108 protein-coding genes and 1 pseudogene (1 of these 109 only partly in view) are annotated in these 113,391 nt (G+C 63.7%); 43 read left to right on the forward strand and 66 right to left on the reverse strand.

Features of this window, described 5'->3' with window-relative positions; translation table 11 throughout:
- The first annotated feature begins 474 nt into the window (after nt 1–474).
- Genes IVB36_RS11780 through IVB36_RS11790 form a run of 3 tightly spaced genes read left to right on the forward strand, consistent with a single transcriptional unit; the run spans nt 475 to nt 2,977 of the window.
- Nucleotides 475–669: a hypothetical protein gene (locus tag IVB36_RS11780; RefSeq protein WP_018460409.1), complete on the forward strand. Its 195-nt coding sequence runs from the start codon at nt 475–477 to the stop codon at nt 667–669.
- Nucleotides 641–1,093: a hypothetical protein gene (locus IVB36_RS11785; RefSeq protein ID WP_051113078.1), complete on the forward strand. Its 453-nt coding sequence runs from the start codon at nt 641–643 to the stop codon at nt 1,091–1,093. Before IVB36_RS11780 ends, IVB36_RS11785 begins: the two co-directional genes overlap by 29 nt.
- Before the next feature lie 57 nt (nt 1,094–1,150).
- Nucleotides 1,151–2,977, forward strand: coding sequence for an SDR family oxidoreductase (locus tag IVB36_RS11790; protein ID WP_026234024.1), 1,827 nt, complete (start codon nt 1,151–1,153; stop codon nt 2,975–2,977).
- Here IVB36_RS11790 and IVB36_RS11795 read toward each other — a convergent pair.
- From IVB36_RS11795 to IVB36_RS11850, 12 genes are all read right to left on the reverse strand, one after another.
- Nucleotides 2,937–5,315 (reverse strand): glucose/quinate/shikimate family membrane-bound PQQ-dependent dehydrogenase, encoded by a 2,379-nt coding sequence (locus IVB36_RS11795; protein WP_018460406.1) that lies wholly within the window; start codon nt 5,313–5,315, stop codon nt 2,937–2,939. The two genes, IVB36_RS11790 and IVB36_RS11795, sit on opposite strands and share 41 nt — an antisense overlap.
- Before the next feature lie 26 nt (nt 5,316–5,341).
- The gene (locus IVB36_RS11800; RefSeq protein ID WP_018460405.1) at nt 5,342–5,710 is read right to left on the reverse strand and encodes a c-type cytochrome; all 369 of its coding nucleotides are present in this window, start codon (nt 5,708–5,710) and stop codon (nt 5,342–5,344) included.
- Between the two features lie 16 nt (nt 5,711–5,726).
- Entirely contained in the window at nt 5,727–6,356 is a 630-nt protein-coding gene (locus IVB36_RS11805; RefSeq protein WP_247391577.1) for a cytochrome c, read from the reverse strand.
- Nucleotides 6,356–7,195, reverse strand: coding sequence for a substrate-binding domain-containing protein (locus IVB36_RS11810; RefSeq protein ID WP_018460403.1), 840 nt, complete (start codon nt 7,193–7,195; stop codon nt 6,356–6,358). Before IVB36_RS11810 ends, IVB36_RS11805 begins: the two co-directional genes overlap by 1 nt.
- Nucleotides 7,179–9,035: a PQQ-dependent dehydrogenase, methanol/ethanol family gene (locus tag IVB36_RS11815; RefSeq protein WP_026234022.1), complete on the reverse strand. Its 1,857-nt coding sequence runs from the start codon at nt 9,033–9,035 to the stop codon at nt 7,179–7,181. The genes IVB36_RS11810 and IVB36_RS11815 overlap by 17 nt, the downstream gene beginning before the upstream one ends.
- Nucleotides 9,036–9,146: 111 nt before the next feature.
- Complete coding sequence (locus IVB36_RS11820; RefSeq protein ID WP_026234021.1) at nt 9,147–9,935, reverse strand: heme-binding protein; 789 nt, start codon at nt 9,933–9,935, stop codon at nt 9,147–9,149.
- Nucleotides 9,936–9,993: 58 nt separating this feature from the next.
- Entirely contained in the window at nt 9,994–10,932 is a 939-nt protein-coding gene (locus IVB36_RS11825; RefSeq protein WP_247391519.1) for a cytochrome c oxidase assembly protein, read from the reverse strand.
- Nucleotides 10,920–11,273 (reverse strand): hypothetical protein, encoded by a 354-nt coding sequence (locus tag IVB36_RS11830; RefSeq protein ID WP_018460399.1) that lies wholly within the window; start codon nt 11,271–11,273, stop codon nt 10,920–10,922. Before IVB36_RS11830 ends, IVB36_RS11825 begins: the two co-directional genes overlap by 13 nt.
- The gene (locus IVB36_RS11835; protein ID WP_018460398.1) at nt 11,270–11,869 is read right to left on the reverse strand and encodes a cytochrome c oxidase subunit 3; all 600 of its coding nucleotides are present in this window, start codon (nt 11,867–11,869) and stop codon (nt 11,270–11,272) included. The genes IVB36_RS11830 and IVB36_RS11835 overlap by 4 nt, the downstream gene beginning before the upstream one ends.
- Nucleotides 11,866–13,779: a cytochrome c oxidase subunit I gene (gene ctaD, locus IVB36_RS11840; RefSeq protein WP_018460397.1), complete on the reverse strand. Its 1,914-nt coding sequence runs from the start codon at nt 13,777–13,779 to the stop codon at nt 11,866–11,868. Before ctaD ends, IVB36_RS11835 begins: the two co-directional genes overlap by 4 nt.
- Nucleotides 13,776–14,786 (reverse strand): cytochrome c oxidase subunit II, encoded by a 1,011-nt coding sequence (coxB, locus tag IVB36_RS11845; protein ID WP_018460396.1) that lies wholly within the window; start codon nt 14,784–14,786, stop codon nt 13,776–13,778. Before coxB ends, ctaD begins: the two co-directional genes overlap by 4 nt.
- A 112-nt stretch (nt 14,787–14,898) precedes the next feature.
- Nucleotides 14,899–15,366: a hypothetical protein gene (locus tag IVB36_RS11850; protein WP_198293419.1), complete on the reverse strand. Its 468-nt coding sequence runs from the start codon at nt 15,364–15,366 to the stop codon at nt 14,899–14,901.
- Nucleotides 15,367–15,383: 17 nt separating this feature from the next.
- Here IVB36_RS11850 and IVB36_RS11855 point away from each other — a divergent pair, with 17 nt between their 5' ends.
- Nucleotides 15,384–15,851 carry a metallophosphoesterase family protein gene (locus IVB36_RS11855; protein ID WP_247295139.1) on the forward strand — a complete coding sequence of 156 codons (468 nt, stop codon included), beginning with the start codon at nt 15,384–15,386 and terminating at the stop codon, nt 15,849–15,851.
- Nucleotides 15,852–15,871: 20 nt separating this feature from the next.
- On the opposite strand, the gene IVB36_RS11860 is transcribed toward IVB36_RS11855, so the two are convergent.
- Nucleotides 15,872–16,060: a hypothetical protein gene (locus tag IVB36_RS11860; RefSeq protein ID WP_083926604.1), complete on the reverse strand. Its 189-nt coding sequence runs from the start codon at nt 16,058–16,060 to the stop codon at nt 15,872–15,874.
- 270 nt (nt 16,061–16,330) lie between these two features.
- Between IVB36_RS11860 and IVB36_RS11865 the strand changes: the two genes are divergently transcribed.
- Entirely contained in the window at nt 16,331–16,504 is a 174-nt protein-coding gene (locus IVB36_RS11865) for a hypothetical protein (protein WP_162847264.1), read from the forward strand.
- Nucleotides 16,505–16,705: a hypothetical protein gene (locus tag IVB36_RS11870; RefSeq protein WP_083926603.1), complete on the forward strand. Its 201-nt coding sequence runs from the start codon at nt 16,505–16,507 to the stop codon at nt 16,703–16,705.
- Nucleotides 16,706–17,208: 503 nt separating this feature from the next.
- Here the strand turns inward: IVB36_RS11870 and IVB36_RS11875 are convergent.
- Nucleotides 17,209–17,424, reverse strand: a complete 216-nt coding sequence (locus IVB36_RS11875) for a hypothetical protein (RefSeq protein ID WP_018460391.1) — start codon at nt 17,422–17,424, stop codon at nt 17,209–17,211.
- A gap of 423 nt (nt 17,425–17,847) precedes the next feature.
- On the opposite strand from IVB36_RS11875, the gene IVB36_RS11880 reads away from it, so the two are divergent.
- The 5 genes from IVB36_RS11880 (at nt 17,848) to IVB36_RS11900 (ending at nt 20,731) form a co-directional block, all read left to right on the forward strand.
- A complete protein-coding gene (locus IVB36_RS11880) occupies nt 17,848–18,357 on the forward strand; it encodes a DUF2243 domain-containing protein (RefSeq protein WP_204511969.1) in 510 nt (169 codons plus the stop codon).
- Entirely contained in the window at nt 18,329–18,493 is a 165-nt protein-coding gene (locus IVB36_RS11885; protein ID WP_157643156.1) for a hypothetical protein, read from the forward strand. The genes IVB36_RS11880 and IVB36_RS11885 overlap by 29 nt, the downstream gene beginning before the upstream one ends.
- 38 nt (nt 18,494–18,531) lie before the next feature.
- A complete protein-coding gene (locus tag IVB36_RS11890) occupies nt 18,532–19,317 on the forward strand; it encodes a succinate dehydrogenase iron-sulfur subunit (RefSeq protein ID WP_018460386.1) in 786 nt (261 codons plus the stop codon).
- A 73-nt stretch (nt 19,318–19,390) separates the two neighbouring features.
- On the forward strand, nt 19,391–19,870 hold the full coding sequence (locus IVB36_RS11895) for an NUDIX hydrolase (protein WP_018460385.1): 480 nt from the start codon (nt 19,391–19,393) through the stop codon (nt 19,868–19,870).
- Nucleotides 19,871–20,731 (forward strand): SIR2 family protein, encoded by an 861-nt coding sequence (locus IVB36_RS11900; RefSeq protein WP_018460384.1) that lies wholly within the window; start codon nt 19,871–19,873, stop codon nt 20,729–20,731.
- Between the two features lie 109 nt (nt 20,732–20,840).
- Here IVB36_RS11900 and IVB36_RS11905 read toward each other — a convergent pair whose 3' ends face one another.
- The 4 genes from IVB36_RS11905 to IVB36_RS11920 all read right to left on the reverse strand — a co-directional run bounded on the left by IVB36_RS11905 (nt 20,841) and on the right by IVB36_RS11920 (nt 23,155).
- The gene (locus tag IVB36_RS11905; protein ID WP_083926601.1) at nt 20,841–21,077 is read right to left on the reverse strand and encodes a DUF3551 domain-containing protein; all 237 of its coding nucleotides are present in this window, start codon (nt 21,075–21,077) and stop codon (nt 20,841–20,843) included.
- Nucleotides 21,078–21,259: 182 nt separating this feature from the next.
- Nucleotides 21,260–21,595: a hypothetical protein gene (locus tag IVB36_RS11910; RefSeq protein WP_143273835.1), complete on the reverse strand. Its 336-nt coding sequence runs from the start codon at nt 21,593–21,595 to the stop codon at nt 21,260–21,262.
- A gap of 73 nt (nt 21,596–21,668) precedes the next feature.
- Complete coding sequence (locus IVB36_RS11915) at nt 21,669–22,538, reverse strand: MBL fold metallo-hydrolase (RefSeq protein ID WP_026234018.1); 870 nt, start codon at nt 22,536–22,538, stop codon at nt 21,669–21,671.
- 29 nt (nt 22,539–22,567) lie between these two features.
- The gene (locus IVB36_RS11920; RefSeq protein WP_088930861.1) at nt 22,568–23,155 is read right to left on the reverse strand and encodes an NADH-quinone oxidoreductase subunit B; all 588 of its coding nucleotides are present in this window, start codon (nt 23,153–23,155) and stop codon (nt 22,568–22,570) included.
- 224 nt (nt 23,156–23,379) lie between these two features.
- Between IVB36_RS11920 and IVB36_RS11925 the strand changes: the two genes are divergently transcribed.
- Entirely contained in the window at nt 23,380–23,877 is a 498-nt protein-coding gene (locus tag IVB36_RS11925; protein WP_026234016.1) for a ferritin-like domain-containing protein, read from the forward strand.
- 107 nt (nt 23,878–23,984) lie between these two features.
- Nucleotides 23,985–24,245, forward strand: coding sequence for a hypothetical protein (locus tag IVB36_RS11930; RefSeq protein ID WP_247391521.1), 261 nt, complete (start codon nt 23,985–23,987; stop codon nt 24,243–24,245).
- Between the two features lie 43 nt (nt 24,246–24,288).
- Here IVB36_RS11930 and IVB36_RS11935 read toward each other — a convergent pair whose 3' ends face one another.
- The 15 genes from IVB36_RS11935 to IVB36_RS12005 form a co-directional block, all read right to left on the reverse strand.
- A complete protein-coding gene (locus IVB36_RS11935; RefSeq protein ID WP_247391523.1) occupies nt 24,289–25,356 on the reverse strand; it encodes a UDP-glucuronic acid decarboxylase family protein in 1,068 nt (355 codons plus the stop codon).
- Between the two features lie 10 nt (nt 25,357–25,366).
- Nucleotides 25,367–26,491, reverse strand: coding sequence for a glycosyltransferase (locus IVB36_RS11940; protein WP_018460377.1), 1,125 nt, complete (start codon nt 26,489–26,491; stop codon nt 25,367–25,369).
- Nucleotides 26,488–27,576, reverse strand: a complete 1,089-nt coding sequence (locus IVB36_RS11945) for a glycosyltransferase (protein WP_204511967.1) — start codon at nt 27,574–27,576, stop codon at nt 26,488–26,490. Before IVB36_RS11945 ends, IVB36_RS11940 begins: the two co-directional genes overlap by 4 nt.
- Nucleotides 27,573–28,703, reverse strand: a complete 1,131-nt coding sequence (locus IVB36_RS11950; RefSeq protein WP_018460375.1) for a glycosyltransferase — start codon at nt 28,701–28,703, stop codon at nt 27,573–27,575. The genes IVB36_RS11945 and IVB36_RS11950 overlap by 4 nt, the downstream gene beginning before the upstream one ends.
- The gene (locus IVB36_RS11955) at nt 28,700–29,803 is read right to left on the reverse strand and encodes a glycosyltransferase family 4 protein (protein ID WP_018460374.1); all 1,104 of its coding nucleotides are present in this window, start codon (nt 29,801–29,803) and stop codon (nt 28,700–28,702) included. Before IVB36_RS11955 ends, IVB36_RS11950 begins: the two co-directional genes overlap by 4 nt.
- Nucleotides 29,800–31,086: a TIGR04295 family B12-binding domain-containing radical SAM protein gene (locus IVB36_RS11960; protein WP_018460373.1), complete on the reverse strand. Its 1,287-nt coding sequence runs from the start codon at nt 31,084–31,086 to the stop codon at nt 29,800–29,802. Before IVB36_RS11960 ends, IVB36_RS11955 begins: the two co-directional genes overlap by 4 nt.
- Nucleotides 31,083–32,147, reverse strand: coding sequence for a GDP-mannose 4,6-dehydratase (locus tag IVB36_RS11965; protein ID WP_018460372.1), 1,065 nt, complete (start codon nt 32,145–32,147; stop codon nt 31,083–31,085). Before IVB36_RS11965 ends, IVB36_RS11960 begins: the two co-directional genes overlap by 4 nt.
- On the reverse strand, nt 32,147–33,259 hold the full coding sequence (locus IVB36_RS11970; RefSeq protein ID WP_026234015.1) for an NAD-dependent epimerase/dehydratase family protein: 1,113 nt from the start codon (nt 33,257–33,259) through the stop codon (nt 32,147–32,149). Before IVB36_RS11970 ends, IVB36_RS11965 begins: the two co-directional genes overlap by 1 nt.
- Nucleotides 33,260–33,468: 209 nt before the next feature.
- A complete protein-coding gene (locus tag IVB36_RS11975; protein WP_204511965.1) occupies nt 33,469–34,674 on the reverse strand; it encodes a phosphopentomutase in 1,206 nt (401 codons plus the stop codon).
- Nucleotides 34,662–35,615, reverse strand: a complete 954-nt coding sequence (locus tag IVB36_RS11980) for a beta-xylosidase (protein ID WP_018460369.1) — start codon at nt 35,613–35,615, stop codon at nt 34,662–34,664. Before IVB36_RS11980 ends, IVB36_RS11975 begins: the two co-directional genes overlap by 13 nt.
- On the reverse strand, nt 35,612–36,379 hold the full coding sequence (locus IVB36_RS11985; protein ID WP_018460368.1) for a TIGR04290 family methyltransferase: 768 nt from the start codon (nt 36,377–36,379) through the stop codon (nt 35,612–35,614). Before IVB36_RS11985 ends, IVB36_RS11980 begins: the two co-directional genes overlap by 4 nt.
- The gene (locus IVB36_RS11990; protein ID WP_247391525.1) at nt 36,376–37,185 is read right to left on the reverse strand and encodes a nucleotidyltransferase family protein; all 810 of its coding nucleotides are present in this window, start codon (nt 37,183–37,185) and stop codon (nt 36,376–36,378) included. The genes IVB36_RS11985 and IVB36_RS11990 overlap by 4 nt, the downstream gene beginning before the upstream one ends.
- A gap of 2 nt (nt 37,186–37,187) precedes the next feature.
- Entirely contained in the window at nt 37,188–38,291 is a 1,104-nt protein-coding gene (locus IVB36_RS11995) for a glycosyltransferase (RefSeq protein ID WP_018460366.1), read from the reverse strand.
- Nucleotides 38,288–38,887: a histidine phosphatase family protein gene (locus IVB36_RS12000; RefSeq protein ID WP_018460365.1), complete on the reverse strand. Its 600-nt coding sequence runs from the start codon at nt 38,885–38,887 to the stop codon at nt 38,288–38,290. The genes IVB36_RS11995 and IVB36_RS12000 overlap by 4 nt, the downstream gene beginning before the upstream one ends.
- Nucleotides 38,887–39,987 (reverse strand): inositol-3-phosphate synthase, encoded by a 1,101-nt coding sequence (locus IVB36_RS12005; RefSeq protein ID WP_026234013.1) that lies wholly within the window; start codon nt 39,985–39,987, stop codon nt 38,887–38,889. The genes IVB36_RS12000 and IVB36_RS12005 overlap by 1 nt, the downstream gene beginning before the upstream one ends.
- Before the next feature lie 354 nt (nt 39,988–40,341).
- Between IVB36_RS12005 and IVB36_RS12010 the strand changes: the two genes are divergently transcribed.
- Together IVB36_RS12010 and IVB36_RS12015 are read left to right on the forward strand one after the other, a co-directional pair.
- Nucleotides 40,342–40,629, forward strand: coding sequence for a hypothetical protein (locus IVB36_RS12010; RefSeq protein WP_018460363.1), 288 nt, complete (start codon nt 40,342–40,344; stop codon nt 40,627–40,629).
- Between the two features lie 12 nt (nt 40,630–40,641).
- Entirely contained in the window at nt 40,642–41,604 is a 963-nt protein-coding gene (locus IVB36_RS12015) for a hypothetical protein (RefSeq protein ID WP_245288576.1), read from the forward strand.
- Here the strand turns inward: IVB36_RS12015 and IVB36_RS12020 are convergent.
- Both IVB36_RS12020 and IVB36_RS12025 read right to left on the reverse strand, forming a co-directional pair.
- The gene (locus tag IVB36_RS12020) at nt 41,579–42,361 is read right to left on the reverse strand and encodes a Crp/Fnr family transcriptional regulator (protein ID WP_247391526.1); all 783 of its coding nucleotides are present in this window, start codon (nt 42,359–42,361) and stop codon (nt 41,579–41,581) included. The two genes, IVB36_RS12015 and IVB36_RS12020, sit on opposite strands and share 26 nt — an antisense overlap.
- A 574-nt stretch (nt 42,362–42,935) precedes the next feature.
- A complete protein-coding gene (locus IVB36_RS12025) occupies nt 42,936–43,943 on the reverse strand; it encodes a cupin domain-containing protein (protein ID WP_198293418.1) in 1,008 nt (335 codons plus the stop codon).
- A gap of 209 nt (nt 43,944–44,152) precedes the next feature.
- Here IVB36_RS12025 and IVB36_RS12030 point away from each other — a divergent pair, with 209 nt between their 5' ends.
- The 5 genes from IVB36_RS12030 to IVB36_RS12050 all read left to right on the forward strand — a co-directional run bounded on the left by IVB36_RS12030 (nt 44,153) and on the right by IVB36_RS12050 (nt 48,824).
- Nucleotides 44,153–44,710: a methyltransferase domain-containing protein gene (locus IVB36_RS12030; RefSeq protein WP_247295128.1), complete on the forward strand. Its 558-nt coding sequence runs from the start codon at nt 44,153–44,155 to the stop codon at nt 44,708–44,710.
- Between the two features lie 51 nt (nt 44,711–44,761).
- Complete coding sequence (locus tag IVB36_RS12035; protein ID WP_247391527.1) at nt 44,762–45,187, forward strand: hypothetical protein; 426 nt, start codon at nt 44,762–44,764, stop codon at nt 45,185–45,187.
- Nucleotides 45,188–45,341: 154 nt separating this feature from the next.
- Complete coding sequence (gene mddA, locus IVB36_RS12040) at nt 45,342–45,944, forward strand: methanethiol S-methyltransferase (RefSeq protein ID WP_345946484.1); 603 nt, start codon at nt 45,342–45,344, stop codon at nt 45,942–45,944.
- A gap of 316 nt (nt 45,945–46,260) precedes the next feature.
- Nucleotides 46,261–47,436 (forward strand): helix-turn-helix transcriptional regulator, encoded by a 1,176-nt coding sequence (locus tag IVB36_RS12045; protein ID WP_247391528.1) that lies wholly within the window; start codon nt 46,261–46,263, stop codon nt 47,434–47,436.
- 179 nt (nt 47,437–47,615) lie between these two features.
- Nucleotides 47,616–48,824 carry a multidrug effflux MFS transporter gene (locus tag IVB36_RS12050; RefSeq protein WP_026234011.1) on the forward strand — a complete coding sequence of 403 codons (1,209 nt, stop codon included), beginning with the start codon at nt 47,616–47,618 and terminating at the stop codon, nt 48,822–48,824.
- A gap of 69 nt (nt 48,825–48,893) precedes the next feature.
- On the opposite strand, the gene IVB36_RS12055 is transcribed toward IVB36_RS12050, so the two are convergent.
- Nucleotides 48,894–49,244 (reverse strand): RidA family protein, encoded by a 351-nt coding sequence (locus IVB36_RS12055; protein WP_026234010.1) that lies wholly within the window; start codon nt 49,242–49,244, stop codon nt 48,894–48,896.
- A gap of 328 nt (nt 49,245–49,572) precedes the next feature.
- Here IVB36_RS12055 and IVB36_RS12060 point away from each other — a divergent pair, with 328 nt between their 5' ends.
- On the forward strand, nt 49,573–51,894 hold the full coding sequence (locus tag IVB36_RS12060) for a molybdopterin guanine dinucleotide-containing S/N-oxide reductase (protein WP_018460352.1): 2,322 nt from the start codon (nt 49,573–49,575) through the stop codon (nt 51,892–51,894).
- A gap of 83 nt (nt 51,895–51,977) precedes the next feature.
- On the opposite strand, the gene IVB36_RS12065 is transcribed toward IVB36_RS12060, so the two are convergent.
- The gene (locus IVB36_RS12065; protein ID WP_018460351.1) at nt 51,978–52,961 is read right to left on the reverse strand and encodes an AraC family transcriptional regulator; all 984 of its coding nucleotides are present in this window, start codon (nt 52,959–52,961) and stop codon (nt 51,978–51,980) included.
- Nucleotides 52,962–53,315: 354 nt separating this feature from the next.
- Between IVB36_RS12065 and IVB36_RS12070 the strand changes: the two genes are divergently transcribed.
- Nucleotides 53,316–56,198, forward strand: a complete 2,883-nt coding sequence (locus tag IVB36_RS12070; RefSeq protein ID WP_018460349.1) for a winged helix-turn-helix domain-containing protein — start codon at nt 53,316–53,318, stop codon at nt 56,196–56,198.
- 49 nt (nt 56,199–56,247) lie between these two features.
- Here the strand turns inward: IVB36_RS12070 and IVB36_RS12075 are convergent, their stop codons facing one another.
- From IVB36_RS12075 to IVB36_RS12090, 4 genes are all read right to left on the reverse strand, one after another.
- Nucleotides 56,248–57,204, reverse strand: coding sequence for an alpha/beta fold hydrolase (locus tag IVB36_RS12075; RefSeq protein ID WP_026234009.1), 957 nt, complete (start codon nt 57,202–57,204; stop codon nt 56,248–56,250).
- Between the two features lie 122 nt (nt 57,205–57,326).
- Nucleotides 57,327–58,028, reverse strand: coding sequence for a type 1 glutamine amidotransferase domain-containing protein (locus tag IVB36_RS12080; RefSeq protein ID WP_085384006.1), 702 nt, complete (start codon nt 58,026–58,028; stop codon nt 57,327–57,329).
- Nucleotides 58,029–58,212: 184 nt separating this feature from the next.
- Complete coding sequence (locus tag IVB36_RS12085; protein ID WP_085348991.1) at nt 58,213–58,920, reverse strand: hypothetical protein; 708 nt, start codon at nt 58,918–58,920, stop codon at nt 58,213–58,215.
- Nucleotides 58,921–59,038: 118 nt separating this feature from the next.
- Entirely contained in the window at nt 59,039–61,882 is a 2,844-nt protein-coding gene (locus tag IVB36_RS12090; protein WP_018460345.1) for a winged helix-turn-helix domain-containing protein, read from the reverse strand.
- Nucleotides 61,883–62,213: 331 nt separating this feature from the next.
- Between IVB36_RS12090 and IVB36_RS12095 the strand changes: the two are divergent.
- The 6 genes and pseudogenes from IVB36_RS12095 to msrA all read left to right on the forward strand — a co-directional run bounded on the left by IVB36_RS12095 (nt 62,214) and on the right by msrA (nt 67,445).
- Nucleotides 62,214–62,880: pseudogene (locus tag IVB36_RS12095) on the forward strand (sensor histidine kinase).
- Between the two features lie 33 nt (nt 62,881–62,913).
- Nucleotides 62,914–63,639, forward strand: a complete 726-nt coding sequence (locus IVB36_RS12100; protein ID WP_018460343.1) for a VOC family protein — start codon at nt 62,914–62,916, stop codon at nt 63,637–63,639.
- A 264-nt stretch (nt 63,640–63,903) separates the two neighbouring features.
- Nucleotides 63,904–65,217, forward strand: a complete 1,314-nt coding sequence (locus tag IVB36_RS12105) for an epoxide hydrolase family protein (RefSeq protein ID WP_018460342.1) — start codon at nt 63,904–63,906, stop codon at nt 65,215–65,217.
- Between the two features lie 62 nt (nt 65,218–65,279).
- Nucleotides 65,280–66,128, forward strand: a complete 849-nt coding sequence (locus IVB36_RS12110; RefSeq protein WP_018460341.1) for an enoyl-CoA hydratase/isomerase family protein — start codon at nt 65,280–65,282, stop codon at nt 66,126–66,128.
- 206 nt (nt 66,129–66,334) lie between these two features.
- Nucleotides 66,335–66,757 (forward strand): OsmC family protein, encoded by a 423-nt coding sequence (locus IVB36_RS12115; protein WP_018460340.1) that lies wholly within the window; start codon nt 66,335–66,337, stop codon nt 66,755–66,757.
- Between the two features lie 172 nt (nt 66,758–66,929).
- Complete coding sequence (msrA, locus tag IVB36_RS12120) at nt 66,930–67,445, forward strand: peptide-methionine (S)-S-oxide reductase MsrA (protein WP_026234007.1); 516 nt, start codon at nt 66,930–66,932, stop codon at nt 67,443–67,445.
- 49 nt (nt 67,446–67,494) lie between these two features.
- On the opposite strand, the gene IVB36_RS12125 is transcribed toward msrA, so the two are convergent.
- A complete protein-coding gene (locus IVB36_RS12125; RefSeq protein ID WP_247391529.1) occupies nt 67,495–68,223 on the reverse strand; it encodes a TetR/AcrR family transcriptional regulator in 729 nt (242 codons plus the stop codon).
- Between the two features lie 47 nt (nt 68,224–68,270).
- Here IVB36_RS12125 and IVB36_RS12130 point away from each other — a divergent pair, with 47 nt between their 5' ends.
- From IVB36_RS12130 to IVB36_RS12140, 3 genes are all read left to right on the forward strand, one after another.
- The gene (locus tag IVB36_RS12130; protein WP_018460337.1) at nt 68,271–69,416 is read left to right on the forward strand and encodes an HlyD family secretion protein; all 1,146 of its coding nucleotides are present in this window, start codon (nt 68,271–68,273) and stop codon (nt 69,414–69,416) included.
- Nucleotides 69,413–70,909, forward strand: coding sequence for an MDR family MFS transporter (locus IVB36_RS12135; protein ID WP_085361028.1), 1,497 nt, complete (start codon nt 69,413–69,415; stop codon nt 70,907–70,909). The genes IVB36_RS12130 and IVB36_RS12135 overlap by 4 nt, the downstream gene beginning before the upstream one ends.
- Nucleotides 70,910–71,002: 93 nt before the next feature.
- The gene (locus IVB36_RS12140; protein WP_026234005.1) at nt 71,003–71,941 is read left to right on the forward strand and encodes an aldo/keto reductase; all 939 of its coding nucleotides are present in this window, start codon (nt 71,003–71,005) and stop codon (nt 71,939–71,941) included.
- Nucleotides 71,942–71,964: 23 nt separating this feature from the next.
- Here the strand turns inward: IVB36_RS12140 and IVB36_RS12145 are convergent, their stop codons facing one another.
- Nucleotides 71,965–74,805 (reverse strand): winged helix-turn-helix domain-containing protein, encoded by a 2,841-nt coding sequence (locus IVB36_RS12145; RefSeq protein WP_247295119.1) that lies wholly within the window; start codon nt 74,803–74,805, stop codon nt 71,965–71,967.
- A 287-nt stretch (nt 74,806–75,092) separates the two neighbouring features.
- Between IVB36_RS12145 and IVB36_RS12150 the strand changes: the two genes are divergently transcribed.
- Entirely contained in the window at nt 75,093–76,082 is a 990-nt protein-coding gene (locus IVB36_RS12150; RefSeq protein ID WP_018460333.1) for a tripartite tricarboxylate transporter substrate binding protein, read from the forward strand.
- Between the two features lie 6 nt (nt 76,083–76,088).
- Here IVB36_RS12150 and IVB36_RS12155 read toward each other — a convergent pair whose 3' ends face one another.
- The 7 genes from IVB36_RS12155 to IVB36_RS12185 form a co-directional block, all read right to left on the reverse strand.
- Nucleotides 76,089–77,228: an MFS transporter gene (locus IVB36_RS12155; protein ID WP_026234004.1), complete on the reverse strand. Its 1,140-nt coding sequence runs from the start codon at nt 77,226–77,228 to the stop codon at nt 76,089–76,091.
- A gap of 860 nt (nt 77,229–78,088) precedes the next feature.
- On the reverse strand, nt 78,089–79,321 hold the full coding sequence (locus IVB36_RS12160) for a Zn-dependent hydrolase (RefSeq protein WP_018460331.1): 1,233 nt from the start codon (nt 79,319–79,321) through the stop codon (nt 78,089–78,091).
- Complete coding sequence (locus IVB36_RS12165; RefSeq protein WP_018460330.1) at nt 79,314–80,099, reverse strand: ABC transporter ATP-binding protein; 786 nt, start codon at nt 80,097–80,099, stop codon at nt 79,314–79,316. Before IVB36_RS12165 ends, IVB36_RS12160 begins: the two co-directional genes overlap by 8 nt.
- On the reverse strand, nt 80,096–80,869 hold the full coding sequence (locus tag IVB36_RS12170) for an ABC transporter permease (protein WP_007601313.1): 774 nt from the start codon (nt 80,867–80,869) through the stop codon (nt 80,096–80,098). The genes IVB36_RS12165 and IVB36_RS12170 overlap by 4 nt, the downstream gene beginning before the upstream one ends.
- A gap of 73 nt (nt 80,870–80,942) precedes the next feature.
- Nucleotides 80,943–81,887 (reverse strand): ABC transporter substrate-binding protein, encoded by a 945-nt coding sequence (locus IVB36_RS12175; protein ID WP_247391530.1) that lies wholly within the window; start codon nt 81,885–81,887, stop codon nt 80,943–80,945.
- Between the two features lie 106 nt (nt 81,888–81,993).
- Entirely contained in the window at nt 81,994–82,722 is a 729-nt protein-coding gene (gene hutC / locus IVB36_RS12180; RefSeq protein WP_018460328.1) for a histidine utilization repressor, read from the reverse strand.
- On the reverse strand, nt 82,719–84,077 hold the full coding sequence (locus tag IVB36_RS12185) for a formimidoylglutamate deiminase (RefSeq protein ID WP_018460327.1): 1,359 nt from the start codon (nt 84,075–84,077) through the stop codon (nt 82,719–82,721). Before IVB36_RS12185 ends, hutC begins: the two co-directional genes overlap by 4 nt.
- A gap of 84 nt (nt 84,078–84,161) precedes the next feature.
- Here IVB36_RS12185 and hutI point away from each other — a divergent pair, with 84 nt between their 5' ends.
- Genes hutI through hutU form a run of 3 tightly spaced genes read left to right on the forward strand, consistent with a single transcriptional unit; the run spans nt 84,162 to nt 88,613 of the window.
- A complete protein-coding gene (gene hutI / locus IVB36_RS12190) occupies nt 84,162–85,376 on the forward strand; it encodes an imidazolonepropionase (protein WP_018460326.1) in 1,215 nt (404 codons plus the stop codon).
- The gene (gene hutH / locus IVB36_RS12195; protein WP_018460325.1) at nt 85,376–86,932 is read left to right on the forward strand and encodes a histidine ammonia-lyase; all 1,557 of its coding nucleotides are present in this window, start codon (nt 85,376–85,378) and stop codon (nt 86,930–86,932) included. Before hutI ends, hutH begins: the two co-directional genes overlap by 1 nt.
- A 13-nt stretch (nt 86,933–86,945) precedes the next feature.
- The gene (hutU, locus tag IVB36_RS12200) at nt 86,946–88,613 is read left to right on the forward strand and encodes a urocanate hydratase (protein ID WP_026234001.1); all 1,668 of its coding nucleotides are present in this window, start codon (nt 86,946–86,948) and stop codon (nt 88,611–88,613) included.
- 7 nt (nt 88,614–88,620) lie between these two features.
- On the opposite strand, the gene IVB36_RS12205 is transcribed toward hutU, so the two are convergent.
- Nucleotides 88,621–88,896, reverse strand: coding sequence for a hypothetical protein (locus IVB36_RS12205; RefSeq protein WP_083926599.1), 276 nt, complete (start codon nt 88,894–88,896; stop codon nt 88,621–88,623).
- Between IVB36_RS12205 and IVB36_RS12210 the strand changes: the two genes are divergently transcribed.
- The gene (locus IVB36_RS12210; protein ID WP_247295114.1) at nt 88,889–90,205 is read left to right on the forward strand and encodes an alpha/beta hydrolase-fold protein; all 1,317 of its coding nucleotides are present in this window, start codon (nt 88,889–88,891) and stop codon (nt 90,203–90,205) included. The genes IVB36_RS12205 and IVB36_RS12210 overlap by 8 nt on opposite strands.
- 11 nt (nt 90,206–90,216) lie before the next feature.
- Here the strand turns inward: IVB36_RS12210 and IVB36_RS12215 are convergent, their stop codons facing one another.
- From IVB36_RS12215 to IVB36_RS12225, 3 genes are all read right to left on the reverse strand, one after another.
- The gene (locus IVB36_RS12215; RefSeq protein WP_018460323.1) at nt 90,217–90,483 is read right to left on the reverse strand and encodes a Plug domain-containing protein; all 267 of its coding nucleotides are present in this window, start codon (nt 90,481–90,483) and stop codon (nt 90,217–90,219) included.
- A 62-nt stretch (nt 90,484–90,545) separates the two neighbouring features.
- Nucleotides 90,546–91,613 (reverse strand): hypothetical protein, encoded by a 1,068-nt coding sequence (locus tag IVB36_RS12220; protein WP_157643161.1) that lies wholly within the window; start codon nt 91,611–91,613, stop codon nt 90,546–90,548.
- A gap of 292 nt (nt 91,614–91,905) precedes the next feature.
- The gene (locus tag IVB36_RS12225) at nt 91,906–92,190 is read right to left on the reverse strand and encodes a hypothetical protein (protein ID WP_018460320.1); all 285 of its coding nucleotides are present in this window, start codon (nt 92,188–92,190) and stop codon (nt 91,906–91,908) included.
- Nucleotides 92,191–92,362: 172 nt separating this feature from the next.
- On the opposite strand from IVB36_RS12225, the gene IVB36_RS12230 reads away from it, so the two are divergent.
- Nucleotides 92,363–93,172 (forward strand): substrate-binding domain-containing protein, encoded by an 810-nt coding sequence (locus IVB36_RS12230; RefSeq protein ID WP_026234000.1) that lies wholly within the window; start codon nt 92,363–92,365, stop codon nt 93,170–93,172.
- On the opposite strand, the gene IVB36_RS12235 is transcribed toward IVB36_RS12230, so the two are convergent.
- On the reverse strand, nt 93,146–93,844 hold the full coding sequence (locus IVB36_RS12235; protein WP_018460318.1) for an ABC transporter permease: 699 nt from the start codon (nt 93,842–93,844) through the stop codon (nt 93,146–93,148). The genes IVB36_RS12230 and IVB36_RS12235 overlap by 27 nt on opposite strands.
- Nucleotides 93,845–94,061: 217 nt before the next feature.
- Nucleotides 94,062–95,114 (reverse strand): histidinol-phosphate transaminase, encoded by a 1,053-nt coding sequence (gene hisC, locus IVB36_RS12240; RefSeq protein WP_026233999.1) that lies wholly within the window; start codon nt 95,112–95,114, stop codon nt 94,062–94,064.
- Between the two features lie 222 nt (nt 95,115–95,336).
- Here hisC and IVB36_RS12245 point away from each other — a divergent pair, with 222 nt between their 5' ends.
- From IVB36_RS12245 to IVB36_RS12265, 5 genes are all read left to right on the forward strand, one after another.
- Nucleotides 95,337–96,815: an FAD-binding oxidoreductase gene (locus tag IVB36_RS12245; RefSeq protein ID WP_026233998.1), complete on the forward strand. Its 1,479-nt coding sequence runs from the start codon at nt 95,337–95,339 to the stop codon at nt 96,813–96,815.
- A gap of 258 nt (nt 96,816–97,073) precedes the next feature.
- On the forward strand, nt 97,074–97,925 hold the full coding sequence (locus tag IVB36_RS12250; protein WP_018460315.1) for a 3-hydroxybutyryl-CoA dehydrogenase: 852 nt from the start codon (nt 97,074–97,076) through the stop codon (nt 97,923–97,925).
- 139 nt (nt 97,926–98,064) lie between these two features.
- A complete protein-coding gene (locus IVB36_RS12255) occupies nt 98,065–98,529 on the forward strand; it encodes a group III truncated hemoglobin (RefSeq protein WP_247295107.1) in 465 nt (154 codons plus the stop codon).
- Between the two features lie 253 nt (nt 98,530–98,782).
- Complete coding sequence (locus IVB36_RS12260; RefSeq protein WP_018460312.1) at nt 98,783–99,436, forward strand: Rieske (2Fe-2S) protein; 654 nt, start codon at nt 98,783–98,785, stop codon at nt 99,434–99,436.
- A 116-nt stretch (nt 99,437–99,552) separates the two neighbouring features.
- Nucleotides 99,553–101,280, forward strand: a complete 1,728-nt coding sequence (locus tag IVB36_RS12265; RefSeq protein WP_247368967.1) for a methanol/ethanol family PQQ-dependent dehydrogenase — start codon at nt 99,553–99,555, stop codon at nt 101,278–101,280.
- Nucleotides 101,281–101,583: 303 nt separating this feature from the next.
- Here IVB36_RS12265 and IVB36_RS12270 read toward each other — a convergent pair whose 3' ends face one another.
- The 7 genes from IVB36_RS12270 to xoxF5 all read right to left on the reverse strand — a co-directional run bounded on the left by IVB36_RS12270 (nt 101,584) and on the right by xoxF5 (nt 109,482).
- Nucleotides 101,584–101,844, reverse strand: a complete 261-nt coding sequence (locus tag IVB36_RS12270) for a hypothetical protein (protein ID WP_018460310.1) — start codon at nt 101,842–101,844, stop codon at nt 101,584–101,586.
- A gap of 57 nt (nt 101,845–101,901) precedes the next feature.
- On the reverse strand, nt 101,902–104,214 hold the full coding sequence (locus tag IVB36_RS12275; protein WP_085384846.1) for a molybdopterin cofactor-binding domain-containing protein: 2,313 nt from the start codon (nt 104,212–104,214) through the stop codon (nt 101,902–101,904).
- 1 nt (nt 104,215) lies between these two features.
- On the reverse strand, nt 104,216–104,668 hold the full coding sequence (locus IVB36_RS12280) for a (2Fe-2S)-binding protein (protein ID WP_007601363.1): 453 nt from the start codon (nt 104,666–104,668) through the stop codon (nt 104,216–104,218).
- A gap of 642 nt (nt 104,669–105,310) precedes the next feature.
- On the reverse strand, nt 105,311–105,874 hold the full coding sequence (gene gfa, locus IVB36_RS12285; RefSeq protein ID WP_018460308.1) for an S-(hydroxymethyl)glutathione synthase: 564 nt from the start codon (nt 105,872–105,874) through the stop codon (nt 105,311–105,313).
- 33 nt (nt 105,875–105,907) lie between these two features.
- On the reverse strand, nt 105,908–107,017 hold the full coding sequence (locus tag IVB36_RS12290) for an S-(hydroxymethyl)glutathione dehydrogenase/class III alcohol dehydrogenase (RefSeq protein WP_018460307.1): 1,110 nt from the start codon (nt 107,015–107,017) through the stop codon (nt 105,908–105,910).
- A gap of 61 nt (nt 107,018–107,078) precedes the next feature.
- A complete protein-coding gene (locus IVB36_RS12295; protein ID WP_007601366.1) occupies nt 107,079–107,567 on the reverse strand; it encodes a c-type cytochrome, methanol metabolism-related in 489 nt (162 codons plus the stop codon).
- A 109-nt stretch (nt 107,568–107,676) separates the two neighbouring features.
- Complete coding sequence (gene xoxF5, locus IVB36_RS12300) at nt 107,677–109,482, reverse strand: lanthanide-dependent methanol dehydrogenase XoxF5 (RefSeq protein ID WP_018460306.1); 1,806 nt, start codon at nt 109,480–109,482, stop codon at nt 107,677–107,679.
- A 512-nt stretch (nt 109,483–109,994) separates the two neighbouring features.
- Here xoxF5 and IVB36_RS12305 point away from each other — a divergent pair.
- Nucleotides 109,995–110,963 (forward strand): helix-turn-helix domain-containing protein, encoded by a 969-nt coding sequence (locus IVB36_RS12305; protein WP_007601369.1) that lies wholly within the window; start codon nt 109,995–109,997, stop codon nt 110,961–110,963.
- 58 nt (nt 110,964–111,021) lie between these two features.
- On the opposite strand, the gene IVB36_RS12310 is transcribed toward IVB36_RS12305, so the two are convergent.
- From IVB36_RS12310 to IVB36_RS12320, 3 genes are all read right to left on the reverse strand, one after another.
- Nucleotides 111,022–111,447, reverse strand: coding sequence for a hypothetical protein (locus IVB36_RS12310; RefSeq protein WP_085350671.1), 426 nt, complete (start codon nt 111,445–111,447; stop codon nt 111,022–111,024).
- A 130-nt stretch (nt 111,448–111,577) separates the two neighbouring features.
- A complete protein-coding gene (locus IVB36_RS12315; protein ID WP_085384845.1) occupies nt 111,578–112,567 on the reverse strand; it encodes a tripartite tricarboxylate transporter substrate binding protein in 990 nt (329 codons plus the stop codon).
- A gap of 113 nt (nt 112,568–112,680) precedes the next feature.
- Nucleotides 112,681–113,391, reverse strand: partial view of a transporter substrate-binding domain-containing protein gene (locus IVB36_RS12320; protein WP_018460303.1) — the 3' portion only. It continues 219 nt past the right edge of the window; only the last 711 of its 930 coding nucleotides appear in the window; its start codon lies beyond the right edge, outside the window — the gene reads right to left on this strand; it ends in the stop codon at nt 112,681–112,683.

The following is a 113,391-nucleotide window of genomic DNA, read 5'->3' on the forward strand; positions in this document are numbered from 1 at the left end:
GCCGTCCAACCATCGCGCAGGGAAGGCCGAGTGATTGGCTACACCTGTATGCTGCTGTGCGGTTTCCTTGCGCTACATTTTCGCGCAGCGGACCGCGGGCGCCAGCCGGCACCCGGCCTTCCCTGCGCCCTCTTGGACAAGAGGGTGAAGCGACGAAGCAAAGCTCGGGCGGAATCAGCCGCGAGGATGCGAAGCTGCGCGGTTCGCCATCACGCATGCCGAACTACAGTCGCAACCAGGAGGACGAGGACCGCGAAAACGACAATCTCCATGGCATGCGAACGATTGGCCGACGACGGAGGTTCCCCGATTTCACGAGCAATGCCGAGCAGGAGCCCGCAAGGTCGCGCACAGCAGGCCCAAGACATCGCCAAGCCGGCAGTGGCCAGGCAGCGAAATTTTAAGATCATTAACAATGTTGAATCCCTGGCCGGAGCGATTGCCCTACCGTGAACCTTTCCGCCGGGGCTTTCCATGATCGATACCGCGACCAAGGCGTTGTTGCGCACCGTTCTCGACGAGGTGTGTGAAGCTGTTCCACGCTGTGAGATCGGCGCCAGGACTCGCGTAGCCTCGAAGCTTCTGGAGACTGCAAGCAGGGGCGACATCTCTGCGGATCGTCTCAAACTAGCGGCCCGCAATGCCCTTTCAGAAGTCCCGACGATGTGATGATGGTCATGTGGGGGCAGGGGTGAATTTCCACGTGACGGTCCTCAAGATCCTGGTGAGCTACCCGGATGGGTTCGCGGCCATGGAGGATCTCAAGCGGGATATGGCCATTCTGGCGACCAGCGGTCGCGACTGGACCGAGCGCACCCGGCGGCTCGCCGGGCGGGTGCCGGGGCTGGACATCTTTTCGCAAGGGCTGATCGACCGGACAAATGGCGGGTGGCGCATCACGGCCAAGGGCCGCGCCGTGCTCGGTCTGATGGAAGCTCGTCCGGACCAAGCGCCGATTGCCACCCAACAACCTCCCTCAGAACCAGAGCTTGCCCCGGCGATCTCGCGGCACATTCCGGCGGAGAGGATCCGAGGACGACTCGCCGCGCGCCGTCGCCGACGCAATGCCCGCATGCAGGCTCGGGCGTCCTAGCGAGGAACGAGCGTCGCTCCCGAAGCTTGAGCAAACGCCTTGTGATGGAAGACGCTCATGCAAAGTTCCGACGCTACCTTGTCGACGGCCCGTTTGTCGCGAGCGACGGACGATATCTGGGTCGTGGACGATGCCCCGATCAGCGCTGCCGGTCTGAAACTTCCGGTGCGTATGACCGTCATTCGGCTCTCGAACGGCGATCTTGTGCTGCATTCGCCGGTGAGACATTCGCCGACTCTCCGCGGTGAGTTGGAGCGGCTAGGGCCGATAAGGTACTTGCTCGCGCCGAATATCGCGCACTGGATGTTCCTGTCCGACTGGCAGAGAGAGCTGCCACAGGTGACGACTTTCGCGGCGCGCGGCCTTTCGGCGCGTCGGCAAGTTCGAGCAGCACGGATCCACATCGACCGCGAGCTTGGAGAGGCGACGCCTGAGGAATGGAGGGCCGACCTCGAAGCCGTCTCGGTGAACGCTCCGATGTTCTCCGAGATCGAGCTGTTCGACAAGCGCAGCCGGACACTGATCCTGACGGATCTGGTGCAAAATCTCGATCCCGATGATCTCAGCGCGTCAAACGAGGCCGCGGCAAACCTCCTCGGCATTTCCAAGCCAAACGGAACGGCGCCGGTCTATCTCCGACTGCTGCTGCGCCTCGGCGGCCGTTCCGTGCGGTCGGCAGCCGAGCGGCTCATACGGCTGTCGCCGGAGCGGGTGATCTTCGCGCATGGCGACTGGTTCGAAGCGGACGGAACCGAGCGTCTCCGGCGATCCCTGCACTGGCTGCTTCCGGCGGGCGGCTCCGGATCCGAGCCGCGGCAAATGACTGGCACGCGCGTCGTCATAACCGGTGCCTCGAGCGGAATCGGGCGTGCTGCGGCGCTGGCCTTCGCCGGAAAGGGCGCAAGCGTGGTCCTGGCGGCACGCCGTGCCGAAGTCCTGACGAGCCTCGCTGCAGAATGCGAGGCGCTCGGAGGCCGCGCATTGGCAATCCCGACCGATGTCACCGATGCCGAGGCGGTGCAGCGGCTGGCCCGAGAGGCGGAAGACGCGCTCGGTGGCATCGACGTCTGGATCAACAACGCCGGCACCGGCGTTTTCGGGGCCTATCAGGACGCGGATATCGCACTTCATCGCCGAACGATCGAGGTCAATCTCCTCGGCACGATGCATGGCGCTTTCGCGGTGCTTCCGATCTTCCTGCGCCAGAACCGCGGTATCTTGATCAACAACATCTCGCTCGGGGGCTGGGCTCCGACGCCTTTTGCTGCGGCCTACACAGCGAGCAAATTCGGCCTTCGGGGCTTCACCGCGAGCCTGCGTCAGGAGCTCAGGGCTCATCGCAACATCCATGTCTGCGGCGTCTTCCCGGCCATGGTCGACACGCCGGGCTTCGTCCACGGCGCCAACATGTCCGGCCGGACGCTCGATCCCGGTCCGCTGCTGTATCAGGCGGAGGACGTTGCCGAGACGTTCGTGAGCCTCGTCCGCGCACCCCAAGATGAGGTCGCCGTGGGCTGGCCGGCGCGTGCCGGCCAAATTGCCTACGCGATGGCTCCGCAGATTACCGAGAACATCCTGGGGGTTGCCTTCCGCTACCTGCTGTCGCGCGCGCGCCCGGCGAAGAGCAGCGAGGGCACCATGATCGAAGCTGGTCCGCAGGGCACGTCAATCGATGGCGGTTGGCTGTCACGCAAGCAGCTCCCACCTGCCGGGGTCATCAGTCAGGGGCTCGCGGCGCTGGGACTAGCTGCGGGCGTGGCTCTCCTGGCTTCAGCAGTTGCGCGTCGCGCTGGCAGATCGGGACAAGGCGTCGCCAAGCACAAGCATGTCCTGCCGAGGCAGATCACGGCAGCGCGTAGGCCCGCACGTAATCGCCGAGTTTAGTTCCGAACGAGCCGTGGCCGCCATCGACCGTGACGACATATTGCTTGCCGTTGGCCTCATAGGTCATCGGCGTCGACTGGCCGCCGGCAGGAAGGCGGTCCTGCCAAAGCCGTCTGCCATCGCGAACGTCGAACGCGCGGATGTAGTCATCCATCGTTCCCGTGATGAAGACGACGCCGCCCGCGGTGACGATCGGACCGCCCAGCATGGGAACGCCGAGCTTGAATGGCAGCGGCAGCGGGGCCTGATCGCGGATCGTGCCGATGCGATGCTGCCAGACCACCTTGTGCGACTTGAGATCGATCGCGGCGATGTTGCCCCATGGCGGGGCAAGGCAGGGGATGCCGAGCGGTGAGAGGAAAATGCCGAGGTCGACGCCATAGGGGGCGCCGTACATCGGCTGCACGCCGAGCTCGGTTCCCGGCGGATGCGCCGCGTTCGGCGCTGCCGGATTGTCTTTCCCGCGCGGCACGAGACGCGAGACGAAGGGAATCGATTGAGGGTTCGCGATCGCGATCAGGCGTTGCGGATCGACGGCAATGCCGCCCCATTCGAACATGCCGAAGTCTCCTGGAAACACCAGCGTGCCTTGTTCAGACGGCGGCGTGAACGGCCCCTCATAGCGCAGGCGCTTGAACTTGATCCGGCAGGCGAGTTGGTCGAACATCGTGCTGCCCCACATCTGCGCGTCGGTCAGCATGCCGGGCGGGCGAAAGCTCAACTCCGAGAAGGGCTGGGTCGGCGACAGCCGGTCTCCCTTCGCGGCGCCCTGCGGCACCGGCTTCTCCGGTGCGGGCACCAGCTGACGCCCGTCGCGGCGGTCGAGCACGAAGATGTCGCCGGTCTTTGCCGGGATGTAGATCGCAGGCGTCACGCCGCCGTTAAGGCGCAAATCGACCAGACTGGGCTGCGACGGCATATCCATGTCCCAGAGATCGTGGTGCACGTTCTGGAACGACCAACGCAGTTTCCCGGTCATGAGATCGAGGGCAATCAATGCCGAATCGTAGCGCTCGTTCTCGGGCGAACGGCCGCCGCCCCAAATATCCGGAGAACTCGAGCCGAGCGGCACATAGACCAGTCCGAGCTTCTCGTCGACCGCGGAAATGCTCCAGGAATTGGGTGAGCCGGCCGTGAAATGATGCGAGGCCGAGGGCATCTCGTTCGGATCGGAATTGCCGGCATCGAATGCCCAGATCAGCCGTCCTGAATAGATGTCGAAGCCGCGGATCACGCCCGACGGCACGCGATCGGAATAGTTGTCGATCACCGCTCCGCCGACGATCAGCAACTTGTCCGTGACGACGGGCGGCGAGGTGCCCTCGTAGAAGCCGAGTGTCTGGATCTCGCTGCCCTGCTTGAGATCGATCTGTCCCTGATTGCCAAAATCCTGGCAAGGCACGCCGCTCTGCGCATCGAGCGCGAACATCCGTCCGTCGTTGGTCGGTATGAAAATGCGCCCCGCACAATCGCTCGGGGCCGGCGTGCCGTCGGCAGTTATCGCGCCGGGCTTGGTCGCGTGATAGGACACGCCGCGGCAGGTCATGTGCTGGAAGGCCTTGTTGTGCTGCACCTGCGGATCGAACTTCCAGCGCAGTTTTCCGGTCGCGGCTTCGAGCGCGAACACGATCTGGTGCGGCGAGCAGGTGTAGAGCAGATCGCCCACCTTGAGCGGCGTCGCCTGGTTGGTGATCTCGTCGGGATCGTCCGGGCCCTTGTGATCGCCGGTGCGGAATTCCCAGGCGAGCTTGAGGTCCTTGACGTTGTCCTTGGTGATCTGGCTCAGCGACGAGAAGCGCGTACCGAAGCCGCTGCCGCCGTAGGCCGTCCAGTTCTGGCCGGCAGCGGGCTGGTCCGGTTCGGGAGACGCAATGGCCCCCGTTGTTTCGCCCTCAGGTATCGTGCCGGCAAGATCGCGGCGATCGCTCGTCAGGGACATGCCGACGACGATGGCTGCGGCGACCAACACAAGGCCAAGCGCCCATCGCGCTGCGCGCAAGCGAGGCGCCAGGCGGGAGGCAATGAAGGGCAGCATCAGCCACAGGCCAAGCGGCACGAGTACGTCGCCGCGCGGCGCCAGCGACCAGAAATCGAGGCCGGCCTCCCAGATCGCCCAGGCCATCGTTCCGGCCAGCAGCGCGGCATAAACCCAGAGCGCCTCGGCGCGGCGGCGCCCGAGCAGCCAGCTCGTGAGCAGAAGCATGATGCCCGCGATCAGATAGTAGACGGAGCCACCGAGGGCCTCGAGCCAGGCACCGCCAGCCAGGAGGCCCAGTCCCATGATAGCGACGAGCACAATGGTGATGGCCAGCAATGGCGCGTCACGGAGCCAATTCATTGAACGATGCATGGGAGGCATGATGGTCACTTCAGCGTATAGAGAAACGCCGCGATGTCCCGCGCGTCCTTCTGCGGGATGCCCATTCTCGGCATGGCATTGCCCGGCAACGCCCGCTGTGGATCCTCGATCCAATCAGCCATGTTGTCCGGCGAGTTCTGGATGTAGCCGGCGATGTAGGTCCGCGTGCCGATCCGATGCAAGGGTGGGCCGACATTGCCTTCGGCGCCGGCAATGCCGGGAATATCGTGACAGCCGCCGCAGTGATACTGCTTGACGAGGTCGGCGCCACGACGCGCGTCGCCGGTGAAGTTGTCCGGGCCCGCAGCCTTGCAGGCGGCGCCTGTGGTAGCCAGCAGCGCGGTGACTAGCAATCTCGTGATCGGATTTGCCATCGCTGCTTCCCGGCGATCAGGGCTTCTGGCCGAAATTGAAAGACTTGGTGGCAGACCAGGGATCGGTCGTCGAGACCTGCTCGCTCGGGACTTGCTCGACTTCGGGCGAAGGCAGATTCGCGGAAAAGGTTCGGCCCCATTGGTGGCTCGGCTCGTTGCTGATCTTGCCGATATAGGTGACGAGATCCCAGATCACGCTGTCGGGCAGCACGCCGCCCCAGGCCGGCATTCCATTCGGCCGCCCCTGGTAGATCGAGAGAAAAATGTTCTCTGGCTGCGAGCCGTAAGTAAAGTTGTTGTTGCTCAGTGCCGGACCCATGCCGCCGCCGCCATTTGGCGCGTGGCAGCCGACGCAGTTGAAGTTGACGTAGTAGGTCATCCCGCGCTGCTCCGCATTGGGATCGCCCTGCACAGGGTTCTTGATCTGCGGCGGGTCCGGCTGCGCGCCGGGATGGAGGTGACTGACGGGGACCTGCATGAAGACGCCGGGCCTGCCATTGCCGACGCTGCCACCGAAGTTCGGGCGCGGAGACAGCGTCGGCATCTGCGCCTCCTGCGGCAAAGTCTGCTGGGCCAGTCCCGCACCATTCGGCACAACCGCCAGCAGCAACGACAGGGCGCTCGCGCGCAGCACTGGAGCAGACATCACTCATGTCCTCCCGATACCGTAACCGGTTGGTCCACCAGCGGAACGCCGTAACTGCGCAGCAGCGAGGTGATCTCGGACCGGTGCTCGTCGATGAATGCATTCAGTCGGTCGCGCAAGGCGTCGTCGCCTTTGCGCACGCCCATCGCGATGGCGAACTGGAACTGCTGAGGTGCAAAGCGCTCGTAATCCCGGATCGGCGTGACCGTCAGGGGGACGGGAGAGCGCTGGGCGAAATATCCGGCGAGCGGACCCCAGGCTGCGGCGACATCGAGGCTGCCGCTTTCGACGGCTTCGATCAGGCGCGCCGGCGGATCGGCCTGGCGATAATCACCGTAGATGGAGTAGCCGCGGACGTTGTCAACGATGCCCTGTTCGCCGAGCGCTTGCGCGGGCGGCGGATTGTTGCCGTCATCGCCGATCAGATGCACGCCGATCGCGAGGTGATGCAGGCGCGGGTCGAGCAGGGACGAAAGGTCGAGGTGCTGGTCCTGCCGCGTGACGAACACGTAGCTCGAGCGATAATACGGCTTCGTCGTCTCGACGAGATCATAGCCGGACGGCACGCCCATGACGACGTCGCATTTGCCGGCTTTCAGCGTGTTACGGATGAAGCCGCGGCGCTGCGCCCACCAGGTGTAGGAGACCTGCAGGCCGAAATGCTCGGCCACCATGGCCGCGAGCCTGTTCTCGAATCCTGCTTCGGCGCTGTTCGAGAAAGGCAGATTGTTGGGATCGGCACAGACGCGAAGCTCGCGATCCGACGCTGCCGCCGCCGTGGTTGCAAGCCCGACCAGAAAACCAAGAGCGATGCCGGGATAACTATTTCGAAGGCGCATGGCTGGTGTCCTCACCATTCGCGCCGCCGAGTTTGAAGACCAGCAGCTCACTCCCGCCCGCGGTGTAGAACGGCAAATCCTGGGTCGCACCGACAAAACCGAGCGCGCCGTTGCGCACCCGCGGATCGACCTCGGCGTTGGCCACCACACCCGGCCAGCCGCCGACGCCCGACAGGATCGCGATGTATTGCTGTCCGTCGGAGCCGCGATAGGAGATCGGCTGGCCAATGAATCCGGAGCCGGCGCGGAATTGCCAGAGGACATGCCCGTCCTTGGCATCCACGGCCTTGAACAGCCGATCCATGGTGCCGTAGAACGCGACGTCGCCTGCCGTAACCAGCGCGCCGCTCCAGACCGGCAGCTTCTCGTGGATCTCCCAGACCTTCTTGCGCGCGACGGGATCCCACGCCATGAATTCGCCGCGGTGGCCGCCGGGGCCGGCATACATGTCGACATCGGCGCCCACATAAGGTGTGCCTGCGATATAGCCGACCTGCGATGCCTTGAAATTCATGCAAAGATGCTGATGCGGCACGTAGAGCAGCTTGGTGCGGGGCGACCAGGCGGTTGGCTGCCAGTCCTTGGCGCCCGGCGCGGCCGGGCAGATGTTCTCGACGGTCTTGCCGGCGAGCGGCGTCTTCTCCTCGTTGGGGATGATCTTGCCGGTCTTGAGATCGACGCCGTTATAGGCATTGACGAATTCAAACGCGTCCGCCGAGATGACTTCGCCGGTCGCCCGATCCATCACGTACATATAGCCGTTGCGGCCCGGGTGGATCAGCACCTTGCGCGGCTTTCCATTCAGTTCGAGATCGACGAGCACATTCTCGTTGATCTCGTCGTGGTCGAACAGGTCGTGCGGGTTGATCTGGTAAGCCCATTTGGCGCGGCCGGTGTCGGGGTCGCGGGCAAAGATTGTGGTGCTCCAGAGATTGTCGCCGCTGCGCTGGTTGGCGTTCCATGGGCTCGGATTGGCTGTGCCGTAGTAGATCAGATTGAGTTCGGCATCGTAGGAGATCCATCCCCACATCGTGCCGCCGCCGACCTGCCAGCGGTCGGCCGGCCACGTCTTCACGCCGAGATCCTTGCCCTTGAGACTGTCGTAGAACGGCTTGAAGTCGTCGCCGATCAGCACGTCCTTGTCCGGGCCCGTGGCGTAGGCGCGCCACGCAATGGCCCCGGTGTTTTCATCGAGCGCGGTGACCCAGCCGCGCACGCCCATCTCGCCGCCGCTGTTGCCGACGAGCACCTTGCCCTTGACCACGACGGGAGCCATCGTGATGGTCTCGCCCTTGTTGATCTCCCCGAGCTTCGTATGCCACAGCTCCTTGCCGGTCTTGGCGTCGATCGCGACCGTGTGGTTATCAAGCGTGTTGAGGAAGACCTTGCCGTTGTCGAAGGCGAGTCCGCGATTGACGACGTCGCAGCAGGCAACGCCCGCGGCTGCCGGTTCAGGCTTTGGCGCGTAGGACCATTTCAATTCACCGCTCGTGGCATCGAGTGCGAACACACGGTTGGGGTAGGGGCCAGCATAAGGGCCGACCACATACATGGTGCCATCGACCACGAGCGGCGCCGCCTCCTGGCCGCGATCGGCACCGACCGAGAACGTCCATGCAAGCTGGAGGCGCGATGCATTGGACGTGTTGATCTGATCAAGGTTGCTATAGCGGGTGTTGGCGTAGTCGCGCGCCGCCATCGGCCACTGGCCGGGATCTTTCATGCGGCTGGCGAGATCGCTCTGTGCCGAGGCGGACGACAGCAACGCGCAGGACGCGCAAAGGGCACAAAGGAAGCCTGGAAGTCGGCCCAGCAAACGCGTGAGACCACGCACTAACATATGTAAAGATCTCCACGGCAGTGATGAGGCCGTGCGCCGTTGCAGGCCGGTTTACGAACCTACAAACGTTCCGACTTCGCTTGGTTCCAAAGAGGTGAGACCGACGACGAGCTATCTCACGACGTTGCCGGACACGCCGGCGCCGAGGTCAACTGCGATCTGATCTTCCTTGCCGTTACACTTGGGGTGGCCAAATCCAGACGGACTTTTGCCGTCGGGTCCGATGTCATAGATGATTGCGTCTTTCATGTTGGGGCTGACGCCGGCCGGCACGCGGTCGAGCCCGAGCTGGTGACGCACGCGCCAGGCCACGTTGTGATCGGCGCAGGAGCTGTCGCCGCTGACGCCCAGCGCGCCCGTGATGCCGTTGCCGTCATAGAGCGCCAACCCGCCTCCGAACACGATGGTGCCGCCGATCGGCTTGCCTACCATCGGATCCTGGGCCGTGCCGAAGTTGTCGGGAGATCCGGCGTACAAGGCTTCCGGAGACGGCGGGTTGCCGAGTGCCGCTCCGAACAGGAACCCGCCGGGCTGCGCACCGGCATAGAGATTGGCGGTCGCGATCGCCTTGTCCTTCAGGCTGAACGCATTTGCCGTATTGGCCTTCTCGGCCGCGATGGCCCGGCTGCCGAGCCACTGGTCGTCGACCTTGCCGCCGCTATAGGCAACTGCGCAGACGATGCCCTGCCGATTGACGACGGCAGCCCACTCGTTGTTGTCGAGACCGCCGTTGCTGGGGCCGCCGCCCGGCTTGACACTCTTCTTGAGGATATCGGCGAGCTTGTCATGGTCGACCGGGCACGACATCCCTGACTTGGGTTGGTCCTGCGCGCTCAAGACTGCAGGCACCAAGAATGCTGCGGTGATTGCCGTTAGCACCATGACGGATCGTTTTTCCATGTGGCCTCCGTGGAGTGTCGCAGTCGGCAGGCGAACGTTCGAACAGAAGTTGCGGTTCCTATGCAGCGTCGCTCAGCCCGGATGTTGAAGGGAGCGGCAGGCGGGAATGACCGCCGTTCGCAGTCAGCCAGCGGTGAGCAAAGAACAACGCGGCGCCGGTATAGAGTAGGCCCATGGGCACCCACATCAGGATGCCGGCGAGCTGCTGGTCCTCGAGTGCCGAGAGGCCGAATTCCCCGGCGAGGGCGCCCTGGCCTGGGATCCACAGCCGCGGCGACACGGTCAGCAGAGCTCCGAGCACGCCGGAATGCAAAATGGTGATGAAAAGGCACGCGACAGCGATGCCGTCGCGAATTCGAGTGCTACGGCCCTGACCGCGGCCATGCAGCAGCACCCACCAGAACAACAGCGCAGTCGCGAAGAAGCTGATGTGCTGGAGACGATGGATCGCCGTATTCTCGAGCGCCCACGCATATAAAGGCGGTGCATGCCAGACCCAGAGCGCTGCGCCGTGCAGGATGGTCGCGCTCATGGGGTGGCTTACAAAACGCCAGGGCCACGCCAATATCGGCAGATCGAGCATGCGGCCTGCCGCCGGGCGAAGCCGGGCCGGCAGGCTCCACAGCAGAGGACCATTGATCCGGGCGAACGCCATCAGCGGTGCCGCGACCACCATCAGCAGTTCGTGCTCGACCATGTGCGCGGTGAACAGACGCTCGCCGAGCCAGTGCAGCGGCGAGGTCATGGCAAGTGCGGCCACCAGCCATCCGGTCCAGAACGCGGCCACCTGGCGGAAGCTGACGCCACGGCCACCACCTGCATGATGCCAGAGCCGCTGCGTTCCGACATAGAAGCCGATACCGACGGCATAGAGCGGGGCCATGAGCCAGGGATCGTAGCTCCACAGCGAACCGGGATCGACATCCGATAGTCCGTGCGCATCGGCCGGCGCCGCGAGCAGCGCGAGCAGCAGTGCTGCAAAGCTCAGCGCAGGCATGGGCTGATCATGAGCGAGGCGGCGAACTGGTTCGCAATCACCAGCGCAAATAACACGCCGGAGCCGACGCCGAGCCAGGCCATGAACGTTCGTGGTCCGCCACCCCGCGCATCGGCCCATTCAGCCCCCGCGCCGCGCCGAACGGCGCGGGCCGAAATGACAGTGCCTGCCAGCGCGACGACAGCCAGAACCGCGCTCATGATCGCGCCGCTGAGCCTGGTCTGTTCGCAGGAGAAGTGCGCGAGCACGTAGACGCCCTGCAAGTTGATACCCCACGCGATGGGCCCGAGCGCAACGCCGGCCCAATAAAGCAGTCTGGAATGTCGATCGGCTGCGGTCATAGGCGTGGCACCCAATCGAGCAAGACATAGAGCGGCAGCCAGGCGAGCACGACGAAGTTCCAATAGAACACGTTGTCGGTCACGTCGCTGAACCGGCGCGGTTTCGCATGGCGCGTGAACATCAATACCGCCAGCACGACCGTGTCGCCGACATCGGTGGCAAGGTGGGTCGTGTGCAGCCCCAGAATGAGCCAAACAATGGAGCCGTAAGCTGAATTGTCCCAGCGGGTGTTGAGATGCGCGAACTCGAAGCCGCGCAGCACCAGCAGGGCAATGCCGATCAGGGCCATCACGATGAGTCCGGTCCGCACCTTCGCGAGATCCTGCCGGTGTGCGGCGCGGTTGGTGATCTCGTTCGGGATGATGCTCAGCAGATAGACCACGACTTCGGCTGTGCCTGGCCAGAGATCGGGCGGCGAGGCGCCGATCGGCCAGCTTGGGTTGACGGCGTAGAGATAGAGATAGGCACCGATGGCAATGGCAAAGCCCATACCTTCCAGCGCCATGAAGCCCATCGCGCCCCACCACGGTCCGCTGCGCGGGCCGTAGCCGTAAGTCGGCAGTTCAGCGACATTGCGGACGATGGTCTGTCTCACTCCTCGTCCTCCTTGCTGCCGCTCGGCCAGAACCAGCCGATCAAGGTGACGGCCATCGGCGGCGTGCCCCAGAGCACCGCCCAGGGCGTGAAGATCGAGCCGATGAAGAACACGGTCGTTGCGATAGCTGTGAGCAGTGGCCAGATGCTGGGTTCGGGCGAAGCCTCGCGGATCTGCGGCTCGGCTTCCGCGAGCGACGTCAGCAGGACCTCGCGCCGCTCGGCGCTCAGACCCGCGACCACGGGCAGGCTCTCGCTATCGGCCCACAGCGGATCGCGGTGCTTGACCACCGGAATGCGGTCGAAATTCTGCGGCGGGGGCGGCGATGACGTCGCCCATTCCAGCGTGGAGGCATCCCAGGGATTGTCGCCTGCGAGCGCGCCCTTACGCAAGCTGTAGACCACATTGACCAAAAGCAACGCGAAGCTGAGCGCGAAAATGAGAGCACCACCGCTGGACACGAGATTCAGGTGCGCCCAGTCCATGTCGGCGGTGTAGGTGTAGACCCGGCGCGGCATTCCGATCAGCCCGAGGATGTGCATCGGGAAGAAGGCGACGTTGAAGCCGATGAAGGCGAGCCAGAAATTCCAGCGCCCGAGTCGCTCGCTGAGCATGCGGCCGGCGATCTTGGGAAACCAGTAGTAGACCGCGCCGACCAGCGGGAACACAGCGCCGCCGATCAGGACATAATGGAAGTGGGCGACGACGAAATAGGTGTCGTGCACCTGGGTGTCGATCGGGACCGAGGCGACCATGACGCCGGACAGCCCGCCGAGCACGAAGATCACGATGAAGCCGATCACGAACAACAGCGGGGTCCGGTAGACCGGACGCCCGTCCCAGAGCGTTGCCAGCCAGCAGAAGATCTGCAGCCCGCTCGGCACCGCGATCAGCATACTGGAGGCTGTGAACAGGGCCGCGCCGAGTTGGGGCAGGCCCGTGACGAACATGTGGTGGACCCAGAGACCGAACGACAGGAAGCCGGTCGCGATCAACGAGAGGATCACCACGGGATAGCCGATCACCGGCCGTCGTGCGAACGTCGCGAGGATCGCCGAGACCATTCCCGTGCCCGGGATGAAGATGATGTAGACCTCGGGATGGCCGAAGAACCAGAACAGATGCTGCCAGAGCAGGGGATGTCCGCCCGAGGAGGAATCATAGAAGCGCGTGTTGACGAGGCGATCCAGGATCAGTGACGTCGATGCGACCATGATCGAGGGCATCGCGAACATCACAAGGAAGCTCGTCACCAGCATGGCCCAGACGAACAGGGGAATGCGGTCGAGCGTCATGCCGGGCGCGCGGAGCTTGAACACGGTCACGATGATTTCCACGGAGACGGCGAGCGCCGCGACCTCGGTGAAGGTGATCATTTGCGCCCAGACATCCGGGCGCTTTGTCGGCGTAAATTGCAGCGAGGAGAGCGGGACATAGGCAAACCAGCCAACGTCGGGGCCGACATTCAGCGCAAAGGAAATCCAGAGAAAGCAGCCGCCGAACAGAAACATCCAATAGCTGAAGGCGTTCAGTCGCGGAAAGGCGATGTTCCGCGTGCCGACCATCAACGGCACCAGATAAACGGCGAACGCCTCCATGACCGGCACGGCGAACAGGAACATCATCGTCGAGCCGTGCATCGTGAAGACCTGATTGTACTTGTCGGCGGAGAGAAACGTCTTCTCCGGCCCGGCCAGCTGAATGCGCATCAGGACCGCGAGGAGGCCGCCGAGGAGCAGGAATACGAACGCCGTGATGATGTAGCGGCGGCCGACCACCTTGTGGTCGACCGACGTCAGCGCGCCCATCCAGCCGGACGGCGTGCGCCACACTTTCTCCAGCTGTGTGGAAAGTCGAAGGCCGTTCAGGACGTCGTCCCGCAACTCATTTGGTTCAGCGGCGATGCTCACTTGAGCTGCTCCAGATAATGAATGATGGCGATCATTTCATCCGATTGCAGCGGCATCCTCGGCATGAGATTGCCGGGCTTGATGTGCTGGGGATCGGCGATCCAGGCGCCGAGCGTGGCCGAATTATTCGGCAACGTTCCCGCCGCGATGGTCGTGCGGCTGCCGATATGCGTGAGATCCGGGCCGAGCTGCCCGCCGGCCAGCGTGCCGCTAATGTTGTGGCACAAGGCGCATCCGCGCGCCCGGAACAGAGCCTCGCCCTGCTTGCCGAGCGGATCGGCAGGGCTGTTGGCGCTCTGGTTTTCATGGTGGCGCCAGCGGCCGAACTCGTCGGGTGACATCGCGATCACGGCAAATGCCATGTGGGCGTGCTGGATCCCGCAGAACTCGGCGCATTGCCCGCGATAGATGCCCGCGTTCTTCGCCGTGAATTGCAGCTCGTTCTTCTGCCCGGGGATCAAGTCCATTTTGCCGGTCAGGCTCGGCACCCAGAAGCTGTGGATCACGTCCGCCGATTCCAGCTCGACCTTCACCGGCTGGCCGGTCGGGATCCGGATCTCGTTGGCCGTCACGAAACTCTGCTGCGGACTGTCGGCCTCATAGCGGACCTCCCACCACCATTGGTGGCCGATGATCTTGAGGATGTGGGCTTTCTCGTCCTTGGCAAAGACGGTACGTTGTCCGGCATAGCTCACGAAGGAGAGACCGAGCACGACGGCGGTGGTCGCAATCCCAAGCGCGAGGATGACGCGCCCGGAGCATTCCTCGAAGGCTTGGTGAAGGTCAAGCGGCCGATCAGCCGAACGTTTTCGCCGCATCATTCCGATGCAGAGCGCGATCACGACGGCGGTCCAGACGACCGCCGACACAGCGAGGAAGATGAACAGCGTGTGCAAGATCTGGTCGGATTGCAGCCCTTGCGGATCGAGCGCCGATTGCCGGCCCGCACACGCCGTGAGCGGCCAGATCGTGCACAACACCAGAACCCTTCGCACCCAGACCTGCATTGACGCCTTGTCGCACTCCGCTTCACAGGCGGAACCGGGCAGGCCTACAAAGGTTCCTATCCGCTAATCGGAGCGATGGGCCGAAGAGGGATGTCCGACATCAATCATCGGGCTAGAATGGCCAGCCCTTCACGGCGATCACGATCGCCGCATCGCCAGCGGCCATCAGCAACAGGACGGCGAGACTGGCGATGATTGCGCCCGGCTGGGCAAGCACGCGCAACTCTCCGAGCATGTGTCGGCTCCAAAAAGCAGCAATGCCGCGATGACCCTGAGGGTTCCTGCGGACACGCCGGGCGTTGACGTGCGAGCGCCGGAACGAAGGCCCGAGATCGCGCGTTCCTGCGACGAATTGAGGGTTCACGTGCCGCGCTATCATTTTGATCTGGTCGACTCCGAGACCGTCGCCGACGAGGGAGGAGCTGAATTGCCCGACGACATCGTGGCGCTGGACGTTGCCGAGGAGATCGCGAAGAGGCTCCTTGCGGAGCGTCCCGAACTCAGGAATCGTCATTTTTCCATCCTGGTCACGAACCAGCAGGGTGAGGAGATCGGGAAAGTGCCACTGGATGTCCTGCACTGAAGTCGCGGCCTGACATGGCGTTGAGGATCGGAGTGATCTCGGATACGCACGGCCTTCTCAGACCTGAGGCCGGACGCCGTCTTGCAGGGGTGTCGCATATCCTCCACGCTGGTGATATCGGCGCGCCGGAGGTTCTGGAGAGGCTTTGCCGAATAGCGCCCGTCACCGCCATCAGGGGAAACGTCGATGTCGGCAGTTGGGCGAGGCGCTATCCCGAAACCGAAACAGTGCACCTCGGCGCTCGTTGTTTCTACCTCCTTCACGATCTCAAGGCGCTCGCCATCGACCCCGCGGCAACCGGTGTGAACGTGGTGATATCAGGACATTCGCATCGGGTGCAGGTCAACACGATCAACGGAGTGCTTTTCCTGAATCCTGGAAGCGCCGGTCCAAGGCGATTCAAGCTGCCGATCACGCTGGCAACGCTCGATCTCGATGAGGGCGGCGACCTGCGGCCCACCATCCATGAGCTCGACGCGTGAACGAAGCGCATGCGTAGCAGCTAGTGGGTATTCGACTTTTGCCATCGCTCCAGATCAATCGGGGGACGCTTTGGGTCGATCTGCTCCTTCTCGGGATTTCCCTGCCAAGGCTGGTCCGTCTGCCGGTGGGTTGGCAAATCCGTCTGCTGTCGCGGATCGTCGACCGGTGTTTCTCTCGGGTCGTTTTCAGGCGCTTTCGCTTTCGGCATAACTTGTCCTCTCTGCGATCTGTCGGTGTGGTGGCACGCGATCAACGTACGCCAGCGATCCCGCCATCATCAGCTTCCGGGTGCCGTCCTTCTCCGTTTCCCGCGATAGAGCCTGGACCATGAACAAAAAGCCTTCCGTATGAACTGCGGGGTCAACACGGGCAGGAATCGTTCGTTCCTAGGGGCATGCATCAGCATCGATCAGGAACGACCGCCGCCCCATCTCATTGCCAGCGCATGAGGTCGCGAGACCGAAACAAGGAGCATGCAATGTCCAAATTGCCCCCCATACCGCCAGAGCAGCGCAGCGACAAGGGACCCGGATCTGATCCCAGGATCGAGACGGATGAAAGAGTCCCCGACCGCGAGAACTTCGACACCCAGGGTCGTCACGGCAACATCAAGCAGAACACGACAAACCAAGGCTACCAGCAGGACCGATGAATGCCACACAAGAACTCAGACAGTGAACGCTTCGGTGGTCCGGGCTCCTCGCGGCAGGATCGCAAGCACCCCGAAAAGGGAGGTCGCGAGCATGAGCGCCCTGCGCCCGGAACGGCTACCAACGACCGCAAATCACACGTCTCGGGAGGCGGTGGTGAGCGCGATCAACATCACACGCACGACGATCGTGAGAGGAGCTGAGCAATGGCTAAGACAACTTCGAGCTTGATGCTGATCGCGTTCCTGGCGACCGCGTCGATAGGGGCCGCCTCGGCGCAGAGTGGCGGTGGCGGCGGTTCGGGAGGATCGGGCGGAGCAAGCGCGAGCAGCACGAGCGGCGGCACCGGCGGTGCCACAAGCCCTGGGTCGGCAGGCCTTGGGTCTGCAGGAGCTACAAACCAGACGGGCGGTGCATCGCCCAGCCTGGGCAATCCAGGCGACGCGGCCGCGGCTTCGCGTGGCACGACGGCTACCGGCACGAACACCGCTGGAACGGCCCAATCGAGCGGTGGCGGGCCGCGAGGATCGACCACCGTCGGGCGGGCCGGCAATCCCGCAGGGGGGACCAGCAGCGGACGGATTGACGGAACTGCGACACCCGGTCCGTCGATCCCGGGCGACGCCGAAATACGCTCGGAGAACTCTCAGGATTCCCACGTCGATCGAAAGATCAAGAGCATCTGCAAAGGCTGTTAGATCGGCGATCAGGACGCCGGGTTTTCCGGCGTCCAATCGAGGTCGTCCTCGCTTCGAGGTTCGGGGTCGGGCGAGCAGGGCTTGATCTTCAGGTCATCCTCGAGCCTGGGCTGACCCCCGCCGCTTTCGACCAGACCGGCGTCTTCGGCCTTTTTCAGGGTTTCCTCTTTGGTTGAAAACGTCCGGCTCAGTTTTTCGCCGTCCTTGAACAGGGCATACGCCATATTGGCTCCTCGCGATTGGAATCATCGAAGACTTTGACGTGGGCGGACACACACGGCCACCGTCGCTCGTTTGTCGCTTGGTGAAGCTCTAGCCGACTTCCCTGAGATTGCTCAGGATCGCCAGGTGACGCTGAATGATCGGCGGCGACATCTATGCGACCTGCTGTTCGCCGGGGTGCCATCTGATCGCAAATACGACGTGGAATCTCCAATGTTGGATTCACAAGACGCTGCGACCGTTTCGAACGTTCCTATCGCCGCCGTAAGCAGCCGGGCGATGCTCCACCTGATGTCGGCATCCTGGCACGAGCCCGCAGGTTAACGCAGGTTATTGGCACGGGAAGTGCGTCATGATCATAGGAACGGCAGCACTGAGGACGGTTTGTCCATCATCCAGATGCCGACCGGCGCACGAGCAAAATCATGCAACACAGAAATTCACGCAGCTTTCCGATTTCCGCGGGCGTCCTTCTCGGGCTTGGTCTGGGCGGGTTTTTTGACGGCATCGTGTTTCATCAGCTGCTGCAATGGCATCATATGTTAAGCGGCTGGTATCCGCTCAACTCCATCGACAACGTCAAGCTCAACACGACCTGGGACGGCATCTTCCACAGCGCGGCCTATGTTGTTGTGCTCCTCGGCCTGTATGTGCTGTGGCAACGGGCGCGCGGGTCTGACATCCACTGGTCGCGCGGCCAGTGTCTCGGCGCGGTGTTGCTCGGTTGGGGCATCTTCAATCTGGTTGAAGGCGTGGTTGACCATGAGGTCTTCAAGCTGCACCAGGTGAATGAGACCGTGCCTCACGAGCAGCGCATCTTCTGGGACATCGGCTTCCTGCTATGGGGTGCGGCCATGTTGGTCATCGGCGCCGCCATGACACGCGCCGGCACGCAAGGGAGGGTCCATGCGGAAAGCAGTCTACAGCCTCGCTAGAGAGACCTCGCCAGCTCTGGTCTATGCCATTTTTATATTGCTGCTGATGCTCGCTACAGCACCGGCCTTTCGCATCGTGCTGTTGGGTGTGTCGCTGGATGATCTTCTGCAACTACGCTGCTTCAATCCCGGCTGATGCGCGGTTATCACGCCTCATGTCTTCCCGGAGGTAACATGGTCGAGTTCAGGCTTCCGAAACACTCCCGCGTCGAAAAGGGAAGGATCTGGCCCAAGCCGGACAGCAAATCGTTGCGCGAATTCCAGGTCTATCGCTGGAATCCCGACGACGGACGCAATCCCCGGCTCGACACCTACTTCGTCGATATGAGCGATTGCGGGCCCATGGTTCTGGATGGTCTGATCTGGATCAAGAACAACATCGACTCCACGCTGACATTCAGGCGGTCCTGCCGCGAAGGCGTGTGCGGCTCCTGCTCGATGAATGTCGCCGGCCAGAACACGCTCGCCTGCACCAAGTCCATGAGCGAGGACGTTCCGAACGGCGAGCCGCTGCGCGTGCTGCCCTTGCCGCATCAGCCAGTGGTCAAGGACCTCGTTCCCGACCTGACGAATTTCTACGCACAGCTCGCATTGATCGAACCTTGGCTGCAAACCGTGTCACCCACACCACCGAAGGAATGGCGACAGAGCCATGAGGATCGGGCCAAGCTCGACGGGCTCTACGAGTGCATCCTCTGCGCCTGCTGCTCGACATCTTGTCCAAGCTACTGGTGGAATTCCGAGCGTTTCCTCGGCCCAGCGGCCCTGATCCAGGCGGCCCGCTGGGTCAATGACAGTCGCGACGAGGCGACGGGCGAGCGCCTCGACAAGCTCGAAGACCCCTTCAGGATTTATCGCTGTCACACCATCCTCAACTGCGCGAAGGCGTGTCCCAAGGGCTTGAATCCGGGCGAAGCCATTTCCGGATTGCGCCTCAAGATGGTCGAACGGAAGTTCTGATCGGGGACGGACACTCGCGCATAAAGGAACGATGGCTGCGGGGTAGGCTTATCGACCAAACTGGAGGCGCCTGATGGGCAAGAAACAATTCGCCGCGTTGCCGTTCATGCTGAACAATTCCGAATTGCGCGTGATGCTGATCACGACCAGGCGCAAGCGCAGGTGGAGTGTCCCGAAGGGATCGCCGATGCGCAAGACGGAGCCGCACCGTACGGCTGCGCTCGAGGCGTACGAGGAGGCCGGTCTCGTCGGCGTCACCGCAAAGCGCGCGCTGGGCTCCTTCAAGCATCGCAAGCGGAAGGGTGATCGCAAGCGGACCATGAACGTTGCCGTCTTTCCCATGAGGGTCCACGGGCAGGAGCGCTGGTGGCCGGAAAAGGGAGAGCGTGAAGCAATCTGGGTCTCGCCGAAGACGGCGGGCCGTCTGGTGCACAAGGCGCAGCTTCGTCGTCTAATCGCCCGCTTCGCGGCGCAGACGGAGAAGACCGCCCCCTCACCGCTGAGCGATGGCATGGCTCCAGGAACCCGCGTCTCGTCCAGTTATTCAAGGTAGATGAACCAGCAACCGACCGGACTCGCATTCGAGGAGCGACCGCCTCATGAGGTCTTGGCCGCGGCGATCAAGCGACGCTGCGCGATCCTGTTCGTCGGCGCCGGCGTCTCGATGGCTGTCGGCCTGCCGTCCTGGCAATCTCTGATCGACCATCTGCTGGATGACCTTGGACTTGAGCGCGACGTGATCGCTGGGATGCACGGCGGCTATCAGATGCTGGCGGAGTACTACCGGCTGAAGCGCGGCGGAATCGGCCCGCTCCGCAGCTGGCTCGACCGCAACTGGCGCGTCGACCCGGACAGGATCGCGGCCTCACGGCTCCACCGGCTGATCGTGGAGCTCGATTTTCCGACCATTTACACCACGAACTACGACCGCAACCTCGAGACGGCCTTCGAGGTCCTGGAAAAGCCCTATGCCAAGATCAGCAACGCAAAGGACATTGCAAGCGCCCGTTCCGGCGTCACGCACATCATCAAATTTCATGGCGACTTCGACGACGATGCCTCGCTCGTCTTGACCGAGACCGACTTCCTCAACCGGCTCGCGTTCGACTCGCCACTCGATATCCGGTTTCGCGCCGATGCCTTGGGCAGCACGCTGCTTTTCATCGGATACAGCATGTCCGATCCCAACATTCGGCTCCTGCTGCATCGGATTTGGCAGAGTTGGGATGAGTCCGGGCACCGCCAGGACCGACCGAGGTCCTTCGCGTTCGTCACGCAGCGCAATCCGGTGCAGGAGGCTGTATTGGCGAACTGGGGCATCACCACCATAGCGTCGCCTGACGGCGTCAGCCCAGATGATGGTGTCAGCCAGTTTTTGCTGGACATCCGCCGGCGTATCGAGCGAGAGAGCTAAAGCGGTCCCTGGCGCGCCTTGAGCGTTTGCTCTGCTGCCGCGGGGCCGCTCGGCTCAGCGGCGGGATCGGTCAGAAGGAGGATCGATGACCAGTCTGCACCTGGGCCGGTCACCGATATCCCCTATATCGCCGTGCATAGGCATAGCGAGGATTGACGCCGCAATAGGCGTGCGTTCCCGATGCAGTCGCCATGCACTGAGCGTAACTGGCGAACTGGCAGTTGCCCGGATAGCCCCAGACGCGGCCCTGAAGGCAGTAGCGGTCTTGTGCGACGGCCGCCGTTGGGGAGCCGAGGCCCGTCACGAGCGCGAGAGAGGCGGCGGCCAGGAGCAATCGATGCTTCATGGAAATCTCCATTTCAACATTGAACGTGCCTCGTGAAGCGGCGTTCCAAGTGCAACGTTTACCGACTCCTCTAATTGCGACCTGAACGCGATGCGGCCCCGGCGAGGAGAGGATCTCACCGAGGCCGCTCTCATGCGCGCAACAGCAAGGGCGCGCTTTGGAGGATTGCTAACCGCGAACCGCTAGCGACGCGGCGTGGCGCCGTTGGACGGTGGGGTCGTTTCGTTGCGCATGCCGGAAGGACTGGAAGCACCTTGTCCGCCCCGCTCGACATGGGTGATGCCGCCGCCGCCGCCGGTTCCGCCTGAGCCGCCATCTCCAGCTCCAGCACCGCCTGCGCCTGCGCCGCCAGCCCCGGCACCAGCGCCCGCGCCGCCGCCAGCACCGCCTCCGGCCCCACCACCGGCGCCGCCTGCGCCACCACCGGCGCCACCGCCAGCACCTTGCGCGAACGCTGCGCCGACTGAAGCGCCTGCAAGCATTGCTGCCGTAAAGATCGTCAGGATTGTCTTACGCATCTGTCTTCTCCTTGAGGTTTCGATGTCGGATCAATCATGTGAAGCATCCACCGTTCCTAGCCGTGCAGCGTGATCAAGCTCTGTCGTCGACGACTCCGCGTCGATATTGCGAAGGCACGGCAACTTCGTCGAACCGTTGGGCGAGAGCATCGAGAGCCGCGCGCATCTGCGGCCCCTGCATGGCCGCGCCGTGCCCCGTGACGACGATCTCCGGAGCGAGTGCGGCAAGTGCGCGGACCGATGTCTTGGCGCTTCCCCAATCGGGGGTGAAATACATCGGGGGCCCGTGCATCTCCGGCGTTTGCGTCACTGCGGCGTAGACGGATTCCTGCCGCGTCGTGATGAAGGCATCGCCGGCAATCAGCACGCGGTCGCGTTCGCGCCAGAGCGAGATATGCCCTGGGGTATGGCCGGGGGTATGGATCCACTGCCATTCCGGCATGAAGGGCACGCTGTGATCACAGGGAAGATCATAAAGGCGCGATGCGACATCCACCGGCTTTGTCGGGAAGAGCGGAGAGAGCCGAGCGAGCAGCCCGCCACCGACGCTGGGATCGGCCGACGGATAGGATTGGCTTCCGTCCAGATAGGGATGCTCGGCCGCATGGGCATAAACCGGCACGTGCCATTCATTCCGTAGCGTTTCGAGCACGCCGACGTGATCGAAGTGCCCATGCGTCATGACAATGCAGGAAGGCCGGCCGTTTCCTCCAAACCGGGCTTTCGCGGCGGAGCGGATGGCGCCAGCCGATCCGGGAATGCCGGCGTCCACCAGCACCCAATTGCCGTCGCCGGCGTTTTCGAGGCCAACGAAAATCACGTTGACGATCGCGAGCTGACGATAGGCGACGTCAGCGACGATCTGCCGCGTGTTGTCATTGCGGTCGAGGTCGGATTGCGCGTGCTCCGCGTCGGCGGAAGAGGGAAGCGGGATCTGCGTCATGTCCATTCAAGTCCGAGTTGGTCAGCTCACTAGCGCTCGATTGTGCCGATCCGCCGGATCTTCCTCTGAAGCAGCATCACGCCGTACAGCAGCGCCTCCGCGGTCGGCGGGCAGCCGGGCACGTAGATGTCGACCGGCACGACACGATCGCAGCCGCGCACGACCGAATACGAATAGTGGTAGTAACCACCGCCATTAGCGCACGACCCCATCGAGATGACGTAGCGTGGCTCGGGCATCTGGTCGTAGATCTTGCGAAACGCCGGCGCCATCTTGTTGGTGAGCGTGCCCGCGACGATGATCACATCCGACTGGCGCGGCGATGCGCGCGGCGCGAAGCCGAAGCGTTCGGCGTCGTAGCGCGGCATCGACATCTGCATCATTTCGACCGCGCAGCAGGCGAGCCCGAACGTCATCCACATCAGCGACCCGGTTCGCGCCCAGGTGATCAGCTCCTCCGCGCTCGCCGTGAAGAAGCCCTTGTCCGCAAGATCGTCGCGGATCGTCATGAAGAACGGATCGGAAGTGTTGTCGGGCCGTCTCTCGCCCGGACGGCCAAGTGCAGGCCGGCCAAGCGGAGGGCTTGGGTTGCTAATTTGCGGAGAGCTGTTTGTCATTTTGTTCCTGAGCGCTGCGGCCGTTTGCCGATGCGACCACGCTCCGGAAACCCGTCGGCTGTATGCAGCGTTCCTGCGGCGGTAGAGGATTTGTGTTCTGTTATCGCAGGTTAGCCTCGGGTCCGGCGGCCGGAACCCAGCGTCGGCGTCACGGATCACTCTAGGAACGATCCACCGAAACTGCGGTTGGCGGCGACAAGGCCGGTGAAATGGAGGAACATGAAATGACGAACGCAGCCCGCGATACATTCGTGGTTGGATTACGCAATGCGCATGCGATGGAAGTGCAGGCGCGAGAGTTGATGGAACGTCAGTCGGAACGATTGGACGAATATCCCGAGGTCAAGGCCAAGGTTGCCGCCCACCTTCAGGAAACCAACGAGCAGCTGAAGCGGCTGGAGAGATGCCTGGAAGCCTGCGGGGAGAGCACCTCCAGCCTCAAGGATACGACGCAATCCATGATGGCGAACATGCAAGCCATGGCACACTCTGTCGCCGGCGACGAGATTCTCAAGAACACATTCGCCAACAATGCCTTCGAGAATTTCGAGATTGCTGCATACAAGTCTTTGCTCGCCCTCTGCGGCGCCGCTGGGTTCGCGGAGGCCAAGGAGCCTCTTGAGACGTCGCTGAAGGAGGAGCAGCGCATGGCCGCCTGGATCGACTCGAACGTCGAGAAGGTGACAATGGAATATCTGGCGCATCAGCGCCAGGCGGCCTGATCGCACTCCACACCCACCACGGCGAGACCGGCGGCTTCGGCCGCCGAGTCCGCCTGCGGTCATATCGGCTCGCAGGACCGGAACCCTCTTATCCACGTTTGGCTGTAATGGCGCACATCATTTTCAGCGACTACCGTAGTCCCGCTGCCGAACAGGCCTATGAGATCGCGTGGGACTTTCTGGCCCGCAGCGGGGCGATCCACGATGAGTTCGAGGCGTGCGTGTTTCTGGCCCAGCGCATCACCATGATGGTCGAGGAAGGCCAGGAAAACCGGATCCGGATGGCCAATCGCGCGATCTCCGAATACCAGTACCATCTCGAGAACTTCTGCAAGTGGGCCCGTGGCGCGGCTGCTACACGGGCTTGAGAGTTCGCGCGGGTTCCGCGCGTTCCTCGGCTCGTTCTGCCGTTTACTGCCCATCGGCGATCGTTAGCTGTCCGCGTGCCCCGGTACGTCCGCTCCTGCGCGGTGCAATGGCCGGAACAAGTGCCGGCGCTTCCCCGGCCATGCGCATGGCGAAATAGGCGATCGTCGCCTTGAGACCGTCTTTGAGCGCCACGCGCGGGCGCCATCCCAGCGCTCGAACGGCTGTGTCGATCACCGGTTTGCGGCGCTTTGGATCGTCCTTCGGCAACTCCTCGAATCGGAGCGGCGAGATTGACTCCGTATACGCCAGCACGTCCCGCGCAATAGCCTCGATGGTGACCTCGTGGGGATTGCCCAGATTGCACGGACCAGTAATCGAGGATGGACTCTCCATGAGCAGCTGGAGGCCGCGCACGAGATCGTCGACGAAGCAGAAGCTCCTGGTCTGCGTACCACTTCCATAGATCGTGATCGGCTCTCCGCGAAGCGCCTGCACGATGAAGTTGGAGACCACGCGTCCGTCATTCTCCAGCATACGGGGTCCGTAGGTGTTGAAGATGCGCGCGACCTTGATTTCGACGCCGTACATGCGATGGTAATCGAACATCAGCGTTTCCGCGGCCCGCTTGCCCTCGTCGTAGCAGGCCCGGGGCCCGATCGGATTGACGTTGCCGAGATAGGTTTCCGGCTGGGGATGCACTTCGGGATCGCCGTAGACCTCGCTGGTCGATGCCTGCAGCACCCGGGCGCCTTTCCGTTGCGCGAGCTCCAGCATGTTGATGGTGCCGAGCACGCAGGTCTTCATCGTGCCGACTGGATCCTTCTGGTAATGCCTGGGTGAGGCTGGGCAGGCAAGGCTGTAGATCCGGTCGATGTCGCCCTCGATCTCGATGGGATCGCGCACGTCGTGTTCGATGAAGCGAAAATTCGGATGATTGAGCAGCGGGCGGATGTTGTCGATCCTTCCCGTAAACAGGTTGTCGAGGCAGATCACGGTATGACCGCGCTGCAAAAGCGCATCGCAGAGGTGGGATCCGATGAAGCCGGCGCCGCCGGCCACCAGAACGGTGGGAGAGCGGCGGGACGCGTTGATGCGGGTCTGAACTGTCATGTGCTGCCTTTCAGATTTGAGCGACCTGCATGGGACGCGAGGCGGGAAGTTGCGGGGCTTTCCGGCGGCGGCGGACCGACGCCTCGGCGTAGTAGGTCTCGACTTGCCGGGCGCGGTGGTCGGAGGTGTGGTCAGCCAGAACGCGGCGCCGTGCGTTTTCCGCGATCGTGCGCCTTTGCTCCTCGGGCATGTCGCGCAGGATCTCCACGACGTCGCGGGGGCTCGATGCGAGCAGGATTTCCCGGGAAGGCTCGAAGACGGTCTCGATTCCAGGCCACCGGTCCGAGATGACGGGCGTGCCGCACGCGGCCGCTTCGAACAACCGAACGCTAGGCGAGAAGCCGAGCGCGCGCATGTCGGCGCGGGTGGCGTTTAGCGTAAAGCGTTGCTCTGCGTAAAATCCCGGATGATGTTTGGGCGTGAGGTGCTCGATCCGGGCGACATTGGCGGGCCAGACCACCTCATCGGGATATTGCGCGCCGGCGACGACGAATTGCTCGCGTGAGAGAGTGCGAGCAGGGGCGAGCAGCAGCTGCTCCAGAACCGGCTGCCGGTCCTCGCTGTAGGTTCCGAGATAGCCAAGTGCCCATTTCTTCTCCGCGCGTTGCGGCGCGTAGATGTCGGTGTCGGCACTGCAATACAGCACCCGAGCCAGCGGACTGCCATAGTTCTCCTCGATCATGCCGGGCACCGGGCCGCCGGCAAAGGACAGGTAAAGGTCGAAGCGCGGGATCATCGCCGCGGACAGATAGTTCAGGCCCTGCTCGAGCTTCGCAAGCGTGACAGGCGTGTCAATGTCGTAGAAGGCAGTAATCCCCCGGGCGTGGGTCGTGATCCATTCGGAGATCGCGATGCCGTCGGGCACGTAGGAGCCGATGACCACCAGATCGGCATCCCGGATCATCTTTCCGAAACGCTGCGGGATGTCCTTCAAGGATTGGTAAAGCTCGACAGTCCAACCGGAAGGCTTGGCAAGATCACGATGCTCGCGATACCAGGGGACGTCGCGTTCCAGAAACGTGACGTGGTGACCTCGTCGTGCCAGGGCTTCGATCAGGGCGCGATAGGTCGTGGCATGACCGTTGCCCCAGGACGAAGTAACCGAAAGACCGACGACGACGATGGTGAGGTTCATTCTGCTGCCTCGATTCGCGAACTGCTTGCGGCAAAGAGATCGTTGAACTGGCGGGCGCGCTGCCGGTAGGTGTGATGGCTCAGAATGCGCGCACGAGCGCGCGCTGCGATCGCCTGAGCCCGCTCGGGGCGCAGTGCGGCAAGATGCTCTGCGACCTCCGCCCCGCTCGCGGCCACCAGCACCTCGCGATCTGGCTCGAGAAAATGATCAATGCCGTCCCACTGGTCGGTGATCAGGCAGGCTCCGGCACCGATGGCCTCGAACACGCGCGTTGGCGGCGAGAAGCCGTAGCGCGCCATGCTGTCGCGATTGACGTTCAGCGTAGCCAGACCGGAGCCGAAGAACGCGTTGTGGTCGCCGGTCCCGACATGCCCGACCTTATGCAGATTGGATGGCGTGTCTTTGGAGTCCCACCCCGATCCACCGAGCACGAACGTTTTGTCGGGCAATTGGCGCGCGACGTCGAGAAAGAACCGCTCGACGCGCTGCTCGCGGTCCGGGAGGCGGTTTGCCAGCAAGCTCAGATCGCACGTGAAGTGTGGATTGGGCGGCGCCGGAAAGTGCGTGGCGGGGTCGAGCGCATTGTAGATCGGCACGCAGTCTCGCGCGCCGATGCCGCGATAAGCGGATACGACAGCATCGCCGCCGCCATAGGTCAAAACCATGTCGTAGGATCGGATCGCATGGCGCAGATGATGGTCTGGATTGTCCGCCACGGACTCCAGCGTCGCGGGGGCATCGACGTCCCAGTAGATGCGCATTGCATTCGACGGAATGTCGGCGACCGCGTTCTCCAGCTCCCGATCGAAGACGCCGACGCCGCTGGCTTTGACCAGCATGTCGGTCGAGCGGGCGGCTTCCTCAAGCGAGCTACGCCAGCCCTCGGGCGTCGCGGCGTAGACCACCACCTTCGCCCAGTCGGGATCGTCGATGTCGCGATGGGCCTGGCGCTCGAAGGCATCGGGCTCGAAGAATGTGACGTCGTGGCCGAGGGCCGCAATCTCCTTCAGCATGCCGCGGTAATAGGTGGCGGCACCGTTCCAGTAGGATGAGACGAGGCTGGATCCGAAGAAGCAGATCTTCATGCGGAGGCTCCGATGTATCGCAGGGGCTGTGTCGCGTGGCTTGAAGCCCTGAGGTCCTGCACGATGCCGACAAGCTGCTCCGCCCGGTGACGGCAGGTGTGACGCTCCTTGATCGCTCGGAGTCCAGTCTCCACCGTGGCTGACCATAATTCCCGGTCATCGAGGAGCGCACGAAGCGCCCGCTTCATTGCGGTGCCGTCGGAGGCGCTGAGATAGGCACCTTCCGGGAACAGGCCTTCCGCGTCCGACCAGGGGGCCGAGACCATTGGAATGCCGCACGCCATCGCCTCGAAGATGCGAATGGTCGGAATGCCCGGTAGCAAGCGGACATAGGGACCGCGGGGGACGTGGACAGTCGCGCGTGCGCCGGCGAAAGCGATGGGAGCCCAGTGTGCGGGCAGCCAGCCGCCATACCGAATGCCCCCCGCCTGAATGGTCGCGAGGGCTGCGTCCGAATAGCGGACGCCATAGACGCCCGCGCGCAGCTTCAGCTCGGCCACGGGTTCGACCAGAAATTCGTTGAGCTCGGCGCTGCGTTCGCCGTCGCCCCAATTGCCGATCCAGACGACATCGTCGGTGCGCTCGATATGCGGCAGCGGATGATACAGGGCGATGTCGGCCGCCTCGTGCCAGGTGAAGGCTCGGTCCGCCCAGCCGAGCTTCAGATATATTTGGCGAAGGACCTCGCCGAAGGCGAGCACACCGTCGAAGCCGTCGAGGTCGAACTGCGCGAGTTCGTCCGGTGCGCTGACGGCGCGATGATGGGTGTCGTGGAACAGCAACGTGAAGGGCGCGCCGTGAGCCCGTCTCGATCCGATGTCTGCGATCAGATCAGGCGAATTCCATTCGTGGACGATGACGAGATCGGCGCCGTGCAATGCCTCATCGAGATCAAGGGAGGCGTCGTAGCGGCGGATGCCGATGCCGGGAAACAGCGTTGGAATATCCTCCATCGTCTGACTGCCACCCTCGCGGATCGCATTCAATCGGCTCCAGCCGTCGATCGGCTCGAACACGACGACCTCATGACCGAGCGCGTGAAGTTCGCGGGCATAACCGCGCAGGAAATGGGCATTGCCGTTGTTCCAGCAGGAGGTGAACGCGTGATAGAATAGAACGCATTTCATGCGCGTACCTCCATGGGGGCAGGCGCGTGATGGACGGCAAGCAGCTCCTCGTAGAGGCTGAGATAGGCGCTCGTGGTTCGGGTCAGCGAGTAGGTCAGGGAATGCTCAAAGGCGGCACGTTGCAGCCTCACCCGCTCGCGATCGTCGGTGCACAGACCTGCGAGCGCTCGATGCAGCGCCTTGCTGTCGGTGGGATCGACGAAGAGCGCGGCCCCGCTCCACAATTCCCTGAAAGTCGGAATGTTGGACAGGACGAGAGCGCATCCCGCCGCCGCGGCTTCCAGAACGGAGAGGCCGAACGGCTCATAGAGCGCGGGGCTGGCGAAGATGCCGGCCTGCCGCAAATGCGCGCGCATGACTTCGTGAGGCAAATGCCCGAGCCAGGTGATGGAAGCCGAAGGGCACTCATCCGCCGGGCCCGCGACCTGAACGGGCCAGTCCAGCCCAGGCGCCGCGGCCGCCAGGACCTCGATGTTCTTGGCGCGGTCCCAGAGCCGGCCCGCCGCAAAGATCACGTCTTGCTTCCGTCCCGCAAAGCCCTGAGGGCCAATTCCATTCCAGATCACGATGCCGCGCGAGCGAGGCCGATAAATTTCCGCAATGTCATCGTGGAAGGACTGGCTGGGACAAACCCAGGCCTGTGCCGTGTCGAGTGCGGCCGTTACCCGTTCGGTGTAGCTGCGCCATTTCGGTTCGCGGAGCCAGCTCGTATCGTGGCAGGCGTGCCCCCAGGAGTTGACGCAGGAATGCGCGACGACCATCACAGGAGCGCGCCAGGCGAAGGCCGCCTCGCGAAAACTATTGAGGTGAACGACGTCAGGCACGATTCCGGCCTCGAGCTTCGCAAGGACGCGCCTGGCCTGGACCAGATCTTGGCCTTCCGGATCCTGCCATTCGAGTGCAAGGTCCGTTTCGATCAGGCGGACCCGCGAACCACGCAGCATCTCTAGCTGGCCGGCCTGCGCGCGCGGGCCCATCGTCACCAGGGTAACGTCGGCGCCCTTCGAAGCAAGGGACGAAGCTAGAGAAGACGAGTAGGTCCAGACGCCTCCGACAGTATCGGTCGTCATCAGGATTCTGAGCTGCGAGCTGCGGCTCATGATGCCACCTGCAGTTCGAGAGCCTCGAGCGGGACCGGGCGATCGTTCTGCACGTCGCTGAACTGGTCGAACATCGCGAGATAGTGCCGGTGTGCGCGCTCCCAGGCGAAATCGTCGGGCTCGCCCCACAGCTTTCGATAATCCGGCGACCCGGGATAGGGATACAGCGGGACCGGATCGTTGGCCCAGATGCCGGCATCCTGCATGGTGCGACGCCAGCGCTGCACGATGGGGTCATCGTCCTCGGGGACTTCGATCAAATTGGCCTGGACGAAAGGAACGTGACGGCGCGCTTCGACCAGCCGTTCGGCAAGCTGGTCGGTCGTCATCTTGCAGTTCTTGGCGAGCGCGGCGCGACCCTCGACGGTGAGGCTTTCGATGCCGGCTTCAATCGAGACGCAGCCGGCGCGGCCGAGCAGAGCCAGCATGTCCGGCTTCCAAAGGTCGATGCGGGTCTGCACCCCGAACTTCAGTCCGCGTGTGGTCAGCCCTTCCAGCAGCTCCGCGTTCGGAAGGAAAATCTCGTCGATGAAATAGACATATTCGATGCCTTGACGGCGCAGACCGTCGATCTCTTCGAGAACGATAAGGGGGGGCCGCTTGCGGTAGGCGTTGCGAAAGTTCTCCTTGGCGCAGAACGTGCAGTTGTACGGACATCCCCTGGATGATTCGACCTCGGCGCCTGGCGCCTGCGGCTCGGCTTCGAAGCGGTGATGGTGATGGTGGTGTCGCCGGATCATCTCCTCCGGCCAGTCGAGCGGCGGCTGATCCTTGAACGCGACGGCCTGCGGGCCGCCATTGACGCGGAGCGATGCGCCATCGGCAAAGCACAAGCCCGGAAAGTCCCGTTCGCCATTGGCTAGACGCAGCAAGGACGCCTCGCACTCGCCCATCACGACGATGTCGGTGCCGAGCTTTCGAAGCGCCGCCCTTGGCACGGTCGAGCCATGGGGACCCACCGCGATGAGGATCGGAGCCAAGTCGCGCACCGCCATCGCAAGCTCCTGCGGAACGCGGAGCTCGGGAGGGGCGCAGCGCCAGAACAGATAGGTCGGCGCTGTCGTGATGACGATCTGGTCGGGGCCGAACGCGCGCAGCTCGGCTTCGATCTCGGTGAGAGAAAGGTCAAACATGTGGGCGTCGAGCAGCAGCGTCTTGTGCCCGGCCGCCTTCAGGTAGTGCTCGGAGATCCCGAGTTCGAGCGGAAGGTGAGGCGATCGGCAGCCGAAATAGATGCTGCCGCCAAAGTCCCAGTTTGGGTTGATGAGGGCAACACGCGTCATGCGAGCGCCTCGCGGTTGTCTTGTGACGATCCGAACCGGCCGGCCAGCCAGGTGTGAAGGGATCGGAGTCCGTCTGCGAATGAAATCTGAGGTGCCCAGCCGAGCGCGCTGGAGAGCGCGCGCGTGTCGGTCACGTACCAGGGCTGATCGCCGGGCCTCCAATCGGCAAAGCGATAGGCCACCTTGCGGCCGGTCAGATCGGTGATGCGGTCGATCAATTCCAGCAGACTGATCGCGTTGGCCGGACCACCGCCGAGATTGAATACGCGCCCACGGGCGAGCGCGATGCCATCGAGCACGGCGAGCCAGGCCGCGGCCGCGTCGGAGACGTGAAGCGCATCGCGGACCTGATGGCCGTCGCCATAGATCGTCAGCTCTTTGCTGCGGATAGCGCTGAGCAGGAAATGCGCGATCCAACCCTGATCCTCGGTGCCGAATTGACGGGGCCCGTAGATGCAGCTCATGCGCATTACCACGGTCTGGAGGCCGTAGACCCGCGCATAGTCGTGGACGTATTGATCCGCCGTTCCCTTGGAGCATCCATAGGGGCTGTAAAAGTCGAGCGGCGCATTTTCCGAGATGCCGGCCGCCAGCAGGCCGCTTTTCGGCGTGTAGCGGCGGCCGGTGAGCGCGATGTCGCCATCATCGATCAGGCGTCCGTAGACCTTGTTGGTCGAGGCGAACACGATCGGTGCGGCGTTGTTGTGGAGGCGCACGGCTTCGAGCACGTTCAATGTGCCACGCGCATTGATCTCGAAATCGGCGGCCGGATCGCTCACGCTGTCGGTGACGGCGACCTGGGCGGCCAAGTGCAGCACGGCGCGGGCTTCGCGTACGGCGTCGATCACCGGGATCGGCTCGCGAATGTCGGCCACGGTGATTGTGACCCGGTCGCCATGCCGGGACTTCAGCCACTGCGCATTCTCCCGCACGCCGGTGCGGGCGAGGTTATCCAGGATCAGCACCGGCTCGCCGCGCTCCGCGAGGCGGTCGGCGAGGTTGCAGCCGATAAACCCGCAGCCGCCGGTGATCAGGACGGGTCTGTTGTCTCGTTCACTCATCACGCGACCAATCCTCGTTGCTGCAGCTCCTTGGTGGCTCGCTCCGCCTGATCGTCGGCGATCTGGTCGGCGAGATATTCCGCCAGCTCTTCGAGCCCGTCCCTGAATGCGACGCGAGGCTCGAAGCCGAGCACGTCGCGGGATTTTCCCATATCGGCGAAGCAGTGCCGGATGTCCCCGGCGCGATATTTCCGCGTCAGCTCGGGCGCAATGTCGCGGCGCCCCATGACTTCGGCCAGATCCTCCGCGACCGACAAAATGGTGCGACTCTGACCAGAGCCGACGTTGAAGACGTCCTGCGCATGCTCCGCCTCCAGCGCCATCCGGCAGGCGCGGGCGACGTCATGGACATGGACGAAGTCGCGGCGCTGCCGGCCATCCTCGAACACGAGGGGAGGACGGCCGTTGAGCAGCCGGGCGGCGAAGATGGCCAGTACGCCGGTATACGGATTGGACAGGGCCTGACGTGGCCCGAACGCATTGAAGAAGCGTAGCGCCACCGTCGGAATGCCATACGCCTTGCCTGTGATCAGGCACATGCGCTCCTGCGCATATTTGTTGAGCGCATAGATCGAGCTCAGCGAAGGCTGCTTTGTCTCCGGCGTAGGGACGGGATCGAGCGGGTTGCCAGCGGCATCGCGCAGCTCCCAATCGCCGCGGCGAAGCTGCTCGACCGCCCGCTCCTCGCAGGCGACCACGCTCTGATCGGCGCTCCGGTAAAGGCCCTCGCCGTAAATACTCATGGACGAGGCCACCACGAGCCGCGCGACCGGGCGCTTGGATAGTGCTTGCAACAGCACGGCGGTACCGAGCTCGTTGGTTCTGACGTAGGGTTCGATGTCATACATGCTCTGGCCGACGCCGACCGCTGATGCGAGATGCAGGACCATGTCGGTGCCGCGCAACGCATGATCGACCGCGAGAGCGTCGGTGACGTCACCGACGACGAGCTCCGCGTCTTTGGCAAGATAGGCGGGACGCTGGCGGTTGCCTCCGTGGACCTGCGGCGAGAGATTGTCGAGCAGGCGGACTTCGTAGCCGGCCGCGAGCAGCGCGTCCGCTGCATGCGATCCGATGAATCCCGCACCTCCAGTGATCAATACTCGCGTCATTCACCGCTCCGTGCCGCCGTAAGATCGATCCTGCGGGATCAATCCGTGATGAGAATGAAAGCGCGCTGCTGTTCTGGTCGAGCGACCGGCGCGCCAGTCACATTTGGAAGTAGAAGCGGTGCAAGGAATGTTCGTTCCTGCGAAACCTACAAACGAAAATTTCTCTAACCTGGATCAATAACCCAGGTGAATCTGCGCGGTGCAGCAGGCTAAAAATACACGCCGTGACCCGGTGCCTGCAGCTCGAGATGGCTCGCGACCGTCGCGCCGATGTCCGCAAATCCGGCGCGCTTGCCGATCGGAGAAGTTAACCGCGCGCTCCACGCCAAAACCGGCACTTGTTCCCGCGTGTGATCGGTACCGCTCCAGGTCGGATCGCAACCATGATCAGCCGTGATGATCAGGAGATCATCCTCGCGCAGGCGGTTCAAAAGATCCGGAACTCGCGCATCGAAGGCTTCGAGCGCCGCTGCATAGCCTGCCACATCTCGGCGATGGCCGTACAGCGTGTCGAAATCGATGAAATTGGCGAACAACATCCCGCCCTCCGCGAGAGAGGCCAGCCCATCATACGTGGCATCGAACAGCGCTTGGTTGCCATCGCCGCGCAGGTTCCTCCCGGTGCCGCGATGGGCGAAGATGTCGTCGATCTTGCCGATCGTTACGATGTCACGGCCTGCGCTCTCGGCAAGATCGAGGATCGTTCGCTCCGGCGGGGGGACGGAGAAGTCCTTCCTGTGCGCTGTTCGCTTGAAGTCACCTACCGACGTGCCGATGAAGGGGCGTGCGATGACGCGCCCGATGTTGAGGGGGTCGACCAGTCGGCGTGCAACACGGCAGACCTCATAGAGGCGTTCGAGACCGAACGTCTCCTCGTGCGCTGCGATCTGAAACACGCTGTCGGCCGATGTATAGCAGATCGGTTCGCCCGTTCTGATGTGACGCTCGCCGAATTCGGCGATGATCTCCGTGCCGGAGGCGTGACAGTTCCCGAGGATGCCGGGCACTCGAGCCTGTTCGCACAGGCTCTCCGTCAGGTCGCGCGCGAAGCATGGCTTGGTTCTTGGAAAATAGCCCCAGTCGAATGGCACCGGCACGCCGGCGATCTCCCAATGGCCCGAGGGCGTGTCCTTGCCTTTGGAGATCTCGCTCGCGCAGCCAAATCGCGCATGCTCAGTTGGGCCATCGAGCCCCGGCGGCACGCGCCCGGTGGCGAGACGGCAAGCCTGGCCAAGGCCGAGCGCAACCAGATTGGGAAGCTGAAGCGGCCCCTCCCGGTGCGGTCCGTCGGCATTGCCGGCCATGCACATCTCGGCAATGTGGCCGACGGTATCGGCACCCTCGTCGCCGTAATTGATGGCATCGGGCGCGGCGCCGATCCCGACGGAGTCCATCACCAGGATCACGGCACGCATGTCGGCTCCGAGATGGCCGGGCGCGAAGACGCTGCGGACGGCGCGAGCCCGGTTTTCGCGCAATAGCGTTCGACCATCTGCGCGCAGAACTCGGCGAACTCGTTCACGTCGAGCGGCGGGCTGGTGTGATGAGGCTCGATACCCCGATGTTCCGGGGTGAAGCAGAAGGTCACCGTGACCTGAAACTCGGCCAGCGCGTCCATCTGCCGATCGAACCAGTCGAGCGCATTGGGACGGAAGCTGTCGGCCCAGGACAGGCCAGTCCTGAGATGCTGCACGCCCAGCCGGCGCATCCAGCGCACGGCGTCGTCGAGGCGGTGGTCCTCGAAGTGAAACCACTGGCACAGGCCCATCGCAGGTGCATATTGGGCGAACAGGTCCGCCGAGGCTTTCGGCGTTCCGTCCTCGCGTAGCAGGCCCATGTGAAAATGCCTGTAGTAGGATGAACCTTCAGCTTCCTTGTGCCGGGTCGTGGCCTCCCAACTCGAAGGCAGATCGTAGAGGCTGTACCAGTGAATGCGCGGAGCGCGGCCGATCAACAACTCCGCCGTTCGGGTCAGGCCCCAAGCCTGCACCTCCTCGGCGCCGAAAGACGAGACTCCCACCTCCGTGACCCAAACAGGCAGCGGGGTGACGGCCTTGATCTCGTCGATCTTGGCCGGCCATTCCGCGATCTGCCACAGGTTCCAGTCCAGCGGAAAGCCGTGCACGGCCACGACATCGACATGATCGAGTACGCCGCGCGCCTGCATGTTGCGCAGGAAGGACGGATCGATCGGCGATATGCCGCCAAGCACACGTGGGAGTGTGGGATGCGCGCTGCGGATCGCCTTTCCGGCAGCGAGCGACAGGCTCGCGAACATGGTCCAATCCGGATCGATCAGGATGTCCCAGTGCGACTTGTTGTTGGGCTCGTTCCAGATCTTGGCGGCTTCGATCATCGGCCAGTCTCCCGCGACGGATAAACCGGACCTTCCGCCTGCGGCCTTGTCACCCGTTTGCAGAGATAGACTTCCTCTTCCGGATGCGCCGCGATCGCAAAGCCGGCGCTGCGCAGCATGGCTTCGGCGCAGGCGCGGTTCGGCACCCACCAATTGGTGGGGTCGTCGGCATATTTGTTCTCGATGAAGTGCAGCTTTGGATAGCCCGGGGAATCGAACTGATCGGTGGTCCAGAAGTCATAGTTCTTGTCGAGGGAATCCACGCGGCTGTCGCCGCGCTGCATCGACTGGAACAGCAGGAGATCGTCAGCCACGTGCTCGTGGATCAGGTCGAGTGCCAGCAGAGGGTGCCGCAGGTGGTAGAGCACGCCCATGAAGATCACGAGATCGAATTTTTCGCGCAGCTGGCCGACATCATAGGCTGACATCTTGCGGAATTCGATCCTGAGCCCGTTCACCTCGGCCGCGAAGCGGGCTTGCGCGAGATATTCGTCGTCGGTGTCCAGGCCGAGGACGCGCTCGGCGCCGCGCCGCTTCATCTCCATGGCGTAGAAACCGGCATTGCAGCCGATATCGAGCACGGTCTTGCCTTCGAGGCGGTCCGGAATGATCCCGGAAAAGCGGCGCCATTTCACGTTGGGATAGTCGCCGAGAAAGTGTGAAGGCGCTGTCGGCACGCCGTTCAGGTCCAGATTGTGAAACCATGGCCCGAGCGCATCGACGCGCTGGCGGATTTCCTCGCGGGAGAGGGCGCCTCTGCTCATGCGGTCACTCCATTGTTCATTGCGGAGGCAGGGCGGATTGCCTCCGGCGAACCGCCGGCCAGCAGTCGAGAGCGTCCGTTCCCGGCGGAGCTTTCCGCGAGCAACGCCATTGCCGTCCGGTAGCCATCGATGGTGCCGACGTCGACATAGGATTCGCCGGCCTTGACGCCGAGACCCTGGCCGCCGCCCGCGATGTAGGCATTGACGAGCGTCCCGAAATATTCATCGCGGCGGTCGCGCTTCGTCCACAACGACTGAAGCTCGCGAAATCCGTGGCCGGACATCTTGAAGGCGCCCCATATCCATCTCGACACCGCATCCGGCTGCTTGACCTGGATCTCCGTGACGCGATCGCCGTCGAGCACGACGGCATCGAAGAACTCGGGATGTTCGACCGGAAACAGCAGAAACGACAGGTCGGCGGCCGGCAACGTCTGCAAGGCCGCCTTTGGGAACCATACGGTATCCGGAAGTCCGACCAGGACGTCTTCGTCGTGGCCAACGACCGTGCCCGCCCTGAACACGGCATCGCACAGCCCCGACGCATCGGGCTGCACGACATAGGCGAGCTGGGCGCTGCCATAATGATCGCCGAAATATTCGAGGATGTCCGATTTGCCGGGGGAGATCACGAAGCAGATCTTGTCGGCGCCCCCAAGGATCAGCCGCTCCAGCAGATATTCGGAGACGGCGCACGGACGGTCGATGCCGTCGTCCCGTTGGCTTCCGACCGGAAGCAACTCCTTGGAGAAGGCGAGCGGCTGGATGCGGCTGCCGCGGCCCGCGGCCGGAACGATGCCCCACATGATCAGGCCTCCTCGGGTTGCTGTCGGCGCGCGCCGAGCGATGCCGTCTGCTCGAGCAGCCAAATCAGTTCGGCTGCGCGCTTGTCGGATGTGTGCTGATCCATGGTCCGTTCATAGGCGCGCCCGGCAATGTGCTGAAGCTCGGCGTCGGCCATCGTCAACGCAGCAAGCGTGTCCTTCGCATCGCATGCGATCAGGATCTCCTGCCCAGGTACAAAGAATTCATCGAGTCCCGGCCAGTCGTCGCTGAGCAGCGGGGCCTTGCAGGCAGCGGCTTCGAACAGGCGGCCGGAGGGGCACCAGCCCATCTCGGCCATGGCGCGGCGCGTGACGTTGAGTGTCAGCCGGGATGACGCAAAGAACGCCGCGTGCTCCGACGGCGGCAAGTGCTGCACGAAGTAGATGTTTGGCGACCAGGGAAAATCTTCCGGATATTGTGCACCTCCAATCAGGAAGCGCAGATCCTGCCTGTTACGTGCGGGTTCGACGAACAGAGCCTCGAGTGCGCGCTGGCGATCCTGCGAATATGTGCCGAGATAGGACAGATCCGCACGGTAATGCGGCTGCGACGGCACCGGCCGATGGATGTCCGTATCGACGTGTCCGTAGAGCGGGCGGACGTTGCAGGCGCCGAGCCTGTCGCGAAATTCGTTGCAGATGCGGGAGCCGCCGGTGAAGCTCAGGACCAGGGCGAAATCCCGCAGGCCGCGCGGCCCGATATAGGGAACGGCCTCGCCGGCCATCAGCTTCGTCAGCGTGACCGGCGTGTCGAGGTCATAGAACACGGGCACCGCACGACCCTCGGACAGGACAAGCTCTGTCGCGGCGATCGCGTCGGGACAGTAGGACGTTATGATCGCGACATCTGCATCACGGATTTCGCTCCGCGCCAAAGGCAGCACATCGTCCCAGTTCGAGAACAGTCGCAATTGCCCGCCGGGCAGTTCGTGCAAATCCCGCGCGCCCGCGTAGTAGGGCACGTCGCGCTCGAAAAAGACGACGCTGTGGCCGGCTCGCGCGAGATGCTTGCAAAGCCCTCGCCACAGGGTGGCGTGACCGTTGCCCCAGGACGAGGAAATTGTCAGGCCGAAAATGACGATCTTCACGCTGGCACCCGCTGATTGATCCCGGTGATCTTGAGTCCGCGATTGTCCACGCTGAGGGTGCTGACGCTGCCGGGGTCGATCTCGATCGAGAGGAAGTCGTCGAGCTCTTTCCGGGAATAGTGCAGCAGCGCCGCGCGGATCGGTTCGGCATGGCTGACGGCGACGACGACGGTGCCGCTACCATGATCGTTGCGCAGCTGCTCCAGATGGGCGACGACGCGCTTCTGAAGCGACCGCATGCTTTCGCCCCCCGGCGGGCGGTTCGTTCCGCGTTGTTCGTTCCAGCGCGACCAGCGGGGATCCCGGGCGAGCGCCTCGAACGACAGTCCGGTCCATTCGCCGTAGTCGAGCTCGTCGAGTGCCGGCACGATCTCGACCGGCAAGCCGAAGCGCGCCGCCAGGATGCAGGCCGACTGCATGCAGCGCCGCTGCGGGCTCGACTGAACCATGCTCGGCGGGGGCGTGAAAGTATCGGCGCATCGCGCGATTTCCTCGCAGCCGAGATCATCGAGCTCTACGCCCTTCATCCGGCCACAGAGCGTGCGGCCGAGCAGGGCATGATGCCCGTGGCGGATCAGATGAATGATCTTCGCCATCAGGTATACGCCTTGTCGTCGATGAAGGCGCGCGTTCGCCGTCCGGCCTCTTCGTCCGTGAACTGCTGAGGCGGCGACTTCATGAAATAGCTCGAGGGGCCCGTCAGCGCGCCGGCCTGCCCGCGGTCCATGGCGAGCTTGGCGCAGCGGACCGCGTCGATCACGACACCCGCCGAGTTCGGGGAGTCCCAGACTTCGAGCTTGACTTCCGCGCTCAAGGGAACACCGCCGAACGTGGTGCCCTCCAGGCGGATAAAGGCCAGCTTGCGGTCGGTCAGCCACGGCACATGGTCGCTCGGGCCGACATGGATATTATCGGCATCCATGGGCACGTCGAACTGGCTGGTTACGGCTTGGGTTTTGGAGATCTTCTTTGATGTCAGCCGCTCGCGCTCGAGCATGTTCTTGAAATCGGTGTTGCCGCCGATGTTGAGCTGGTAGGTTCTGTCCAGCCGTACGCCGCGTTCACGGAAGAGATTGGCGAGCACACGGTGCAGAATGGTGGCGCCGACCTGGCTCTTGATGTCGTCGCCGACGATCGGCAGGCCTGCATCCTCGAAACGCCGCCGCCAGTCGGGATTCGAGGCAATGAAGACGGGGATGCAATTGACGTAGCCGCAGCCGGCCTCGATCGCGCGCGCGGCGTAAAATTCGCTCGCACGCTGCGAGCCGACGGGAAGATAGGACACAAGCACGTCCGTGCGCGAGGTCGCGAGCACTTCGGAGACGTCGGCTTCCGGGACATCCGCAATCGGGACGTCGTCCTTTAGATAATGGCCGACACCGTCCATGACGGGGCCGCGTTGGACCATGACGCCGGTGGGGGCGACGTCGGAGAAGCGGTGCGTGTTGTTCGGCGCTGCGAAGATCGCCTCGGCCACGTCGCGTCCGACCTTGCCGGCATGGACGTCGAAGGCCGACGCGACCTGAATGTCGCTGATGTGGTAGCCGCCGAGATCGGCGTTCATCAGCCCAGGCACCGGTTCATTCGATTTGGCGTCCCGGTAATAGGAGAGCCCTTGAACGAAGGAGCTCGCACAATTGCCGACACCGACGATGCCGACGCGCACGCGCCGCCTGTCCTGAAGACGAGAATGCATGGCTAGAGGCCCTCCGGAAGACGTGCAGCGTTAAGGCATGCAGTGTTGAAGAGATGCAGTGTTGACGTAAGTACGTCGGCGAACGTGGGGAACGTATGTTCGTTCCTGAACTCACTGCACTATGTCCGCCTCACGTCGGATTCCGGCCGAAAAAATCTCGCGCGCTTAACCTGGGATAGAATCCCGGGCGGGTTGGTGGGAACGAAAAGCTTCCATGATGAAGATGAAGAAGATGATGTTTTGAGAGAGTCCGGCCTACGAAAGAACAAATGCTCGCGCCCGGCGTTCACGGCGAAACAGTCCGACGCGAGGGCCGATCCGTCGCTCGCTCCTTGTCAGCAATCGAGGTGTCACATGTCATCCAAATCACAAACCAGCGAAGCCCAGCAGACCACCAGCCATGATGTGATCCGGAAATGGGCGGAGGAGCGCGGCGGAAAGCCTGCAACGGTCAAGGCCACGGAGGAGGACGGACACGCCGGTATCCTGCGCATCGATTTCGATCCGCCCGACGAAGGTCTCGATCGGATCAGCTGGGACGAATTCTTCGCCAAGTTCGACGAGGCCGGCATTGCCTTCCTCCATCAGGACCAGACCAAGGATGGGAAGCCGAGCCGCTTTCACAAATTCGTACGGCGCTAGTTGGATCGCCACGTGTCGGGCAGCTGGACCGAGGCGATGCGGGCAGGCGACTTCGAACGCGCCTGGGCAATCAATGACCGCGATCTGGCAATGCTTGCGTATCCACCCAAGCACACCGGGCCGCGTCACCTGCAGCGGATCTGGCGTGGTGAGGAACTGAGGGGCAAGGATGTGCTGGTCCGCTGCTACCACGGGCTCGGCGACACTATCCAGTTCCTGCGCTTCATGCGGCCGCTTCGTGACGTCGCGCGCCGCGTCACGGTCTGGTGCCAGGGCGAGCTTCTGCCGCTGGTCGAGCGAGCGGCTGGCGTCGATCGGGCCTTCGCGCTCCATGATGGTGCACCTGAGGTCGACTTCGAGGTCGATATCGAGATTATGGAGGTGCCGCATGCCATAAGGGCGAGGCGAGAGCAGGTCGAGATGCGCGCACCTTACCTGTCGTTGCCGACCAAGGTCGAACCAGCGCTCCCGCAAGACCGAGGTCTCGAACTCAGGGGCCTTGCCGTGGGCCTGGTTTGGGAAGTCGGCAATTGGGACAAGCGGAGGACCGTTCCGCCGTCCCTGTTGGGACATCTTGCCGTTCCCGGCGTGACGCTCTGCTCACTGCAACGCGGGGCCCGAACGTGCGAACTGGCCGAGATCGGCGCGAGGGACGTCAGCACGCCTGACGTTACGGTTCTCGGTCATCTCCTCCAGCGGCTCGATCTCGTCATTTGCGTCGACACTATGGTGGCCCATCTCGCGGGAGCACTCGGCTGTGAGGCGTGGGTCTTATTGCATGCGGATTGCGACTGGCGCTGGCCGGCATCCGAGGCCCATTCCCTTTGGTATCCGAGCCTGCGGCTGTTTCATCAGAGGACACCAGGCAACTGGGATAGCGTCCTTGAAGAGGTGCGGGAGGCCCTGATTGCACGCTCCGCAAGTTTCCAAGGTGTCGTCCGAAAGGAGCTCAAGCGAGCGCAAGGTCCGCCGTAAGTGGCCTGAGACGCGAGGACGACGCATCGTCGCGGCTGGACAAAATTCTCAGGTAAGTCGGATCGAATCTTGCGAGCCGCACGAGTCCCTGCCAGTCCGTGATCGTTACCGTCTTGCCCTGCCATTGCAGGAGATTGCATCGTCGCAGTTCCTGAATCGTGCGGTTGGCGTGGACCGGGGAGATGCTGCATGCTGCCGCAAGGTCCGATTGGGTGAAGGGTGACGGCAGTCTGAAATCTCTCGCCAAGCCGACGCTTTGCAGCCGGGTGGTGATCTCGCACAGCAGATGCGCCACGCGCGTCAATGCATCACGGCTACCCAGGTTCACTGTCCAGTTGCGCTGAATGGCGTGGGTGGTGAGCAGCATCAGCAGCAATGCGCGAGACATCGCGGGCGAACGCGCGGACAAATCGTGAAAGAAGCGGTGTGGCACGAGAGCGACGATGGCAGGGCCGAGCGCGATCAGGTTGCCGTCAACGCGAGGACGATAAAGCGTGTGTAGATCGGCGATGTCACCGGGAACATGGATTGACGTGATCTGCCCGTCCGCACTCTCTGCATCCTGCCACGACAGATATCCCTGAAGGAGCAGGCAGCACTGGGTGGCATCATCGCCATGCCGCAAAACGGCCTGACGCGAACCGAGATGCGCGATTGTGCTTGCCATGTCCGCGAGCAGGTGGAGATCGTCGGCCGTTACGGGAGTGAGGCTCGCCAACCGGTCGGCGAGCTTGGAGAACGCAAATCCTGCCTGCATTGGTCGCCTAATAACTCAGAACCCGTCCCCAATTTGATCGATGAGAACGACAGAGCGCATTAAACTTTGATAGTTTTACTCCATGCAGGTCATTGTTTGTCTGCCCAGCATGCGCCCAGAAGTGCGAGGGCGATCGGTCAAACGGTTCCGGAATAGTAGACGGCGCATGCGATCGTCCTCAAGGATCGGACGATTCGGGAACCGGAAGCGCGAGTCGCGCTCAGGCGAAGCATCTGTGTTTCTCGCGGCGGGATCCGCGGAGATCGCGCTAGTCATGCTCATACTGTTCCGAGAGAAACTGATTGATCGCGTCGAAGGCCTGCAACCGGTTCTTCTCCAGCAGGACCATGTGCGTGCCTTCGCCGATCTCGACCCGTCGCCGATATCGCGCGGGTTTGTGCGCACTGAAATTGGCGTGCGTGACGCGTGCCCGTGCTCCAGGTCCACGCCGAGGGCACTAGGACGTGCGTATCAGCTGGTCACATGCTCCGCTGTGCGAGATAGACAAGAGGTGCGATTCCGACCGTCCAGGGCCGGTTTGACCCGCTACGGCTCTCGCCGCGACGGCGACGCATCATTTCCTGATCGTCCCCCTATGGAGGCTCGTTCTGAAACTTGACGCTTGCGCAATCAATTGCGTTGTCAGCGTTGCCGCCATCGCGCAGGCGCCAGGCCGAATTCCCGGCTGAATGCTTCTCCGGATCCGTAACCCACTTCCTCTGCGATTTGGTCGATCGGCTTGCGTGTTTCTCGTAGGCTCACCTTGGCTGCCTGAAGCCGCCAGATGGTCAGATACCGGATTGGTGGCACCCCGATCAGGGTTGTGAAGCGGTCGACGAAGGCGCTCCGCGACATCGAGACTTCTCTCGCAAGGGACTTCCGCGGACCACGGCAGCCCGACGTTATGATGAATGGAGGCGAGCGCGCGTCCGATTTTCGGATCGGCAATCCCCTTCAGCCATCCTCCATCTTGATCGGTGTATGTCACGGAATATTGCCGCATCGCCTCTACGAACAGCAGTTCGGAAAGCCGAGACATCAGGTTTGACGAGGCGAACCTGCCGGCCGTCAGTTCGCCGGCTGCATATCGCACTGAAGCCTCGATCCAGTCGCGTGCGACCCCCTCGCGAATGTCGAGCTTCAGCACTCTTGGCAGGGCCGCGATCAACGGATTATAGGTTTCCTCGCTGCCGAGAAAACCGCACACGATTTGCGCCGGCTCACCGCCTCCGCCGTGCATAATTTTTGCCAGCCCCCCATCCGGTGACGGCTGAATGAGATGACGCGCGTTTGTCGGTACCAGACCCGCGTCGCTGGCGAGTGTATGAACATCGTTTCTGGGCAGCAGTACGATCTCGCCGGCCCGCACCTCGACTGTAGGTTCGCTGTCGACGCTGAGCAGAAATTTTCCGGCGATGACGAAGTGGTAAGCGATCAGCAGCGAGGGCTTGACCGCGAAGGTCACGCAGTCCTCAGCGACGATCTGCGTATGGACGCTCCACGGCGCGGTGAACCGCGCATCCAGAAAAATGCCGCCGGTCAGGCGAACCGATCGAAGCACTTCCGATAGCGGATCGATCATTAGGCTAATCTCAGATTTGGACGATCGGTCAACTGATCCGGCTGGGCGATCATTCACCGTGGCGGTCCCCGCGCTTATACGGGGCTCATGAATGAACTGCCAAGCAACCGATTCCTCCACGTTTCCTTGAGACGCTGTCCAGACGGTCAGGCGGACGCGGAACCGGTTGCGGAAGAATGGAAAAGCGGGACGCCACGACGGGGTTCTGGATGGCAACCAAGCAGACGGATATCCCGATCATGAGCATCGCGCAGGCTACCGCAACCGTCACGCCGTATATCGATTTCTGGAACGCTGTACTGGCTCCGAAATTCAATGCGTGGCGGCACATCCTCGCCGGCGGCCTTCACCTGCATAGCGCTAAAGTCTTCCCGTCGCTGCCGATCAGAGCCGGCGACAGGGCCCTGGATGTGGGATGTGGCTGGGGCGACACCGCAATTGAACTTGCGCGGCGCGTCGGACCGACCGGATCCGTCCTCGGCCTCGATTGCTGCAATGCCTTCCTCGACGTCGGCCGCGCAGATGCGAAGGAGGCAGGGGTGACCAATCTCAGCTTTCTCGAAGCGGATGTTCAGACCCATCCGTTCGAGCCGGTACATGATTTTTGCTTCTCTCGCTTTGGAACCCAGTTCTTCGAAAACCCAACGGCTGGCTTGAGCAACTTGCGATTTGCGCTCAAGCCGGGTGGACTGATGACGATGGTCGTCTGGCGCGAACGGGCGGACAATCCGTGGCTTACACTGTCGAAGGAGGTTCTGCTTCGCTAGCTGCCCCCCGTCAGGGAAGACGCTGCAACCTGCGGGCCCGGACCGTTTTCTATGACCGATCCCGAGGCCGTGACTCGGCAATTGATGATTGCCGGCTACGGCGGCATCAGGTTCGAACGGATCGATGCCGAAGTCTTGGTCGGGCGAGATCTTGACGAAGCGGTCGCGTTTCAGCTCGCGATCGGTCCCGCAGGGGAGGTTTATCGCGAAGCCGGTCCGAAGGCTGCTCGTTTGTTTGATACGCTGGTGGCGGCCTTGAAGGACGAGTTGAAACAATTCGTCCGCCCTGAAGGCGTGATGATGAATTCAAGCTCTTGGATGGTCACCGTGCAGAATCCGGGATCACCGCCGCGGCCCCGGGGTGACGTACCCGCGCCAGTCGCTGCTCGAAATCTCTTCATTGTAAGCACCGCCGCAGCCGCCGCCGCTATCGAACGAATCGATGCAAAAAAAATGAACTCTCTGGGAGAAGATTGATGGCAGGTCTAGTTGCGGTCCTCTACGGCACTGCCGCTTACGGTGTCACGCTCGTCGCCTTGCTCTATCTCACTGGCTTCACCGGGAACCTGCTCCTCCAAAGTCTATCGATTCCGGGGCCATTGGTCCGGTTCTGGCAAGCATTGTTATCGATGTGCTGCTAATCGGAGTGTTCGCGATCCAGCACAGCGTGATGGCGCGTCAGGGCTTCAAGCGCTGGTGGACGCGAATCGTGCCGGCTTCGGTCGAGCGCAGCACCTACGTGCTGTTCGCCAGCTTTGCACTGCTGTTGCTGTACTGGCAGTGGCAGCCGATCCCCACGCCGGTCTGGACCGTGAACCACCCGGTCGCGGCGGGGGCGATCGACGCCGTCTTCTGGCTGGGTTGGGTCGTGCTGGTGGTCAGCACGTTTCTTCTCAATCATTTCGAGTTGTTCGGCCTCAGCCAGGTGTTCATGCACCTGTTCGGTAAACAACCGCCCGAAGCCAAATTCCGCACGCCGTTGCTCTACCGGTATGTCCGCCATCCGATCTATCTCGGCATCCTGCTCGCAGTCTGGGCCACGCCTGCGATGACGGTCGGTCATCTGGTCTATTCGCTTGGCATCACAGCCTACATCCTGATCGGCATTCAGTTGGAAGAGCACGATCTGATCCAGCAGTTCGGCAACCGGTATCGCCGCTACCGCCGTCACGCGGCCATGCTCGTCCCGCTTTCATGCCGAAGCTTCGCCGCGTCCCAGGACGCCGACATCTGACCCGAGACGCTCGTCAAGACAGGCCAATCAGTCCGCAAGCAGGGGTGGATTCAAGCGGCGCGGCGTCCGGTCGCAGCCGTATCGACACGGCCAGGGCGGCGTGCGCATCGCGTTCTGATCAACTCATTTCAACCTGCGGCGTCCGGCCAAGAGGATCACCGACCGCATGACCATCCTCCATTTGAAGGATGGCCGATATTCCCTGCGGCTCCGGTGGGACACGATCAAAATGATTTGAGCGCGATACCGGCTCGCTATCAGCGGAAAAGCTTTAAGTTGTCTCACAGCTATCCTCACACCGGGGGCGCGTCTTCGAATGAACAGGGTTTCACATCCGCGGTCGGTTTCGGAATCGTCGAAAGACAATTCAGATGATCAGCAGCAACTGAGCGACCTGATCAGCGTCATCTACGATGCCGCCATCGATCCCTCTCGTTGGGAAGACGCCATCGTCAGCATCGTGCAATTCGTTGGCGGCGCAGCAGGCGGGCTGTTCTGCAAGGACGTCGGTGTCCAGCACGCCACGGTGCCCCATCGCTTTGGATTTGACGTGCCGTTGCGGGTCGAACTCTTTCGGCAGATTTATTCCTCCGCGGAGGGGCACTTTCTCGGTGACCTCGAGCAGCCGATCGCGACGACCGATTTGATGTCTTTCGCAGCACTCACCCAGAGTGAACTATACCGGCAGTGGGCCGAGCCCCAGGGGCTTGTCGATTTTGTCAGCGCGGTTGTCGACAGGACCACGGTCAGCACAGCTATTTTCGGGGTCTTCCGCCACCGGCGAAATGGGCTCGTCGACGAGCACGCGCGCCGGCAAATGAGGCTGATCGCGCCGCATATCAGGCGTGCCGTCGTGATCGGCAAGATGTTCGAGTTCAAGGCCGCTGAACTCGCGACGTTCGTTGACACGCTGGACGGGCTCGGTGCTGGCATGTATCTCGTCGATCCCGGTGGACGTCTCATTCACGCCAATACGGCCGGCAATGCCATTCTCGACGCTCGTGATATTCTGAGTTCCGTGGGCGGGCGGCTGGTCGCCAGCGATCCTCAGGTCGACCGCACCCTGCGAGATGTCTTCGCCACCGCGGCGCAGGGCGATGCCGCACTTGGTATAAGGGGCATCGCGTTGCCGCTGACCGGCAGGGAGGGCGACCGCTATGTGGCCCATGCATTGCCCCTCACGTCAGGCGCGCGTCGGCGTGCTGGTATTGTTTACACCGCCACGGCGGCCTTGTTCGTTCGCAAGGCGTCGCTGGCGGTTGCTTCTATTCCCGGAGCCATCGGCAGCGCGTTCAAGCTGACGCCGACCGAACTCCGCGTGTTGCTGGCCATCGTCGAGGTCGGTGGCGTTCCTGAGGTCGCTATGGCGTTCGGCGTCGCCGATAGCACGGTTAGGACGCATGTCAGCCGGTTGTTTGAAAAAACAGGCACCGCGCGCCAGGCGGATCTCGTCAAGCTGGTTGCAGGCTATACGACGCCCCTGGCGGGATAGGAGAGAGGGCGCTCATTGCAGCACCCAGAAGCAGCAAATATTTGCGCGCTCCTCCCACATTCGCAGGACGACACCCAAGCAGTGGTTGTTCAGGATGGCATGCGTCCGGCCAGCATGCAGTGGGTAGGTGATCAGGCGTCCCTGCCTCGCCGCATCTGGACAGGACTTGGGAGCGCAGCATGTCCATTGAAGTCGAGGGCACGGTTTCTGCGGCGGGGCACGGACGTCAAGCAGGGGCGGCGGCGCGCAGAATAGTGATTTGTGCCCTGGCGGCGACAGGAATCCTTGCGACCAACATCTTCTTGCCTTCGCTGCCGGTCATCGCGGACGATTTGCATGTATCCAGCGCGGCGGTCACGTCGGCCTTCACGATCTTTCTGGCGATTTTCGCCATAGGGCAATTGATTGCCGGCCCGCTGTCGGACCGGTTCGGGCGACGCATGCCGATTCTGATAGGGCTCGGAATTTTCATCGCCGGTACGATCTGGTGCGCTTTCGCGCGCGATCTATCGAGCCTGCTGATCGGCCGATCAATGCAGGCTTGCGGCGCATGTGCGGCTTCGGTGCTTTCACGTGCGATCGCCCGGGATCTGTTCGATGGCCAGGCACTTGCAAAGGTCATGGCCTCGATCACCATGGCAACCGCGGCCGCCCCAGGCTTTTCACCGCTGCTGGGGAGTGCGCTCGATCTATTCTTTGGCTGGCGCTCGGAATTTGCCTTTGTCGCGGCCTTCGCGCTCTGCACGGCTTTGGCCTATGCGACCTTCGTCGGCGAAACCAATGACGGCGCGCGTCGTTCTCTGAATCCGCTCAAAATTGCCGGCTTCTATCTGGAGCTTGTTCGGGATCGCCGGTTCGTTGCGCCTGCTAGAACCGCTGGACTGGTGATGGCCGGTCTTTTCGCGATTTTCTCCAGCGCGCCGCGGGTGCTGCTCGAATCGTTTGGATTCTTGCCAATCAAACTTGGTGAGCTATTTGCGGGCGTGGTCTTCCTGGTGTTTGCGGCCGGCATGCTGGCGCCTAGGCTATCGGCGCGGGTTGGTTCCTGCCGTGCGACGTCGGTCGGCTTGGGACTAACCGTCCTCGGAGGCGCCGGGCTGCTTTGCGCGGTGCTGCTCGCGAACGGCGCGCTGCTGCCATTTCTGTTAGCGGCTTCCGTCTTTCTGTTCGGCGTGGGAATAGTGAGCCCGCTGTCGAGCGCGGCAGCGCTGTCGCCGTTTGGCAGCAAGGCCGGTATCGCCGCAGCCCTGTTCGGATTCTCGCAAATGGCGGGCGCTGCATGCGGTGCCTCTCTCGCGGCGATTGTCGCCAGCGATCCGGCCGTCGGGCTAGGAATCGTGCTGACAGTAACGTCGCTCGTGGCGGTTATCCTTCACGAGCGGCGCTAATCTGAGGTGGATCTTGCCGAGAACACAATGGGTTTGGTGTGAGGTTCTTTGCGGCGCCCTGGCATGCCACTATTGTCGAGCGGCGATGGCCGTGATCTCGAGTTTGACGCCGGGACCGAGATCCGCCACGCCGATTGCGGCGCGCGCCGGCAGATGAGCCTCTGCAAAATGCGCCTTCCAGGCCGCGTTGAAGTCTGCCTTCTCCTTGAGGCTCGTCATGTAGATGGTCACCTGCAAGACGTTGCTCAGATCGGATCCGAGGGTCTTGAGCAGCTGCGCCAACTGCCCGAGGACGTCATTTGCCTGGCCCGACATGTCGAGGCTCGTGTCCTCTGGGACGATTCCACCGATGTAGAGCACGCCATGATGCTCGACCACTTCGTGGAGCAGACCCTCGTAGGGCAAGACGCGCTTGATCATGATGGGACCGATGTTGTGTGTGACGGGCGGCATATCGCACATTTCAATGTCAGTGTCGTCGCAAAGAGATCTCGCGCCAAGTCTCACCGAAAGACGGACCGCGCGGCTCTGAATGCAACCGACTAAAGCGTTGAAAATAAAAGCAAAATTGGACGAAAAATCGCCGCCGGGTCGTTCCTGCGAACGTTCGCCAATCTGTCCTTGCACGAGCGCCCGGCATTTTCGCCGGCCCTGACCCGACGACATCGAAGCGCGGATCGCTATACTGCGACGCGGATGACATCGGTGCGGCCGGGACAGTGCCGCGACCGGAACAAGGAATGCGACGATGGACGATACGATTGGCTTCCCCGACCCCGGCCTCGACCTGTCCGACGGCTTCAAGCCGCACACCTCGCATTGGGGCGTGTTCTCGGCACGTCAAGGCGAGGCCGGGCTCGAGGTCAGGGCCTATGCGGGCGATCCCGATCCGAACCGCATCATCGACAATTTTCCCGGCGCGCTACGCCATCAGGCGCGCATCACCCAGCCGGCGATCCGCCGCGGCTGGCTCGAACGCGGTCCGGGTCCGGACGATCGCCGCGGCCGCGATGAATTCGTATCCGTCAGCTGGGAAAAGGCGCTCGATCTGCTCGGCGACGAGCTGGCACGCATCCGTGATACGCGCGGCCCCGGCGCGGTGTTCGGCGGCTCCTATGGCTGGTCGAGCGCGGGCCGCTTCCACCACGCCCAGAGCCAGGTGCATCGCTTCCTCAACATCGCCTTGGGCGGCTATGTGCGCTCGGTGAACTCCTATTCCTCCGGCGCGTCCTCGGTGCTGCTGCCGCAGATCCTCTGCGGCTACGAGGATATCACCAAGCGCAATGTCACCTGGGAGCAGATCGCGGCTGATACCGACATCGTGCTGGCGTTCGGCGGCATGGCGCTGAAGAACTCGATGGTCGCAGGCGGCTCGATCAGCAAGCATGTCGAGCGCGGCGCGATGGAAGCTGCGCGCCGCCGCGGCTGCGCGTTCATCCTGGTCAGCCCGTTGCGCGAAGACCTGCCCGTCGAGGCCGGCGCCGAGTGGATGACCTGCGTGCCCGGGACCGACACCGCGCTGATGCTCGGCATCGTTCATACGCTGATCGCGGAGAACCTGCACGACCAGGCCTTCCTCGATCGCTACACCGAGGGCTGGCCGGTCTTCCTGCGCTATCTCACCGGCGAGAGCGACGGCCAACCCAAGCACGCCGAATGGGCCGCCGCGGTCTGCGGCGTCGACACCGACACAATCCGCAAGCTGGCGCGCCGGCTCGCCGGCAAGCGCGCGCTCATCACCGTCTCTCATTCGCTCCAGCGCGCCGAGCATGGCGAGCAGCCGGTGTGGATGGGCATGGTGCTGGCGGCAGCGCTCGGCCAGATCGGCCTCTCCGGCGGCGGCTACGCCTATTCGTTGGGGGCAATCGGCTATTACGGTCGCCGCGTCAACGACGTGCCGGGGCCGACATTAGGGCAGGGCCGCAACGCTGTCCGCGATTTCATTCCGGTGGCGCGCATCGCCGACATGCTGCTCAATCCCGGCAGCGCCTATCGCTACAACGGCGAGACGCGCACCTATCCGGATATCCGCCTTGTCTACTGGGCCGGCGGCAATCCCTTCCATCACCACCAGGACATCAACCGCCTGCGCAAGGCGTTTGCGAAAGTCGACACGCTGGTCGTGCACGAGCTCGCATGGACTGCCACGGCCCGGCATGCCGACATCGTGCTGCCCTCGACGATGACGCTCGAACGCGAAGACATCGGCTATTCCAGCAACGATCCCCTGATGGTCGCGATGCACCGGATCGCCGAGCCGTTCGGCCTTGCGCGCGACGACTACGAGATCTTCGCCGATCTTGCCGACCGTCTCGGTGCGCGCGAGCCCTTCACCGAGGGGCGGACGTCACGTCAGTGGCTGGAACATCTTTATGAGCCGACCCGCGCCTCGCTCGAAGCGCGCGGCCTGGAAGCGCCGAGCTTCGAAGAGTTCTGGCGGCGCGGCAGCCTGGTGGTGCCGCAGCAGCCCGACGACGGTGGCCGGCTGCGCCGCTTCCGCGACGATCCCGTCAATCATGCTTTGCCCACGCCGAGCGGTCGCATCGAAATATTCTCTGCCAAGATCGCAGGTCATGGTGATGCGGATTGCCCGGGCCATCCGGTCTGGCTGGAGAAGTCCGACACGCCCAAGCCGGGGGCGCCGTGCTTCCTGGTCGCCAACCAGCCCGTGACGCGTCTGCATAGCCAGCTCGATTTCGGCGGACATTCGCTTCAAAGCAAACATCGCGGCCGCGAGGTCGCGCGCATGAACCCGCAGGACGCAGACGCACGCGGGATCAAGCACGGCGACATCATCCGGCTGTTCAACGCGCGCGGCGCCTGTCTCGCCGCGGTCCACGTCACCGACGGCATCGCGCTCGGCGTGGTCCAGCTCCCGACCGGCGCCTGGTACGACCCGATGGACCCCGAAGACGACGCGCCGCTCTGCGTGCACGGCAATCCGAACGTGCTCACCCGCGACGTCGGCACGTCGTCCTTTGCGCAAGGCTGCACCGGTCAGCTCACGACAGTCGAGGTCGAGAAGTTCACCGGCAATCTGCCGCCGATCCGGGCTTTCGATCCGGTGTAGAAAAAAAGGGGCCGTCCTGTGTGGGTGCAGGGACGGCCCCGAGTGGCTCGCAGGCCCGGGAGGATGAGGGCGCGAGCGAATGCTTACGCGGCTGCGCTGATCCAGTCCCTCTCCGTAGCAGGACGACGCGGCGGGAGTGCTTGCACCTCTCGCCGTTCGCCCTTGCTGGCGAGGCGCCAGCGTGCCGGGGATTGATCGGTGATGCGCTTGAAGACAGTCGAAAAATGCGCCTGCGTGCTGAAGCCGACGGCGAGTGCGATCTCGGCCAGCGGCCGCTCGGTGGTCGCCAGCAACGTCTTGGCCTGCTCGATCCGGTGATTGAGCAGATATTCGCGGGGGCGATAACCGGTCGCGACGCGGAATTGCGCCGCAAAGTGCATTCTGGACAGGCCGGCGACATTGGCGAGCTCGGACAGGCTGATGCAGCGGTGGAAATGATCGGCGATATATTGCTCGACGCGCCGCAGCCGCCATTTCGGCAGGGCATTGACCTTGGCGCGTGGCAATTCCAGCCGCGCCAGATGCATCGCGAGGGTTTGGCCAATGCAGCGCGTGAACTCGTGGTCCGCGGCGTCGCCAAGTTCGATCAGCGCCTTGGCAAGCTCGGCCGCGAGCGGATCGCGCAACAGGACGAGATCATTCAAACCTTCAGTTCCGGAAAATTGTGCCGGAAATTGATCCGCGGAGATGTAAAAGTGCAAGAAGGCGCATGGCGACTGGAATTGTACGGCGAGGGGCTTTGACGGCGCGGTGAGATACAGTGTGCCCGCGGGCATGGTCCCGTCGAAAATGACCTGGCGATCCCGGGTCAGTTTCGCGCGCGTGGTCTTGAGGGCGATGCCGACGAAATAGCGATCCTCGGGCGTCGTCGCTTGGTGCGACGAGGTGCTCCGCGGGTCTTCCCATCGCGAGATCGCGATGTCCTCGGCCGCCGCTCCCGTGCGCGGATCGATCTGACGCCATTGACGCTCCCGAATGATCGCGTGTGTTGCCCGGGGGAACTCGCAATCCCCCGAGGTGCCCGGAAATTCAATCCAGGCATCACCTGCCTGCAAATTGGTCAACATCGTTCGTCCTCTCCGGGCGTTCTCCGCTGTTTGCAACCAGCAAACGCGCAAAGCCCACGTTTTCCATGGTGAGAGGATAGGCGTGAGCTGACCTGCAAGCTCGTTAGTGGTGATTAGGATGTGTTAGTTTTTGTGGGAGCGCATCAGGTGCGGCATCCCGTCTCAGGAAGCGTCGTTTTTGTACAGTTTATCAGACATTTGCGTATCCCCGACACGACTCAGGAGAGCACCGGTCATGGCGTGGAGATCGATGTGGAGGTGTGAGTTCTGTGGGTTGCCCTCGCTGGACCTCGCACTGGCGCCGGGTATAGTCGCGCCGCATTTCGCTGGAGCGGCCGTCAAGATGAGCCAAAAGTGATCGAGCTCTCGGCAGGACAGGGCCCCCGCGGCCGCGACGCCGCGGCGATCCCAGATTTCGATGCCGTCGCGTTCGGGCCATTTTCGCTGCGGTCGCGGCTGCTGGAGAAGGATGGCTTGCCGGTCAGGCTCGGCAGCCGTGCGATGGATATTTTGCGCCTGCTGGTCAGTCGCGCCGGCGAAGTGGTCCCGAAGAACGAAATTCTCGGCTATGCGTGGTCCGGACTTTCCGTCGAGGAGGTCAGCCTGCGCGTCCATGTCGCGGAGCTGCGCAAGGTGCTCGGCGACGGAAAGGATGGTGCCCGCTACATCACCAACATCCCGGGCCGGGGCTATTGCTTTGTCGCGCCCGTGCGGCGTGGCGGGCGCGCGGAGGTGGCTACACCGGCGTCGCGTGTGCCTGAAAGGGCCGCGCCGCCACCGTCGCTACCGCGCCGATTGGACCGGATGGTCGGGCGAGAGGACGCCGTGGCCGAGTTGGCAGCGCGCTTGCTCCGCGATCGCTTCGTCACGCTGCGAGGGCCGGGCGGCATCGGAAAGACCACCGTTGCGACTGCGCTCGCGCACGAGATGTGCGATAGCTTCGACGGCAACGTCCATTTCCTCGAATTCGGTCCGCTCAAGGACGGAGCGCTGGTCGCGAGCACGGTTGCAGCCGCGTTGGGCCTCGTCGTGCACCACGAGGACCCCTCGGCCAGCATCGTCAATTTCCTGCGCGGCCGCCGGCTGCTTCTCGTGCTCGACAGCTGCGAGCACGTCATCGAGGAGGTCGCGCGCCTTGCAGAAAACATCTACCGGGAGGCGCCTGGCATCGTCATCCTCGCAACCAGCCGCGAGTCGCTGCTGGTGGAAGGCGAGCAGATTTTCGAGCTCGTTTCGCTCCCCGGTCCGCCGCAGGGCACCCGCCTCAGTGCCGGCGAGGTGCTTGCTTATCCCGCCGTGCGCCTGTTCGTCGATCGCGCCGTCGCGGCGGGGCATCGCGACGACATCACCGACGAGGATGCCGAAGTCCTGGCCCGGATTTGCGGCAAGCTCGACGGCATCGCGCTGGCGATCGAGCTGGCTGCCGCACGTGTCGGTCTCTATGGACTGCGCGAGATGGCGGCGCTGCTCGACAACCGGCTGCAGCTCGAATGGCGCGGGCGGCGGACGGCGCCGCCGCGGCAGCAGACGCTCGGCGCTACGCTCGACTGGAGTTTCGGTCTGATCGGCGAGAGCGAGCGGATCGTATTTCAGCGCCTCGCCGTCTTCGCAGGTCACTTCACGTTGAGGGGCGCGATAGCAGTCGCGGCCGGGGCGGAGATGGCGGAGGATCGCGTCGTCGAGGCCCTGGAGCAACTCGTGGTGAAGTCGCTGGTTTCCACCCAGCCGGACGGCGCATCGCGGCGCTATCGCCTGCTCGACGCAACGCGTGCCTATGCCCTGCAGAAACTGGCCGACGGCGGACAGCTGGCGCAGATCGCGCATCGTCATGCTCTCTATGTTCAATGCACGCTCGAAGCGGGCATGAGGGACAAGGAGGGCGGCGATCATGCGTCACGTTTGCAGGAAAGCGCGAGCCTGCTCGCCGATGCCCGCGCTGCGCTGCAATGGGCTTATGCCAACGACGACGGCGCCGGCTTGCGCGTGCCGCTCGCCGGCAGCTGCACAAGGCTGTTCGTCGAACTCAATTTGCTGAACGAGGCCCGCATCTGGTCCGATCGCGCACTCGCAATGCTGGACGAGGCCGACCGGGGCGGCGCATGGGAGCTCGAACTTCAGTCGACGCTCGGTCACGCCTTGATGTTCACCGAACGTAACAGCGAGCAGGCGGAAGCGGCGCTCAGGCGCGGGCTGGAAATAGCGGAAGCGCTTTCCGATCACGCCAACACATTCAGGCTGTTGTCCCGGCTCAACATGTTCTACCGCCGGACCGGTCGCTATCGGCATCTGGTGCCGACTGCGCTTCACGCCGAGCGGATTGCCCGCGTCATCGGCGATACCGCGGGCATCGCCGGGAGCAAAGCGCTGCTCGGCGTGTCATATCACCTCGCCGGAGACCAGGCCGCGGCGCAGGCTCATCTCGACCAGGGCCTGCGAGACGACGCTGCGCTCCGCGGCACCCAACCCGGGCATTTCGCCTACTCACGCACACCGCAAATTCCGCTCGCGCGCGTGCTATGGCTGCGCGGCTTTCCCGATCGTGCGCTCGAATGCATCCGGCCGCTGGTCGGCGCTTCGGCGCCGCATGACGTGGTCATGCATTGTATCGCATTATGCTGGTCCGCTTCGGTATTCGGCTGGCTCGGCGACTGGTCGTCGGTCGAGGCGATGACCGGTCGTCTGACCGCGCATGCGAGCATGCACGGGCTCGTGCCTTACGAAGCCGTCGCGGCGGGTTTTCGGGCGCAGAGCATGATCGCTCGGGGCGAGGCGGCCGGCGGCGTCGACCTGATGCGGAGTGCGCTTCCACGCCTGCATGCCGACCGCTACGAACTCTATGCCTCGGCGTTCGCCGCGGATCTGTCTCGGGGCCTGGTCAGCTTGGGACAATTGACGGAAGGCATTCAGGTTCTTCACGAAACCATTCTGCGGGTCGAGCGGGAAGGCGGCGCGTTCGACATGCCCGAGCTGCTCCGTCTGCGGGGAGAGCTGGAGGTCCAGGGCGGCAATCCCGACGCGGCCGAGGCCGATCTTGTCGCCTCGATCTCGCTCGCCGAACAGCAGGGCGCGCTATCGTGGCGGCTGCGAGCCGAGATGTCGCTGGCGCGGCTTCGAACCCGGCAGCATGTGCAAAATCCGCTCGAACAGCTCGCTCAAACCTATGCCCGGTTCTCCGAAGGGTTCGAGACCGCCGATCTCATTGCAGCACGACGCATGTTGAACGAACCGGGGGCCTGAACAGTCGATACGACCGTCTCTTCTCGCTGCTGAGCGCGTCCATCAGCGCTCAACCCTTGTGTCCAGCCAGCTGCCCCAGGAAGTCGCGGACAAGCAAAGCGATCTCGTCGGTGGCTTCATCCAGCGCGAAGTGGCCGGCTTCGAGAATGTGAACCTCGGCATCCGGCACGTCGTCGCGATAGGCCGTCGCGCCTGCGACGGCGAATGACGGATCGTATTCGCCCCAGACCACCAGCGTCGGTGGCCGCGTCTGGCGCAACCAAGCCTGCCATTTCGGATAGGAGGCGACGTTGGTCCGGTAATCCAGGAACAGCGTGGTCTGAATCTCGGCCTGGCCGGGACGCGTCAGGAACGCGTATTCGTCGATCCAGGTGTCGGGGTCATAGCGCTCGGGACGCGGACTGGAGCCGAGATGCCGCTGACTCGTCGCCTCCAGGGACGTAAAGTTGGCCTTGAGCGCCTCGACCTCGTGCGCCGGGTCGGCCCAGTACTTCCTGCGCGCATTCCAGAGCGGGCTCAGCCCCTGCTCGTGCGAAACCGCGTTCTGGACGATGACACCGCGGACGCGTTCGGGATGCGCCAGCGCCATGCGGAAGCCGACAGGGCCTCCGTAGTCCTGCATGAACAGGACGTAGTCGGTGAGGCCGAGCTTCGTTGTGAGCTCGCCGATCACGGCGGCGATGTTGTCGAACGTATAGGTGAAGTCGCATGGCGGCGGCGCGCTGCTGTTGCCGAAGCCGGGATAGTCCGGCGCGATGAGATGATATTTGTCGGCGAGCAGCGGCATCAGCGGCTCCCACATCCGCGACGACGAGGGAAATCCGTGGAGCAGCAGCACCGTCGGAGCGTCGGTGGGCCCAGCCTCGCGGTAGAAAATCTCGAGACCCCGGATATCGGTCTTGTGATAGCTGATCGAGCGCCGGCTCGATCGCAGATCCTGTGCCGAGGCCTGCACGGTCGCGCAGGCCAAAGCGGCCGAGAGGGCAAGAGTGGCTGGGATGTTCATGTCATCGCTCCGAATCCGGCATGTGAAGTGAAGATGTGTCGCAAGTAGGGGACATCCGCTTGTGACGGCGGCGTCGAGAGGCACCATCGCGGGCGCCTCTCGCGATGTGCCGCATCTGGGCTTTACGACGCGCGCGCCAGCGGCTCGCCCTTCAGGGCGGCGAGCAGGGCCTGCGCGGCCGGACCCGAGGAGTGCGGGTTCTGGCCCGTGATCAAGAGGCCGTCGGTGACGACGTGAACGCCCCAGTTTGCCGTCTTCGAGAAGACGGCGCCAAGCTTCAGCATTTCGTCTTCGACCAGGAAAGGCACCACCTTGGTGAGGCCGACGTCCTCCTCTTCACCATTGGTGAAACCGGTCACCTCCTTGCCCTGAACCAGGGGCTTGCCGTCGGGCGTCTTGACGTGGCGCAGCGCACCAGTCGAATGGCAGACCACGGCGACTGTCTTGCCGGCGGCAAGGAAGGATTCGATGAGCTTGACCGAGTCCTTGTCCTCGGCGAGGTCCCACATCGGGCCGTGACCGCCGGGATAGAAGACGGTGTCGAAATCTTCCTGCTTGACGCTGTCGAGGCGAACCGTCTTGTCGAGTTGGGCTTCGGCGGCGACGTCGGCCTCGAAGCGTAGCGTCAGGTCGGTGCGGAATTCGCGCTCGTTGCTCTTGGGGTCAAGCGGCGGACGGCCGCCTTTCGGCGAGGCGAGGGTGATCTCGGCCCCGGAATCCCTGAAGATGAAATAGGGGGCGGCGAGCTCCTCGAGCCAGAAGCCCGTCTTGCGCCCGGTGTTGCCGAGCTGGTCGTGCGAGGTGATGACCATCAATATTTTCATGACCGTTCTCCTTGAGTGCGTTTGCTGCGATGACGCGCTCCATTGCGGTGGAGATGCGCGGAGCTGGGTCTCGTTCGAGCACGTCACGTCGTTCGTTGCTCGCGAACCCAATCTGCGCTCAAGGCCGACTGTTGGCTCGTTATGTATTGTTAGACGTTGAGAGTTGGAGATATCGCGCGGGCCGCTACTCGAAGACGGCGTCAAAGATCTCGACATCCATCAGCACGGGCTTGGCGACCACGGTTCCGTCGGGCCGCAGCGTCTGCGCGCGTCGGAGCGTCGGCACCACGATGCCGCCGAAGCTGTCATGGGCCCAGGAGTAATGCGCGACTTTCATTCCGAACAGATCGTGATCGGTCCGCCGTTGCAATGCGTTCTCGTCGAAATAGAAGATCTGTTCGGGCGCGAGCGTGATCAGGCTCGGTGGGAATTGCGCCCGCAGCCGCCGCCATGACTCGTTATTCTCCTGCCACGGCGGCAGCTCCTCCACCAAGACATCGGGATGGGCGAGCAGGAATGGATTGGTCAGATAATTCCAGATCGCGACGCCGCAGAAGAAGACGAGATGCAGCTCGCCCGCGAGCGCGGGCGAACCGGCCTCGGTGAACGCAAGACTCGGATTGCGCCAGGTCCGCAGAATCTCACCTTCGAGGCTTTCGATCGTGATCGCGTCCGGCTGAAACGAGCCGGAGTGTTCGCCTCCGGTGATGCCGGTGAAGCGGACCGATTGCGTGCGGGTCGAGCCCTCCGCCGTCACGTCCTTGAATTCGCTGGCATGTCCGGTGCTGGAGAACAGCGTTCCCGCGACGGAGAGGTGAAGCGTGAACCGGCTCAAGCTATTCCAGCGGGCCATTCCGCCGCTGGCATCAATTACATCGTCAAGAAGCGCCATGTCCCGCCATATCCACCATGAAGTGCCACCACCATGGCGGGGCGGATGCGGCTTGGCGTGTTAGAATTTGTTAGGAGTTGCGAGCGGATAGCCTTGCGGTATCTCATTGAAGATACTCTCAATTCAGCGCCGCAAGGAGCTCCCTGGCGGCGACGAGATCACGGGTCTGGAGGCCCTCCTGGTACCGCGCGACGAGGGGGGCGAGCAGGGCGCGTGCGTCGGCGGCTTTTCCGGCCCCGCGCCAAACCCGGCCGAGACTAATTGCCCCCCGCAGCTCCCAGCCGAGCGCGCTTTGGCGGCGTGACAGATCGAGCGAGTCCAGGAAGCAGCTTTCGGCTTCCGCGGCATTGCCCGACCGGGCGAGGATGTCGCCCTTGACCCTGAGCATCTCCGGCATGTCGAAGGATTCGCCATGATCGGGGATCTCTGCGATGGCATCGTTGATGGTCTGCAAGGCTTCGTCGGCCTGGTTCTGCGCCACAAGTCCCTCCGCGAGCGCGGTCGCAAACACCGTGGTCATGATCCGGTGTCGCGTCGCGTACAGCGTGGCCTGGCTGCGGCGGAGGTGCTCGATGCCGGCGGCGACGTCGCCGCGGCGAAGCAGCAGCTCACCCTTCTGGCCGATGCCGACCGCGTGATAGGGCCCGAGGAAGTGGCGCGCGGAATGATCGATCAGCCGCTCGATCAGGATTTCCGCATTGGCCAAGTCGCCGACCCAGAGGAACACGTAGATGGTCCAGATCAAGGAAATACCGAGAGTGAGCGGCTGTTCGAGCAGTTCGGCTTCGCGAACGGTGTATCTCGACGCCTCGATCGCACGATCGGGCCGGCCGGTGAGCCAAAGCCCGCGTGCCAGCGCCACCAGTGCGACGATGCGGTCGTCATAGCCGAGATGGCCGATATTCAGCCGCTGCGAGCCGGGATTATGCAACATCGCGCTCTCGCAGAGCTGCACCGCCTTGTCCTGGTTGCCGATCAAATGATGGGCGACGCCCAGCATCCATTCGACGTTCAGCGTGCTGGCGGGATCGTTCAGCTTCCGCGCGACGCTCTCGCCCTGTTCCCCGGTTCCGAGTGCTCCGTGAAAATCTCCGACCCTGGTGAGATAGATGTGCAATCCGCGGAGCAGCCAGAGCTGCCAGTGCAAATCCTGGAGCTCCTGGGCAAGCTGGAGACTGCGCGTGAATGCCGAGCGGACCGCTTCGGTATTGCCCTGCGTGAACATCGCGGAGACGCCGAGCGCGGCCTGCAAGATCATTTCATTGCGGCCATCCACCGCGCTCGCGTCGAGGGACGCCAGCGCCTGCTGGGTCCAGCGGTAGCATTCCGTCAGCAATGTCAGCTCAAGGAAGAATTGCGCCGCTGACGCCGCCAGATCCACGCCGATCGTTCGGTCCCCGCCGTCCGAAAAGCTCCAGGTCAGCGCGGCCCTGACGTTGGGCAGGTGGTCGGCATAAGGAAGGAAGCCGCCGGCGCTCTGCATGCCCGTGGATTTGACGGCGATGTCGCGCAGGAAGTCGCGGAAATATTCGGCATGGGCACGTGCGACGCGGTCCGCTTCGCCGTTCTCGACGAGCTTCTCCGCGACGAAGGCACGTGTGGTGTCGAGCAGGCGATAGCGCAGCCGCCGCTCCGCAGGCGAGGTCGCGATCAGCGATTTGGAAAGCAGATTGGAGATCGCCTCGGCGGCTTCTGCTTCGCCAATGCCCTGACAGGATGCGACCGCAAGCGCGGCTTCCAGGGTGAATGGCCCGACGAATGCCGACAATCCGCGCAGCGTTGCGCTTTCGGTTGCCGGCAGCAAATCATAGCTCCAGGCGAGTGCCGCACTCAGGGTGTGGTGCCGCGGCACAGCGGTGCGCCGCCCGCGCCACAGCAGCGAGAAACGGCTGTCGAGCAGAGAGGCCGTCCCAGCGATGCCATAGGCATTCACGCGCCCGGCCGCGAGCTCGATGGCGAGCGCGATGCCGTCCAGCCGACGGCAGATATCGGCGACGAGCGGCGCATCCTCTTCGCTGAGCTCGAATTCGCTCAGACTCTCTGCGATGCGTTCCACGAAGAGCTGAGTTGCAGGATAGGCAAGGATGTCGGCGATGCCGAGCCCGTCGCGCTGTGGCGGGCAATCCAATGGAAACAGCCGATGGACACGCTCACCTTCGGCGCGGAAAGATTCGCGGCTGGTGGCGAGAATATGCAGCTCGCCCGCTTCCCGGACGATGCGCTCGGCCAGGGGGGCGAGATCGTCGAGGATGTGCTCGCAACTGTCGAACACCAGCAACATCCGCCGGCTGCGCAGGAATGCCAGCAACCCCGGCATCGGGTCGTCGGAATTGACTGTCAGGCCCAGCGCGGCCGCAATCGTTCCCGTAACGAGCCGGGTCTCCCTCAGTGCGCCGAAATCGACAAAACACACTTGGCCGTCGAAGGCCTGGAACTCGCGATGCGCGACCGCCAGTGCGACCGAGGTCTTGCCGATCCCGCCGGGGCCCACGATCGTGACGAAGCGATGCAAGGCAAGCTCGGCGGAAATCTTCTCGACCGCATCGTCTCGCCCGATCATCTTCGCGAGCGGCGAGGGCAGCGAGCGCGGCGCAGCAACGGGCAGGCTGGTCCGGTTCTCCGATGGGGCGGCCCGGAGCAGCGCGGCCGTGAAGCAATAACCCCGTCCGGGGACGTTGACGACGTAGCGGGAGCCTTCGCCCGGATCGCCCAAGGCCTTGCGCAGCGTCGTGATGTGAAAGCGCAGGCTGCCTTCGTCCACATTCACGTCGGCCCAGACCCGCCGCATCAACTCACGCTTGTCCACGACCTCGCCCGCGCGCTCGGCGAGAAAAACGAGAATGTCGAGCGCACGGCCACCGAGGTGAACCGGGGCGCCGTCCTTCTCGAGCAGCCGCGTCTTTGCGAACAGCCGGAATGGCCCGAAAGCAATGGCCGAATCCTGGTCGTTAGTGTCCGGCACGGGCCAATCATTCCAGTGAGAGCTGAACTCTGCACTTTGATCTAGCAGAAGGGAACCCTGAGTAAACTGGCCGAAAGTGGCGAAATCGCGTGGAGGGTGCCGGCAATTGGCCGGTCGCGCGCGACGATCCGTCGCAAATTGTACTCAACGCGAGCCTCTTTCGAAGCGATCGGGACAACCCGGCAGTGTGCTTGACCGACCAGCTCACGTTCGGAGTGCCCGTCGTCGTACCCCATCATAACAGAATCTTGCAACGTCTAACGAGCAATGCGCGCGAACTGCATCCAGTATCTGTTCCGAGTTTGACGCTAATTCCAACGGGGAGGCTACGATGTCCGGTATCAATGCTCGGCCGAATGACGACGTCGTTCGATCTCAATTTGTGGCCAGTTTAGACAGTCGCGTGACTGGGAGCTCGTGCTGCGGGAATCCCACCATCGGATGAAGAATACGCTGACGATACTCGGTGCGTCAGTCCGCCGCGATTTCACCAGAACGGGTACCAGGGATGTGTCGCTTGCAGCGGACCGGCTCGAGCGGCGCATTGTCGCCTTCGGCAGGCTCTATCAACTCTTGTCCGACAATGACGACCATACGGCGATCCCGGTGGCGGCCTTCTTCGAAAATCTGTGCGGAGCGATTTCCGAGGCCGTGCTGGAGCCGGCGGGCATCCGCTGCGAGGCTGCAATTGAAAGCGGCACGCTGCCGGCGTCGCAATGCCATCGGCTCGCGCTGATGCTGACGGAGCTGGTAACGAATGCGGCCAAGCATGCCTTCCCGAACAGGAATGACGCACTGATCCGCATCGAGACGGCCAATCGCGACGGCGCCTGGTTCTGCACGGTAATAGACAACGGGATCGGCGCGACGGGCCGCTTCAGGGCACCGGCAGCCGGATTCTCGAAGGACTCGCACGCAGCATTCACGCCCGGCTGCAGGGCGAGGCGGGAGAGGACGGCACACGCGTAACCATCGTGATGCCGATCGCAGCTGCTTGAAGCTCGTCTTAAATCCAACCCAGGGAGTTCGACATGGCCACTACCGAAATCGACCGCGACGCCGCGGCCAAGCCTTCCAACAAGCCTTCCAACAAGTCTGCCAACGAGCCTTCGGTATCGCGTAGCGTTGATCAGAGGCTCGAGGTGATCGTGATCCCCGTGTCCGATGTTGATCGCGCCAAGGCCTTCTACGCGCGTCTCGGTTGGCGACTGGACGCCGATTTTGCCTCTGGCGATGATTGGCGCGTGATCCAGTTCACGCCGCCAGGTTCGGCCTGCTCGGTGATTTTTGGCAGGAACGTGACGGCGGCAGCGCCGGGCTCGGTGCGAGGCCTCTACCTGATCGTCTCCGATCTGGAGGCGGCGCGAAAGGATCTGCTGGACCGCGGCGTCGAGGTCAGCGCTCCATTCCACGGTGCCGGCGATGTTCACGCGGGGACCGACGAGCCTTATCTCTCCGGCAGCGTTCGGGTGAGCGGTGCTGACCCGAAGCGCGGCAGCTACGGCTCATATGCGTCGTTCAGCGATCCCGACGGCAATGGCTGGTTGTTCCAGGAGGTCACGACGCGATTGCCGGGACGGATCGCGGGCGACGGCACGACATTCGCTTCGCAGGCTGCGCTGGCCGCAGCACTGCGCCGCGCGGCGGCGGCCCATGGCGAGCACGAAAAGCGGACCGGCGGGCACGACGAGAACTGGGCCGATTGGTACGCCGATTACATCGTCCGCGAACAGGCGGGCCAGCCGCTGCCATCCTGAGCTGGGCAGCACGGATTCTTCGACTGATGCAAGCCGACACGGCGCGCGATGACTGAGCTCATCGCGCGCCGTGTTGTTTTGGCGGCGCGCGTCGCGAGTCGACGATCGCTCTCCTCGGTGTCGCGCGGCTCGCAACGGCTAACGCGCTCTAACAACCCATAACGAGCAAATTGCCAGGGCCTGCGCCAATCTCTCGGCATGGCGAACCGAGGCGTTTATGTCAAATTCGGTCAGCGTCACCGACCAAAGCCAGGGAGATCGAACATGACCACGCAAGCACGTACCGACATTCTCAATCCAGACCGCCGTCAACTGTTGAGTCAAGCCGCGATGACCGCGGTCGCGGCAAGCGTGTCGAGCCTGCTGCCGCTGCATTCTGCGAAGGCCGGCGTGAGCGGGGCGGTCCGCCCGTTCCACGTCAGCGTGCCCGAGCAGGATCTGCTCGATCTCCGTCGCCGTCTCGCCGCGACGCGCTGGCCTGATCGTGAGATCGTTGCCGATCAATCGCAGGGCGTGCAACTGACGACGGTGCAGCAGCTCGTGAGCTACTGGCAGAACGACTACGACTGGCGCAAGATGGAGGCGCGGCTGAATGCCTTGCCGCAATTCGTCACCGAGATCGACGGCGTCGACATCCATTTCATTCACGTCCGCTCCAGGCACGAGAATGCCTTGCCGATGATCGTCACGCATGGCTGGCCCGGTTCGATCATCGAGCAGATGAAGATCGTCGGCCCGCTCACCGATCCCGCCGCACACGGCGCGACGGCGGCGGACGCTTTTGATCTCGTGATCCCTTCGCTCCCAGGCCACGGTTTCTCCGGCAAGCCGGCGGAGCTGGGCTGGGATCCCCAGCGCGTCGCGCGTGCCTGGATCGTGCTGATGAAGCGGCTCGGCTACAACCGCTATGTCGCGCAAGGCGGCGATTGGGGCAATGCCGTGACGGAGCAGATGGCAGTGATCGCGCCGCCGGAACTGCTCGGCATCCACACCAACATGCCCGCGACCGTTCCTGACGACATCGCCAAGGCGCTTCAGCCCGGCGGATCGCGGCCGTCGAACCTCTCGGCCGACGAGCGCTACGCTTACGATCAGCTCGATGACTTCTACAAGCACGGTCTCGGCTACGCGATCGAGATGTCCAACCGGCCGCAGACACTCTATGGCCTGGTGGATTCGCCGGCGGGCCTCGCGTCCTGGATGCTCGACCATGATGCGCGCAGCGCCGCAATGATCGCCCGGGTGTTCGACGGCAAGACGGAAGGGCTGTCGCGCGACGACGTGGTCGACAACATCGCGCTCTACTGGCTCACCAACACCGCGGTGTCGTCGGCGCGGCTGTACTGGGAGAACAAGCTGGTGTTCTTCGAGCCCAAGCACATCAAGATCCCGGTCGCCGTCAGCGTCTTCCCGGACGAGATCTACGCTGCGCCGCGCAGCTGGACCGAGAAGGCCTATCCGAGGCTGATGCACTACAACCGTCTCGACAAGGGCGGCCATTTCGCCGCCTGGGAGCAGCCCGCGTTGTTCTGCGCGGAAATGCGCACCGCCTTCCGACCGCTGCGTCAGTCGATCTGAGACCTGCGGGGACGCGCACTTCCGCGCGTTCCCTTCTTTCCCCACAGACCAGGAATCCAATCATGAACCGCCCCGAACGCACCTTCACGACCGACCAAATCCGCCTGGAACGTCGGCTGCCGTCGTATTGGCGTGTCACCTTCGACATGCCCCCAGTCAATATCTTCGGCCCCAAGCAGCTTCCGCTTCTTGATGACGTCGTCAAGGCGATCGAGACCGATCCTGAGGTGAAGGTCGTGGTGTTCGACAGCGCCGTCGAAGGCTTCTTCATCACGCATTACGACTTCCTCGCGCCGCTGGAGGATTCGCTTCGTATCCCGCCGGGGCCGACGGGCCTGCAGGCACTGCCCGACATGCTGGTGCGTCTCAGCCGCGCGCCGGTGGTTTCGATTGCCTCGATTAGGGGCCGTGCGACCGGCGTCGGCAGCGAACTGGCGCTGGCAAGTGATATGCGCTTTGCCAGCCGCGAAAAGGCGGTCCTGTCGCAATGGGAGGTCGGTGCGGGCCTGGTGCCCGGCGGCGGCCCGATGGCGCGGTTGCCGCGCCTGATGGGCCGCGGCCGCGCGCTCGAGGTTCTGCTTGGCGCCGACGATATCCACGGCGATCTCGCCGAACGTTACGGCTATGTGAACCGCTCGTTGCCGGATGCCGAGCTCGATGGCTTCGTCGAGGCGCTGGCCATGCGCATCGCGTCCTTCGACAAGGAGGCGATTGCCGAGACCAAGCGCCTCGTCGACGTTGCGAGCCTGCCACCGGATATCGAGATCAAGCCGGAATGGGACGCGTTCCTGGCCTCGCTCAGCCGCCCGGCAAGCCAGAGCCGCATCAAGGCGCTGATGTCGCGCGGCTTCCACCGCGCCGGTGATGTCGAGAACCGGCTCGGCTTCCATGTCGGACAGATCGGTAGCTAAAGCGTTTTCAAGCGAAGTGGATACCGGTTCGCGTGAAGAAAACGCGTCAAAGCAAGAATCAAGTTCCGTTCCGATTTTATCGGAACGGGATTTGGCGGAACTGCTGCGGCGCTCGGCCGGTTGGAACGGCGACAGGCAGTCGTGCCAATGTCGCTTTCGTACCGTACCGAGTGCCGGTGCTAAAAAAATCAACCAGGAGAATTGAGATGATCCGCAAGGCAACAGCAGTCTGGAAAGGCACCGGTCGCGATGGCACTGGTCAGTTATCGAGCGAATCCGGCGTGCTCGCCGCGACGCCTTATTCGTTCAAGACCCGCTTTGAGAACGAGAAGGGCACCAATCCCGAGGAATTGATCGCTGCGGCCCATGCCGGCTGCTTCACTATGGCGCTGGCCTTCGGCCTGCAACTCGCCGGCTTCACGCCGGACGAGCTCACGACTGAAGCTGCGGTCAGCCTCGAGCCGGAAGGCAAAGGCTTCAAGATCAGCAAATCGGCGCTGACGCTACGTGCCAAGGTGCCGAACCTCGACGACGCTGGTTTCGCCAAGATCGCGGGCGAGGCCGAGAAGAACTGTCCGGTGTCGAAGGTGCTCAACGCCGCAATCACGCTCGACGCGAAGCTGACGTAAGGCGCGCTCAATTTATGTCCATCTGGTTCTGCTTGGGGAAGCTGAGGTCGTCGAAGCTTTGGCCTCCACGAGAGGAACCGGATGGGCAAATGCCTGGCTTTCGACTGGGCCGCCGAAAGCATAGGATGCGACGGGTTCAGAACGGACAGACCGATCAATTGGGAGTGGAGATATGACAACGGAACGCGCAATTTTGGCCGGAGGCTGCTTCTGGGGCATGCAGGATCTGATCCGCAAGCAACCGGGCGTGGTCTCCACCCGCGTCGGCTATACCGGCGGCGCGGTGAAGAATGCCACCTACCGCAACCATGAAGGTCATGCCGAAGCGATCGAGATCACCTTCGATCCCGCCAAGACCAGCTTTCGGACCATGCTGGAGTTCTTCTTCCAGATCCACGATCCGACCACGCTCAACCGCCAGGGCAATGATTTGGGCACGAGCTATCGCTCGGCAATCTTCTATACCAGCGACGAGCAGAAGCGGATCGCCAAGGACACGATTGCAGACGTTGAGGCGTCCGGTCTCTGGCCTGGCAAGGTCGTGACCGAGGTCGCGCCCGCGGGCGAGTTCTGGGAAGCCGAGCCGGAGCATCAGGATTATCTCGAACGCTATCCGGACGGGTACACCTGCCACTTCATCCGCCCCGACTGGAAGTTGCCGCGGCGCGGGGCTGCCGCGGCAGGCTAAAGCTGGTCGTCGCTATTGCCGGGGAGAGCCATGGCTGAAATCCGCGAGATCATCGCCGGCATCCGCAGATCACATCGACCGCTTTTCGGGCCATCTCCCTCAGCTCGGAGCGGCGGGCGCCGGCACGGGCGCGAATGGCGATGGTGTGCATCGTGGCTGAAGCGAGAATGGCAAGCGCCGCCGGATCGGCGTCGCGCTTCAGTTCGCCCTTGTCCTGCGCGAGCCGGAAGCGGGCTTCGAAATCGGCATCTATCATGCGCAGTCCCGCCGCAACGCTGCTCCGGATCGCGGCATCTTCTGCGACTTCGGTCACCGCCGTCCCCACCACGAAGCAGCCGCGTGCGGCTCCCTTGCCGGAAAAGTAGATCGACAGCGCCACGTCATAGGCCAGGATCAGCGCTTCGTCCAAGGGATGGTCCCCGGCGAGAGCCTCACGCGTCGCGGCAAGGCTGATCTCCCAATACCGCGCGAGGGCCTCGAGATAGAGCGCATGCTTGTTGCCGAACACCGCGTAGAGGCTCGGCGGACTCATCCCGGTCGCGGCAGCGACCTTGTCCAGGGAGGTACCGGAATAACCGGTCCTCCAGAACGTTTCCGTTGCCCGCTTCAAGGCCGTCTCTGCGTCGTAGGCCGGTGGGCGTCCCCGGCGCGCCGGGCTCGTTTCGCTCTTTTTCCGTGCCATATCGTCAGAACCCCGGTTGGCATGTTCCACACGCATATTTGTATGGATCGTTATAAAAATCAAGGTCGCGGACTTGATCGCCGCGTCGGGGTACAATATTTGTAACGAACGTTATTAAATAGATTGAACCCGAGGATCTTCCGATGCGTTTCGATTTCGCGCCAATCGCCGGCGGGCTCGGCGTTCGCAACAGCTTCCGCCCGAGCGACGCAGCCGCCCAATGGTTTGGGGCAGGGCTCGGCAAGCCGCTGCGACGGCCGCTGATGCTTGCGCTGCCGATGGCGGCGGCCGTGGTCGGCGCATTCATCTATCTGGCGCAGGAGCAATATGTCTCGACCGACGACGCCTTTGTGCGTGCCGCCAAGGTGACCATCAACGCGCGCGTTTCCGGCCAGGCGGTCGAGATAGCCGTGCGTGACAACGAGCGCGTCCGGCGGGGGCAGGTGCTGTTTCGCATCGACCCGGAGCCTTATCAAATTGCCGTCGACCAGGCCGAGGCGCGCCTCGGCAGTGCGCGGCTCCAGATCGAATCCCTCAAGGCGACCCACCGTCAGCAGCAGGCGGAGCTGCAGTCGGCCAAAGAGACGGCTACGTTCGACGAGCACGAATTCGACCGCAAGAGGATGCTGGTTGCCTCCGACTTCACGCCACGCGCGGTCTATGAACGGGCCGAGACGGATCTCAAGGTCGCTCGCCAGCGCGTGGCGTCGGTCGAGCAGCAGATCGCCACCACGATCGTCGCACTCAACGGCGAGCTTGAGGGTGATGTCGATCGCCATCCGGCAGTCCGCGCAGCCAAGGCACAATTCGACCGTGCGCGGCTGGATCTCTCCTACGCCACCGTGACGGCGCCGGACGACGGCATCGTGACCAAGGTCGACGATCTCCAGATTGGTGGCTTCGTCAATGCCGGGGCACCGACGTTCTCGTTGCTGTCGAGCCGGCACGTCTGGGTCGAGGCGAATTTTCGCGAGACCGGTCTCACTCATATGCGCCCTGGCCAGGAGGCGACGATCGACGTCGATGCCTATCCCGATCGCAAGTTCAAGGCACACATCGTCAGCATGAGTCCGGGGACCGGCTCGGACTTCTCGCTCCTGCCGCCCGAGAATGCGACGGGAAACTGGGTCAAGGTCGTCCAGCGATTGCCGGTGCGCTTGGAACTCGACGATCTCGATCCAAACCGGCCGCTGTTCTCAGGCATCAGCGTGACGGCGCGGGTCGATACAGGCCATCGCCGCAGCTGGGCGCATCTGCTCCAACCGGCGCTTGCGATGGAGGGCAAATGAGTACGCCCCTCCCATCGTCCACGGCGCCCGGCGGTCATCACGCGATCGCCGCGGCCGCCCTCATGGCGACCTACATGCAGGCCGTCAACATCTCGATACCGAACGCGGCGCTACCCCATATTCAGGCGACGCTCTCGATGGCCAATGACGAGGTCGGTTGGGTGTTTTCCTCGTATATCGCGGCGAGCGCCGTGACCATGTCGATCACGCAATGGCTGGCGGGACGCTACGGTCGGAAGGTGGTCTATCAGGCCGCCGTCACGATCTTCGTGTTGGGTCTCGCGCTCGACGCGCTGGCGACGACGTCGATTCAGTTCGTGCTGGCGCGAATCCTCCAGGGCGCGGCGAGCGGACCGCTGGCACCGCTCTCGCTGGCGATCCTGCTCGAGGCGACATCGCCGGTGCGACATGCGCGCATGAGCCTGGCGTGGACCGTCTGCTCCCTACTCGGCATCAGCAGTGGCCCGGCCATTGGCGGCTGGCTCAGCGAATATTACGGCTGGCCCTCGATCTTCTATTTCAGCCTGCCGATGACGGGCTTCATTTTCCTGACGATGGCTCAGCTGCTCCGCGAGAAGCGGGCGGAGCGGAGCCGGTCCTTCGACTTCTTCGGTCTGACGACGTTCTCCGTCGGCATGATCGGGTTGCAGATGTTGCTCGACCGCGGGGAGCGCCTCGAATGGTTCGCCTCGACGGAAATCTGGATCGAGGCGGGCGCCTCCGTGCTCGGCTTCTATCTCTTCATCGTGCACGTCATGACGACAAAGGAGCACTTTCTCCGCACGGCGCTGTTCAGGGACCGCAATCTCGTGCTCTCGACGGTCATCTCCTTCGCGCTTGGCTTCGTGCTGCTGCCGACCCTGGCCTTGACGTCCCCGATGCTGGAGGAATTGCTCAACTACCCCGTCGACACCACCGGATACATGACCGTTCCTCGCGGCGTCGCGCTGGTGGGGGCGCTGGTGCTGACGAGCCTGGTCCCGGCGCAGATCGACTACCGGCCGTTCCTCGTGGGTGGAATGACGCTGGTGGTCTATGCCAACTGGCTGATGCTTGGCTATTCACCGGCGATGGATTGGCGGCCGGTCGTCGAGGCCGGCCTGCTCCAGGGAGCGGGTCTCGGCATGTTGCTGCCCGCGCTCGCCAGGGCCGCGTTCGGCACGCTCGATCCGAAGCTCCGCCCGGAAGGCAGCGCGCTGATCAACCTGTCGCGCCTCTATGGCAGCACCATTGGCATCGCGGTCGTCCAGCTCTTCTTCTACGCCAACACGCAGGCTGTGCATGTCGCACTCGCAAAGAACCTCACGCCCTATCGTGTCGCCGCTTACGTCGGGGGCTCGGTCGGCAAGCCGGGTCTTGCGGCCCTCAACGGCATGGTCACGCGTCAGGCGGCGACCGTCGCGGTCATCGACCAGTTCGAGATCCTGATGTTCGCCATGCTCGTCATGATTCCGCTCGTGTTTTTTCTCCGTAAGCCGCGGCCTACCGGTTAACGCCTGGAGTCGTGGAATGACATCGCATCGTCAATTTCGAATACCTCGTCCCTTACTTTTGAGGGAGCTGAGGGCAAACAAAGGAGCATCAGCATGACAACGTCGGATTCGCTTCGTTATACGAGAATTCTAACTCATCAATCCGGGACGATTCCCGCGGTGGGATTTGGCACGCTCATTCCGGATCCGCTCGTGACCAGGCGGGCCACCAAGGCTGCATTGGAGGCCGGATTTCGACATCTTGATTGCGCGGAGCGCTATCGCAACGAAGAGGCGGTCGGCGATGCGCTGCGGGAGGCATTCAAGGCGGGGACGCTTCAGCGCAAGGACCTGTTCGTTACGACGAAGCTATGGAACACCAATCATCGGCCGGAACGGGTCAGGCCTGCCTTCGACGGCAGTCGCCGGCGGCTGCAACTCGACGAGATCGATTGCTACATCATCCATACGCCCTTTGCCTTTCAACCCGGCGACGAGCAGGACCCGAGGGATGAGCACGGTCGGGTCATCTATGATTCAGGGGTTACGCTGGCGGAGACATGGGGGGCGCTGGAGCGCCTCGTCGACGAGGGGCACTGCAAGTCGATCGGTCTGTCGGACATCACCCTGGACAAGCTGCGCGAGATCGTTTCGATCGCGCGGATCAGGCCCGCCATGGTGCAAGTCGAATCGCATCCGTATCTTCCCGAATGGGACCTGCTCGACTTCTGTCGAGAGCACGGGATTGTCTTGCAGGCGTTTGCAGCGCTGGGACACGCCATGAAGCCGAACGTGCTAGCCGATCCGGTGATCACTGCCATCGCGGAGCGCTTGCACAGGACGCCGGCTCAAATTGCGCTGGCGTGGGCGGTCCAGCGCGGCACCGCTTTCCTGACGACTTCGACCAATTCCCGGCGCATCCAGGAAAACTTCGATATTTCGGCCTTGCCCGAAGACGCCATGCGAGAGATGAGGGACCAGATTACGACAAACATCAGGTTCAACACGGTCGTCGAGACCGGCGTGCCCGGATTCATTCCGCGGGCCGGATGAATCGGAGCCGGTCAGCCGACTCGTCAAGCCCGGAGCTGCTCGATCAGATCGTGGGCGCTGCGGATCTCGGCAATGCCGGCGCCCTCGGTGAACGGCCCGCATGCGCGTTGCAGAATTGCCAAGGCCTCCGCGCTCTGGCCGGCCCCGATCATGTACCGCGCCAGGCTGACCGCGCTTCGCAGCTCCCAGAAAAGCGCGCCTTGCTGGACGGCAATGTCCATGGCCTCGCGAAAGCGCGCCTCGGCATCCTCTGAATGCCGGGCGTTCCTGAGCATCAACTCTCCCTTGATGCGGATCAGCTCCGGCAGATACCAGAGCTCCTGCCGGTCGTTGCAGCGGGTCAGGACATCCTCGATCACGTCGAGCCCGCGATCGACCTGGTCGGCCTCTCCGGAACACGCGGCGAGCTCGCCGAGCAAGGGCAGAAAGCGCGGCAGGAAGCGCGCATCGCCGGCGCGATTGAGCTCCTCGCGCAGCAGCGGCAGGCCGGTCGTGACGTCGCCGCGCCTGACCATGACTGCGGCGTTGAAGGCCCGTGCCCACAGGCCCCACAGCCGGATGGCGTGGCGCTCGGTGTGTTCGAGCAGCTCGATGCCGTGACGCTCGGCGGCGTCGAAATCGCCGGACCAGAAGGCGATCGGGCAGGCGGCTTGTCCGAGCACGCTGCAGAATGTCAGCGCGTGGCCGTTGGCGCGGCCTTCCTCGATGTTTCTGGCGGTGAGGGCCTGAGCCTGATCGGCCAGACCCTGAAGCCACAGGATGCGAGCTCGAAAATATTGCGTCGATATTCTCAGATCGAGCGGGAAGATTTTCGGCTTCTCCGCCAACACATGCAACGATGCATTGACCCGGTCGATGCGCAGCCGAGCCTCGTTCTGATCCCCGAGATAATGCAGCGCGACGGCCATCAGCCGGTCGCCCAGCATGACATCGGTCCTGTCGGGCGAGTTCGCGGCTGCGTTCGCAAAGCGATCGGCGAGCGCACGGGCCTTGCCGAACTGTCCGTTATTGAACTGGTCGATGCACAAGCCCCAGAGCGCGCGCAGCCGGAAATCCTTGTCGTCGAGCCTGTCAGCCAGCTCGAGGGTCGTCTCGAGGATCGGCCGCGCCTCGCGCGCGCGGCCCTCGCCATACATCAGCGACCATCCGAGCGCCGACAGCAGCTGCATGCGGATGCGGTCGTCGTCGGCGGTGTCTCCGAGCGCCGCGAGCGCCGTTCTGCTGCGCTCACGGCATTCCGCGAACAGCGAAAGACGCACCCACAGCGTGACTGCGGCCGACGTCAGCGCGATCCCGAGTTTCGGCTCGCCGTCGGGCCCGAAGGCCCAGTCCAACGCCGCGCGCACATTGTCCAGCTCCGCGCCATACATGCTCAGCCATTCGGGCAGCGGCGTCGAAATATCGGCCTCCGCGCGCTGGAATAAATCGCGAAAATGCTCGGCATGACGCCGCGCGAACTGCCCGGCTTCGCCGAGCTCGTTGAGTTTTCCGTATGCATAGGTGCGCGTGGTGTCGAGCAGCCGATAGCGCAGCGTCCGCGAGCCGGACGGCGAAATCAGAGACTTGGTCACCAGGCTGTCGATTGCTTCGAGGGTCTCGGAGGCGTTGAGGCCGTCACCCGACGCGACCGCCGCAGCCGCCTCCGGCGCGAAAGGCCCGGCGAAGACCGACAGGCGTCGCAGCGTTGCGCTCTCCGCGGCAGGCAGAAGGTCGTAGCTCCAGTCGAGCGCCGCAGCGAGTGTCTGGTGCCGCGGCACGGCGGTGCGTCGGCCGCGCCATTGCAGCGAAAAGCGGCTGTCGAGCAGGGATGCCGTGCCGGCGATGCCGTAAGCATTGACGCGGCCCGCCGCGAGCTCGATTGCCAGCGCGATGCCGTCGAGGCGCCGGCAGATGCTCGCGACGAGGGGGGCCTCTTCCGCGCTGAGCTGGAACGGGCCCGAGCTCTGCGCAATGCGCTCCACAAAGAGCTGAGCCGCAGGGTAGGCAAGGACCTCGTCGACAGCAAGCCCTTCGCGCTCGGGCGGACAGTCCAGCGGGAACAGCCGGAAAATTCGCTCGCCTTCGCTCCGGAACGACTCGCGGCTGGTTGCGAGAACACGAAGCTGCGGTGCTTCGCGAACGATGCGCTCGACCAGCGGCGCCAAATGATCCAGCACATGTTCGCAACCGTCGAAGATCAGCAGGGCCGGGTCGGTCTTCAGAAACGTCAGCAGGGCCGGCGTCGGATCCTCCGCGCTGATGGTCAGTCCGAGCGCCGAAGCAATGGTGGTCGCGATGTGACTGGCATCCCTCAGCGGACCGAAATCGACAAAGAAGACTCGCCCGCCGAAATCCTGGGAGCGGCGATGCCCGACGGTGACGGCGACCGAGGTCTTGCCGATGCCGCCCGGGCCGACGACGGTCATGAAGCGATAGAGCGAAAGTCCGTTCGAGATCTTCTCGATGACACCTTCCCGGCCGACCATCCTGGTGAGCTGAGCGGGCAAGGAGCGGGGAGGGGCGCTTTCGGCCGGGAGCGGGGCGGCCGGAGGAGCTGCTTGAGCGAACGAGGCGACAAAGCAATAGCCGCGGCCGGGCACGTTGACGACGTAACGCGCCGACTTGCCGGTGTCGCCGAGCGCCTTGCGTAGCGCTGCGACATGGAAGCGCAGGCTACCCTCGTCGACATTGACGCCGGCCCAGATGCGCTTGACCAGCTCTCTCTTGTCGACCACTTCTCCGGGGCGTCCGGCAAGGAAGATGAGAATGTCGAGCGCGCGGCCGCCGACATGAAGCGGCGAGCCCTCCTTCTCCAGGAGCCGGGACTTCGGAAACAGTCGAAATGGCCCAAAGGAAATGGCCGAATCTTCGCTACGATCTGGCACGCGCCATCGCCCCCTCGAAGGGAGTCAAAAGGTATTACTTTCTGATCTAACAGAACGAGGCGTACAGTAAACCGGTCGAAAGCAGTGGGCAGGGCTGACAGCCCTGCGCGGACGGATGGCTCGCCGAAATAATGCTTGTGAAATAAAGAGTTAGGCCGACATGACAATGCGATGACGCCGGGGCACGGCCGGATGGAGCATTGACTGTGATGCCGGATTGCTGCGATGGCATGGTCCGGGACCCGGTCCCGCCACCACATTGACTGCCGACTTCCGGAATTTCCAGCATGGCCTCTTTCACGCGGCGACAATTGGTGCACGCGTTGTCGGGCGCAGCGGCGCTCGCCGCGCTTCCCCGCAGCGGACAAGCCGCCGACTATCCGTCTCGTCCCATTCGCCTGGTGATTCCCTACGGAGCCGGCGGATCGGGTGACCAGATCGCGCGCCCCTGGGTGGACAGGATGCCGTCGCTGCTCGGGCCGACCTTCGTCGAATATATCGGCGGCGCGGGCGGCGCCATCGGGACCGCGGCGGTCGCGCGCGAGGAGCCCGACGGCTATTCGCTGCTGCTCGGCAACGGCAGCACGCAGGTCATCATTCCCATGACGGCGGCAAATCCCGGATATTCCGTTGGCGATTTCCGCGCCATCTACCGGCTGATCAACAGCGCGCTGGTTTTCGCCGTCAATCCTTCGGTGCCTGCCGCAAACCTGCGCGAGTTGATCACCTATGCGAAAGCCAATCCAGGAAAGCTGTCCTATGGCACGCCGGGGATCGCCACCGGAAACCATCTGGTCGGCGAATCCTTCAAGCAGCAGGCCGGCGCGCTGGACATCGTCCACGTGCCCTATCGCGGCATCGCGCAGGCGACCAACGACCTCGTCAGCGGCCAGATATCGCTCGTCATTGCCGTCATGTCCGTTCAATTGCAGCAGCTGGCCCAAGCGGGAAGAGTCAGGCTGCTTGCGGTCACCACCGAAACGCGGCTGAGCGGCGCGCCGGAGATCCCGACCGCCGTCGAATCCGGCATGCCCGGCATCCGGTATGAGGGATGGTTCGGTCTGTTCGCACCCAAGGACACCGACGATGCGATCATCGACCGGATCGCGCAGGCGACGCGGCTCGCCATGGCCGATAGGGCGCTTCTGGCGAGCTATCGCGCCCAGGGCATGGAGCCGGACAACGATTCAAGCCCGGACAAATTCCAGCGCATCGTCGAGGCCACATCCGCAAGCCTCGCGCCCCTGATCAAATCGATCGGGCTGATCAATTTGTGAAGCCGCTCAGGCATCGGCGCGCGTGACAATGCGCGCCGTCAGCGTGACGAGGCCCATCAGCGCGGTCAGGAGCCAGAACGCCACCGGCAATCCGCCAAGACGTGCGATGAAGCCGACACCGGCGGGGCCCACGAGAACGCCGGCGTAGCCGGCGGTCGTGATCGCCGCGACGGCGAGGCCCGTTGGCATCACCTTCTGCCTCGCCGCTCGGCGGAACAGCACCGGCACGAGGTTGGATGCGCCGAGGCCGATGAGTAGGAAGCCGCCTATGGCGACCGCCACGACGGGAGCGGTGAGCAGGACCACGAAACCCGCGATCGCAATCAGGCTGCCCCAGAACAATGTCGTGCGGTCTCCGATGCGCGCGACGACGGCGTCGCCGCCGAGCCGCCCAATCGTCATCGCGACCGAGAACACGATGTAGCCGATCCCGCCTTGCGCTTCGGAAACGAGACCCGCGCCGATGACGAGCAACGCGCCCCAATCGAGCATCGCGCCTTCGACGAGGAAGGTGATGGCGCAAAGCAGCGCGAGCAGGAGCACGGCGCCATGCGGCAGCACGAACAGCGGTCCTTCCTGCACCTGCACGGAGCGAAGCAGCCGCGGCCAGGCCCCAAGCATCGCGATCAGCATCAGGACGGAGCAGATCAGCGTGCAAGCGAGCGCGCCGAGTTGCAGCGAGAGCAGTGCGGTCATGAGCGCGGCCCCGGCGAAGCCGCCGATACTGAACAGCGCGTGGAAGCCGGACATCAGCGGACGTCCCGCGGCGCGCTCCACCTCAACCGCGTGGATGTTCATGGCGACATCGATGGAGCCGAGCGCGGCGCCGAATGCGAGGAGTGCCAGCGCCAGCATCGCGGGCGAGTTCGCGATTGTCAGCAGAGGCAGGACCAGGGCAAGACCGATCCCGCCCGCCATGATGATCGGCTTGCTGCCATAGCGCGCACTCAGCACGCCGGTCAGAAGCATCGCGACGACCGAGCCGATGCCGAGGCTGAGCAGGAGCAGTCCGAGGATGCCGTCGTCGACGGCGAGCCGCGCCTTCGCGAACGGCACCAGTGGTGCCCAACACGCCATGCCGAAACCCGCGACGAGGAAGGCAAGTCTGGTCGCAAGGCGTGTCGCTGGCCTGTCGGCAGAAGACATGGGAACTCCGGGAAGGGGGAATCAGGGCAGGGGCAATCGACAAGCCCCGCAATTGTCGCGTCTTTATGTCCGCGGCGGACTCGGATTGTCGCAGGCGGCCCCCGGGCGGCCGCAAGCGGACACCAGGCCTTTTGGCTCGTCACCGGCATCTCGGCGCGCCGGTGGGCTGCGCCGTCGGGCGAAACACCTTGACAGCCCGACCCGCACCGGTGTCAAGCCGCACTGATGAAAATATTCCGCTTTACCGAAATTCGGAAACGGCGTATGTGTTGGCCAATCCGGCTCATCCTTGAGGGGCGATCTTGTGGTCGTCATGTTCGCGAGCCGGGCTTGCGGTGGACGCGGCAGCGTTCGGGTGCGAGAGGTGTGGGCAGGGCGGATTGCTCTCCGTGAGCCCAAGGCTTCGTTCCGACGAGCGGCGCTGCTAGGCTTCGTCTCGTCTGTAAGTTTCCGGCTCGGTCGACAGGGCTGGGAATACTGCGGCGAAATGGCGGGCCGTGCGTACGGCAAAACCGTGTGGTCCTGGCCGTCGTTGCTACGGTCAAGCTCTGGCGAATGCGGCATCTGCGTCAACCGGCGCGGTGCCGGTGACTTTCGTTGGGGCGAGGGAGGCCAAAGAGAACTCGGCTCCCGGGAGAGCACGGCATAAGCCGTCCAACCATCGCGCAGGGAAGGCCGAGTGATTGGCTACACCTGTATGCTGCTGTGCGGTTTTTCTGCGTGTGCTTTTCGCGCAGCGGACCGCGGGTGCCAGCCGGCACCCGGCCTTCCCTGCGCCCTCTTGGACAAGAGGGTGAAGCGACGAAGCAAAGCTCGGGCGAAACACGCCGCGAGGATGCGAAGCTGTGTCTGTAATCGTTCTAGCCGCCGAGTATCCGCTGGCAAGCGTCGACAAACACCTGGGCGCCGGTGACGATGTCGACGTCGGCGGTGTTCTCGGTCCAGTGATGACTGATGCCGCCGATCGACGGTACGAACAGCATGCCCGCGGGCATGATTGTCGCCAGCATCTGCGCGTCGTGGCCGGCGCCGCTGGGCATGCGGATGGACCGTCCGCCGGCCAGGGCCTTGCTCGCGGCTTCGATCGCGTCCTGGATGCCCGCGTTCATCATGGCCGGCGCACCGGTGCGCAGTTTGTCCACGGTGACGGTGCAGGGGCCGTTCGCGCTGACCTCGTCCGCCATGCTCCGCAGCAGTTCTTCCAGCCGTGCGACGACGGAAGGATCGTCGTCGCGGATCTGGAACAGCATTTCGGCCGCACCCGGAATGATGCTCGGTGCGCCCGGATCGAGCGTGATGCGGCCGGTGGTCCAGACCGTGCGCAGGCCGCAGCTCTCGGGGAAACGCTTGTCGATCGCGACGCAGAACTTTGCCAGCGCCAGCCCGGCATCCTTCCGTGCAGCCATGCGGGTCGTGCCGGCGTGATTCTGTTCACCGACGAAATTGATCTGGTATTGCCAGATGCCGACGATGGAGGTGACGACGCCGATCGCAAGGCGACCGCTTTCGAGCGTGTCGCCCTGCTCGATATGGGCTTCCAGATATCCGACGTGCCGGCCCGGCTCGGCGGCGATGCGTGGTCGTCCTGCGAGCCCCATGTCGGCAAGTGCGGCCCGCATGGTGCGGCCGCTGGTGCGGTCGCGTGCGGCATCGATGTCGGTCTCGGTCAATTGGCCGACATAGGAGCGCGAACCGAGAAAGTGTCCAAAGTGTCCTTCCTCGTCGCACCAGGCGGCAACCTCGACCGCGCCTTCGAGCGAGGGATCGGCATTGAGCACGCGGGCCGCTTCGAGCGCGTAGACGACCCCGAGCGGGCCGTCGAGCCAGCCGGCGTAGTTCTGGCTTTCGAGGTGCGATCCCGCGAGCAGCTTGGGTCCCGACTTTGCGCTGGTGCCAAAGACATTGCCGATGCCGTCGATCGCGGCGGAGAGGCCTGCGTCGGGCAGCTTCTGCACCAGCCAATCCAGCGAAAGCTTGTGCGGCTCGGAGAAGGTCGGCTTGTGCACGCCGGTCTTGTACGCGCCAATGGCACGGAGCGCATTGAGATCGGCGAGAACGCGCTCGCCGTTTGCGCGTGAAAAGGTGTTAGGCATGCTCGGCAACCTTCAACGCCTCGGTGCGGATCTCCTCGACCAGCCGTTCCTTCAACTGCACAAATTCGGGCGTGGTCTTGATCTTGTAGGAGCGCGGATGCGGCAGGTCCACATTGATCTCGGCCTTGATGCGGCCGGGACGCGCGCTCATGACGATGACGCGGCTGCCGAGGAAGATCGCTTCCTCGATGTCGTGGGTCACGAACAGCACGGTCTTCTGGTCGCGCTCCCAGATCCCGAGCAGCATTTCCTGCATCAGGGCTCTCGTCTGGTTGTCGAGCGCGCCGAAGGGCTCGTCGAGCAGCAGGATCTTGGGATCATTGGCGAGCGCGCGCGCGATCGCGGTGCGCTGCTGCATGCCGCCGGAGAGCTGCTTTGGCCAATGGTTCTCAAAGCCGGACAAACCGACCTGGCGGATGAAGGCATCGGCGACCTTGTTTCGCTCCACCTCGGGCACGCCGCGCTCGCGAAGGCCGAAGGCGATGTTCTCGCGCACCGTCAGCCAGGGAAACAGCGTGTAGGACTGGAACACCATGCCGCGGTCGGCGCCCGGGCCAGTCACCTCGCGTCCGTCGAGCACCACACGTCCGCCGGTCGGGCGATCGAGGCCGGCGACGATGCGAAGCAGCGTGGACTTGCCGCAGCCGGAAGGGCCGAGGATGGTGACGAAGTCGTTGTTGCCGATCACAAGGTCGGTCGGCTCCAGCGCCCTCGTTGGCGCGTTGCCGTGGCGCGCGGGAAAAGTTCGCGAGACCTGTTCGATCTTGAGGATCGTCATGCGAGCCTCCAGGGAAACAGCCACGCGTTGAACGCCTTGAACAGGAAGTCCGAGACGAGGCCGATCAGCCCGATCACGATGATGCCGAAGATGATCTGGCCGGTGTTGAGCAGCGCCTGGCTGTCGGTGATCATGTGGCCGATGCCGGAGGAGGAGCCGATCAGTTCGGCGACGATGACATAGGTCCAGGCCCAGCCCAGCACCAGCCGCAGGATCTCGGCGATCTCCGGCGCGGAAGAGGGCAACAGCACGCGGCGGATGATGCCGCGGTCGCTGGCTCCCAGCGTATAGGCCGCCTCGACCAGGTCGCGCCGCGTGGTGCCGACGGTCACCGCGATCATCAGGATGATCTGGAACACCGAGCCGATGAAGATGACGAGCAGCTTCTGCAGCTCGCCGATGCCTGCCCACAGGATCAGGAGGGGAATGAAGGCGGAGGCCGGCAAATAGCGCGCAAAGGAAACGAACGGTTCGAGGAAGGCCTCGACCGGCTTGTACGCGCCCATCAGCACGCCGAACGGCACCGCGATGATTGCGGCCAGCACGAAGCCGCCGACGACGCGCCAGATCGTCATGCCGATGTCGAACAGGAAGCCCTGTTTGATGATCAGATCGACGCCTTCCTGCACCATGGTCAGCGGGTTGGCGAGGAACACCTTCGACACATGGCCGCCGAAGGTCGCCCAGGACCAGAGGGCTACGAACACCACGAAGAACGCAAGGCCGTAAGCCACGCGCTGCCTTGACGTCACGGGATCGAGGGGACGCATCAAACTGTCTATCCGGGCGGTGAACAAGTTTGCCGGCCCCGCGGCGAGACGGGGCCGGCGGCTCCTGGGAGATTTACTTGATATAGCTGGCGTCGAAGAGATCCTCGACCTTCGGCGCGGCCTTGATGATCCCGATCTCGAGCAGGAGGTCGGCGGCCTCCTTGTTGAAGGTCAGGAAATCGCCGGCGAAGAATTTCTGGTTCGCGGCCTTGTCCTGCCAGCGCAGATATTTTGCCGAGTTGCCGAACGCCTCGCCGCTCTGCTTCACGTCGGCACCCATGATCTCGTAGGGCTTGGCCTGGTCCTTGGCGATCATGTCGAGGGCCTCGAAATAGCTGTCGGCGAGCGCCTTGGCGGCCTTCGGGTTCTCGGTGAGGAATTTCGGCGTGCAGCCGAACGTGTCCATGACCATCGGATAGTCGAGCGTGGTCGCGATGATCTTGCCCTTGTCGGGGGCGGCACGAACCGTCGACAGATACGGCTCATAGGTCATCGCGGCATCGTTCTGGCCGGAGACAAAGGCCTGTGCCGCCGCCGCCGGCTCGAGGTTCACGACAGTGACGTCCTTCACCGACAAGCCGTTCTTCTTGAGCATCCAGGCCAGCGCGAAATAGGGCGAGGTACCGGGCGCGGAAGCAGCAACCGTCTTGCCCTTCAGATCCTTGATCGCGGCAAGCTCGTTGCGCACGGCCATGCCGTCGGCGCCGTAGCTCTTGTCGAGCTGGAAGATCTGCTTGGTCGCGACGCCGTTGGCGTTCCAGGAGATCCAGGTCTCCACGGTGGTCGCCGCGCACTGGACGTCGCCGGACGCGATCGCGAGATGGCGATCCTTCTGCGGAATCTTCTTGATGGTGACGTCGAGGCCGTTCTTCTTGAAAATGCCGGCTTCCTTCGCCAGCGTCAGCGGCGCGAACCCGGTCCATCCGGAAATGCCGACGCCGACCTTGACGTCGTCGGCGAGCACGGGGGTGGAGACCGCAAGTGCAATGACTGCCGCAAATACTTTCGAACTACGCATGATTGTCGTCCTCTTGCCGATCGATGGATTGACGTCCTGTTGATCTTGGTCGGTCCTCGCGGACCGTTGCCCGAAGCTTTGCACGATTTGTGCCGACATCGTCCTCTCAGCCTCCCTTGAATCGGGCGACAAGGCGGTGAGAGTCACCGGGATAGAGCAGCCGCACGGCGGTGATCGTGCGCGCGCTGCGCCAGGTATAGCGGTCGATCACGAGGCAGGGCGCGCCGACGGCGATGTCGAGCGCTTCGGCCGTGCGATCGTCCGCAACGATAGCGCTGATCGTATGCTCGGCCTCTGTCCATGGCACATGGTGAAGCAGCCACGAGCCGGGCGGCTCACGCGAAAAATCCGCGGCCGCCGCATCCGGCACCGACGCGAGATCGATCAGCCGGTCCTCGACGGCGAACGGCACGTTGTCGGCGCTGTGGCGGCAGGTGATCGCGACGACCTTGCCGGCCTTCTTGACGCCGAGGCGGTCGCGGTCGGCAGCCGTTGCGGCGCGGAGCTTGCGGCCGATCAGCTCGTAGCCGTAAGCGCGCCCGAGCGCGGTGATCTCGGCGCGCATGTCGGCGATCTTGAGCACGGCGGATTGATGTTGCGGGCGTCGCACGAAGGAGCCGGCACGTCGCCGCCGCTCGATCAGGTCGGCTTGCGCGAGCTCCGACAGCGCCTTGTTCACGGTCATGCGCGAGCAGCCGTAACGCGCCACCAGTTCGTGCTCGAACGGGATGCGATGCCCGGGCGGCCACTCGCCGGTCAGAATGCGCTTCTCGATATCGGCGCGGATCCGCTTGTAGAGCGTCGGCTTGTCGCCGGCATCTGTGGCGAGGCTCATGCGACGAGCCTCCGCACCGATGCGTTGAAGTGTTCGCGCGCGGCCTGGCGCAGTCTGTGCCGCCCGCCTTCGACGACCTTGTCGCCGCCGGCCCAGACGCAATCGATCGCGCCGTTGCCCCCAGCGAAGATCCAGCCGTCGATGGCGGCATCGCGCGCGCGCCCCGCCAGCGAGGGATGCGTGATGTCGAGCGTGACGATGTCGGCGCGTGCACCTGGCGTCAGACCGACTGACATCTGGGCTAGTGCCCGCGCACCGCCTGCAAGCGCATGATCGAACAGGGCGCGTCCCGTCGAGCGGCCTGCGCCGGCAGAGAGCACGTTGCGTTCACGGTGCTTGAGCCGTTGGCCATATTCGAGCTGACGCAGCTCGTCGGCGACGCCGACCAGCACATTGGAATCCGTGCCGACGCCAAAGGCACCGCCGGCACCGACGAATTCGCGCGCCGGGAAAATGCCATCACCAAGGCTTGCCTCGGTGATGGGGCAGAGGCCGGCGACCGCACCGGTCCTAGCGAAGGCGCGGACTTCCTCGTCCGTGGTGTGGGTGGCGTGAATGAGGCACCAGCGTTGATCGACGGGTGCGTGCTCCAGCAACCATTGCACCGGACGTCGTCCGGACCACGCCAGGCAATCCTCGACTTCCTTCACCTGCTCGGCGGCATGAATGTGCACCGGGCCGCCCTCCGCGAGTGGAATGATCGGTGCAAGCTCGGCCGGCGTCACCGCGCGCAAACTGTGCGGCGCGATGCCGATATTCGCGCCCGGCAGTCGTTCAATCGCCTTGCGCGAGGCAGCCATCAGTGCGGAAAATTGATCAACCGTACAGATGAAGCGGCGCTGGCCGGCATGCGGTGCTGCGCCCCCAAATGAGCCATGCGCATAAAAACTCGGCAGCAGCGTCAGCGCAATACCCGAAGCTTCGGCGGCCTGCGCGATGCGTGCGGCCATTTCGCCGATGTCGGCGTAGGGCGAGCCGTCGCGATCATGATGCAGATAATGGAATTCGCCGACGCGGGTAAAACCCTGCTCCAACATCTCGACATAAAGCAGTGTCGCGACCGCTGCGACGTCGTCAGGCGTCATCGCCAGCGCGAAGCGGTACATCGTCTCGCGCCAGGTCCAGAAGGTGTCGGTGCTATCGCCGCGCAGTTCCGCGAGACCCGCCATGCCGCGCTGGAAAGCGTGGCTGTGCAGGCTCGCAAGTCCCGGAAACGCGATGTCGTGGCGTTCATCGCCGGAGACCGGCGCCATGCCCGGCGTCACCTCGGCGATCGCGCCGGCGGTGATCACCACCTGCACGTCATTGGCCCAGCCCGAGGGCAGGAGCGCGGAGGCGAAATGCAGTCGTGTCATGTTTCCATGCCGGCTGGACAGAACCGCGACACGATTATATGTCTAGACATATAAGTCAAGCATCCCACGCGAAGGGACAGTTGCATGGCAGAACGCTTCGACCGGATCTGGCATAACGCCCGGCTCGCCACGATGCGGGCCGATGGTCCCGATCTCGGTGAGATCGAGCACGGCGTGATCGCCGCGCGCGGCGGCCGTATCGCTTATGCGGGTTCGCAGACCGATTTTCCGGCGAGCGCCGATGCAGCCGACCGGATCGATTGCGGAGGGCGCTGGATCACGCCCGGTCTCGTCGACTGTCACACCCATCTGGTCTATGGCGGTAACCGCGCCCATGAGTTCGAGCTGCGCCTGAAGGGCGCGAGCTACGAAGAGATCGCGCGCGCCGGCGGCGGTATCGTCTCGACAGTGGCCGCGACGCGCAAGGCAAGCGAGGCCGAGCTCGTAGCACACGCGCTGCCGCGGCTCGATGCGCTGATTGCCGAGGGTGCCACCACGGTCGAGATCAAGTCCGGCTACGGCTTGGACACCGAGACCGAGATGCGGCAGCTGGCCGCCGCGCGAAGCCTGGGCCGTCAGCGGCCGGTCGCGATCCGCACGTCGTTTCTCGGCGCGCATGCGCTGCCGCCAGAGGCCGATGGCGACAAGGATCGCTACATCGATCTCGTCTGCAGGGAGATGTTGCCGGCGGTCGCGAAGGCGGGCCTCGCCGATGCCGTCGATGCCTTCATGGAGGGGATCGCATTTTCCGGCGAGCAGACGGGGCGGGTGTTCGAGACGGCGAGGCGGCTCGGACTTCCGGTTAAGCTGCATGCTGACCAGCTCTCGAACCTCGGCGGGGCTGCGCTCGCCGCAAAATTCTCGGCGCTCTCGGCCGATCACCTCGAGCACACCGACGAAGCCGGTGCAGCGGCGATAGCGAAGGCCGGAACGGTGGCCGTGCTTCTGCCCGGCGCCTTCTACTTCATCCGCGAGACGCAAAAACCGCCGGTCGAGGCGTTCCGCAAGCACGGCGTTGCCATGGCGCTCGCGACCGACTGCAATCCGGGCAGCTCGCCGCTGACCTCGCTGCTGCTCGCCATGAACATGGGCGCGACGCTGTTCCGGATGAATGTGGCCGAGTGCCTTGTGGGTGTCACCCGCGAAGGCGCGCGAGCGCTCGGCGTGCTCAATGATACCGGCACGTTAGAGGCCGGCAAATGGTGCGACCTTGCGATCTGGGACATCGATCGCCCCGCCGAGCTGGTGTACCGTATCGGCTTCAATCCGCTTCACCGCCGGGTGTGGAGGGGACAGTGATGGAGGAGAGCACAGCGATCGTCGTCAAGCCGGGAACGGTTAGCCTCGACGATCTCGCGCGCGTGCTCGAAGGCGCATCTGTCGTTCTCGATCCCTCGTTCTGGCCGCGCGTCGACGCGGCCGCGGGGATCGTTGCAAGGGCTGCGCGAGCCGACGTCCCCGTGTACGGGATCAACACCGGCTTCGGGAAGCTGGCGTCGAAGCGGATTCCACCTGACCAGACCGCGCTGCTCCAGCGCAATCTCATCGTCTCGCATTGCTGCGGCGTCGGTGCGGCGACGCCCGAGCCGATTGTCCGGCTGATGATGGCGCTGAAGATCATCTCGCTCGGGCGCGGTGCTTCCGGCGTGCGCCGCGAGGTGATCGAGCAGCTGCAGGCCATGCTGGCGCGGCGCGTCTCACCGCTGGTGCCGCAGCAGGGTTCGGTCGGTGCTTCTGGCGATCTCGCGCCGCTCGCGCATATGACCGCTGTGATGATCGGCGAAGGACAGGCGTTCGTCGACGGCAAGAGCGTATCAGGCAGCGACGCGCTCGCCGCAGCCGGCCTACCGCCACTGACGCTCAGTCCCAAGGAAGGGCTCGCGCTGATCAACGGCACGCAATTCTCCACTGCCTACGCCGTCTCCGGCGTGCTGCGCGCATTTCGCCTGGCCCGCGCCGCGCTCGTCACCGGCGCGCTGTCGGTCGATGCCGCGATGGCTTCGACGGCGCCGTTCCGCCCCGAAATCCAGGCGCTGCGCGGCCATTCGGGACAGATCGCGGCCGCGGCAACCTTGATGGCGCTGCTCGACGGCAGCGACATCCGCCTGTCGCATCTCGAAGGCGACGAGCGCGTGCAGGACCCCTATTGCCTGCGCTGCCAGCCGCAGGTCGCAGGCGCGGCGCTCGACCTGATCCTGCAGGCGGCGCGGACGCTGATTATCGAGGCCAATGCCGTCACCGATAATCCGCTTGTCCTGGTCGAGACCGGCGAGATCGTCTCCGGCGGCAACTTCCATGCCGAACCGGTGGCTTTTGCCGCGGATACCATCGCGCTGGCGCTGTCGGAAATCGGTGCGATCAGCGAGCGGCGCATCGCGACGCTGGTCGATCCCGCGCTCAATTTCGGCCTGCCGCCGTTCCTCACTCCCGATCCCGGTATCAATTCCGGCTTCATGATCGCCGAGGTGACGGCGGCCGCACTCTATGCCGAGAACAAGCAGCGCGCGGCCGTGTGCTCGATCGATTCGACGCCGACCAGCGCCAACCAGGAAGACCATGTCTCGATGGCCGCGCATGCTGCACGGCGCCTGTCTGACATGGCGGACAATCTCGCCACCATCCTGGGCATTGAGCTGCTGGTCGCCGCCCAAGGCATCACGCTGCGCGCGCCGCATGCGACCAGCGCGCCGCTCGCCGCCGTCATCGCCGCACTGCGCGAGCAGGTGCCGCAGCTCGGCGCCGACCGCTACATGGCCGGCGATCTCGCCAGGGCTGCAGCGCTGGTCGAAGCCGACGCGCTGCCGGCTGCGGCGCTCGCCGTACTGTCAACTGACCCGTTTCCGACACTTGCCTGACGAGGTGTTCCGCATGAACCGCCGACTGGACAACGACCGCACCATCCGCGCGCCCCGCGGCAGCGAAATCAGCGCCAAGAGCTGGTTGACCGAAGCTCCCTTGCGCATGCTCATGAACAATCTCGATCCCGACGTTGCAGAACGTCCGAGCGAGCTCGTCGTCTATGGCGGCATCGGCCGCGCCGCGCGCGACTGGGAGAGCTTTGACCGGATCGTTGCTTCGCTGCGCGAGCTCGAGGACGACCAGACGCTGCTGGTCCAGTCCGGCAAGCCGGTTGGCGTGTTCCGCACTCATGCCGACGCGCCGCGCGTCCTGATCGCGAATTCCAACATCGTGCCGCACTGGGCGACGCTCGATCATTTCAACGAGCTCGATCGCAAGGGCCTGATGATGTACGGCCAGATGACGGCGGGTTCCTGGATCTATATCGGCAGCCAGGGCATCGTGCAGGGCACCTACGAAACCTTCGTTGAAGTTGGCCGCCGCCACTATGGCGGCAGCCTCGCCGGCAAATGGATTCTGACGGCCGGTCTCGGCGGCATGGGCGGCGCGCAGCCGCTGGCTGCGACCATGGCCGGGGCCTCGATGCTGGCGGTCGAATGCCAGCCGAGCCGCATCGAGATGCGTCTGCGCACCGGGTATCTCGATCGCCAGGCCGCAACGCTGGACGAGGCGCTTGCGATCATGGCCGACGCAGCGAAGACGAAGAAGGCGGTCTCGGTCGGCCTGCTCGGCAATGCCGCGGAGATTTTTCCCGAGCTGGTCCGCCGTGGCGTCAGGCCCGACATCGTCACCGATCAGACCAGCGCGCACGATCCGATCAACGGCTATTTGCCGAAGGGCTGGACGCTCGCCGAGTGGGAAGCCAAGCGCGCTGCCGACCCCAAGGCCGTGGAGCGCGCCTCGAAGACCTCGATGGTTGAGCACGTCCAGGCCATGCTGGATTTCCATGCACTGGGCATTCCGACCCTCGACTATGGCAACAATATTCGCCAGATGGCGCAGGACATGGGCCTGAAGAATGCCTTCGATTTTCCCGGCTTCGTTCCCGCCTATATCCGTCCCTTGTTCTGCCGCGGCGTCGGGCCGTTCCGCTGGGCCGCGCTGTCGGGCGATCCCGAGGACATCTTCAAGACCGACGCCAAGGTCAAGGAGCTGATGCCTGACGACAAGCATCTGCACAATTGGCTCGACATGGCCAGGGAGCGCATCAAGTTCCAGGGCCTGCCGGCGCGGATCTGCTGGGTCGGGCTCGGCGATCGCGATCGCCTGGGCCTTGCCTTCAATGAGATGGTGGCGCGCGGCGAATTGAAGGCACCCATCGTGATTGGCCGCGATCATCTCGACAGCGGTTCAGTGGCGAGCCCCAACCGCGAAACCGAAGCGATGAAGGACGGGTCGGACGCTGTGTCCGACTGGCCCTTGCTCAACGCCCTGCTCAATTGCGCCAGCGGCGCGACCTGGGTGTCGCTGCATCACGGTGGCGGCGTCGGCATCGGCTATTCCCAGCATGCCGGCATGGTGATCGTCGCCGACGGTACGCCGGAAGCGGCGAAGCGGATCGCGCGCGTGCTCTGGAACGACCCTGCCAGCGGCGTCATGCGCCACGCCGACGCGGGCTACGACACCGCGATCGACTGCGCCCGCGACAAAGGGCTCGACCTGCCGAGCCTGCGCTAGGCGCGACTTAGGCCACGACCCTGGCTTCGGCGCTGCCGAGGCGCTGGCGTTCCTTTGCGAGATACTCGTCGATCGCGTCGCCGTGCATGGGCTTTGCGAAGTAGTAGCCCTGGATGAAGTCGCATCCCAGCCGGCCTGGAGTAACCGTGCCTGCCCGTTTTGAGCATGGCGGCCATAGCCGCAACGCGGCCGGCTGAGGTTTGACCGCGCACAGTCGGCTCGTCATACTTTGCGCCAAGGCGAGCCAGAAAGACTCGTCGGTATCGGGAGCTGAAATGACCAAATCATTCTCCGTCCTTGCGGGGACGCTGATTTCCGTCGTCTCCTTCACTTCGATTGCCTTCTCGCAGCCGGCCTGCGTCACCCAGAACATGGCCGTGCCGCCTGGGGCCAACACCACCGACAAGGCGGGCCCGTTCTTCATTGATACGACGGGTCTTGACTTCAAGACGGCGCCTCCGACGCGCGATCCATCCAATCCCAATTATCCACGCGCCACAGAGCTTCCTGACGGAACGCTGCCGCCACCGGGTGCCGAGGGCAATTTCATCATCGGTCCCACCCACAATCCTGCGCCGGAGACGATCGCGAAGGAGGGCGTGCCGCGTGGGACGACAAAGTCCTTCACGCTGTCGTCGAAGGAGAGCACCATCTACAATCCTGGCCTGATCCGCGATGACGCCGCCGGCTGCACCAATTCCTCGATCATGACGACCGTCACGGCGCCGGACGACAAGTCGCACATGATCGTCACCACCAGCCATCCCGGCGTCTGGTCGCGCACCATCGACGTCTATGTGCCGGCGCAATATGTGCGCGGCAGCGAGGCGCCGTTCATCGTGGTCGGCGACGGCGGCTCCAACGCCTACAAGGACCTCGCCGTCACGCTCGACAATCTGATCGCGCAGCGCCGCGTGCCGCCGATGATCGCGATTCAGATCGGCAATGGCGGGCAGGACGCGCAGGGCAGTCAGCGTGGCCGCGAATATGACGCGGTGTCAGGTGCCTACGCGCAGTTCGTCGAGCGTGAAGTGCTGCCGCTGGTCGAAAAGAACGCCGATGTCAAGCTGACCAGAAATCCCGATGGGCGTGCGACCATGGGGCTGAGTTCGAGCGGTGTGGCCGCCTTCACCATGGCGTGGTTCTATCCGGATCTCTATCACCGCGTGCTGGCGTTCTCGCCGACCATGGTCAACCAGCAATGGCCGCACGACCCGTCGCTGCGCGGCGGTGCCTGGGAGTATCACAGCGCATGGACGGGGCCAGCCACACCCCATCTCATCTCCAAGGCGGGCGTGCTCACGCCGGCCGAGCCGCCCGGCCTGCCGCTGATCGTCGCCGCGCCGACCAAGCCGATCCGGTTCTGGTTCTTCGGCGGCGACCAGGACCTGTTCTATCCGAACCCCACCATTCCCGATGGCATGCACGACTGGACCCTCTCCAACGCGCTGATGGCCAAGGTGCTCGCGGAGAAGGGCTACCACTATCAGTTTCTGTTCGTCCGCAACGCCAAGCACGTCGACCGTCCCACGATCGCGCAGACGCTGCCGTCGGCGCTGGAGTGGGTCTGGAAGGGCTATCCTATCCCCTGAGCGAAAGTAGCCTAGCGCCCGATCGTCACGCCGGCGGTCGAGCGCATGGCGTCCTTGAGGCTCGTCGCGTTCTTGTCGTCGAGGACCTCTCGCGTCAGCACGGTGGTCTGGCCGGGCGTGTTGAGGATCGTCTCTCCGCGCGAAAAGGAGAGGCGGTCGGCCTTGTAGGGTGAGGCCTGATCGGTCGTGGGCGCATGGCGTTTACTGGATGCGGCGAAGGCTCCTTGCGAGACGCAGAGGACGACAATCACGACCAGTCGCAACGATCTTGCGGGCATGCGATCTCCCAAATTCAGGGCGTTAGCCTAGCATATGGGCTGCTCGTCACTGGAATAAAGGGTCAGGCGAGAGCGGCCTGGCGTTCCCGCATTAATTCGCGGACCGGATCGGGTTTCCCCGGCTCGGCGAGCCGTGTAAAACTGCGCTGGCTTGCATGCGCGGGGGCTTCGACAATCACGCCTTCGCAGACGATCTGTCCGCCGAGCATCCGGAATTCCAGCTTGTCGTAGCGCGGCATCGTCTCGCCGGGCGCGGGCGGCAGCAGCCCGACGCTGCCCTGGATGTTCAGCGTGGCATCATCGGCGCCGTGGAGGCGGGGATTCCACATCCTGATCCCGGTCTCCGCCCAGCGCTGCCGGATTAGCGCGGCGCGGTCGGCGGGCTCTGCGGCTCTCACGCGAGCTTTCGGTGCATACGGGATCTCCGGAGCCGGAGACACGAGGGCCGGAGCTGGCTCGATAGTTGTGACGACGCCGAGCGTCTCGGTGGAGTCTTCCGCGGCGCCGGGGGAAGGATCGCTCTCGATGCTATCCTCAGGGACATGCTCCGGCGAGATGTCGCGATCGGCGAACGCGACACACGTGTCGTCGAGAGTCGAGGAAGTATCCACGTCGACGACCAGAGCGATGGCGTCAACCGTGACGACCTCGACATCGACAGAAGAGGCCTTCTCCGCCACAACGGGCTCAACGTCGGCCGAAAGTTCGGAAGTTGGATCGCTGTTGATGATGAGTTCGGGGACGTCGACCGCTTCGCGCACGACGTCGATAGTCGCGACCGAAACTTCCACGACGATCGGCTCGACTTCCGTCGGCGTCTCCTGGGATGAATCGTCGCTGCCGCTGACATCGGCTGGCGTTTCCGACGGGCTCTCCGCGATGACAGGGCTGGAGGTGTTGTCTTCGGCGGCTGAAGCCGCGACCGGGACGTCGCAGTGCGACGTATCCGCGTTGATGCTGGTGTCGAGAGCCGGAGCCGTATCTGCAATTTCTGCAACAATGGCGGGTGAGGCGTCTACTGCGTCAGGCGTGACGTCGATGCTGCCACCGTGCGGCGCGGGGCGAAGCCGGGTGAACGCCCATTTCACCGCGGCGATGCGGCGCAGCAACGATATCAGTCTCGAAAGCACTGGGAGTTGTCCAAGAGGTACTCGGCTTGAGGCCATCGCTGATTCGCCAGCAATGTAAAAATCCCCGGCTGTCACACTGATGTCAATGTAGGTAGGACCAATTGCAGAACATCCACGCCTTCAGGGCGCGCGGCTGCGATTTAGCCGGCGTGACTGTAACCAAGGTGCAGCCCCGCCAATACGCTTCGTTCGACACCAACACCTTCGCACATGACATCGACAAGCTTTGACGGCACAAAGGTTCTGGAGAGGGGACGATCGCCCCTCTCCAGGATTTTCGATCGATACCGGCCTACTTTCCGGCGCCGGAGCCGGAGCCAGCGCCGCCGCCGGCCTGGCTGCCCATGTTATTGGTGTTGCTGCCGCCGGCCGACGGGGTCTGCTTGCCCTTGCTGTCGGCGGCCTCGTTCTGCATGTTCGACGACGCGCCGGTTGTCATGCCCTTGGTCGCGGGGCCCCGCGACGAAGGGCCAACGTCGCCCTGGCCGGATGCGCCTGGGGCGGGTTGTGTCTGCGCAAAGGCGCCGCCGGTCGCCAGCGCCATGATGCACGCGGATGCCAAAATGATCTTCTTCATCTGGTTTCCTCCTGGGTTGCCTTGACGACAACTTGCGCGCGGAGCGGACGTTCCTCACTTAGGAGCGCCGCGAGGCTCATGACCAAGCGCATTGCGGCGCTGTCGAGGTTCCCTGTACAGCTCTATCGACGGTAAAGTTTGGAACATCGAGCATCTTGTGTAAGGACGAGGCATGAAAAGGATAATGACTCTCGGAGCGGTTCTGCTCTGGTCCACCATCGCGTTCGCACAGGAGCGCACCATTACTGTGGCCTCGACGACGTCGACGGAACAGTCGGGGCTGTTCGGTTACTTGCTGCCGCTGTTCTCGAAGGCCAGAGACGTTGACGTGAAGGTCGTTGCCGTCGGTACGGGTCAGGCGCTCGACATCGGGCGGCGCGGCGATGCAGATGTCGTGTTCGTCCATGACAGGCCTGCCGAAGACAAGTTCATGTCCGAAGGCGAGGGCGTGAAGCGCTTCGACGTCATGTACAACGACTTCGTCATTGTCGGGCCGAAGAGCGATCCCGCCAAGATCGCCGGCGGCAAGGATGTGGCCGAGGCGCTGCGCAAGATCGCGGCCGTGAAGGCGCCGTTCATCTCGCGCGGCGACAAGTCCGGCACGCACGCGGCCGAACTGCGGCTGTGGAAGGAGGCAGGCATCGACCTCGGTGCCGCCAAGGACGGCTGGTATCGCGAGATTGGCCAGGGCATGGGTCCAGCACTGAACATGGCGTCGTCGTCGAACGCCTATCTGCTGTCGGACCGCGGCACCTGGTTGTCATTCAAGAACCGCGGCGACCTTGCCGTCCTCACCGAAGGCGACAAGCGGCTGTTCAACCAGTACGGCGTCATGCTGGTCAATCCGGCCAAGCATTCGAACGTGAAGGCGCGGGACGGGCAGGCCTTCGTCGACTGGCTGATCTCTCCTGGGGGGCAGGAGGCCATCGCGGGCTACAAGGTCGGGGGCGAGCAGCTATTTTTCCCCAACGCGTCCCACTAGCAGGAAGGCGACGGTCGACACTGCGACGCTGAGTGCGAGCAGGATCAGCCCGAGCCCGAGCGCCAGCGGCAGGTCGCCCTTGCTGGTCTCCAGCGCGATCGCGGTCGTCATCGTGCGCGTGAAACCGCGAATATTGCCACCGACGATGAGGATGGCGCCGACCTCGGCGATCGCGCGCCCGAAGGCTGCGAGAAAGGCCGTCAGCAGCGAGGTCCGGCCCAGCGCGAACAGCAAGCCGATGCTGCGTAGCGTTGACAGCCCGTCGATCCGTGCGAGGTCGCCATACTCCGCCCACAGCAGGCTCGCCGGCCGGTGCACCAGTGCGACCACGATCGGTGTGGCGAGCAGCGTCTGCGCGACCACCATGGCCGCCGGCGTGAACAACAGGCCGGCGGCCCCGAGCGGGCCCGAGCGCGACAGCAGAAGATAGAGCGCGAGCCCGACCACGACCGGCGGAAGGCCAAGCAAGGCATTGGTCAGGACGATGATGACCTGCCGCCCACGGAACCGGGTGATCGCAAGCAGCGCCCCGAACGGCGCCCCGATCAGAAGCGCGAGGATGCTGGCAGTCAGGCTGACGCGCACCGACAGCCCGACGATGCCCAAAAGCTCTGCGTCGGCCTCGCCGATCAGTGTGAATGCGGCGCCGATGGATCGCGCGAAGTCGTTCATCCGTGCCCGAGCTTCGGCGCCCGCCACGATGCCTCGGGTGCGCCGATTTCGGGACTGCGGGGGTGATTCACGTATATTTCCCTGAGGGCAGCGTCGTGCAAGGCAGCGGCGGAGCGGTTTGGTAACCCGAATTTGACCGGAAATCAAAGCCTTGCGCGGCATGGGTACGAGGTGGCGTTCGGCCTCATCTTTTGCCCGATGCGGGGACGGTCGGGGCTCAGATCAAGCCGCGCAGCACTTCAACGAGCCGGGCACACTCGGCCTCCGTTCCGATCGTGATGCGCAGAAAGTCCTCGATGCGCGGCTTTCCGAAATGCCGGACCAGAACGCCACGCTGGCGAAGCGCTGCCGCGAGATCTGCTCCGCTCCGGCTTCGATGGCGCGCGAAAACGAAGTTGGCGAGCGACGGCAGCACATCGAAGCCGAGTTGTCTGAGATCGCGGGCCAAGGTTTCGCGGCTTGCGATGATACGGGCACGGGTGTCTCGGAACCAGCCGTCGTCCTCGATCGCGGCGACGGCGCCGGCGATCGCGAGGCAATCGAGCGGATAGGAGTTGAAGCTGTCCTTCACCCGTTCCAGCGCTTCGATCAGCGGTCGTTGGCCGATGGCAAAACCAACCCGCAGGCCAGCGAGCGAGCGCGACTTCGAGAAAGTCTGGATAACCAGCAGATTGTCGTGGCGTGCAACCAGCGGCACGGCGCTCTCGGCGCCGAAATCGACATAGGCCTCGTCCACCACCACCAGCCGGTCCGGCTGTTCGGCGAGCAGCCATGCGATGGCGTCGCGCTGAAGGGCGATGCCGGTTGGAGCGTTCGGATTGCAGAGCAGGATGGCGCTCGATGGTCGCCTGTAGTCGGAGATATCGATCCTCATCGCAGCATCGAGCGGCACCTCGTCATGCGTTATTCCATAGAGGCCGCAATAGACAGGGTAGAAGCTGTAGGTGACGTCGGGGAATAGAAGCGGTGGTTCGTGCTTCAGAAGTGCCTGGAAGGTGTGGGCCAGCACCTCGTCGGAGCCGTTGCCGACGAACACTTGCTCGGGCGCCACATCGCAATGGGCCGCGATGGCCTCGCGCAGGCGCGTTGCGCGCGGATCGGGATAAAGGCGCAGCCGCTCCGCGGCCGATGCGATCGCCGCCAGCACGCGCGGCGAGGGCGGGTAGGGATTCTCGTTGGTATTGAGCTTGACGATGCCGTCCTGCTTGGTCTGCTCGCCGGGGACATAGGGCGAAAGCGTGTGGACGACTGGACTCCAGAAACGGCTCATGAGCTCCAATCCGAATTTGATCGGGGCACAGTAGGGTATGCGGGAGCCCGGTGGAAGTGCGCCTGCGTTCAGCATTGCAGGCAAATCCGCACGAGGCTTACTGCCGGAGACGTTCCCGCAAGCGCGACCCCTATGCTAGGGTCATTGCACCACCGCCCAGAATGAAAAAGAACGAAGGCCGGCGCGCCCCAAGGCGCGCAACGGCCGAAAAGAGAGGAACACATGCCGGGTGCAGCCCTTCCCACCGCCCCCTCGATTCCGAGCGCGCCGGTGACGTCAGCCGTTCTCGACCGCTTGCGGGCCATCGTCGGCGACAAAGGCCTGATCGTGGACGAGCAGGACAAGCTGCCCTTCGTGACCGACTGGCGCGGCACGCTGGCGGGGCAGGCCGCGGCGATCGTGCGTCCGGCCATCACCGCGGAAGTCTCCGCTGTCGTCAAGCTCTGCTACGACAACGGCATTGCCATCGTTCCGCAAGGTGGCAACACCGGCCTGATGGGCGGTGCCACGCCGTGGCCCATGCACCGCGGCATCGTGCTGTCGCTTGGTCGCATGAACCAGGTGCTGAATATCGATCCCGTCGGCTATGCTATGACTGTGGAGGCGGGCTGCATCCTCGAGACGCTTCAGGACACAGCCGCGCGCCACGACCGCCTCTTTCCGCTCAGCCTCGGTGCTCAGGGCTCGTGCATGATCGGAGGTAATCTGTCCACCAATGCCGGCGGCGTGCAGGTGCTGCGTTATGGCAATGCGCGAAATCTGGTGTTGGGTCTCGAGGTCGTGCTGGCTAACGGCGATATCTGGGACGGCCTGCGCGCACTCAAGAAGGACAACACCGGCTATGACCTCAAGCATCTGTTCATGGGCGCCGAAGGGACGCTCGGCATCATCACCAAGGCGGTGCTGAAACTCTGGCCGGCGCCGAAAGACGTGTGCACGGCATGGCTCGCAATTCGCGATCCCAAGGCAGCCATCGACCTTCTGTCGGAGGCGCATGCCGCTTCCGATGACAATGTCGGCTCCTGTGAGCTCATCAGCCGTGCGTGCACCGACATGGTGCTGCGCCACATTCCCGGCACCCAGGATCCCCTCAAGGCTGAGACGGAATGGTATCTCCTTCTCGAATGGTCATCGGCACGGCCACGGCAGGACGGAGGCACGGGCATGTCGGACAGGATGGAGCAGTTCTTGGCCGACCAACTCGAGACGGGCCGGGTGCTGGATGCGGTGATCGCGCAAACCGAAGCGCAGTCGCGCAACATGTGGCGGATTCGCGAGAGCGTGGCCGAGGCATCGCGCACCGAAGGTCCGGGCTTGAGCTACGACGTGTCGGTCGCGGTCTCCAGGATTCCCGAGTTCATCGACAGCGGTCTCGAGGCCGTACTCGCAATCCTGCCGGCGATCCGCCCCTATCCGCTCGGCCACATCGGAGACGGCAATGTGCACTTCTCCTTCATGGGCCCGAAGGGCATGGACCGCGATACGCTCTCCCAATATTCCGCGGCGATCACACGGGCCGTCAACGACCTCGTCACCTTCATGGGCGGCTCGATCTCGGCGGAACATGGCATCGGCATCGAAAAGCTCGACGAGCTCCAGCACTACCGTTCCCGGACCGAGCTCGACATCATGCGCACGATCAAGCGGGCGCTCGATCCCAAGAACATCATGAATCCGGGCAAGGTGCTTCGTCTCGGTTGAGCTGTGCCCACCTCAAGCCCGGTGCTCCCGAACGCTCGGCGCTCACGGAGACGGATGCCGCGGATAGGCCGGGCCAAACAGCCGGGGGCGTCAAATCATGCCGTGTGGCGGCCGAAAGGCGGCTTTATTCCCGCCTTGGATGCTTTAAGGAAGGGACAGGATCAGGTCGCACCCGCCCGGGGGCGGTGCTAGACCCTGATGCAGGAACAAAGGGGCGGGCCGGCATGGCACGTCCGCAAGGATGAAGGATTTGAGGCAATGATCCAAAGCGTTGGCATCATCGGGGCAGGCACCATGGGGAACGGCATCGCGCAGATCTGTGCCGCGGCCGGGCTTTCGGTCGTGATGGTCGATATTTCCGATGCGGCGGTGAACCGCGGGATTTCGACGGTTGGCGGCAGCCTCGAGCGCCTGGTCAAGAAGGAGAAGATGTCGGCGGGCGATCGCGACGCCACGCTCAAGCGCATCACCGGCACCACCGACCGCGCCAAGCTCGTCGATTGCGATCTCGTCATCGAGGCCGCGACCGAGAACGAGGAACTCAAGGTCAAGATCCTGAAGGATCTCTGTGCGACGCTGTCGCCACGCACGCTGCTCGCCACGAACACCTCGTCGATCTCGATCACGAAGCTCGCCGCGGCGACCGACCGTCCCGACCGATTCATCGGCATGCACTTCTTCAATCCGGTTCCAGTTATGGCGCTGCTGGAGCTCATCCGCGGCTTGCAGACCTCCGACGACACCCACGCCAAGGCGCTCGATTTGGCCAAGCGCGTCGGCAAGGTGGCGATCACGGCCAAGAACAGCCCGGGCTTTGCCGTCAACCGCATCCTTTGTCCGATGATCAACGAGGCGATCTTCGCGCTGCAGGAGGGGATTGCGACGGCGGAAGAGATCGATGCCGGCATGAAGCTCGGCTGCAACCATCCGATCGGCCCGTTGGCGCTCGCCGATCTCGTCGGGCTCGACACCATGTTGTCGGTGATGGAGGTCTTTTACAAAGGCTTCAACGACCCCAAATACCGTCCGGCCCCCTTGCTCAAGGAAATGGTCGATGCCGGCCATCTCGGCCGCAAGACGGGGCAGGGCTTTTATACCTACAGCGCCTGACAACGGCGCGGGCGGCGGGCGTTGAGTGTGCTCGCCGCCAGACCCCGCGATTTGCGCTGCGACAAAGACGCCGCGCGCAATCGGCCCGACAATGTCGAACGGGCGCCGTGCGGGAACAACGGAACGGATAACAAGGGACATGTCGGATCGACTGAAGGCCGAGCGCGAGGCTGCGACCGCGCGGCGGAATTTGCTGACCCAGGATGCAATCGAGCGCACGGGGATCACCGAAGAGATGATCGGGGAACTCGTGACCCGCTTCTACGGGCGCATCCGCGAGGATGAGCTGCTGGGGCCGGTGTTCGCGAACGTGCAGAATTGGGACGAGCATCTGGCCAAGCTCCGGGATTTCTGGTCGTCGGTCGTGCTGATGAGCGGCCGCTACCATGGTTCACCGATGCGGGCGCATATGCCACTGAACCTGATCGGGGATCATTTCGACCGCTGGCTCGATTTGTTCGAACAGACGGCACGCGAGGTCTGCCCGCCGCCGGCAGCCGCGCTCTTCATCGACAGGGCGCGCCGCATCGCCGACAGTTTTGAGATGGCGTCGGCAACGTTGGCCGGACGCATCGCTGCGCCGCGTCACGTGCTCCGCTCCTAGAACACAAAACGCCTGCCTGAGAAATGCGCAGCCGCGCCGATGGCGCCGAGCGTCGGCGCATTGCACCAATACCGGCAGCATTGATCTGATCTGCAAAATCATCATGCCGGTCGCGTAGCGTGACGTTGCAATTAGAAAAATGCGCGTAAATGCGCGTGTTCTCGTTCAATCAGTGCGAGCATAACCATGTGATGCACTGCGGGAAAAAATCTTTGCCTTTTTTTCGGCAGAGTTCCAGCGCCTGCTTGCGGGCATGTCGCGTGCATCGTTCAACACATCCTCTTCATCCTCCGACAACACAGCGGAATCCGACGCTGACGCCTGCACGGAGCAAACCCGGCGGGCGCTGTTGATGAATGCGCTGGCCACCACGGCGTGCCTCGCCTGTTCCACGCAGGTCCACGCGGGCGAGGATGCGCCCGGCTCCGACGAACGGCCTCAGAAGGGCGATCTGCTCGTGTTCTCCGAAGGCGATCAGGAGGGAAAGCCCGTCACCGCGGCCGCTCTGTCGGCCGGCGGACCGCCGGTGCATGCCTGGCCGAAAGATCCGAAGACATCGGTCGTGCGCAGCGCCTCGCGCCTCAATGAGATTCTGATCATCCGCCTTGACCCCACCGAGCTCGACGAGCAGACGAAAGCGCGCGCTGTCGACGGCATCCTCGCCTATTCGGCAATCTGCTCGCATGCCGGCTGTCCTGTCACGGCCTGGGTGAAGAGCGATGTCGGCGACAAGGAAGTGCTCAAATGCATGTGCCACAACTCCGAATACGATCCTCGCGCGGGCGCGCAGGTCGTGTTCGGGCCGGCGCCGCGACGGCTCGCTGCGCTGCCGCTGGCGCTGGCTGACGGCTCGCTCAGCGTCGCCGGGAACTTCATCGGAAAGGTAGGTGGCGCGCAGCCGGGATGATGGGCGTGCGGGTTGTGCCCGCGTCACGAGAGGCCGCATCCGCCGATGGGCGGACGACGGGACGAACGACAAGAATTCAAAACAAGAATTCAAACGGATATAAAAGGGGAACGTCCATGACCAGGAAGCAATGGTTACTGTCCGGCTTTGTCGCCTTCACGTGTCTTGCATCGACCGCCGCCATGTCAGGCCCGATCGAGAACTACGCGCCGGTTACCGCGCAGCGGTTGGAAAACCCGGAGCCCGCCAACTGGATGCTTTACCGGCGGACCTATGACGGGCAGGGCTACAGCCCACTCGACCAGATCAACACCTCGAATGTGAAGAACCTCACCCCGGTCTGGACTTTCGCGACCGGCGTGGTCGAAGGTCACGAGGCGCCGCCGATCGTCAACAACGGCGTGATGTTCGTGGCGACCCCGATGGGCCAGGTGATCGCGCTGAACGCCAAGACCGGCGACGAATATTGGCGCTACAAGCGGCAGCTCCCCGACGACCTGTTCCAGTTGCATCCGACCAGTCGCGGCGTCGGCCTCTGGGAGGACAAGCTCTATCTGGCCACTACCGACGACCATGTCGTCGCGCTCGACGCCAAGACCGGCAAGGTGGTGTGGGACACCAAGGTTCAGGATTACAAGAAGGGCCAGTACATGACCCTGATGCCGCTGATCGTCGACGGCAAGGTCATCGTGGGCGGCTCCGGCGGCGAGTTCGGCGTGCGCGGCTATGTCGCCGCCTATGACGCCAAGGACGGCAAGGAGCTCTGGCGGACCTATACGATTCCGGGCGAAGGCGAACCCGGCCACGACACCTGGCAGGGCGAGGACTGGAAGAACGGCGGCGGCTCGGCCTGGATGACCGGCAATTACGACAAGGACACCAAGACGATCTATTGGGGCGTAGGCAACGCCGCGCCCTGGCCCGGCGAGATGCATCCGGGCGACAATCTCTATACCTCGTCGGTGCTCGCGCTCGATCCGAACACCGGCAAGATCAAGACCTATCATCAGTATCACCAGAACGATTCCTGGGATTGGGATGAGGTCGAAGCGCCGATGTTGATCGACCTGCAACGCGACGGTCGCAACATCAAGAGTCTGGTCCATCCGGGACGCGATGCGATCTTCTGGATACTCGAGCGCACGCCGACCAAGATCAACTACGTCGCCGGTTGGCCGTTCGTCTCTACCGACGTCTGGAAGGGCATCGACGCCGAGAGTGGCAGGCCGGTCGTCGATCCCGCGCACAAGCCGATGGTCGGCAAGCGCGTGGAGTTCTGTCCGTCGCTGTGGGGCGGCAAGGATTGGCCCTCGGCGGCCTACAGCCAGAAGACCGGCCTCGTCTACGTGCCCGCCAACGAGAATTTCTGCGGCGGGTTCACCGGCGAGAAGGTTCCGCTCAAGCCCGGCGAACTCTGGCTCGGCACCAAGCCGGAGGACATCGGGCTGAAGACGAAGCCCGGGGCGGATCATTTCGGCGAGCTCCAGGCCTGGGACCCCGTTACGGGCAAGAAGATGTGGCAACACAACTTCCCGAAATCGCAGCTGTTCGGATCGGTGACGGCGACCGCGGGCGATCTCGTCTTCGTGGGCGGCACCAACGACCGCAACTTCCGCGCCTTCAACGCCAAGAGTGGCGAGCTGCTGTGGGAGCAGAAGACCAATTCCGGTATCATGGGCATGCCGGTGTCCTATGAGATCGACGGTACGCAATACATCGCGATCCAGTCGGGATGGGGCGTGGATGCGCAGCGCATCCAGGATGCCCTCGTGACCAACAATATCGGCATCGAAGCCAACGTGCCGCAGGGCGGCGTGATCTGGGTGTTCGCGCTGAAGAAATAGGCCCCGCTGGCGGATCGAAAGAAGCGGAGTGTCAGGGGGCAAATGCGGCGGACGGTAACGTCCGCCGCATTTTGCGTGGGCGTTGTCCCTTCTTCCCCTGCGGGAGAAGGTGGCGCGAAGCGCCGGATGAGGGGTTCTATCCGCGCGTCTCAATGTGCGGACCCGCGCAGGCATACCCCCCACCGCGTGATCGTGGCAACTGGCGTCGCTGCCCTCTCCCGCAAGGAAAGAGGGCACATCGATGCGCTTCGGCGAAGAAGTAGAGCCGATATTCGCGATGTCAAAACGCCGATGCTCAGATCGCTACTTCCCCTCGCGCTCGACCTTGTCCTTTTCCTTCTGGTTCATCTCGCGAACCTTGGGATCGGGATTGTGCTGTCCGGTAGTCTGGGTGGTCGAGGGCGGCGTGGCATTGGCGTTGGGCAGCGAGTTCTGGTCCGGCGTGCTGGGGCGCGTCGCCGTTGTCGGCGGCGTGGTGTTGCTCTGGGCGTATGCGCCAGTGGCCGTCAAAAGAAAGGCGCTCGACAGCAACGAGACTGCGAGCGCCTTTGGGATATGGGTCATCGATCTGCTCCTGTCAGATCGATGCAAACGGCGCGAGGCCGCCTTGTGTTCCCGCCTTTACGCTTCCAATTGCTTGCCGAGCGGAAGGCTGCGGATGCGCTTTCCGGTCGCGGCGAAGATGGCGTTCATCAGCGCCGGCGCGAATGGCGGGACGCCAGGCTCGCCCACGCCGCTCGGCGGCGTGTCGGGTCCTGGCGGCACGATGTAGACGTTGGTCACCGCAGGGGATTCGTCGATCCTGAGGACCTGGAAGTCGTCGAAGTTCTTCTGCTGCACCTTGCCGTCCTTGAAGGTGATCTCGCCGTATTTGGCGAGACTGAGCCCCATGATCGCCGCGCCCTCGATCTGGGAGGCGATGCGCTCGGGGTTGACATAGGTGCCGCAGTCGATGGCGGTGTCCACCCGCGGCACCGCCAGCTTGCCCTTGTCGTCGACGGCCACCTCGACGATGGTCGCGATATAGCTGACGAAGCTGCGGTGCACGGCGATGCCGAGGCCATGGCCCTTCGGCACTTGACGGCCCCATTCGCCCTTCTCGGCGACCAGCTCGACCACCTTGCGCAGGCGCGCGGTGTCGATCGGATAGCTGTCCAAGGGCTCGCCGTAGTTCCACATGTCCTTCACGGCGGGCTTGACGATGCGCGGGCTCCCGATCAGCGCGAGCAGCGTCTCCTTCTGGTCGCGGCCGGTCGCATGGGCGATCTCGCCCACCATCGACTGGACCGCGAAGGCGCGCGGGATGTTCGAGACCGAGCGGAACCAGCCGATGCGGGTGAACGCCGCGGCTTCCGGGTTCTCGCAGGAGATGTTAGCGATCTCGAACGGCATGTCGACGAGGCCCATGCCGAGCTCGAAGGGCGCCTCATGCTTTGCACCCGCCGCGAACGTCGAGGCGATGCTCGGGGCCACGCTGCGATGGCGCCAAGCGATCACCTTGCCGCTCTTGTCGAGCCCCGCCTCGATCCGTTCCACGGAGACCGTGTGCAGGAAATCGTGGCGGACGTCGTCCTCGCGCGTCCACTGCACCTTGACGGGTACGCCGAGCTCCTTCGACAGCAACGCGGCCTCGAGCGCAAAGTCGCATTTCGACTTGCGGCCGAAACCGCCGCCGAGCAGCGTGACGTTGACCGTGACATTGCCCTCGGGAATGCCGAGCGTCTTCGCGACGTCCTCGCGCGTACCGCCCGGGCTTTGCACCGGCGCCCAGATCTCCGCCTTGTCACCCTTGACGTCGGCGACCGCCACCGGCGGCTCCATGCTGACATGAGCAAGATGCGGCAGATAATATTCGCCGACGACGACCTTGTCGGCGCCCTTCAGAGCAGCCTCGGCATCGCCTTCCTGGCGCACCACAAGGCCCGGCTTGCGCGAGGCCTCCTCGAGCTCCTTGCGGTAGGCGACGGAATCGTATTTGCCGTTGGCGCCATCGTCCCAGGTCAGCTTCAGCGCGTCGCGACCCTTGATCGCCGCGCCGGTATTGCGCGCGATCACGGCAACGCCGCCGAGCGGCTGGAATTTCGACGGCCACGGCCAGCCGCGCACCTCCATCACCTTCTCCACGCCCGGGACCTTCAACGCCGCGTCCGGATCGAACGAGACCAACTTGCCGCCGGTCACCGGCGGGCGCGCGATCACGGCATACTTCATGCCAGGCAGCCGCACGTCGGCGCCGTAACGCGCTTTGCCGGTGGTGATGTCATGGAGATCGACGATGCCGATCTGGCCCTTGCCGAGATAGCGGAAGTCCTTGGGGTCCTTCAGCTTGAGCCCTTCGATGCTCGGGACCGACTCCTTGGCAGCGTCGGCTGCGAGCTCGCCGAACCCGAGCTTGCGGCTCGTCGCGCTGTGGACGACTTCGTGATTGACGGCCTTGACCTCGGTTGCCGGCACACCCCAGCGTTTCGCGGCGGCCTGCTCAAGCATGGTACGGGCGGAGGCACCGATCTGGCGCATCGGCATCAGATAATGCCGCGTGCTGCGCGAGCCGTCGGTGTCCTGGTTGCCGAACTTGACCTCGTCGCCATGGGCCTGTTCCACCTTGACCCGTGACCAGTCGGCTTCCATCTCCTCGGCCACGATCAGCGGCAGGCTGGTGCGCACGCCCGTTCCCATCTCGGCGCGGTGGGCGAGGATGGTGACGGTGCCGTCGGGCGCGACCGCGACGAATACGCGCGGATCGACCACGACGCCGTGCGGCATCTTGCCGGCGCCGGTCTCGTAGGCGAACGCCTGGCGCGACATCACGGGCGCCGCGAGCACAAAGCCGCCGGTGATGCCGAGCCCCTTCAGGATGCTGCGGCGCGAAACCTTCTCGACCTTGATGTTCTTCTCGAAGCCACGAAGCTTCTTCGGGTTGTCGATGAAATTCATGTCACACTCCCGTCGATGCGAGATGGACCGCATTCTCGATGCGCTGGTAGCAGCCGCAGCGGCAGATGTTGCCGGACATCGCCTCGCGGATCTGGTCGTGCGACGGCTTCGGGTTGTCCATCAGCAGCGCAGCCGCCTGCATGATCTGGCCCGCCTGGCAGAAGCCGCACTGGGGTACGTTGACCTGACGCCAGGCCTTCTGCACCGGGTGATCGCCGTTCGGATGCAGTCCCTCGATCGTCGTGATCTCGCGGCCGGCGACGTCGTTGATCGACGTGATGCAGGCGCGCACGGCTTCCTTGTCGACGATAACGGTGCAGGCGCCACACAGGGCCTGGCCACAGCCGAACTTGGTGCCGGTCAGCCCGGCCTCGTCGCGCAGGAACCAGAGTAGCGGGAGATCCGGGTCGCCGTCCCAGCTCTGTTCCTGGCCATTGATCTTCACCTTGATCATGATCGTCCCTCGCTCTTCATAAGCTTGCCGATTTCAGATTTTCCAGATGCCGGTCGGTGGAACGCCCGCTGCGCGGCGTCGCGTTCCAGCCGTCCTCCCGCGCGGGCAGATCCCGGCAGGACTCAGAGGAATGCCAATGTCATGTCCGGATGTGCTCGATACCTCCCGTCGTGTTCTTGATTATTGAATTTCGCGCGGCATCGTCACGACGCGATCGTAGCAGGATCGCTTCGGTCTGGCGTTCACAGCCAAGTGTTTTCCAATCAGCTGTTCTCGACGGGAAAAGATTGCAACGAAGGTTTGTCAAAAGCAGGGCGCCCCATCGCGCCGCGCGCCTCTCGAGATGGGCGCACTAAAAAAAGAGCTTCGTCCGCCAGAAGACCTGTGCGGACGAAGCAGGATGCCTCAGTCGAGGGAGGGAGAAACGCAGGCCGCGGACTTCAAGCCGGAAGCCGGCGGCCCTGCGCAGTCATTCAGAGACCAGGACTGAGGGAGTTGACGGTCCCCACACAAGTGCAGTTGAAAAGCGGCGGCATCGCCGCGATTGTCCCGGGCCGGCTCCGTCCGCTCGCTGGGTGTGGTGGAACGCGAGCGGACGGGGCGCAGCAAACGTCAGGCGACCTTTGCTCAGGCGGCCTTTGCTTAAGCGGCCTTGGCTTTCGCCACGTGGGTCGCGATCGCGTCCATCAGCGCCGGTGACAGGCAGTCATAGGGCTCAAGTCCAAGCTCCTTGAACCGAGCCCGTATTCCGCCCATCTGCTCCGGCTTCACGCCCGATTCGATCACCGACGAGACGAAGGCGGCGAATTGCGGCGCCTGCGAACCCTGCTCCTGGAACAGTTCGGGGTGGATGAAGTCGAGGCCGTAGAACGGGTGATCCTTGTTCTCGATGCGGCCGTACATGTGCGTGCCGCAGGCCTTGCAGGCGTAGCGCTGGATCGTCGCCGATGGATCGACGATCTGGAGCTTGTCGCCGTTCTCGAGCACGGTGACGTTCTGGCGGGGTACCACGGCGACGACGGAGAAATTCGCCCCCTGCGGTTTCCAGCACTTGGTGCAGCCACAGGCGTGATTATGCGCGACGTCGCCCTTGACGGCGACCTTGACCTGATGGTCCTTGCATTTGCATGCGAGCGTGCCGCCGGCGAAGCTGCCGCTGCCCTGTTTGATGCCGTTATCGATCGAGGGATGGAGTGCAACAGTCATGGGTCGATCCTCCTTGGGGTGACGCTTTTCGAACTAGAACACGACGACTGAACGGATGGACTTGCCCTCATGCATCAGGTCGAAGCCTTTGTTGATGTCTTCGAGCTTGAGCGTGTGGGTAATCATCGGGTCGATCTGGATCTTTCCGTTCATGTACCAGTCGACGATCTTCGGCACGTCGGTGCGGCCCCGCGCGCCGCCGAAGGCGGTGCCGCGCCAGTTTCGCCCGGTGACGAGCTGGAACGGGCGGGTCGCGATCTCCTTGCCGGATTCGGCAACGCCGATGATGATCGAGGTGCCCCAGCCGCGATGGCAGGCTTCCAGCGCCTGGCGCATCACTGTGGTGTTGCCGGTGCAGTCGAAGGTATAGTCGGCGCCGCCGTCGGTCAGGGTCACGAGATGCGGGACGATGTCGCCGGTGATCTTCTTGGGATTGACGAAGTCGGTCATGCCGAACCGGCGTCCCCATTCCTCCTTGGAGTCGTTGATGTCGACGCCGATGATCTTGTCCGCGCCAGCCATCTTGGCGCCCTGGATCACGTTCAGGCCGATGCCGCCGAGGCCGAACACGACCACGTTGGAGCCCGGCTCGACCTTGGCGGTGTTAACGACGGCGCCGACGCCCGTGGTGACGCCGCAGCCGATGTAGCAGCTCTTGTCGAACGGCGCGTCCTCGCGGATCTTGGCGACCGCGATCTCCGGCAGCACGGTGAAGTTCGAGAAGGTCGAGCAGCCCATGTAGTGGTAGATCGGCTTGCCTTTGTAGGAGAATCGGCTGGTACCATCGGGCATCACGCCTTTGCCCTGCGTCGCGCGGATCGCGGTGCAGAGGTTGGTCTTCTGGCTGAGGCAGCTTTTGCATTGCCGGCATTCCGGCGTGTAGAGCGGGATGACATGGTCGCCCGGCTTCACCGAGGTCACGCCAGCACCGATCTCGCGGATGATGCCCGCGCCCTCATGGCCCAGGATCGACGGGAAAATTCCCTCGCTGTCGAAGCCGTCGAGCGTGTAGGCGTCGGTATGGCAGATGCCCGTCGCCTTGATCTCGACCAGGACTTCGCCGACCTTTGGTCCTTCCAGATCGACTTCGACGATCTCGAGCGGCTTCTTGGCTTCGAAAGCGACGGCGGCACGTGTCTTCATCTTAAGCTCCTTAAATTCCAGCAGGGCGCCCAGATCCAGGTCCTGGTCGGGCTCCGCACGTTCATTTCTTGCCCATGCACGAATCTTCGTTCTTGGTATAGGCGTCGTTCTTGTCCTCGTGCTTGCCGGGTCTTGTGCGGCCCCAGGCCTCGTTGGAGCGGGCGCGCAGGTAGACGTAGAGATCGTCCATGTAGCAGGCGACGTTCGGGTTATCGCCGAAGGCCGGCATCACGTTCTCTGCAGCAGTCGAGATGTTCTTGCGGCCGGAGGCGACGACGCCGAGAAAATCGGCATAGCTCATCGTCTTCAGCGAATCCTTCAACGCCGGGGCGTAGGTCGAGCCCATGCCGTCCGGGCCGTGACACACATGGCAATCCGAGTGATAGCGGCGGTATCCGGAATAGGTGTACCAGTCGACGGATCCGTCGGTGATCTTGTAGGTTGGGTTGCCTTCCTTGTCGGACCATTCGCCGGTTTCGTTCTGCTTGACGGCAGTCGGGTCACCTGATCCGTCAGCGACGGCAATTCCCCCGGACGCGACCAAGAACATCGCAGCAATGGCAGAGCAGATTTTACGCAAGAGATTTTCCTCGGAAGGCATTCGGTGAGACGAGCCGGCGCGTGGAGTTGATCCACGCGCCGGAGCGATGCTGAGAGGCCTAGTTGGGCAGCGAGAACACGGTCAGCGTACCGCCGAGTGCCGTGTAGTTGCTGAGCGCCGCGTAGCCACCGACGGCGCCGAGACCGGCGGTCGGATCGGTCAGGCCTGCCGCCAGACCGATGCCGGCCCAGCCGCCCACGCCGGAGAGCACTGCGACATACTGCTTGCCGCCGTTCTCATAGGTGGTGACGTTGCCGATGATGCCGGAGGGAGTCTTGAACTTGTAGAGCTCCTTGCCGGTCTTGGCGTCGACTGCCTTCAGGTAGCCTTCGAGCGTTCCGTAGAACACCACGTTGCCCGCGGTTGCGAGCGCACCCGACCAGACCGAGAACTGCTCCTTGTTCGACCAGACGATCTTGCCGGTCTTGCCGTCCCAGGCGATGAAGTTGCCCATGTGGGTTTCACCCTGTGGCGGATACATCGAGAGCGTTGCGCCCACGTAGGGCTGACCCGCGGTGTAGCTCACCTTGAACGGTTCGTAGTCCATGCAGACGTGGTTGGTCGGAACGTAGAACAGCTGCGTGTCCGGCGAGTAGGCTGCCGGCTGCTCGTCCTTGGTGCCGAGCGCGGCCGGGCAGATGCCCTTCACGTTGTGGTCCTCGCCCGCCTTGTCGGTCGAAGCTGCATCGAGCACCTTCGGGCGGCCGTAGGTCGGCGAGTTCTTGTCCATGTCGACGCCGGAGGTCCAGTTCACCTTCGGATCGTACTTTTCGGCGACCAGAAGCTCACCGGTGGCGCGATCGAGCGTGTAGCCGAGGCCGTTACGATCGAAATGCGTCAGCAGCTTGCGCGGCTGGCCGTTGATGGCCTGGTCCGAGAGGATCATCTCGTTGACGCCGTCATAGTCCCACTCGTCGTGGGGCGTCATCTGATAAACCCACTTGGCCTGGCCGGTGTCAGGGTTGCGAGCCCAGATCGTCATCGACCATTTGTTGTCGCCGGGACGCTGCTTCGGATTCCAGGTCGAGGGATTGCCCGACCCGTAATAGACGAGGTTCAGCTCGGGGTCGTAGGAGATCCAGCCCCAGGTGGCGCCGCCGCCGATCTTCCACTGATCGCCTTGCCAGGTCTTCAGGCTCGAGTCCTTGCCGACCGGCTTGCCGAGTGCGGTGGTCTTCTCTGCGTCGACCAGGATCTGATCGTCCGGTCCTTCAGAGTAGCCGCGCCAAGCCAGCTTGCCCGTCTTGATGTCGTAGGCGGTCATATGGGCTTGAACACCGAACTCGCCGCCGGAGATGCCGATCAGCACCTTGTCCTTGACGACCATGGGGGCCGAAGTACCGGTCTCGCCCTTGCTGGCGTCGCCGTTCTTCGCGGTCCATGCCACCTGACCGCTCTTGGCATCGAGCGCGACGAGCGTGGTGTCGGCCTGATGCAGGAAGATCTTGCCGTCGCCATAGGCCAGGCCGCGGTTGACCGTGTCGCAGCACATCACTGGGATTACGTTCGGATCCTGCTTCGGCTCGTACTTCCAGACGATCTTGTTCTCATTGGAAAGGTCAATAGCGTAGACCTTGTTTGGGAACGGCGTGTGGACGTACATCATGTTGCCGATGATCAGCGGGCCGCCTTCGTGGCCGCGCAGCACGCCGGTCGAGAAGGTCCAGGCGACCTGGAGCTTGCCTACGTTTTGTGCGTTGATCTGGTTCAGCTTGGAATAGCGGGTGTTGGCGTAGTCGCCGGTCGGCATCACCCAGTCTTTCGGGTTCTGCGACATCTTGAGCACTTCGTCGTTGGCCGACGCGCTGCCGACGGCGAGAGCCGCCGCGGAGCCAAGATAGGCCGCGAGTAGTACCTTGCGCATAGTCATTCCTCCATTGGTCTCGTTTATTGTTTCCGAAGCATTGCTTAATCGCCGGGCTTTTCGTCCGGCGTCTGCTCGTGCAGGGCGGTCACGATTGGACCAGAAACGATGCTGTGGTGTTTCCTCCTCCTGATGAGAGCCACGGGTCCACGTGCGGAGCGGCCCGTTCTTGTTGTTCCTGATACAATCCCTAACGACTTCGTCATCGGGAAACTTGCCCAAGAGAGAAGCTGGTTTGCTTGACAGCGCACGGGTCGGAAGTTTTTGATTTTGCAGTAGCGAATTCAGCGGCTTCCGCAACGCTTTGGCAGCGCCTTCACCGCTCAGGTTCCGCTTGACGGCGCTGCAACTAAGGCGGAGGATTAACTTACAAGGGTGGCAATGGAACGATGGCGCTCGTTCTAGAAGATCGCTCAAAATCGAGGTAAACGTCACGCAATCACGGTTCAGGGCTCCGGCAGCGCGGCTCGCGATTCGCGTCAAATCTCCGGATCAAACCAGTGGCTGGATTAATGTCCGACACGATTCACACGCTCTCGACGACGGGCATGACGCCGAAACGTCAGATCCAAAGCTGGATCGACGGGCTGACCAGCCTGTGTGGGCATTTCGACGTAGATCCGCTGGAAGCGTCTTCGCTCGAAGGCCGCATCGACTACACCAGCGTCTCGCGTCTGAAGCTCTGCCAGATCGAGGTCAGCCAACATCGCATCGCGCACACGCTGGCGCGCGCCAAGGCCAATGAACACCCGTATATCAAGATCCACTTCCAGACTTACGGCGTGTCCTATTTCGAGCAGGAAGGCCGCCACATCGAGCTGAACCCGGGCGACATCATCGCCTATGACGTCTCCTGTCCGCATTCGATCATCAGTCCCGCTTTCACGCGCCATGACGTGGTGATCGTGCCGAAGGCGCTGCTGCGCGACCGTGGATTCCCGTCGCAGCGAATGCCCGCCTGCAAATTGACCTCACGCACGGGGACGGGGCGCATCGCCCATGATTTCGTCCATGCGACCTTCGACGAGGCGGCCAAGCTGTCGGCGAACAGTGCGGTCGGCGTCGCCGATTCGCTGATCGACCTCTTGCTGCTGCCGCTGCGCGAGGCCGACACGATGCTCGATCGCGTCGGACCCGAAGCGACCTATGTGCGCGCGCAATTCTTCATCCGCGAGCATTTGCGCGATCCGGATCTGTGCATCGACCAGATCTCCGGCGAACTGGGCTGCTCCAAGCGTTATCTGCACATGCTGTTCTCGGAGCGCGGCACCACGGTGAGCGACTACATCTGGCAGGCGCGTCTTCAGAATTGCCGCCAGGAGCTCGAGGCCCACGCCGGCAAGACCATTACCGACGTCGCGTTCTCCTGGGGCTTCTCCAGCTCATCGCATTTCAGCCGGGTGTTCCGGAAATATTTCGGCGTAGTGCCGTCCTCGATCCACAAGGCGCAACAGGGCGCGGTTGCGGCGGACGAGCACTAGGCAAACGCCAGGTTCGGAGTCGACGCGACGGTTGACCGTCACGCGCCCGCGATGTCTCTCATGCCGATATGGCGATGTAGGGAATGCTGGTCAGGAGAGCGACGAGCAACACCGCGTTGCCCAGCATTCCACTCCAATGCAGTCGGCGTAGCCGGCGCGGGGCCTCGGCATCGCCGGCGTCCCTGGCGCTGAGCTGTTCGTCCATCTGTTGCATGAACCAGCGGCGCCCATAGATCGCCAAGGCTGCAAGGAGGCCAACGCCCATCGCTGCGACCAGACGACCGTCGAGCAGGAAAGCGACCGCTCCGATGATTCCGGCAACGCGCATCACCAGAAAATGCGCATTGAACATTCCGCGCAAAAGCTGGGCGACGGGCTGGATATCCAGCTTCACCAGCAGGAAGGCCGGAGACGCCAGGGTGAAATAGCCCATCGGAAAGAGTAGGATGATCATGACGGCTACGGCAACGCCATCCGGTGTCATGGGATCGGCCTTTCTCGTCCGCGCCGGCGAGACCTTCCCGCCAGCGTCGCACAATCATAGCGGGAAAATGCGCTTCCGGCACTAGGCTTTGGTCGGACGCCGCGCTGCGAAGGGCGTCATGCCTCGCGGTTCAGGCGGGTTCGAGGCCGAGCGATCGCGCGCTCTCGATCCAGATCGGCAGCTCGCGCTGATACAGGGCGTTGGTTTCCTTGAAGCCGATCGCGGGTTCGAGCACGAACGTGTTGAGAACCTCCTTCACCTTCGGATCGCTGTTGGCAGCGACGCAAAGCTCCGCCAGGCGGTCGACGACCGGCTGCGGTGTCGCTTTCGGCACGGCCCAACCGGAGAAGCCGCTGACGGTGAAGAATTTCGACGTCGCGCCCTGCTCGGGGAGGGTCTTGATATCAGGGATGGCGTCGACCTTCTTCGAATGCACCGCGAACACGGTGCCGCGATCGCTTTGCAAGACCGATTGCGCTGCGGTGTAGCTGCCCATGGCCACATCGAGCGTACCTTCCAGCATGCCCGTCCACATCGGGGCTTCGCCGCGATAGTGGATCGGCTCGATGGCAAGGCCATACTGCTTGTTGAGCTCGTGGACCGTCATATGCGGGGCCGAGCCCGCGCTATAGGTGCCGAAGTTGACTTTGCCGCTCTTGCGCGCAAAGGCGACGAAATCCTCCAGCGTCTTGACGCCGGTTTTCGGGTTCGCCACCAGCAACAGGCCGGCGCCCGGAATGACGCTGACCAGCGTCAAATCCTTGTCCATGTCGTAGCCGGGAGTCTTCATCACCACCCGGTTCATGATGTAGGTGGTCGAGATCGAGCACAGGATTGTGTGGCCGTCGGGCTCTGCGCGGGCGACCTCCGCCGTCCCGATCGCGCCGGCGGCACCGGGCTTGTTCTCGACGACGACGGTCTTTCCGACCTGCTTGGCAATGAATTCACCATAGGCGCGCGCGAGCAGATCGGTCTGTCCGCCGGCGGGATAGCTGCAAATCATGCGGATCTGCCGCGATGGCCACGCAGCCTGCGCCGAGGCGCCACGCGAGACGAAAGGCATCGCGAGTGTGGTGGTGCCGGCGGCGATGAAGCGGCGGCGATCGAGTTTTGCGGACATGATTCTCTCCCGGGTTGTCGCCGACGGTACTGCATCGGGTCGCCTCTGCCATGGGTGGCTGGCGAGACAGATTGGCGCATCCGAAGGGCCGCGCTGGGTGCGCCAGCTGTCCACTAGCGCTGAATGATCTTCAACCAGACGTCGCCAAGGATCGCAGGCTCCCGCGGCGGCAGATAGCTCAGCCCCGCCTGTGTGCCGAATTCGGCGATCTTGCCCTCGGCAGCAAGCCCGGTCAGCGCCTTGTTGACGGCGTCGAGCAGTGCGGGATCGCTGGCCAGCCCGACATAGCCGCGATTGGCCCCGATCGGATAGTAATAGCCGGACGCGGTGATCGCCGTGTCGGGGTGCGCGGCGCGATGGGCGTCGAAGCGGCCGAGGTCGATCAGCGTCGCGTCATAATCGCCACGGGCAAGTGCGCCGAGGAGATCATCGCGGCCGGGGACGAGATGCGTGATGTCGTCGATCAGGCGCCCCTTGTCGAAGGTCATGAGGATCGCATCGCCGAGCGAGCCGCTCTCGATGACGAGGCGCAGGCCGGCGAGATCTCCGATATCGCCGATGTTGCGACCCCGCGCCTTCGGCCCGAGCACGACCGTCATCGGCGAGTAGACATAGGGCTGGCTCGGCGCGAGCACGCCGAGCGCGACGCGGCGGCGCCGGTCGTCGCGCGTGGCGCCGGCAAAATCCGGCAAGCGCGCCGTTTTCATGCCGGGCTTGACGAGGGAGTCCGTCGTCAGCGCGTAGCCGCCGACGAGCGAGCAACGCCCATCGGACAGCAGCGCATTGGCCTCGAGCTGCGGGCTCGAATCCTCGTCCAGCTTGCT

The sequence above is a fragment of the Bradyrhizobium sp. 35 genome (assembly GCF_023073215.1).
GTDB lineage: Bacteria > Pseudomonadota > Alphaproteobacteria > Rhizobiales > Xanthobacteraceae > Bradyrhizobium > Bradyrhizobium canariense_D.

Coding starts and splice junctions, on each gene's coding strand:
- IVB36_RS11780 (WP_018460409.1), top strand. CDS start 475: ATGATCGATACCGCGACCAAGGCGTTGTTGCGCACCGTTCTCGACGAG.
- IVB36_RS11785 (WP_051113078.1), top strand. CDS start 641: ATGCCCTTTCAGAAGTCCCGACGATGTGATGATGGTCATGTGGGGGCA.
- IVB36_RS11790 (WP_026234024.1), top strand. CDS start 1,151: ATGCAAAGTTCCGACGCTACCTTGTCGACGGCCCGTTTGTCGCGAGCG.
- IVB36_RS11795 (WP_018460406.1), bottom strand. CDS start 5,315: ATGAATTGGCTCCGTGACGCGCCATTGCTGGCCATCACCATTGTGCTC.
- IVB36_RS11800 (WP_018460405.1), bottom strand. CDS start 5,710: ATGGCAAATCCGATCACGAGATTGCTAGTCACCGCGCTGCTGGCTACC.
- IVB36_RS11805 (WP_247391577.1), bottom strand. CDS start 6,356: ATGTCTGCTCCAGTGCTGCGCGCGAGCGCCCTGTCGTTGCTGCTGGCG.
- IVB36_RS11810 (WP_018460403.1), bottom strand. CDS start 7,195: ATGCGCCTTCGAAATAGTTATCCCGGCATCGCTCTTGGTTTTCTGGTC.
- IVB36_RS11815 (WP_026234022.1), bottom strand. CDS start 9,035: ATGTTAGTGCGTGGTCTCACGCGTTTGCTGGGCCGACTTCCAGGCTTC.
- IVB36_RS11820 (WP_026234021.1), bottom strand. CDS start 9,935: ATGGAAAAACGATCCGTCATGGTGCTAACGGCAATCACCGCAGCATTC.
- IVB36_RS11825 (WP_247391519.1), bottom strand. CDS start 10,932: ATGCCTGCGCTGAGCTTTGCAGCACTGCTGCTCGCGCTGCTCGCGGCG.
- IVB36_RS11830 (WP_018460399.1), bottom strand. CDS start 11,273: ATGACCGCAGCCGATCGACATTCCAGACTGCTTTATTGGGCCGGCGTT.
- coxB (WP_018460396.1), bottom strand. CDS start 14,786: ATGCAGGTCTGGGTGCGAAGGGTTCTGGTGTTGTGCACGATCTGGCCG.
- IVB36_RS11855 (WP_247295139.1), top strand. CDS start 15,384: ATGGCGTTGAGGATCGGAGTGATCTCGGATACGCACGGCCTTCTCAGA.
- IVB36_RS11860 (WP_083926604.1), bottom strand. CDS start 16,060: ATGCCGAAAGCGAAAGCGCCTGAAAACGACCCGAGAGAAACACCGGTC.
- IVB36_RS11865 (WP_162847264.1), top strand. CDS start 16,331: ATGTCCAAATTGCCCCCCATACCGCCAGAGCAGCGCAGCGACAAGGGA.
- IVB36_RS11870 (WP_083926603.1), top strand. CDS start 16,505: ATGCCACACAAGAACTCAGACAGTGAACGCTTCGGTGGTCCGGGCTCC.
- IVB36_RS11875 (WP_018460391.1), bottom strand. CDS start 17,424: ATGGCGTATGCCCTGTTCAAGGACGGCGAAAAACTGAGCCGGACGTTT.
- IVB36_RS11880 (WP_204511969.1), top strand. CDS start 17,848: ATGCAACACAGAAATTCACGCAGCTTTCCGATTTCCGCGGGCGTCCTT.
- IVB36_RS11885 (WP_157643156.1), top strand. CDS start 18,329: ATGCGGAAAGCAGTCTACAGCCTCGCTAGAGAGACCTCGCCAGCTCTG.
- IVB36_RS11890 (WP_018460386.1), top strand. CDS start 18,532: ATGGTCGAGTTCAGGCTTCCGAAACACTCCCGCGTCGAAAAGGGAAGG.
- IVB36_RS11895 (WP_018460385.1), top strand. CDS start 19,391: ATGGGCAAGAAACAATTCGCCGCGTTGCCGTTCATGCTGAACAATTCC.
- IVB36_RS11900 (WP_018460384.1), top strand. CDS start 19,871: ATGAACCAGCAACCGACCGGACTCGCATTCGAGGAGCGACCGCCTCAT.
- IVB36_RS11905 (WP_083926601.1), bottom strand. CDS start 21,077: ATGAAGCATCGATTGCTCCTGGCCGCCGCCTCTCTCGCGCTCGTGACG.
- IVB36_RS11910 (WP_143273835.1), bottom strand. CDS start 21,595: ATGCGTAAGACAATCCTGACGATCTTTACGGCAGCAATGCTTGCAGGC.
- IVB36_RS11915 (WP_026234018.1), bottom strand. CDS start 22,538: ATGACGCAGATCCCGCTTCCCTCTTCCGCCGACGCGGAGCACGCGCAA.
- IVB36_RS11920 (WP_088930861.1), bottom strand. CDS start 23,155: ATGACAAACAGCTCTCCGCAAATTAGCAACCCAAGCCCTCCGCTTGGC.
- IVB36_RS11925 (WP_026234016.1), top strand. CDS start 23,380: ATGACGAACGCAGCCCGCGATACATTCGTGGTTGGATTACGCAATGCG.
- IVB36_RS11930 (WP_247391521.1), top strand. CDS start 23,985: ATGGCGCACATCATTTTCAGCGACTACCGTAGTCCCGCTGCCGAACAG.
- IVB36_RS11935 (WP_247391523.1), bottom strand. CDS start 25,356: ATGACAGTTCAGACCCGCATCAACGCGTCCCGCCGCTCTCCCACCGTT.
- IVB36_RS11940 (WP_018460377.1), bottom strand. CDS start 26,491: ATGAACCTCACCATCGTCGTCGTCGGTCTTTCGGTTACTTCGTCCTGG.
- IVB36_RS11945 (WP_204511967.1), bottom strand. CDS start 27,576: ATGAAGATCTGCTTCTTCGGATCCAGCCTCGTCTCATCCTACTGGAAC.
- IVB36_RS11950 (WP_018460375.1), bottom strand. CDS start 28,703: ATGAAATGCGTTCTATTCTATCACGCGTTCACCTCCTGCTGGAACAAC.
- IVB36_RS11955 (WP_018460374.1), bottom strand. CDS start 29,803: ATGAGCCGCAGCTCGCAGCTCAGAATCCTGATGACGACCGATACTGTC.
- IVB36_RS11960 (WP_018460373.1), bottom strand. CDS start 31,086: ATGACGCGTGTTGCCCTCATCAACCCAAACTGGGACTTTGGCGGCAGC.
- IVB36_RS11965 (WP_018460372.1), bottom strand. CDS start 32,147: ATGAGTGAACGAGACAACAGACCCGTCCTGATCACCGGCGGCTGCGGG.
- IVB36_RS11970 (WP_026234015.1), bottom strand. CDS start 33,259: ATGACGCGAGTATTGATCACTGGAGGTGCGGGATTCATCGGATCGCAT.
- IVB36_RS11975 (WP_204511965.1), bottom strand. CDS start 34,674: ATGCGTGCCGTGATCCTGGTGATGGACTCCGTCGGGATCGGCGCCGCG.
- IVB36_RS11980 (WP_018460369.1), bottom strand. CDS start 35,615: ATGATCGAAGCCGCCAAGATCTGGAACGAGCCCAACAACAAGTCGCAC.
- IVB36_RS11985 (WP_018460368.1), bottom strand. CDS start 36,379: ATGAGCAGAGGCGCCCTCTCCCGCGAGGAAATCCGCCAGCGCGTCGAT.
- IVB36_RS11990 (WP_247391525.1), bottom strand. CDS start 37,185: ATGTGGGGCATCGTTCCGGCCGCGGGCCGCGGCAGCCGCATCCAGCCG.
- IVB36_RS12000 (WP_018460365.1), bottom strand. CDS start 38,887: ATGGCGAAGATCATTCATCTGATCCGCCACGGGCATCATGCCCTGCTC.
- IVB36_RS12005 (WP_026234013.1), bottom strand. CDS start 39,987: ATGCATTCTCGTCTTCAGGACAGGCGGCGCGTGCGCGTCGGCATCGTC.
- IVB36_RS12010 (WP_018460363.1), top strand. CDS start 40,342: ATGTCATCCAAATCACAAACCAGCGAAGCCCAGCAGACCACCAGCCAT.
- IVB36_RS12020 (WP_247391526.1), bottom strand. CDS start 42,361: ATGCAGGCAGGATTTGCGTTCTCCAAGCTCGCCGACCGGTTGGCGAGC.
- IVB36_RS12025 (WP_198293418.1), bottom strand. CDS start 43,943: ATGATCGATCCGCTATCGGAAGTGCTTCGATCGGTTCGCCTGACCGGC.
- IVB36_RS12030 (WP_247295128.1), top strand. CDS start 44,153: ATGGCAACCAAGCAGACGGATATCCCGATCATGAGCATCGCGCAGGCT.
- IVB36_RS12035 (WP_247391527.1), top strand. CDS start 44,762: ATGACCGATCCCGAGGCCGTGACTCGGCAATTGATGATTGCCGGCTAC.
- IVB36_RS12045 (WP_247391528.1), top strand. CDS start 46,261: ATGAACAGGGTTTCACATCCGCGGTCGGTTTCGGAATCGTCGAAAGAC.
- IVB36_RS12050 (WP_026234011.1), top strand. CDS start 47,616: ATGTCCATTGAAGTCGAGGGCACGGTTTCTGCGGCGGGGCACGGACGT.
- IVB36_RS12055 (WP_026234010.1), bottom strand. CDS start 49,244: ATGATCAAGCGCGTCTTGCCCTACGAGGGTCTGCTCCACGAAGTGGTC.
- IVB36_RS12060 (WP_018460352.1), top strand. CDS start 49,573: ATGGACGATACGATTGGCTTCCCCGACCCCGGCCTCGACCTGTCCGAC.
- IVB36_RS12065 (WP_018460351.1), bottom strand. CDS start 52,961: ATGTTGACCAATTTGCAGGCAGGTGATGCCTGGATTGAATTTCCGGGC.
- IVB36_RS12075 (WP_026234009.1), bottom strand. CDS start 57,204: ATGAACATCCCAGCCACTCTTGCCCTCTCGGCCGCTTTGGCCTGCGCG.
- IVB36_RS12080 (WP_085384006.1), bottom strand. CDS start 58,028: ATGAAAATATTGATGGTCATCACCTCGCACGACCAGCTCGGCAACACC.
- IVB36_RS12085 (WP_085348991.1), bottom strand. CDS start 58,920: ATGGCGCTTCTTGACGATGTAATTGATGCCAGCGGCGGAATGGCCCGC.
- IVB36_RS12100 (WP_018460343.1), top strand. CDS start 62,914: ATGGCCACTACCGAAATCGACCGCGACGCCGCGGCCAAGCCTTCCAAC.
- IVB36_RS12105 (WP_018460342.1), top strand. CDS start 63,904: ATGACCACGCAAGCACGTACCGACATTCTCAATCCAGACCGCCGTCAA.
- IVB36_RS12110 (WP_018460341.1), top strand. CDS start 65,280: ATGAACCGCCCCGAACGCACCTTCACGACCGACCAAATCCGCCTGGAA.
- IVB36_RS12115 (WP_018460340.1), top strand. CDS start 66,335: ATGATCCGCAAGGCAACAGCAGTCTGGAAAGGCACCGGTCGCGATGGC.
- msrA (WP_026234007.1), top strand. CDS start 66,930: ATGACAACGGAACGCGCAATTTTGGCCGGAGGCTGCTTCTGGGGCATG.
- IVB36_RS12130 (WP_018460337.1), top strand. CDS start 68,271: ATGCGTTTCGATTTCGCGCCAATCGCCGGCGGGCTCGGCGTTCGCAAC.
- IVB36_RS12135 (WP_085361028.1), top strand. CDS start 69,413: ATGAGTACGCCCCTCCCATCGTCCACGGCGCCCGGCGGTCATCACGCG.
- IVB36_RS12140 (WP_026234005.1), top strand. CDS start 71,003: ATGACAACGTCGGATTCGCTTCGTTATACGAGAATTCTAACTCATCAA.
- IVB36_RS12150 (WP_018460333.1), top strand. CDS start 75,093: ATGGCCTCTTTCACGCGGCGACAATTGGTGCACGCGTTGTCGGGCGCA.
- IVB36_RS12155 (WP_026234004.1), bottom strand. CDS start 77,228: ATGTCTTCTGCCGACAGGCCAGCGACACGCCTTGCGACCAGACTTGCC.
- IVB36_RS12160 (WP_018460331.1), bottom strand. CDS start 79,321: ATGCCTAACACCTTTTCACGCGCAAACGGCGAGCGCGTTCTCGCCGAT.
- IVB36_RS12165 (WP_018460330.1), bottom strand. CDS start 80,099: ATGACGATCCTCAAGATCGAACAGGTCTCGCGAACTTTTCCCGCGCGC.
- IVB36_RS12170 (WP_007601313.1), bottom strand. CDS start 80,869: ATGCGTCCCCTCGATCCCGTGACGTCAAGGCAGCGCGTGGCTTACGGC.
- IVB36_RS12175 (WP_247391530.1), bottom strand. CDS start 81,887: ATGCGTAGTTCGAAAGTATTTGCGGCAGTCATTGCACTTGCGGTCTCC.
- hutC (WP_018460328.1), bottom strand. CDS start 82,722: ATGAGCCTCGCCACAGATGCCGGCGACAAGCCGACGCTCTACAAGCGG.
- IVB36_RS12185 (WP_018460327.1), bottom strand. CDS start 84,077: ATGACACGACTGCATTTCGCCTCCGCGCTCCTGCCCTCGGGCTGGGCC.
- hutI (WP_018460326.1), top strand. CDS start 84,162: ATGGCAGAACGCTTCGACCGGATCTGGCATAACGCCCGGCTCGCCACG.
- hutH (WP_018460325.1), top strand. CDS start 85,376: ATGGAGGAGAGCACAGCGATCGTCGTCAAGCCGGGAACGGTTAGCCTC.
- hutU (WP_026234001.1), top strand. CDS start 86,946: ATGAACCGCCGACTGGACAACGACCGCACCATCCGCGCGCCCCGCGGC.
- IVB36_RS12210 (WP_247295114.1), top strand. CDS start 88,889: ATGACCAAATCATTCTCCGTCCTTGCGGGGACGCTGATTTCCGTCGTC.
- IVB36_RS12215 (WP_018460323.1), bottom strand. CDS start 90,483: ATGCCCGCAAGATCGTTGCGACTGGTCGTGATTGTCGTCCTCTGCGTC.
- IVB36_RS12225 (WP_018460320.1), bottom strand. CDS start 92,190: ATGAAGAAGATCATTTTGGCATCCGCGTGCATCATGGCGCTGGCGACC.
- IVB36_RS12230 (WP_026234000.1), top strand. CDS start 92,363: ATGAAAAGGATAATGACTCTCGGAGCGGTTCTGCTCTGGTCCACCATC.
- IVB36_RS12235 (WP_018460318.1), bottom strand. CDS start 93,844: ATGAACGACTTCGCGCGATCCATCGGCGCCGCATTCACACTGATCGGC.
- hisC (WP_026233999.1), bottom strand. CDS start 95,114: ATGAGCCGTTTCTGGAGTCCAGTCGTCCACACGCTTTCGCCCTATGTC.
- IVB36_RS12245 (WP_026233998.1), top strand. CDS start 95,337: ATGCCGGGTGCAGCCCTTCCCACCGCCCCCTCGATTCCGAGCGCGCCG.
- IVB36_RS12250 (WP_018460315.1), top strand. CDS start 97,074: ATGATCCAAAGCGTTGGCATCATCGGGGCAGGCACCATGGGGAACGGC.
- IVB36_RS12255 (WP_247295107.1), top strand. CDS start 98,065: ATGTCGGATCGACTGAAGGCCGAGCGCGAGGCTGCGACCGCGCGGCGG.
- IVB36_RS12260 (WP_018460312.1), top strand. CDS start 98,783: ATGTCGCGTGCATCGTTCAACACATCCTCTTCATCCTCCGACAACACA.
- IVB36_RS12265 (WP_247368967.1), top strand. CDS start 99,553: ATGACCAGGAAGCAATGGTTACTGTCCGGCTTTGTCGCCTTCACGTGT.
- IVB36_RS12270 (WP_018460310.1), bottom strand. CDS start 101,844: ATGACCCATATCCCAAAGGCGCTCGCAGTCTCGTTGCTGTCGAGCGCC.
- IVB36_RS12275 (WP_085384846.1), bottom strand. CDS start 104,214: ATGAATTTCATCGACAACCCGAAGAAGCTTCGTGGCTTCGAGAAGAAC.
- IVB36_RS12280 (WP_007601363.1), bottom strand. CDS start 104,668: ATGATCAAGGTGAAGATCAATGGCCAGGAACAGAGCTGGGACGGCGAC.
- gfa (WP_018460308.1), bottom strand. CDS start 105,874: ATGACTGTTGCACTCCATCCCTCGATCGATAACGGCATCAAACAGGGC.
- IVB36_RS12290 (WP_018460307.1), bottom strand. CDS start 107,017: ATGAAGACACGTGCCGCCGTCGCTTTCGAAGCCAAGAAGCCGCTCGAG.
- IVB36_RS12295 (WP_007601366.1), bottom strand. CDS start 107,567: ATGTTCTTGGTCGCGTCCGGGGGAATTGCCGTCGCTGACGGATCAGGT.
- xoxF5 (WP_018460306.1), bottom strand. CDS start 109,482: ATGCGCAAGGTACTACTCGCGGCCTATCTTGGCTCCGCGGCGGCTCTC.
- IVB36_RS12305 (WP_007601369.1), top strand. CDS start 109,995: ATGTCCGACACGATTCACACGCTCTCGACGACGGGCATGACGCCGAAA.
- IVB36_RS12310 (WP_085350671.1), bottom strand. CDS start 111,447: ATGACACCGGATGGCGTTGCCGTAGCCGTCATGATCATCCTACTCTTT.
- IVB36_RS12315 (WP_085384845.1), bottom strand. CDS start 112,567: ATGTCCGCAAAACTCGATCGCCGCCGCTTCATCGCCGCCGGCACCACC.